Source organism: Streptomyces sp. NPDC107550 (assembly GCF_055639095.1).
Window position 1 is genome coordinate 1 of record NZ_JBVKBC010000014.1, and the last position, 113,192, is coordinate 113,192.

Sequence of the window (113,192 nt, forward strand, 5' to 3'; positions counted from 1 at the left end):
TTTCCTCGGGGTTCTGCTCCGCTTTCCGGCCTTTCGGCTTTCCGGCGGTTCCGACTCTATCAGATCCTTTCGGGCCTGATTCCCGGTCGAACGGGATCCAACTTGGTTTGTCTTCCCGGCTGTTGGGCCGTTCCGACCTGTGAGACTTTAGCGGAATCGCGGCTCCCGAGCTAATCGGGGTCCGGTTCTTTCGAACGTGGATTCCTCATTCCGCAAAAGCGCGCACAAAAGCACGACGAAGCTCGCCCTGCTGGTGAGTGGTTCTTGCGGATTGGCTGTCCGGGGACCGACCGGGGTCGGCGCTCACGTCGGACAACTCGGAGAACAGTACGGAGCGGCCCGGGGCGTGTCAACTTCGCGCCCCGGGCGGTCGCTCCCCGTCAGTTCGTGGTGCCGGAGGCCAGTTCGCGGCTGCGGTCGCGGGCGGCTTCCAGGGCGGCGATGAGGGCCGCGCGGACGCCGTGGTTCTCCAGCTCGCGGATGGCGTTGATGGTCGTACCCGCCGGGGAGGTGACGTTCTCGCGGAGCTTGACCGGGTGCTCGCCGCTGTCGCGGAGCATCGTGGCCGCGCCGATCGCGGACTGCACGATGAGGTCGTGCGCCTTGTCGCGCGGGAGGCCCAGCAGGATGCCGGCGTCCGTCATCGCCTCGACGAGATAGAAGAAGTACGCCGGGCCCGAGCCGGACAGGGCCGTGCAGGCGTCCTGCTGGGACTCGGGGACGCGCAGGGTCTTGCCGACGGAGCCGAACAGCTGCTCGGCGTGCGTCAGGTGGGCGGCCGTCGCGTGCGAACCGGCGGAGATGACGGACATGGCCTCGTCGACGAGGGCCGGGGTGTTCGTCATGACGCGGACGACGGGCGTGCCCGCGGGCAGGCGCTCCTCGAAGAACGTCGTCGGGATGCCGGCCGCGCCGCTGATGACCAGGCGGTCGGCGGGCAGATGCGGGGCCAGTTCGGTGAGGAGGGTGCCCATGTCCTGCGGCTTGACCGTGAGGATCAGGGTGTCGGCCTGTTCGGCGGCCTCGCGGTTGGTGACCGGGGTGACGCCGTAGCGGGTGCGCAGTTCCTCGGCGCGCTCCGGGCGGCGGGCCGTGACCAGGAGGTCGGCGGGGGCCTTGCCGCCGCGGATCATTCCGCTGAGCAGGGCTTCACCGATCTTGCCGGTGCCGAGGACGGCGACCTTGTGACGCGGGTGCTGGCTCGTCTGGCTCATGGGGGCATCCTCGCACCGCGCCCCCGGCCGGCCGCCCGGTGTCCGGTGGGCGGGACGGGTCAGGGGGTGCGGCGGCGGAGGGTGGCCGCGCCGAGCGCCAGGACGAGCAGCGCGCATCCGGCGACGACGAGCACGTCCCGTACGTACGCGGTGGTGAGGTCGGTGTGGCGCAGGACCTCGTTCATGCCGTCCACGGCGTACGACATGGGCAGGACGTCGGAGATCGCCGTGAGAACCGGCTGCATGCTGTCGCGCGGGGCGAACAGGCCGCAGAGGAGCAGCTGCGGGAAGATCACCGCCGGCATGAACTGGACGGCCTGGAACTCGGACGCGGCGAACGCCGAGACGAACAGGCCGAGGGCCGTGCCGAGCAGCGCGTCGAGCAGGGCGACGAGGAGCAGGAGCCAGGCGGAACCGGTGACGTTCAGGTCGAGGACCCATACCGCGAGGCCGGTGGCGAGGGCGGACTGGACGACGGCGACGGTGCCGAAGGCGAGGGCGTAGCCGGCGATGAGGTCGCCCTTGCCGAGGGGCATGGCGAGGAGCCGTTCGAGGGTGCCTCCGGTGCGTTCGCGCAGGGTGGCGATGGACGTCACCAGGAACATCGTGATCAGCGGGAAGATGCCGAGGAGCGAGGCGCCGATGGAGTCGAAGGTGCCGGGGCTGCCGTCGAACACGTAGCGGAGCAGGACCAGCATCAGGCACGGGATCAGCAGCATCAGGGCGATGGTGCGCGGGTCGTGGCGCAACTGGCGCAGGACGCGCAGCGCGGTGGCGGTGGTGCGGTACGCATTCATGTCGGGTCCCGGGGCTGGGTGCGGGGGCGGGCGGGGTCAGGGGCGGGCGGTGGTGGCGGCCGCGTCGACGAGGTGCAGGAACGCCTCCTCGACGGTGGCGGTGCCGGTGCGGGCGCGCAGTTCGTCGGGGGTGTCGCCGGTGGGGGCGGCGGTGAGCAGTTCGCCCTCGCGCATGAGGAAGAGGCGGTGGCAGCGTTCGGCCTCGTCCATGACGTGCGAGGAGACGAAGAGGGTCGTGCCGTGGTCGGCGGCGAGGCGGTGGAAGAGGTCCCACAGGTCGCGGCGGAGCACGGGGTCGAGGCCCACGGTCGGTTCGTCGAGGACGAGCAGGTCGGGGGTGCCGAGGAGGGCGACGGCGAGGGAGACGCGGCCGAGCTGTCCGCCGGAGAGGTGGCCGGCGAGGGCGTCGGCGTGGGCGGTGAGGTCGACGGCGGCCAGGACGCGGTCCGTCTCCTCGCGGCGTTCGGCGGCGCGGGCGCGGCCCGGGAGCAGGATCGCGGCGAAGGAGGCGAGGTTCTGGCGGACGGTGAGGTCGCGGTAGACGGAGGGGGCCTGGGTGACGTAGCCGACGCGGGTGCGGAGGGTGGGGTGGCCTGCGGGGTGGCCGAGGACGGTGAGGGTGCCGGTGGCTTTGGCCTGGGTGCCTACGAGGCTGCGCATCAGGGTGGATTTGCCGCAGCCGGAGGGGCCCAGGAGGCCGGTGATCTGGCCTCTCGGGACGGGGAGGGTGAGGTTGTGGAGGACCTTGTTCTGGCCTCGGGTGACGGTGAGGTTCGTTGCCTGTACGGCGGGGGCCTGTGTTGCGGGGTCGGGGGGTTTGGGGGCGCCCCGGGATTTATTCATCGTGCGATGAATATCCTCCGTGGGGGTGCGCTCGTCAAGGGGGTGGGGTGGGGGTGGCTCCGGCCGGTGGGGATCCTCGACTCTCGTCGTGGCTGGTCGCGCAGTTCCCCGCGCCCCTGGAGGGGCGACTGCGTCGCACCCTCCCCCTGGGGAGCCAGCGCAGCGTCAGCGGCGCTTCTTCTTGGAGGGGTTGCCGGTGCGGCGGGTGGCCCGGCGCTCGTACTGGGCCACGGCCTCCTCGTACTCCCGCCGGCGGAGCCCCTCCCCCGGCGCTTCGACCAGGCAGCGCAGCGCGTACGCGAGGAGTACGCCGACGAAGCCGATGGCGAGGAAGCCGCGCAGGGACGCCTGCTTCTCGGGGTCGGGGCGCTCGGAGAAGCCGCCCCAGGTGCGGGTGAAGGCGAGGGCACTACAGATGGCGAACATCGCCACGACCAGGATGTTCACGAACGAGCCGACGTCCGCGAGGGTCAGGCCCTGGTAGGCGAAGCGCAGGACGAAGCAGCCGGCGGCGGCGGCCACGAGCGCGCCGGCGCAGACCGCCGCGCGGCGCAACGGGTAGTGCCCGGAGTGGTCGACCCAGGTCGTCCCGAAGAAACGGATCTCTTCGGGGCGCGGGCCGGGAGCCGGGGAGGTGCGGGGGGTGCCGGTTTCGTCGCTCACGGTTCGATTATCGCCGTACCGCCCGCTTGTCCGGCCAGAAGCAGCGCGGGGCCCTTGGGCGGGCGGGCCTGCCCGTAGCTTCTTCGTCCTCGACATGCGTCGTGGTTGCTCGCGCAGTTCCCCGCGCCCCTGGAGGGGCGACTACGTCGCCACCTCCCCCCTGGGGAAGCTGCACGAAGTGCATGCTTCAGGGGCGCGGGGAACTGCGCGAGAAGCCCCACCGGGCCGCAGGTGGACGACCGTGGAAAGGGGCAGCGCCCCGTCAAGGGCGCCGGGGCTTTCGATGGGCCGCTCCCCGCAGAGGGGCTAGTTGGGGAGGGTGCGGACCGCTCCCTTGTCGGCGCTCGTGGCCATCGCCGCATACGCCCTGAGCGCCGCGGAGACCTTGCGCTCGCGGGACTTCGGCGCGTACACCCCGCCGAGCGCCTCCCGGCGACGCGCCAGTTCCTCGTCGGAGACCAGGAGTTCGATCGTGCGGGCCGGGATGTCGATGCGGATGCGGTCCCCGTCCTCGACGAGCGCGATCGTGCCGCCGGACGCCGCCTCGGGCGAGGCATGCCCGATGGACAGCCCCGACGTACCGCCGGAGAAGCGCCCGTCGGTGACCAGCGCGCACGCCTTGCCGAGCCCGCGGCCCTTGAGGTACGAGGTCGGGTACAGCATCTCCTGCATGCCCGGGCCGCCCTTGGGGCCCTCGTACCGGATGACGACGACGTCGCCCTCCTCGACCTCCTTCATGAGGATCTTCTGGACCGCTTCCTCCTGCGACTCGCAGACGACGGCGGGGCCCTCGAAGGTCCAGATGGACTCGTCGACGCCGGCGGTCTTCACGACGCAGCCGTCCTCCGCGAGGTTGCCCTTGAGGACGGCGAGGCCGCCGTCGGCGGAGTAGGCGTGGGCGACGTCGCGGATGCAGCCGCCGGCCGCGTCGGTGTCCAGGGAGTCCCAGCGCTTGGACTGGGAGAAGGCGGTGGCGGAGCGCTCGCAACCGGGGGCCGCGTACCAGAGGTCCTCGGCCTCGGCCGACGCGCTGCCGCCGCGCACGTCCCACGTGTCCAGCCACTCCTTGATGGAGGCGCTGTGGACGGTGTGCACGTCCTCGTTGAGCAGGCCACCGCGGTACAGCTCGCCGAGGATCGCGGGGATGCCGCCGGCGCGGTGCACGTCCTCCATGTAGTACGTCTTCGAGCCCGCGACGTTGGGCGCGACCTTGGCGAGGCAGGGGACGCGGCGCGAGACCGCGTTGATGTGGTCGAGGTTGTAGTCGACCTCGGCCTCCTGCGCGGCGGCGAGCAGGTGCAGGATCGTGTTCGTGGAGCCGCCCATGGCGATGTCGAGCGCCATCGCGTTCTCGAAGGCCGCGTGGGTGGCGATGTTGCGCGGGAGGACGGACGCGTCGTCCTCGCCGTAGTAGCGGCGGGTCAGCTCGACGACCGTGGCGCCGGCCCGCTCGTACAAAGCGCGGCGGCCGGTGTGGGTGGCGAGCAGCGAGCCGTTGCCCGGGAGGCTCAGGCCGATGGCCTCGGTCAGGCAGTTCATCGAGTTGGCGGTGAACATGCCGGAACAGGAGCCGCAGGTCGGGCAGGCGTTCTCCTCGATACGGAGGATGTCCTCGTCGGAGATCTTCTCGTTGACCGCCTCGGACATGGCGTCGACGAGGTCGAGGGTGCGGACCGTGCCGTCGACCAGGGTGGCGCGGCCGGACTCCATCGGGCCGCCGGAGACGAAGACCGTCGGGATGTTCAGGCGCAGCGCGGCCATGAGCATGCCGGGGGTGATCTTGTCGCAGTTGGAGATGCAGATGAGGGCGTCCGCGCAGTGCGCCTCGACCATGTACTCGACGGAGTCGGCGATCAGCTCGCGGGAGGGCAGCGAGTAGAGCATGCCGCCGTGGCCCATGGCGATGCCGTCGTCGACCGCGATGGTGTTGAACTCGCGCGCGATGCCGCCCGCCGCCGTGATCGCGTCGCTGACGATGCGGCCGACCGGCGCGAGGTGCGTGTGGCCGGGGACGAACTCCGTGAAGCTGTTCGCCACGGCGATGACGGGCTTGCGGCCGATGTCCGCGCTCGGTACACCGGAGGCGCGCATAAGGGCGCGTGCGCCCGCCATGTTGCGGCCGTGGGTGACTGTGCGGGACCTCAGCTCGGGCATCGTCGCTCGCTCCTTCGGGGGGAAAAGTCTCCTCCCGAGCGTACGCCGCCGCTCCAAGATCTGGACAGGCTGTCCGCATGCCGGAACATATGTCTCATCGCCCCGCCGCTCGGAGGGGCGGTCGCACGGCCCGTACGAGGCTGATCAGGGGCCGGTCAGATGGCCCTGGACGACCGGGGCGAGGTGGGCGACGAGGGCGTCGACGGGGGCCGAGGCGAGCGGTTCCGCCTTGATGACGTGGCGCAGCATCGCCGTACCCACGAGCTGGGCGACGGCGAGCGAGACGCGCAGTTCGGCCTCGCCCTCGGGTACGTCGAGGCGGCCCGCGACGCGGGTGAGGACCTGGGCGACGATCAGGCGGCGGAAGACAGCGGCGGCCGTCTCGTTGTTCACCGCCGAGCGCATGATCGCCAGCAGCGGGGCGCGGGTCGCGGGCGTCTCCCACACGCCGAGCACGAACCGGGTCAGGCGCTCGCCCACGTCGTCCAGCGGGCCCTCCCCGACCAGCGCGGGGGCCTGGAGCGCGGGCGCGAACGCGGTCTCGATCGCCGCCTCGAACGTCTGTTCCTTCGTACCGAAGTAGTGGTGCACGAGTGCCGCGTCGACGCCGGCGGCCTTGGCGATGCCGCGTACGGACGTCTTCTCGTAGCCGCGTTCGGCGAACTCCTCGCGGGCCGCGGCGAGGATGCGCTCGCGGGCGCCCGGCCCCTCGGCGGTCTCGGCGCGGGAGGGGCGGCCGCGGCCCCTGCGCGGGGCGGCGGGCTGTGTCATGGACGCGGCACCCGGACCGCGGACGCCAGGTGCAGGCGGGTGAAGGCGAGGGCCTCGGCGAGATCCGCCTCGCGTTCGGCGCTGGACATCGCGCGGCGGGTGTTGACCTCGATGACGACATGGCCGTCGAAGGCGGTCGCCGCGAGGCGCTCCAGGAGTTCCGCGCAGGGCTGGGTGCCGCGGCCGGGGACGAGGTGCTCGTCCTTGTTGGACCCGTTGCCGTCGGCGAGGTGGACGTGGCCGAGGCGGTCGCCCATCCGGTCGATCATGCCCATGGCGTCCGTACGGGCGGTCGCGGTATGGCTGAGGTCCACCGTGAAGTGGCGGTAGTCCTCCTTGGTGACGTCCCAGTCGGGGGCGTACGCGAGCATCTCGCGGTCGCGGTAGCGCCAGGGGTACATGTTCTCCACCGCGAAGCGGACGTCCGTCTCGTCGGCCATGCGCCAGATTCCGGTGACGAAGTCGCGGGCGTACTGGCGCTGCCAGCGGAAGGGGGGATGGACGACCACCGTGGACGCGCCGAGCTTCTCCGCGGCCTTCTTCGCGCGCTGGAGTTTGACCCAGGGGTCCGTGGACCAGACGCGCTGGGTGATCAGCAGGCAGGGGGCGTGTACGGCCAGGATCGGGATGTGGTGGTAGTCGCTCAGGCGGCGCAGGGCCTCGATGTCCTGGCTCACCGGGTCGGTCCAGACCATGACCTCTACGCCGTCGTAGCCGAGGCGTGCGGCGATCTCGAAGGCCGTCGCCGTGGACTCCGGGTAGACGGAGGCCGTCGACAGGGCGACCTTCGCATCCGGGATGCGCACCGCTGGTTCTGCCACCCAGCCAGAGTACGGGCCCGCCCCAACGCCCTCTCCCTCCGGGGGCCCGGGGCACGCAACGATCGGGCGCTGATCTCAGCCCCCCTCCCTCCTCAATCGCCGGAGGGGCTGGGAGTTGGGGCTGAGGCCAGCCCGCCAGGGCCGGAGGCCGGGGGGTGGCGCTGAGACCAGCCCCATCAGGGGCGCGGGGAACTGCGCGAGGAGCCCCACCGGGGCTGCACCCGAGGCACAACCTGTTCGCACCCGGTGCTGGGGTGCCGCCTTGCCCACCCGTGCCGCCCCAGGCGGCAGACTGCCCAAGGCGGCGGGGGCGGGGGGCGCCTAAAAGGCACCGGCGTTGGCAGCCCCGTAAGGGGCGCGGGGAACTGCGCGGGCGGGCACGACGCACCCCGCACTCTGGGGCGCCGGCGGTGATGGCGTGCCCGGTGCTCAAGGGGTCACTGGGGTGGGAGGTGGTCTAGGCGGCGGAGGATTACTCCCTCTCTCAGGGCCCAGGGGCAGATCTCTACGGACTCGACCCCGAACAGATCCATCGCGCCCTCGGCAACAAGCGCCCCCGCCAACAACTGCCCCGCCCGCCCCTCGGAAACCCCGGGCAACTCCGCCCGCTCCCCCACACTCATCGCCGCGAGCCTCGGCACCCAGTCCTCCAGAGACCTCCGTTTCAGCTCCCGCTGCACATACAGCCCCTCCGCCGACCGCGCCGCCCCGGCCAGCCGCGCGAGCTGCTTGAACGTCTTCGACGTAGCCACGACATGGTCCGGCGCCCCGAACCGGGCGAACTCCCCGACCGTCCGCGCGATCTGCGCCCGTACATGCCGCCGCAGCGCCTTGACGTCGGCGGGGTCCGCGGGATCGCCCGGCAGCCAGCCCGCCGTGAGCCGCCCGGCACCCAGCGGCAGCGAGGCCGCCGCGTCCGGTTCCTCGTCGATCCCGTACGCGATCTCCAGGGACCCCCCGCCGATGTCGAGGACGAGGAGTTTCCCGGCGGACCAGCCGAACCAGCGGCGCGCGGCGAGGAAGGTCAGCCGCGCCTCCTCCGCGCCGCTGAGCACCCGCAGCTCGACGCCGGTCTCGGCCTTGACGCGGGCCAGGACCTCATCGGCGTTGGTCGCTTCCCGCACCGCGGACGTGGCGAACGGCAGCAGGTCCTCGACGCCCTTGTCCTCGGCGGCCTCCAGCGCGTCCCGCACCGTGTCGACGAGCCGCTGGACGCCCTCGGGGCCGATCGCGCCGTGCTCGTCGAGGAGTTGGGCCAGGCGCAGATCGGCCTTGTGCGAGTGCGCGGGCAGCGGGCGCGCGCCCGGGTGCGCGTCCACCACGAGCAGATGCACCGTATTCGAACCCACGTCGAGGACACCGAGTCTCATGTACGGAACGCTACTGCGCCCGCTCGGCGCGCTGTGCCCGCAGGGGCCTTCCGCGAGGGGCCGTGGGAGGGGGTGGCCCCCTTACTCTGGAACCGTGCCAAAGACGAAAAAGGCCAAGGCCGACAAGAGCGACAAGAAGAAGACAACGTCGGCGGAGGCGAAGGCGGCGCTGACGCCTGTGGCGGACGAGAAGCCGATCGACTTCCCTCGCGCCTGGGTCGAGTTCCCGGACCCGGCCGACGACGAGCAGGTCTTCCGCTGTGATCTGACATGGCTGACCTCTCGTTGGACGTGCATCTTCGGCAGTGGCTGCCAGGGCATCCAGGCGGGCCGCGCGGACGACGGCTGCTGCACGCTCGGCGCGCACTTCTCCGACGAGGACGACGAGAAGCGCGTCGCGGAGCACGTGGCACGGCTCACGCCGGACATCTGGCAGCACCATGACGTGGGCACGGCGACCGGCTGGGTCTCCACGGACGAGGACGGGGAGCGGCAGACCCGCCCGTACGAGGGTTCCTGCATCTTCCAGAACCGGCCCGGGTTCGCCGGCGGCGCGGGCTGCTCGCTGCACATCCTGGCGCTCAAGGAGGGCCGCGAGCCGCTGGAGACCAAGCCGGACGTGTGCTGGCAGTTGCCGGTGCGACGGACGTACGAGTGGATCGACCGGCCCGACGACACGCGCGTCCTCCAGGTCTCGATCGGCGAGTACGACCGGCGCGGCTGGGGCCCCGGCGGCCACGACCTGCACTGGTGGTGCACGTCGGCCACCTCGGCGCACGGCGCGGGCGACCCGGTCTACGTCTCGTACGGGCCCGAGCTGACGGAGCTGATGGGCAAGGCCGGGTACGACAAGCTGGTCGAGCTGTGCGAGGAGCGGCTCGCGGCGCTGCCCAAGGGCCTGCCGCTGGTCGCCCCCCATCCGGCCGACCCGTCCTGATCCGACCCGGCCCGGCCCTCTTGGTTGCCGGGCCCCCTCTACGACGTGGGCGACGAGTCCCCCGGGCCTGAGGAGCCGCCCGACGGGTCCGAGGGGCTGCCCGAGTCCGTCGGCGTGGGCGTCGGGTCCGGGGTCGGCTCGGTGGTGCCGGGGTCGGTCGGCTCGGGGCTCGTCGGCGTCGGGGTCGGGTCCGGGCCGGGGCCGGTGGGGTCCGGGGTCCCGGGGTGGCTCGGTGTCGGGTCGGGGCTGCCGGGGCCGGGGCCGGGATTGCCGGTGTGCGAGCTGCCGCGCCCTTCGAGGGCGACGACCGCGCCGGACGGGTCGATGCCGATGCGGGCCCGCCAGTGCCCGGCCGGCTCCCTGGAGTGATCGACGTACACCATGATCGTGACGGACTCGCCGGGGCTCAGGGTGCCCGCGGTGCGGGTCAGGTAGAGCCAGGAGGCGTCGGTGTACGCGCGCCAGTGCACGGGCGCGCTGCCGGACGCCGTCAGCCGGACCATGGTCGCGCCGCCGCTCGGCTGGGCCTCGACGGTGAGGCGCCCGGGGCCGCGGCCGGACTTGTCGGGCGGTGAGACGACCTCGACGGACACGTCGTCGCCGTCGGGCGAGCGGCTGCCGGCGGTGAAGCGGGGGTCGGGGGTCGTGCTCGCGTTCCCCGCGTTCTGGTAGGTGTCGCCCGGGTGCTCGCCGCCGAACGCGCCGGGCTCGTCGGCCTCGCCCGCGCTGATCGAACGGCCGTCGCCGCCCTCGCCCGTCAGCGGGCCCCGGTAGGCGGCCCACAGGGCGAGCACCGGCGCGGCGACCACGGTGGCGACGACGGTCGTGGTGACGGCACGCGAACGCAGCCGGTCGCGGCGGGCGGCACGGTCCTTGGGGTCCATCGGGAAACCGCGCCGGTCGAAGCGCGGGGCGCCGGAGTGCGGGGCGTGCATCGCGCGGTGCAGCGCGGCGCGCGGGGCGGTGACCAGGGGCAGCATGGCCGGGGTGACGGAGGTGCCGGGCCAGGTGCCGGGGGCGGCGCGCTCGGCGGTGCGGCGACAGCGGGGGCAGTCGTCGACGTGCCGCACGAGTTCGCGGCGCAGGGCGGCGGAGAGCAGTAGTTGATTGTCGCCGGTCAGGCGGGCGACGCTCGGGCAGGTGCCGGTCTCGACCACGGCGAGCGCGGCGCGGGTCCGCTCGACCTCGCAGGCGGCGGCCGCGAGCAGTTCGCGGGTGGCGCCCGGGTCGGTGCCGAGGGCGGCGGCGACCTCGTGCGGGGTGAGGTGGTGGCGCACCGCGAGTTCGAGCGCTTCGCGCTGCTCGGGGGTGGTGCCGGCGGCCTCGGGCCAGGCCAGCATCGCCAGTTCGCGGCGGCGCTCCTCCTGGGTGAGCGGGTCGGGGACGTCGGCCCCGTCCGCCGCGTCCGGTCCGTCCGGTCCGTCCTGTGCGCCAGGGCCGGGGGGCGTGGCGGGCGGGGGCGTGGGGGCGCCCGCGTGGGCCGCGTGCGCCCCTTGCCTGCGCCGTTTGGCTTCGGCCAGTCGGCGCAGGCAGGACCAGCGGGCCAGGGCGTACAGCCATGCCTTGCGGTCGGACTCGCTGTCGGGCGCGCGCGAGCCGCGCCGCTCGGCGAGCGCCAGCGCGTCCCCGAGGGCGGCGGTGGCCTCGTCGTGGTCGCACAGGACGGACAGGCAGTACGTGAACAAGCCGTCCAGCCAGGGCTCGTAGCGCGCGGGCGGTCGCTGGGCGGCAGCGCGCGGCGCCGGCCGCCGCGACCCGGCGCGGTGCGCCCGGTGTGCGCCGGTGGTGTGCGTGGGAGTTTCCGGCCTGCTGCTCATCACCCGTGCGACCGTAGGCGGCGGGCAGGGGGCCCTTCCGCCCCCTTGAGCACATTTAATCCTTACGGGTGAAACGATCCCTCAAAAGGGGACAGGAACTCTTCATTCCGTGGCCATCACCCTTACGGGCGGCGACCGAAACGTTCGGCCTCGGGGCGGGGGTCGGGGGTGGCTCCGGGGGGCGGGGTCGGGACCGGGAGCGCGGGCGGGCTCGGGGCGGGGGTCGGGGGTGGCTCCGGGGGCGGGGTCGGGCCGGTTGTCAGTGGGGGCGGTTACGGTTCGTGGCATGGCAGCCCGTACGAAGACCGCGAACTCCGGTAAGCAGCGCCCCTCCTACCGCTGCACCGAATGCGGCTGGCAGACGGCCAAGTGGCTCGGCCGCTGCGCCGAGTGCCAGGCGTGGGGGACGATCGAGGAGTACGGCGCGCCCGCCGTGCGCACGACCGCGCCGGGCCGCGTCACGACGTCCGCGCTGCCCATCGGCCAGGTCGACGGCAGACAGGCCACCGCCCGGCCGACCGGCGTGGCCGAGCTGGACCGCGTCCTCGGCGGCGGTCTCGTACCGGGCGCGGTGGTGCTGCTCGCGGGCGAGCCCGGCGTCGGCAAGTCCACGCTCCTGCTCGACGTCGCGGCCAAGTGCGCCTCCGACGAGCACCGCACGCTGTACGTGACGGGCGAGGAGTCCGCCTCGCAGGTCCGGCTGCGCGCCGACCGCATCGGCGCCATCGACGACCACCTCTATCTCGCCGCCGAGACCGACCTGTCCGCCGTCCTCGGGCACCTCGACGCCGTCAAGCCGTCCCTGCTGGTCATGGACTCCGTGCAGACCGTCGCCTCCCCCGAGATCGACGGCGCGCCCGGCGGCATGGCGCAGGTCCGCGAGGTGGCGGGGGCCCTGATCCGCGCCTCCAAGGAGCGCGGCATGTCCACGCTGCTCGTCGGGCACGTCACCAAGGAGGGCACCATCGCGGGCCCGCGCCTGCTGGAGCACCTGGTCGACGTCGTCCTGAACTTCGAGGGCGACCGGCACGCCCGGCTGCGGCTCGTGCGCGGCGTGAAGAACCGGTACGGGACCACCGACGAGGTCGGCTGCTTCGAACTGCACGACGAGGGCATCACGGGCCTCGCCGACCCCAGCGGCCTGTTCCTGACCCGGCGGGCCGAGCCCGTGCCCGGCACCTGTCTCACCGTCACCCTGGAGGGCCGCCGGCCGCTCGTCGCCGAGGTGCAGGCGCTCACCGTCGACTCCCAGATCCCCTCGCCCCGGCGCACCACGTCGGGCCTGGAGACCTCGCGGGTGTCGATGATGCTCGCCGTGCTCGAACAGCGCGGGAAGATCAGCGCCTTGGGCAAGAGGGACATCTACTCGGCGACCGTGGGCGGCGTGAAGCTGTCCGAGCCCGCCGCCGACCTCGCCATCGCGCTCGCGCTCGCCTCCGCCGCCAGCGACACACCGCTGCCGAAGAACCTTGTGGCGATCGGTGAGGTGGGGCTCGCGGGCGAGGTCAGACGGGTCACGGGCGTGCAGCGCCGGCTCGCCGAGGCGCACCGACTGGGCTTCACCCACGCGCTCGTACCGTCCGATCCGGGCAAGGTCCCGGCCGGGATGAAGGTGCTCGAAGTGGCCGACATAGGGGACGCGCTGCGGGTGCTGCCGAGGAGCCGTCGCCGAGAGGCCCCACGGGAGGCGGAGGAGCGCCGGTAGACTTTGCCCTGGTCTCGCCCGTGCGTACGAACGCGACGAACCCCCGGGGCACGGAAGAGTCCGCGACAGAGCCTGCGATCCGGAGGAGTGCAGTGGCAGCCAATGACCGGGCAGCAGCTCCCGGAAAGTCCGGCGGGAGTTCCGGTGCGGACTCTCTGATGCGCGCCTCGCTGAGCGCGGTGGCCCCCGGCACGGGCCTGCGTGACGGTCTGGAGCGCATCCTCCGGGGCAACACCGGAGGGCTCATCGTCCTCGGTTCCGACAAGACGGTCGAGTCGATGTGCACGGGCGGTTTCGTCCTCGACGTGGAGTTCAGCGCGACGCGCCTGCGTGAGCTGTGCAAGCTCGACGGCGGCATCGTGCTCTCCTCGGACCTCAGCAAGATCCTGCGGGCGGGCGTACAGCTCGTACCGGACCCGACGATCCCCACCGAGGAGACCGGCACGCGGCACCGCACGGCCGACCGCGTCAGCAAGCAGGTCGGGTACCCGGTGGTCTCCGTGTCGCAGTCCATGCGGCTCATCGCCCTGTACGTGGACGGGCAGCGGCGCGTGCTCGAGGACTCCGCGGCGATCCTGTCCCGGGCCAATCAGGCGCTCGCCACGCTGGAGCGGTACAAGCTGCGGCTGGACGAGGTCGCGGGGACGCTGTCCGCGCTGGAGATCGAGGACCTCGTCACCGTGCGGGACGTCGTCGCCGTCGCGCAGCGCCTGGAGATGGTGCGGCGGATCGCCACCGAGATCGCGGAGTACGTGGTCGAACTGGGCACCGACGGGCGGCTTCTCGCGCTGCAGCTCGACGAGTTGATCGCCGGGGTCGAGCCCGAGCGGGAGCTCGTCGTACGGGACTATGTGCCGGAGCCCACGGCGAAGCGGTCGCGGACCGTGGACGAGGCGTTGACCGAGCTGGACGCGCTGCATCACGGGGAGCTGCTCGAACTGCCCATCGTGGCGCGGGCGCTCGGGTACACGGGGTCGCCGGAGGCGCTGGACTCCGCGGTGTCGCCGCGGGGATTCCGGCTGCTGGCGAAGGTGCCTCGGCTGCCGGGGGCGATCATCGACCGGCTCGTCGAGCACTTCGGGGGGTTGCAGAAGCTGCTCGCGGCGAGTGTGGACGACCTTCAGACCGTGGACGGGGTCGGGGAGGCGCGGGCGCGGTCTGTTCGGGAGGGGCTTTCCCGGTTGGCGGAGTCTTCGATTCTGGAGCGGTACGTCTAGCCTTCGGCGGGCTGGATCGTTGCGTACCCGGGGTTCAAGTCACCGTCACGGGGCTCCGCCCCGGGCCCCGCTCCTCAAGCGCCGGAGGGGCTGGGAGTTGGCATAAGGGCCCGATCGTTGCGTACCCCGGGTTCACGTCACCGTCACGGGGCTCCGCCCCGGACCCGCTCCTCAAGCGCCGGAGAGGCTGGGAGTTGGCATAAGGGCCCGATCGTTGCGTACCCCGGGTTCACGTCACCGTCACGGGGCTCTGCCCCGGGCCCCGCTCCTCAAGCGCCGGAGGGGCTGGGAGTTGGGGCACCCGGGGCTGGGGGTCAGTCGGACTTTAGGACGAAGGAGGTGCGGCTGTCTGTCAGTTGGGCGCCCTTGACCTCTACCAGGTAGGTGCCCGGCGTCGCCTTCGTTGGCGGGGCCGTGGCGCAGCGGGCGGCGCTCGGGCTGCGGTCCCAGGTGAGGGTGCGGGAGACCTGGTCGCCGGCGGGGACGCGGAGCAGGAGCGTGCCGGTGCCCGCGGGGCAGTCGTCGGAGGCCCAGAACTTCTTGTCGTCGTCCGCCTTGGTGATCGTCACGACGGCCGTCTTGGGGCCGAGGTCCACCTTGCAGTCCTTGTCGGTCGTGTTCTTGACGACCAGTCGGAGCTTCGGCTTGTCGCCGGGCGCGTAGGAGTTGTGCAGGCTGCGGACCGAGAGCGTGACGCCGCCCGCCGTGCAGTCGGGCAGGCTGGAGCCGGCGGGGACCTGGTCGCCGGAGGACGTGCTCGTGGAGGAGCCGTCGCCCTTGCCGCCGGCCGCCGCGCCGCCACCGCCCGAGCCGCCCGCGCCGCCGGACCCGCCCGCGCCGCCGCCCGAGCCGCCGGAACCGGAGCCTGAGCCGCCGCCCGACTCGTCGCGTCCGCCCGGGTGTTGGCTGATGGCGGGGCCTGAGCCGGAGGGGCCGGGCGTGATGGACTGCGTCGGGTGCTTGCCGCCGGCGCCGCCCGCGCCGTTCTTCCCGCCGCCGCCACCGAGGTTGACGATCCAGACGATCAGCAGCGCGAGCAGCGCCACCACGGACAGCAGAACGGCCCTCCGTCGCCAATAGATGGAGGAGGGAAGCGGCCCGATCGGATTGCGCAGAGATCCCACAGCCCAAACCTTACGAGAGATCGGGCCGTTGTCCGGCGCCCACCCGCCGCGAGGACCCGGGAGTTTTGCGGATCATCATCCTGCGGCCGGGGCGGAAGGCCCGCGACGACCCCTGTCTTTCGTCAGGTGCGGGCCGCGACCATCGCGGGATGTGACACCGGCCGGTCATTGCGTACTGTCCGTCACCATGGGAACCATCGACTCCGATCTCTATCGTGACATCACCGAATTCGCGCACGACACCCCTTCCTGGATCCAGCATCTGATGGAGGTGTGGACGGAACTGGGGCTGTTGCTGTTCGCCGTGCTGTTCGTCGTCGCCTGGTGGCGGGCGCGGCGCGGCGACCCGCGGGCGCTGGCCGTGGCGGTGCTCGCGCCGCTGGCGACCGCGGTGGCGTATGTGTGCAGCGAGGTGATCAAGTCGGGGCTCGTCGAGGAACGCCCGTGCCGCGCGGTGTCCGGGGCGCTTCCGTCGCTGGTGGACTGCCCCACGTACGGGGACTGGTCGTTCCCGTCGAACCACGCGACGATCGCCGCGGCCGCCGCGGTCGGTCTCGCGCTGGCCTGGCCGGCGATCGGCTGGCTGACGGTGCCGATGGCGCTGCTCATGGCGTTCTCGCGGGTGTTCGTCGGTGTGCACTACCCGCACGACGTGGCGGCGGGCCTGCTGCTCGGCACGCTTTTCGCGTTCCTCGTCGTGAAGGGGCTGACGCGGCCTGGGGCGCGGGTCGCGGAGGCGATGCGGGGCTCGGGCAACGGGGCGGTGCGGTGGTTCGCGGGCCCGGGTCCGGTCGGGGTCGCGGGCGCGCCGCAGTCCTCGTACGCGACCGGGCGCGGCGGGCGCAGGGGTTCCCACCGGCGCTGAGCCGCCGGGCACGCCGTGGGCGGGGCGGGATCTGACGGGCCGTCGCCCGCCGGGTGCCGCCCCGGTCTTCGTTCAGACCTTGCGGTCGTCGAGGAGGCCGGCCTCGTAGGCGACGATCGCTGCCTGGACGCGGTTGCGTACCTCCAGGCGGTCGAGGACGGCGCTGACGTACGCCTTGACCGTGCCCTCGACGAGGTGGAGGCGGTCGGCTATCTCCGGGTTGGACAGGCCGGCGCCGACCAGGCCGAGGACTTCGCGCTCGCGCGGGGTGAGGGACTGCACGCGGCGGCGGGCGGACGCCTCGCGGGCCAGGCGGGTGCCGCCGAGGCCGTCGATGACGTGCCGGGCGACCTTCGGCGACAGGAAGGCGGCGCCGCCCGCGACGGCGCGGACGCCCGCCATGAGTTCGTGCGGGTCGCCGGACTTGAGCAGGAAGCCCGTGGCGCCGCCGCCGAGCGCGCGGGCGACGTACGCGTCCTCGGAGAACGTCGTGAGCATGGCGACGGCGGTGCCGGGGACGCCCGCGGTGATCTCCTCGGCCGCCGCGAGGCCGTCCAGGCGGGGCATACGGATGTCGAGCAGCGCCACGTCGGGGCGGTGGGCGCGGGCGAGCGTGACGGCCTCGCGGCCGTCGGCGGCCTCGGCGACGACCTCGAAGTCGCCGCCGGCGGCGAGGATCGCGGCGACGCCCGCGCGGATCATGGCCTCGTCGTCGGCGAGCAGGACCCGGATGGGGCGCCCGGAGCCCTGGTTCAGCGCGCCCATTCGCGCTCCTCCTCCTGTACTTGGTCGGCGGTGCCGGCGCGCGGTATCAGTTCCTTGTCGACGAGGGTGTGGGCCGTGTCGTCGCCGAAGCAGAGCCTGAAGTGCGCCACGGTCACGAAGAGTTCGCCGCTCGCCCGGTAGTAGCGGCAGTCCGCGTGCGCGGGCGGCGGGGTCGGGGCGCGCTCGACGGGCGGGTCGCCGATGGTGCGTGCGGGCAGTCGGGGGTACGCCTCGGCGAAGGGGGTGCCGAGGCGCAACTGCGCGTACGCCTGCGGGGTGAGGACGGCGTGCGTCTTCGTGTACGCGTACCAGGTGAACGCGCCGCCGATCAGAACGGTTCCCGCGACGGCCGCCGCGCCGAAGGCGAGTCCGACGCGGCGGCGCGCGCTGCGCCGGGCGTCGGCGAAGCCGCTGTCGGGGCCCGCCGGGCGGGTGCCGCCCGCGCCGGGTGCGGGGAGCCGTGCCGTGACGCGGAAGCCGCCCTCGTGCGGGCCCGCGTCGAAGGTGCCGCCGAGCGCGGTGATGCGGGCGCGCAGTCCGAGCAGCCCGGTGCCGCTGCCGCCGCCGGGGCGGGGCGGGGCGGCGGGGGCGCTGTTGGTGACGGTGAGGGTGGTGGCGCCGTCGGCGGCGGTGGCGGCCTCGACGGTGACGGGGGCGCCGGGGGCGTGTTTGGCGGCGTTGGTGAGGGCTTCCTGGACGACGCGGTAGGCGGTGCGGTCGTCGGGGGCGGGGGTGCCGGTGAGGCGGACGGGCAGGCCGGACTCGGCGGCGCGTTCGACAAGAGCGGCGACGCTTTCGCCGGCGGGGGCGAGCGGCGCGGGTTCGTCGTCGTCCTCGCGGAGCAGGCCGATGATGCCGTGCAGGCGGTCGGTGGCGTCGGAGGCGGCGGCGCGCAGTTCGGCGGCGGCGGTGCGGTGGGTGTCGGCGAGGCCGGGGGCGACCTGGAGGGCGCCTGCGCGCAGTGCGATGAGGCTGAGTTCGTGGCCGAGGGAGTCGTGCATGTCCTGGGCGATGCGGGCCCGCTCGCGCAGCCGGGCGCGGTCGGCGACGATGCGGTGTTCGCGCTCCAGTTGCTCGGCGCGGGCCCAGCCGGCGGCGGTCAGTTCGCGGCTCTGGCGCCAGTAGCGGCCGATGAGCCAGGGGAAGACCGCGCCGAACAGGAGCGTGCCCATGAGCACGAGCCACTCGGCGGCGGGATCGACCTGGCGCACGCCGATCTTGGCGGTGCCCGCGGCGGCGACGGCGGCGAAGGCGAGCAGCGAGGGCCGTACGGTGGCCGAGCGCAGGCCCATCAAATACGCGAAGGCGGCGAGGGCGGCCCCGTAGGAGAGGGTGAACAGGGAGGACGCGACGGCGAGGCCGGGGGCGGCGGCCAGCAGGAACGCGGTCGCGGGCAGCCTGCGGTGGCTCGCGGCGGCCCCGCCGAGGGCGGTGAGGGCGGCGAGCTGGAGCCAGGTGGCGTCGGGTTCGTGCAGGTGCAGCCACTCGACGGCGAAGACGGGCAGGGCCAGGGCGGCCCACAGCACGAGGTCGGCGAGCAGTGCGCGACGGCGGTCGGTCACGTCTCGACGGTACAAGCGCGGCGCGCGGCCGCGCCCCTGCCGATCGTCGGGTGCGGGTGGTGCCGGGCGTCAGATCCGCGCCGCGCAGACCCCCCGTACGCGACGCCCCGGCGGCTGATCCGGGGGGTGTCGGCATGGCAGGATCGGCGGTGCCATGACTGCGACCACGAAGTCCTCCGAGCTGCACGCGCCCGTCCTCGACTGGTTCGAGGAGAACGCCCGCGACCTGCCCTGGCGCCGCCCCGAGGCGGGGCCCTGGGGCGTGATGGTCAGCGAGTTCATGCTCCAGCAGACCCCGGTGAGCCGGGTGCTGCCCGTGTACGAGCAGTGGCTCGCGCGCTGGCCCCGCCCCGCCGACCTGGCCCGGGAGGCGCCCGGTGAGGCGGTCCGCGCGTGGGGCCGGCTCGGCTATCCGCGCCGCGCGCTGCGGCTGCACGGCGCGGCCGTCGCCATAACGGAACGGCACGGCGGTGACGTACCGACCGGGCACGCGCAGTTGCTGGCGCTGCCGGGGATCGGCGAGTACACGGCGGCGGCGGTCGCCTCGTTCGCGTACGGGCAGCGGCACGCGGTGCTCGACACGAACGTACGGCGGGTCTTCGCGCGCGTAGTGGGCGGTACGCAGTACCCGCCGAACGCGACGACGGCCGCCGAGCGGAAGCTGGCGCGCGCGCTGCTGCCGGACGACGAGGCGACGGCGGCGAAGTGGGCGGCGGCCTCGATGGAGCTGGGCGCGCTGGTGTGCACCGCGAAGAACGAGGACTGCGCGCGCTGTCCGGTCGCGGCGCTGTGCGCGTGGCGGCTCGCGGGCAAGCCGGCGCACGACGGTCCCGCGCGGCGCGGGCAGACGTACGCGGGGACGGACCGGCAGGTGCGGGGCAAGCTGCTGGCCGTCCTGCGGGAAGCGGCGGACCCGGTTCCGCAAGCGGCCCTCGACCGGGTCTGGGACGAGCCCGTGCAGCGGGCGCGGGCGCTGGACGGCCTGGTCAGCGATGGTCTGGTGGAGCCGCTCGGGGACGGTCTGTACCGGCTGCCCGGCGCTCGCGTCTGACGCGCCTTTAGGCCGTCCTTAGGTCCGTTACACAACCGACGCACAGCCGTGCGCCCGCCGAAGGCTGGAACGGACAACGCCGTGACACGGCCTCCGTAACTTCATCTCCGTAACCGCACAGGACCGGTGCGGACGGGGAGCAGGAAGCGGGAGGCGGATCATCATGGCGCACGGCGGTGAGGTGCTCGAGTTCGAGGAGTACGTGCGGACGCGGCAGGACGCTCTGCTGCGCAGCGCCCGGCGCCTGGTCCCCGACCCCGTCGACGCGCAGGACCTCCTGCAGACGGCGCTCGTGCGGACGTACGGGCGCTGGGACGGCATAGCGGACAAGCGGCTTGCGGACGCCTACCTGCGCCGTGTCATGATCAACACCAGGACCGAGTGGTGGCGCGCCCGGAAGCTGGAGGAAGTGCCCACGGAGCAGCTCCCTGAGTCCCTCGTGGACGACTCGACGGAGCAGCACGCGGACCGTGCCCTGCTGATGGACATCATGAAGGTGCTGGCTCCCAAGCAGCGCAGCGTCGTCGTGCTGCGACACTGGGAGCAGATGTCCACAGAGGAGACGGCCGCCGCCCTCGGTATGTCGGCCGGAACCGTGAAGAGCACGCTGCACCGGGCACTCGCCCGGCTCCGCGAGGAGCTGGAGAGCCGTGACCTCGATGCCCGCGCGCTCGAACGGGAGGAGCGGGAGCGTTGCGCGGCCTAGGCCATCGTGCCTCTTGGGTGCGGCGAGCGGTGAGGGCGGGGAGTTCGGTGTTCGCCGGGCTCGCCGCCATCGGGCTTTTCGTCGGCTTGCTCGCCGCCTGTTCGGCAGGCGGTACGGGCGCGCGTGACGAGGGCCCCGCGAGAACCGACCCGGTCGGCTCCAGCACCCCCGCCGCCCCCGCGAGCCCCGCGCCCACCGCGAGCCCCGCGCCCCTGGACGTGGTCCGGCTCGTCAAGCACGACCCCGAGGTCGGCGACGACATCAAGCGCGACCTCAAGCCCTGCGTGAAGAACGAGTACCCGGTCGACGTGAGCTACGGCAGCCTCACCGGCGGCTCCGCCAACGACATCGTGGTGAACGTGATGACGTGCGGCGACGCCGTCGGCATCGGCACGTACGTGTACCGCGACAAGGGCGGTGAGTACCAGAATGTCTTCCAGGCGGAGGAGCCCCCGGTCTACTCCGAGATCGACCGGGGTGATCTCGTGGTGACCAAGCAGGTGTACGAGAAGGGTGACTCGGTCGCCTCTCCGTCGGGCGAGGAAGTCCTCACGTACCGCTGGAAGAGGGGCCGCTTCGTTCAGGTCGACCACACGCACAACGACTACAGCCACGCCGTGGACGGGGACTCGCCGAGCCCTGTCGCGGGCGACGGCTGACCGCCGGCGGACGACGGCTGATCGCTGACCGCTGACGGCTGACCGCTGACCAGGAAGGACGGGAGACACATGAGCGCCATGGGTGAGCGCAAGGGTGAGCAGACCCACGTGCTGTTCGTCGAGGACGACGACGTGATCCGCGAGGCCACCCAGCTCGCCCTGGAGCGGGACGGCTTCGCGGTGACGGCCATGCCGGACGGGCTCGCGGGCCTGGAGGCGTTCCGCGCCGACCAGCCCGACATCGCGCTGCTGGACGTCATGCTGCCCGGCCTCGACGGCGTCTCGCTGTGCCGCCGCATCCGGGACGCGTCGACCGTCCCCGTGATCATGCTGTCGGCGCGCGCCGACTCCATCGACGTCGTGCTCGGCCTGGAGGCCGGCGCGGACGACTACGTGACCAAGCCGTTCGACGGGGCCGTCCTCGTCGCCCGCATCCGCGCGGTGCTGCGCCGCTTCGGGCACGCGGGCGGGCCCGCCGCCTTCGCCGGCGGCGGCGCGGGCGAGGCGGCCTCCGGCGGGGACGGGGGCGTGCTGCGCTTCGGTGACCTGGAGATCGACACCGAGGGCATGGAGGTGCGCCGGGGCGGGGAGCCGGTGGCGCTGACGCCGACCGAGATGCGGCTGCTGCTGGAGTTCTCCTCGGCGCCCGGCACGGTGCTGTCCCGCGACAAGCTTCTTGAGCGGGTGTGGGACTACGGCTGGGGCGGGGACACGCGCGTCGTCGACGTCCATGTGCAGCGGCTGCGCACCAAGATCGGCCAGGACCGGATCGAGACGGTCCGTGGTTTTGGTTACAAGCTGAGGGCTTGAGCGGATGTGGGTCGGTGGTGGGCGGGTGTTCGGTGTGCGGGGTTTTTGGCTGCGGGCCTCTTCTTTTGAGGGGGCCTTTGTTCAGGGGGCTTGTCCAGTGCGGCCGGGTTCAGGGTTCTGTGCGCGGTTCCTCGCGCCCCTGGGTGGGCTGAGGTGGGCCCGGGGCCATGTGGTCCTGGGTGGGCGGGGTGGGTGGTGATGGCTGTGGGGGCTTCTGGAGGGCGGGTGTTGCGGGCTCAGGGGCGCTCCGCCGAGCGTGGGACGACGTCGGTGCGGCGGCTGCTGCCCCGGCGGCTGCGCCGCACCCTGCACACGGGCGTGCGGTGGAAGATCAGCGCCGCCATCGCCCTGGTCGGCGCGCTGGTCGCGGTCGCCCTGAGCCTCGTCGTCCACAACGCGGCACGCGTCTCCATGCTGGACAACGCGCGCGATGTGCAGGACGAGCGCATCCAGTTCGTGCAGCGCCAGTACGAGGCCCGCGGCGGGAACCTGCCGGTCGGCTTCAAGGTCAACGACCCGGACATGCCGCATGAGCTGCGCGCGAAGGCCCTGTCCGGACGCCGCGCCACGTTCGTCTCCGAGCCGTCCGACGGCGTGCCCGACATCTGGGCCGCGGTCCCGCTGAGCAACGGCGAGCTGCTGTCCGTCCACACCCGGTTCACCGACCGCAGCGCCACCGTCATGGACGACCTCGACCAGGCCCTGATCATCGGCTGCATCGCGGTCGTCTTCGGCGGCAGCGCGGTTGGCGTCCTCATCGGCGGCCAGCTCTCGCGGCGGCTGCGCAAGGCGGCCAGCGCCGCGCGGGACGTGGCGCGCGGCCAGACCGACGTCCGGGTGCGGGACGCCATCGGCGGCGTGGTCCGCGACGAGACGGACGATCTGGCGCGGGCCGTCGACTCCATGGCCGACGCCCTCAAGCAGCGGCTGGAGGCCGAGCGCCGGGTCACCGCCGACATCGCGCACGAGCTGCGCACCCCGGTCACCGGCCTGCTCACGGCGGCCGAGCTGCTGCCGCCGGGCCGCCCCAGCGAACTCGTCAGGGACCGCGCGCAGGCGATGCGCACGCTCGTCGAGGACGTCCTCGAAGTGGCCCGCCTGGACAGCGCGGCCGAGCGCGCCGAGTTGCAGGACATCATGCTCGGGGAGTTCGTGCAGCGCCGGATGGCGACCCGCGCGGCCGAGGGCGTCACGGTCAACGTCATCCACGAGTCCGAGGTGACCACCGACCCGCGCCGTCTGGAGCGCATCCTGTTCAACCTGCTGGCCAACGCCTCCAAGCACGCCCGGCCGCCCATCGAGGTCAGCGTCGAGGGCCGTGTCGTACGGGTACGGGACCACGGCCCCGGGTTCCCCGAAGACCTGCTGGAGGAGGGCCCGAGCCGGTTCCGCACCGGCGCGGCGGACCGCGCGGGCCACGGGCACGGGCTCGGTCTGACCATCGCCGCCGGCCAGGCCCAGGTCCTCGGCGCCCGGCTCACCTTCCGCAACATCCGCCCCCCGGGCACCGAGCCCGGCACCCCGGCGGAGGGCGCGGTGGCGGTCCTCTGGCTCCCCGAACACGCCCCGACGAACACGGGCAGCTTCCCGATCGTGCGGCTGCCGGACTGAGCGGCGGCTGCCGGAGTGAGCGCGCGTACGGCGTGCGTACGTCACCGCCCCGCGGTCCCTCGGGGGGACGGCGGGGCGGTGGCGTAGGGAGAGGGGGCCGAGCGGGGCCCGGGGGTCAGACGGACTCGGGGACCGCTTCGCCCGCGGGCTCGGCCGGGGCCTCGTCCTTCTTCGGGCCGGCGCCGCGCAGCGCGACCTCCTTCACGAAGACCGCCGCGATCAGCGCGCCGATGGCGATGACGGACCCCAGCAGGAACGCGGAGTGCGTGCCGGAGGAGACGGCGAACTGGTACGCCTCCTTCACCGGGACCGGCAGCTTGGCGAGGCTCGCCGCGTCGAGCTGCGCGGACTGCTCGGTGATCTTTCCGCCCAGCGCGCCGGCCTTTTCGGCCATGACGTCCTGCACCTTGTTGTTGAACAGGGCGCCCATGATGGCGACGCCGAACGACGAGCCGAGCGTGCGGAACAGGGTGGTCGACGAGGACGCGACGCCCATGTCCTTCATCTCGACGCTGTTCTGCGCGACCAGCATCGTGATCTGCATCAGGCAGCCCATGCCCGCGCCGAGCACCGCCATGTAGAGGCCCGACGTGAAGCGCGAGGTCTCGGTGTCCATCTGGGCGAGCAGGAACAGCCCGCCGATCATGAGGACGCTGCCGACGACCGGGAAGACCTTGTAGCGGCCGGTGTTGGTGGTGACGCGGCCCGCGATCAGCGAGACGACCATCATCGCCAGCAGCATCGGCAGGAGCAGCAGACCGGAGTTGGTCGCGGACGCGCCCTGCACGGACTGCTGGTACAGCGGCAGGAACAGCACCGCGCCGAACATCACGAACCCGGTGATGAAGCCGATGAGGGACATCAGCGTGAAGTTGCGGCTGCGGAAGATGTGCAGCGGCATGATCGGCTCGGCGGCCCTGGTCTGCGAGAACACGAAACCGACGAGGGCGGCGACGCCGATCCCGATCAGCTCCATGATCACCGCGGAGTCCCACGCGTACTCGGAGCCGCCCCAGGTGGTGACCAGCACGATCGAGGTGATGCCCACGGTCAGCAGCGCGGCGCCCAGATAGTCGATCTTGCCCTGCGCCCGCTTCTTCGGCAGGTGCAGCACGGCGGTGATCGCCACGAGGGCGACGACGCCGATCGGCAGGTTGATGTAGAACGCCCAGCGCCAGCCGAGGTGGTCGGTGATCGTGCCGCCGACCAGCGGGCCGCCGATCATGGCGAGCGCCATCACGCCGGCCATCATGCCCTGGTACTTGCCGCGCTCCCGGGGCGGGATCAGGTCGCCGATGATGGCCATGACGCCCACCATCAGACCGCCGGCGCCGAGGCCCTGGATCGCGCGGAAGCCGATGAGCTGGCCCATGTCCTGGGCCATGCCGCTGAGCGCGGAGCCGACCAGGAAGATGACGATGGAGGTCAGGAAGGAGCCCTTCCTGCCGTACATGTCGCCGACCTTGCCCCAGATGGGGGTGGAGGCGGCGGTGGCCAGCGTGTAGGCCGTGACGACCCACGAGAGGTGCGCGAGGCCGCCCAGCTCGCCCACGATCGTCGGCATCGCGGTGCCCACGATCATGTTGTCCAGCATGGCCAGCAGCATGGCGATCATCAGCGCCAGCAGCACCACCCGTACGCTGCGGGCCTGCGGCGCGGCCACGGGCGCCGAGGCCCCGGCCGGCGCCGCCGGTATCCCGTCCTGTTTCTGTTTCATGTCCCCCACCACTCCCACTTACTTGCCGCCCGGCTAGTTGCTTACAATGGGAAGGTAGAGCGCTAACTAGCCGGGCGTCAAGTAAGTTTTCTCCCAAGGGGCAGAACGTGGGGCACGACATGGATTCGGGCAGCAGCAAGCCGCAGCGCCGCGGGAACACGCGCCAGCGCATCCAGGACGTGGCTCTCGAACTGATCTCCGAGCAGGGGTACGAGAAGACGTCGCTACGGGAGATCGCCGAGCGGCTCGATGTCACGAAGGCAGCGCTCTACTACCACTTCAAGACGAAGGAAGACATCGTCGTCAGCCTGTTCTCGGATCTGATGACGCCGATCGACGAGTTGATCGCGTGGGCGCAGGAACAGCCGATGACGCTGGAGACGAAGCGGGAGATCCTCGACCGCTACAGTCTGGCGCTGTCCGACGCGGCGCCGCTGTTCCGGTTCATGCAGGAGAACCAGGCGACCGTGCGGGAGCTGAGCATCGGGGAGAACTTCAAGGAGCGGATGCGGGAGCTTCTGGGGTGCCTGGTGCCGGAGTCGGCGGCGCTGACGGATCGTGTGCGGTGTTTCAGTGCGCTGATCTCTATGCACGGGGGGATGTTCGTGCTCAACGATGTGGAGGGCACGCAGGAAGAAAAACGGTTGGCCATCCTGGAGGTAGCCACGGATTTGGTAACCCGGGCCCACGAGAACTGACCCCGCGCCCCGACAGGGGCGCGGGGAACTGCGCAACGTTCAGGTCAGCGGTCCTCACCCGGAGAACTCCCCAGGGGCGCGGGGAACTGCGCGAGCGACCACGACGCGACCGTCAGACGAAGAACCCGCCCGACGGGGCTGCAACCCCACGCCCGCAAAGACCGGCCAGGTCAGACGTGGACGCCCTTGCCGTGAAGGAAGTCGACGGGATTGACAGCGGACCCGTAGTCCGGAGTCGTCCGGATCTCGAAGTGAAGGTGCGGCCCACTGGAGTTCCCGGTGTTCCCGGAGAGGGCGATGCGCTGCCCGGTGGAGACGTTCTGCCCCACATGGACGTCGACCCGGGACAGATGCGCGTACTGCGAGTACGTACCGTCCGCGTGCTTGATGACGACGGCGTTGCCGTAGGCCGGCCCGTCACCCGCGCCGTTGCCGCCGGTCTTGACGACGGTGCCGCCGTGCACGGCCATGACGCTCGTACCGATCGGCACGGCGAAGTCCTGCCCGGAGTGCTTGCCGGTGGCCCACATGCTGCCGCCCTGCGCGTAGCCGGCGGAGAGCGAGTAGTGGGCGACGGGGTCGATCCAGGAGGCCGCCTTCTTCGCGGCGTCCTGACGCTGCTCCGCGGCCTTCTTCGCGGCGGCCTGCTTGGCGGACGTGGCGGCCTTGGCCTGCGCGTCGGCCTGCGCGTGGAGCGAGGCGGCGGAGACACCGGGCAGCGGCCCGCTCTGGGCGGCGTCCGCGGCGAACACGGCCCCGGTGCCCAGCACGGCCGAGACTCCGAAACCGGCGGCCACGACGGCGGCGCGCTTGCGGAAGGCGGACGTACGGGGGCGGTGGGACGTGGTGCGCTGAGACATACAGGTGACCTCTTCGAGCTTCGGGGACATTCGGGTCCTGTCGCCGTCCGGGTCATGAGCGGAGCCCGGGGGCGTGAACGGACCCGGCACACGTCCTCGTGTCACCGGGTCGGCCATCCCTTGGTAACCCCGTCCCCCGAAACCGCCCAAACGCCGCATCTACTACCAGACCTCGTACGGGGGTGAGGGCCGGAAGGCCCCTTGACGGCTCCGGAGAAGGCTCGGCGGATTGCCCTTTTTGTCCCCACATCGAAGGTTTAGGCGCACGTGAGCGGCCAGCGTCCCAGGCGTTGCGCGGCCCCCACCCCACACAACCCCCGAAACGGACAAATCACCAGAAGGTCTCGGTCGCATCACGGTGTCGATAGACCCGGTTTCAACCACTATTTCCGCTAGTACCGGACAAAACGCCTGTGCGGCATGTCACCGGCCGCCAAGATCCACCACCCCGCACATGTGACCGGCGCTACGCTCCCGGGCCATGGATCCCGCTGTCCTCGGCACCCGACTGGCCTCCGCGCTCATCGCCCCCGCGCTGCGCCGCCTGCTCGTCCAGGAAGGCCCCGGCGCGGGCCTCGCCGACCGGCCCGTACGGCTGGCGGGGCTGGTCTCCTTCCGCGGCGAGAAACGCACCCTGACCGGCGACGACCTCGCACGCCTCGCCCGCAGGCTGGTCGACGCGGCCGCCAAGGGCCCCGGCGAGCCCCCGTTCCCGTACGACGAGACCGAGGCGGTCGCCCACGCGCTCGCCCGCACCCTGCACGCGCTCGGCGACCTCGACATGGACGACGTACAGGCCGTGCGGCTCGGGCACCGCGAACTGGCCAGGGCCCTGCGCCGCGCCGCGCCCGCGCCGGACCTGTCCACGGACGCCGGCTACTTCCTCGACTCGCTCACCGAGTGGGCCTGCCTGCACATCCTGCACTTCTTCACCCAGCGCTCCACCTTCGTCGCGCGCACCCTCGTCGAGCAGTCCCGGACCCAGGCCGCCACCCTCACCAAGCTCGACGCGCTGCTGCGCGCGGCACCCGAGGCGCCCGGCCGCGACACCGCGTTCGAACGCCGCTACCGCGCCCACCTCGCCCGCCGCCACGGACGCCTGACGATCTTCGGCCTCGACCACCGCGACCACGACGACACCTGGCCCCTCGACCTCGCCTACCTCAGCCTGGAGATCGACCGCGACGGCGAGGACGGCGCCATCGGACCGGGCGCCGTGGGCGCGGACGGGGAGCCGCCGACCGTGCGGCGCGGCGCCGAGGACGCGCTCGCCGCGCACGACCGCGTCCTGCTGCGCGGCGAGGCCGGCTCCGGCAAGACGACGCTCGTGCAGTGGCTCGCGGCGACGGCCACGGACCGCGTCCCGTTCGTGCTGCCGCTGCGCACCCTGATCCGCGGGGCGCGGCTGCCCGCCCCCGCCGAGTTCCTGTCCGCCGCCTCCGACTGCCCGCACACCCCGCCCGACGGCTGGCCCGGCTCGCCACCAACCCCCTGATGTGCGGCATGATCTGCGCCCTGCACCGCGCCCGCCGCGGCTATCTCCCGCCCCGCCGCAAGGCCCTGTACGACGCCGCCCTCCAGATGCTCCTCACCGAACGCGACCGGCAGCGCGGCATGGCGGACCTCGACGGCATCGGCCTGGAGACCGAGGACCAGATCGAACTCCTGCAACGCCTCGCCTACGCCCTCGTCCTGTCCGGCCGCACCGAGATGGACGAGGACACCGCGCTCGCCCTCCTCGAACGCGCCCTGCCCACCGTCCCCGCCGCCCACCGCCAGGGCGACGCCCAGGTGATCCTGCGTCATCTGCTGCTGCGCAGCGGGGTGTTGCGGCGCCCGGCGGCCGGAGTCGTGGACTTCGCGCACCGCACCTTCCTCGACCACCTCGCCGCCCGGTACGCCGTCGAGGAGGGCCACCTCGACGTCCTCATCGGACACGCCGGCGACACCCAGTGGGAGGACGTGCTGCGGATGGCCGTCGCCCACGCCCGCCCCCGCGAACGCGCCCGCCTGCTCACCGGCCTCCTCGACGCCGGCCTGCCTCGTACGACGCTGCTGGCCCTCGCCTGCCTCCAGGACGCGACCGCCGTCGACCAGGACATCGTCCAGGCGGTACGGGACCGCGCCGCGGCCCTGCTGCCGCCGAGCGGCCGGGCGGACGCGGAGGTGGTGGCGCAGGCGGGACCGTTCGTCCTGGAGCTGCTGCCGGGCCCTGACGGGCTGTCGGACGAGGCGGCCCTCGGGGTCGTCGTCGCGGCGTCCCTCACCGAGCACGAGGGGGCGCTGCCGGTCCTCCGCCGCTTCCGCGCGCACCCGTCTTTGGACGTGCGGCGCCAACTGGTGGGTACGTGGCATCGGTTCGACGCCGACGAGTACGCGACGGAAGTCCTCGACCACCTCGACCGCACGGACCTGTTCCTGAGCTGCCACTCCCCCGCCGAGCGGGCCACACTGCGGCGGATGCGGCCGTGGAGCCACCTGTCCTTCACCGGCTCCGCCGCGCTGTCCGACCTCGTGGCGGCGATACCCGACCCCGGCGCGGTCGAGGAGCTGGAGCTGCACGCGAACGCACTGGTCAGCGACTTCGGCGAGCTGTCCCGGTTCGCGGCCCTGCGCGGCCTGTGGGTCACCGACGGCACGGCCGTGCGGAGCGTGGGCTCTCTCGCGCCCCTGGAACTGCACACCCTCGTCCTGGCCCACGTCGCCGGGCTGACCGGGCTGCGCTCTCTGCACACCCTGCGCCGCCTGTCGCTGGCCCAGCGTCTCGACGGCGACGCGCTCACCGACGTACTGCCGCGCGAAGCACCCCTGGAGTGGCTGTTCCTCGGCGAGGACAGCACCTACCGCACGGGCCTGCGGGGCCTGTCCGCGTGGCCGACGTTGCGTACTCTCAGCCTCGGCCCGCTCCCAGAGGCCCCGACGGCCGATGACTGGAGCGAGGTGGCGGCCCTGCCCGGCCTGGAACGGCTGTATCTGAACGGCAGGATGCTGCGGCGCTTCCGCGACTGCCTCTTGGTGCTGCCGACGCTGCCCCGGGTGCGGTTGCTGCGGCTCCCGGGGCTCGCGAGCATCGAGGACCTCTCGGTCCTGCCCGAGCGGCTGCCGGGCGTACGCGAGGTGATCGTGTCGCCCGCCCGGGGCGCCACCCTCAGCCTCGCCGACTACGCCGGCCTCATCCCCGACGCCACCGTCACCCTCGACCCGCGCTGACGACCATCGGGCATGCGAAAGGGGCCGGTGCTCCGAGAAGCACCGGCCCCTTTCACTGGCTCACCCCGGTAGGGCTACGCCTCCTTGCTCAGGTTCGGGCCGGAACCGCCGCCGGCGGCCTGCTCGATCGGCGGGACGTCGGGCAGCGCCGACTTCTCCTCGCCGCGGAAGGTGAAGGTCTTGCTCTCGCCCTCGCCCTCCGTGTCGACGACCACGATGTGGCCCGGACGCAGCTCGCCGAAGAGGATCTTCTCCGAGAGGGTGTCCTCGATCTCGCGCTGGATCGTGCGGCGCAGCGGACGCGCGCCCAGCACCGGGTCGTACCCCTTCTTCGACAGCAGCTCCTTGGCGGACTGCGACAGCTCGATGCCCATGTCGCGGTCGCGGAGGCGCTCGTCCACCTTGCCGATCATCAGGTCGACGATGGCGAGGATGTCCTCCTGCGTGAGCTGCGGGAAGACGACGACGTCGTCCACACGGTTGAGGAACTCGGGGCGGAAGTGCTGCTTGAGCTCGTCCGACACCTTGTTCTTCATGCGCTCGTAGTTGGTCTTCGTGTCGCCCTGGGCCGCGAAGCCGAGGTTGAAGCCCTTCGAGATGTCCCGCGTGCCGAGGTTGGTCGTCATGATGATGACCGTGTTCTTGAAGTCCACGACCCGGCCCTGGGAGTCGGTCAGACGACCGTCCTCCAGGATCTGCAGCAGCGAGTTGAAGATGTCCGGGTGGGCCTTCTCCACCTCGTCGAACAGGACGACGGAGAACGGCTTGCGGCGCACCTTCTCGGTGAGCTGACCGCCCTCTTCGTAGCCCACGTAACCGGGGGGCGAACCGAAGAGACGCGAGACCGTGTGCTTCTCGCTGAACTCCGACATGTCGAGGGAGATCAGCGCGTCCTCGTCGCCGAAGAGGAACTCGGCGAGCGCCTTGGACAGCTCGGTCTTACCGACACCGGACGGGCCGGCGAAGATGAACGAGCCACCGGGACGCTTCGGGTCCTTGAGACCGGCGCGGGTACGGCGGATCGCCTTCGAGAGCGCCTTGACGGCGTCCTTCTGGCCGATGACGCGCTTGTGGAGCTCGTCCTCCATCCGCAGCAGACGCGAGGACTCCTCCTCGGTCAGCTTGAAGACCGGGATGCCCGTGGCGGTGGCGAGGACCTCGGCGATCAGCTCGCCGTCGACCTCGGCCACGACGTCCATGTCGCCGGCCTTCCACTCCTTCTCGCGCTTGGCCTTCGCGGCGAGGAGCTGCTTCTCCTTGTCGCGCAGGGACGCGGCCTTCTCGAAGTCCTGCGAGTCGATCGCGGACTCCTTGTCGCGGCGCACGTCGGCGATCTTCTCGTCGAACTCGCGGAGGTCCGGCGGCGCGGTCATCCGGCGGATGCGCATCCGGGAGCCGGCCTCGTCGATCAGGTCGATCGCCTTGTCCGGCAGGAAGCGGTCCGAGATGTACCGGTCGGCGAGCGTCGCGGCCTGGACCAGCGCCTCATCGGTGATGGAGACGCGGTGGTGGGCCTCGTAGCGGTCGCGCAGACCCTTGAGGATCTCGATGGTGTGCGGCAGCGACGGCTCCGCGACCTGGATGGGCTGGAAGCGGCGCTCCAGCGCGGCGTCCTTCTCCAGGTGCTTGCGGTACTCGTCGAGCGTGGTCGCACCGATCGTCTGGAGCTCGCCTCGGGCCAGCATCGGCTTGAGGATGGAGGCGGCGTCGATGGCGCCCTCGGCGGCACCCGCACCGACCAGCGTGTGCAGCTCGTCGATGAACAGGATGATGTCGCCGCGGGTGCGGATCTCCTTGAGGACCTTCTTCAGGCGCTCCTCGAAGTCACCGCGGTAGCGGGAGCCGGCGACCAGCGCGCCGAGGTCCAGGGTGTAGAGGTGCTTGTCCTTGAGGGTCTCGGGCACCTCGCCCTTGACGATGGCCTGCGCGAGCCCCTCGACGACGGCGGTCTTGCCGACGCCGGGCTCACCGATCAGGACCGGGTTGTTCTTGGTACGGCGCGACAGGACCTGCATGACGCGCTCGATCTCCTTCTCGCGCCCGATGACCGGGTCGAGCTTGGACTCACGAGCGGCCTGCGTCAGGTTGCGGCCGAACTGGTCGAGCACCAGGGACGTGGAGGGCGTGCCCTCGGCAGGACCGCCGGCGGTGGCGGTCTCCTTGCCCTGGTAACCGGAGAGCAGCTGGATGACCTGCTGCCGCACCCGGTTGAGGTCGGCGCCCAGCTTGACCAGGACCTGGGCGGCGACGCCCTCGCCCTCGCGGATCAGGCCGAGCAGGATGTGCTCCGTGCCGATGTAGTTGTGGCCGAGCTGAAGGGCCTCGCGGAGCGACAGCTCCAGGACCTTCTTGGCACGGGGGGTGAAGGGGATGTGCCCGGACGGGGCCTGCTGGCCCTGACCGATGATCTCCTCCACCTGCTGGCGGACCGCCTCGAGCGAAATCCCGAGGCTCTCCAGGGCCTTAGCGGCGACACCCTCACCCTCGTGGATCAGGCCCAGGAGGATGTGCTCGGTGCCGATGTAGTTGTGGTTGAGCATCCGGGCTTCTTCCTGAGCCAGGACGACAACCCGCCGCGCGCGGTCGGTGAACCTCTCGAACATCGTTAATCGCTCCTCAGAGCGGTCAGGCAGTAAGGGGGCTGTCCCCTCCCTGTCCTTCCGCAGCTTAGTCCCGCAAGCGGGGACCGCTCATTCCAACTGCCGACACCCGTTCATGGCCTCCTGCCCCCGAACGCCGACAACTGCCTCAACCTGATGGTGCGAGACGATGTTCCCGCAGGCCAAGCGGATACCCTCACCATCACTACGCCGATGGCGAACGCGGGCCGCCGAACCTGAGCGTGTCGCCCCTCCCACTAGGGATGTCTTACCCGCACGCACTGACACTCCATGCGGCGCGCGCCGGTTCCCTCCGCTACGGGCGAACAACCTTGCGCCGTCCCACACCTCCGCGCGCCCCCGATCCGGGCACCCAGCGCACCCGGCGAGCGACGGTGCGTAACTCCAGGGCCGTCCGGGCGTTTCCCGGTCATGGTCGCTGCCACCCCCGCCACCGGCTCCACGGTCCCCACACCGCGCCGCCCGCTCGCCCGCGAGTCGGCCGCGCGCCACCCGGTCCGGCAGTGGTACGAGGATCAGCTCGGCTGGCCGGCCACGGAGGGCCCCGAGGGGGTGCGCCTGCGCACGGGCGTCAGGTTCGACGTGCTGGAGGTGCCGGCGGACGCCGGGTTCTCGATGCTGCGCAGGCTGGATCCGCGCTCACCGGTCGCGGTGCGCGGGGAGACGATGCAGTTGCTGCTGGCCGCCGGCAGCGCGGAGGAGATCCCGGGGCTGCTCGACTGGCTGGAGTGGGGCTCGCTCGCCCCGGACCTCGTGCCGCTCGGGGAGGGCGCCTTCATCGAGGCGCCCACGCCTGTGGGGCACGGCGGTCCGCAGGAGGCCGCGCTGTGGGTGCGGCCCCCCGAGCCCGGACGCGACGTGGAACCGGTACTCCCGGCGCTGACGACCTTGTCGGCCGTGTCGGCCCGGTCGGCCGTGGGGGGCGGTGGGGGCGCCCCCGATCTCGTACGACTCGTGGACACGGCGGCGACCCACTGCCACCGGGCCCGACTGCGCCGTGCGAGGCCGGCGCGGACGCGTCAGCCGTTGGCCTTCTCGTAGGCCTCACGGATGTGCTGGGGGACGCGGCCGCGGTCGTTGACGTCGTGACCGTTCTCCTTCGCCCAGGCGCGGATCTGCGCGGTGTCCTGGTTGCCACCGGACGCGGCGCGCGCCTTGCCCCGGCCGCCCGCGGCACGGCCACCGGTGCGCCGGCCGCCCTTGACGTACGGCTCGAGGAGACCGCGGAGCTTGTCCGCGTTGGCGGTGGTGAGGTCGATCTCGTACGACTTGCCGTCGAGCGCGAACGTCACCGTCTCGTCCGCCTCGCCACCGTCGAGGTCATCGACAAGAAGGACCTGAACCTTCTGTGCCACCGGATTTCCTTTCATCGATATCTGAAGGGCGGGACCCTTCGCGGCCGAGGCCGCTGATTCGCCGTCCCCTTGTTATATGCAGTACTGCAGTACGTCGGAAAGCAAACCGCTTTTGCGGGGAAAACACAAACCCCTGGCGGAGATCCGGATGAGATCCGGGAGTTGCACACTGCCCAGCCCGGTCCGAAAACATGCGCGTATCGGACATAGGGCACCGAGGGGGTGTGGTCGTAGGAATACCGAACGCGATGATCACAGATGCAGAAGCATCCGACTGTTGCCCAAGGTGTTGGGTTTCACTCGTTCGAGACCCAGGAACTCCGCGACGCCCTCGTCATAGGAACGCAGGAGCTCACTGTAGACATCGGTGTCGACGGTATCGACGGGAGTCTCGCCGATCTCCACGAAGCCGTGCTTGGCGAAGAAGTCGACTTCGAAGGTGAGGCAGAAAACCCGGCGAACACCGATCCAGCGGGCGGTCTGGAGCAGCTTCTCCAGCAGCCGGTGCCCGACGCCCGCGCCCTTGACCTGTGGATTCACCGCCAGCGTGCGGACTTCCGCGAGGTCTTCCCACATGACGTGCAGCGCGCCGCAGCCCACGACCTCCGCGTTGTCGTCGCGTTCGGCGACCCAGAACTCCTGGATGTCCTCGTAAAGCGTGACGGTGGCTTTGTCGAGCAGGATGCCGCGGCGGCTGTAGGCGTCGAGGAGTCGGCGCACGGCGGGGACATCGGCGGTCCTGGCCCGGCGTACGGTGACCGCTTTCACGGTCGAATCGGGGTGTGCGTCGACTTCGGGTGGCTCTGCTGGCATGAACGGACGCTATCGCCCGGCCCGCCCGTCGGCTTCCCCGGGGGCGGCGGCGGACTCGCCTGTTTGTTCGGGCGTCGGCGGGGCGGGTTCTCCGGGCTGCACGATGCGCATGGCGTCCCGCAGGGCCTCGCGCTGCTCCTGCGACATCATGCCGAAGAAGGCGACGAGGGCGGCGGCGGGGTTGTCGCTCTGCGCCCAGGCGTCGTTCATGAGGGCGGCGGAGTACGCGGCGCGGGTGGAGACGGCCTCATATCGATAGGCCCGGCCTTCGGCCTCGCGGCGTACCCAGCCCTTCTGGTGGAGATTGTCCAATACCGTCATGACGGTCGTGTACGCGATGGACCGTTCCTGCTGAAGATCCTCCAGGACCTCCCGCACGGTCACCGGGCGGTTCCACTTCCACACCCGTGTCATCACTGCGTCTTCGAGTTCTCCCAAGGGGCGCGGCACGGACAGCACCCTAGTGGGAGAACACGGCAATTCACCGATGGACGTGCCAGAGGGGGCACACAATGACAAAAGGGGCGCCCGATGGGCGCCCCTGTGCGACCCCCGAGGGGGCCTGTCAATCGGTCGTCGGGCCGGTTCGTCGGGCCGGTCAGGCGCCGGCGTCCTGCTTCACGCCGGTGTCCTGCCGGGCGGCCTCGGCGCGGGCGAGCGCGGCGTCCACGGCCGCGTCCTCCTTGGCCTTGCGGTCGCCACCCTGCGACTTCACGATCGTCACGATCAGGCCGATGAAGAACGCGGCCATCACCACCGGCGGCACGAGCGCGGAGACATAGTCCATGCCTCCCAGAGTAGCTATCCCACCCGAAGGCGCCGCGCCGGGGCCTCGGGCCGCTCCGGGCGGCGCTTGGGCGGGAAGACCTCGGCCGGGGTGGGCACCGGGCGCGGCGGCTCCTGCGGCTTGCGCGGTTCGGGGTGCGACGGCTTGGAGTCGGCGGCCGAGAGCCCGCCGGGCAGCGCCAGCAGATGGACGCGGGAGGCCGGCACGCGCGGGCGCTCGCGGGCGGCCAGCTTCTCGCGTACGCCCTGCTCGGCGAGGGTGCGGCAGCGCTCGAGGAGGACGGCGGCCGCCGGGTTGCCGCGCAGGGCGCGCAGGGCGGACAGGTCGTCGACGCCGGGCTGGTGGCCGGCCGCGAGGGCGTCTTCCAGCAGGCTCAGATAGCCGGTGACGGAGCCGGGCAGGGCGGCCCGGTAGCGGTCGAGGTCGGCCAGCAGGAAGTCGCGCATGCGGGCGCTTTCCCGTACGGCCTCGTCGAGCGACTCCGCGAGTCGCAGGCAGTCCCGGACGTCCTGGTCCGGGGCGGGGCTGGGATGCAGGGCGAGGGCGAGGGCGCGGCGGAGCACACGCAGCTCTTGTGCGCCGAACGCCATGCCGCCGCGGTTTCCGTAGGGCGTGGGCATGAGCTGACAATACGGGCTAATCAGACAAAGTTAATGAATTTACGGTCGCGGGCGCGGCGGGGTCGTCGGCGCGGCACAGGTGACGGCTCGGTACCTGTACGGACGCGTCCGCCCCCGGTCCTCGCGGGGAGCCGGGGGCGGGGGCGGGCCGAGCGGGGTCAGGCGCGGGAGACGTTGCGCTCGTAGACGAGGCGCAGGCCGATCAGCGTCAGCCACGGCTCGTGCTCGTCGATGACGGACGCCTCGCCGAGCACCATCGGCGCCAGGCCGCCCGTGGCGATGACGGTGACGTCGTCCGGGTCGTCGGCCAGCTCGCGGGCCATCCGGTTGACGACGCCGTCGACCTGGCCCGCGAAGCCGTACACGATGCCCGACTGCATGGCCTCGACCGTGTTCTTGCCGATGACGCTGCGCGGGCGAGCCAGCTCGATCTTGCGCAACTGCGCGCCGCGCACCCCGAGCGCCTCGACGGAGATCTCGATGCCGGGCGCGATCACGCCGCCGGTGTACTCCCCGCGCGCGGAGACCGCGTCGAACGTCGTCGCCGTACCGAAGTCCACGACGATCGCCGGGCCGCCGTACAGCTCGACGGCCGCCACCGCGTTGATGATGCGGTCGGCGCCGACCTCCTTGGGGTTGTCCATGAGGATCGGCACGCCCGTCTTGATGCCGGGCTCCACGAGGACGGCCGGGACGTCGCCGTAGTAGCGGCGCGTCACCTCGCGCAGCTCGTGCAGGACCGAGGGAACGGTCGAGCAGATGGCGATGCCGTCGATGCCGTCGCCCAGCTCGTCGCCGAGCAGCGGGTGCATGCCCATCAGGCCCTGGAGCAGCACGGCCAGCTCGTCGGCGGTGCGGCGGGCGTCCGTGGAGATGCGCCAGTGCTCGATGATCTCGTCGCCGTCGAACAGGCCGAGGACGGTGTGGGTGTTGCCCACGTCGATGGTCAGCAGCATCAGGCGCCGGCCTCTCGCAGGTCGAGGCCGATGTCGAGGATCGGCGAGGAGTGCGTCAGGGCGCCCACCGCGAGGAAGTCCACGCCGGTACGCGCGTAGGTCGCCGCGTTCTCCAGGGTGAGGCGGCCCGAGGACTCCAGGAGGGCGCGGCCGTCGGTGAGGGCGACGGCCTCCTCGGTCTCGCCGGGCGTGAAGTTGTCCAGCAGGATCAGGTCGGCGCCCGCGTCCAGAACCTCGCGCAGCTGGTGCAGCGTGTCGACCTCGACCTCGATCGCCAGGCCCGGGAAGCGGTCCCGTACGGCCTGGAACGCCTCGGCGACGCCGCCCGCGGCCACCACGTGGTTGTCCTTGACCAGCGCCGCGTCCGACAGGGACATGCGGTGGTTGACGCCGCCGCCCATACGGACCGCGTACTTCTCCAGGGAGCGCAGGCCCGGCGTCGTCTTGCGGGTGTCGCGGACCTTGGCCTTCGTACCGTCCAGGGCGTCCGCCCACGCGCGCGTGGCGGTGGCAATGCCGGACAGGCGGCACAGCAGGTTGAGCGCGCTGCGCTCGGCGGTGAGCAGGTCGCGGGTGCGGGTGGTGACCGACAGGAGCTTCTGCCCGGCCTCGACCGCGTCGCCGTCCTCGGCGTGCCGCTCGACCTCGAACTCGTCGGTGGCGACCACGGAGATGATCGCCTCGGCGACCCGCAGCCCGGCGACGACGCCCGCCTCGCGCGCGGTGAAGTCGGCGGTGGCGACGGCCTCCTCGGGGATGGTGGCGACGGTGGTGACGTCGACGCCGCCGGCGAGGTCCTCGGCGATCGCCATGTGGGCGATGTCCTCGATCTCTACGGGGTCGAGGCCCGCGCCCGTCAGGAGCTGGGCCAGCGACGGGTCGAGGCCGCACTCCAGGGCGTCCTCGGACGCCTCGTGCGCACAGCCGCAGGAATCGCCGCAGCCGCCGCTGTCGGCGTCTGCCAGAGGGAGGTCGGGGGTGGCGCTCACGTCGGTCACTGCTCCTGGAGGGTTGTTGCCGTTGCGGGGAAGTCTGCGCTGGGAGTGGTGCGGGTGGCCAGAGTGCGGTCCGGGTTCAGCGTGGTGACGATGTGGCGGCGCCAGTGCTCGTCGTCGCGGTCCGCGTGGTCCTCGCGCCAGTGGCAGCCGCGGGTCTCCTCGCGGGCGCGGGCGGCGGCGACCAGGACGCGGGCCACGCACAGCAGGTTGGTGGCCTCCCAGGTGGCGACGCCCGGCTCGGCGGTCGTGCCCTGCTCGGCGAGGGCCGCGGCGGCCTCGGCGTGGATGCGGTCCAGGTCGTCCGCCGCGCCGGCCAGCGAGGCGGCGGAGCGCAGGACGCCCGCTCCGCGCGTCATCACGCGCTGGATCTCCGTACGGGCCGAGGCGGGCAGCAGCGGGTGCGTGGGCGTGTCGGAGCGGGGCAGCGGGGCGGGCACGCGCGCGTAGCGGCCCAGTTCCGCGTGGTGCTTCTCCACGTCATCAGCGATGCGCTCGGCGTACACGAGCCCTTCGAGCAGCGAGTTGGACGCGAGCCGGTTCGCGCCGTGCACGCCCGTGCAGGCGACCTCACCGCACGCGTACAGGCCCGGGACGGTGGTGCGGCCGTGCCGGTCGGTGCGTACGCCGCCGGAGGCGTAGTGCGCGGCCGGTGCGATCGGGATCGGCTCGGTGACCGGGTCGATGCCGTGCGCGCGGCAGGCGGCGAGGATCGTCGGGAAGCGCTGTTCCCACAGGGCCGCGCCGAAGTGCCGGGCGTCCAGGAACATGTGGTCGGTGTCCTGCTCCAGCATGCGGCGCGTGATGCCCTTGGCGACGATGTCGCGGGGCGCCAGCTCGGCCAGCTCGTGCTGCCCCACCATGAAGCGCACGCCGTCCCTGTCCACCAGGTGCGCGCCCTCGCCGCGTACGGCCTCGGAGACCAGCGGCTGCTGTCCCTCCGCGTCGGCGCCGAGGAACAGCACGGTCGGGTGGAACTGCACGAACTCCAGGTCGCTGACCTCGGCCCCGGCGCGCAGGGCGAGCGCGACGCCGTCGCCGGTGGACACGTGCGGGTTCGTCGTCGCGGAGAACACCTGGCCCATGCCGCCGGTCGCCAGGACGACCGCCGGGGCGTGCACCGCGCCGACGCCGTCGTGCCGGCCCTCGCCCATGACGTGCAGCGAGACGCCCGCCGTGCGGCCCTCGGTGTCGGTGAGCAGGTCCAGGACCAGCGCGTTCTCGATCGTGCGCAGGCCACGCGCGCGTACGGCGTCGACGAGGGCGCGGGAGATCTCCGCGCCGGTCGCGTCGCCGCCCGCGTGCACGATGCGGCGCCGGTGGTGGCCGCCCTCGCGGCCCAGGGCCAGTTCGCCGCCGTCGGCCGCGTCGAAGCGGGCGCCGGTCCCGATGAGGCGGTGCACGGCGCCGGGGCCCTCGGTGACGAGGACGCGTACGGCCTCCTCGTCGCACAGGCCCGCGCCCGCGACGAGGGTGTCGTCGAGGTGCTGCTCGGGGGTGTCGCCGTCGCCGAGCGCCGCGGCGACGCCGCCCTGCGCCCAGCGCGTGGAGCCGTCGTCGAGGCGGGCCTTGGTGACGACGACGGTGCTCAGGCCCGCCGCCTCGCAGCGCAGCGCGGCGGTCAGGCCCGCGACGCCGGAGCCGACGACGACCACGTCGGCGTCGATGGACCAGCCGGGGTGCGGCGCGTGCAGACGTATGCCGGTGCGGGTCATGGGCGGGCTCCGAAGGTCAGGGGCAGATTGTCGATGAGCCGGGTGCTGCCCACACGCGCGGCGACGGCGAGGACGGCCTCGCCCACGAAGTCGGCGCCCACGTCGGTGAAGTCCGACGGGTCGACGAGGGCCAGGTAGTCGAGGTCGACCGGGGGGCTCTGCCGGCGGGCGTCGTCGAGGACCTGGCGGGCCGCGGCGAGCACGGCGGCGGGGCCGCCCGGGGAGGCGACGGCGTGCGCGTCGGCGGCGGCGCGGGACTCGCCGATGCGGTCCAGGGCGCGCGCCCGCGCACGCGTGGTGGGGTTTTCGGCAGCCCGCGCGCGCAGCGCCTCCTGCGCGGCGTGCCGCTCGCGGCCCGCGAACAGGGCGCGGGACAGGGCGAGCGCGGCGCGCCGCTCGTCGGGCGAGAGATAGCGGTTGCGGGAGGACAGCGCGAGGCCGTCGGGTTCGCGGACGGTGGGGACGGCGGCTATCTCCACGTCGAAGTTCAGGTCGCGGGCCATGCGGCGGATCAGGGCGAGCTGCTGCGCGTCCTTCTGGCCGAACAGGGCGACGTCCGCGCGCGTGAGGTGCAGCAGCTTGGCGACGACGGTGAGCATGCCGTCGAAGTGGCCGGGGCGGCTGGCGCCTTCGAGCCGCTCCCCCATGGGCCCCGCGGTGATCCGCACCTGCGGCCGGCCGCCGGGGTAGACCTCGTCGACGTCGGGCGCGAAGACGGCGTCGGCACCCGCCTGTTCGGCGATCTTCACATCGGCGTCGAGGGTGCGCGGGTAGCGGTCGAGGTCCTCGCCCGCGCCGAACTGGAGCGGGTTCACGAACACCGTGACGACGACCTCGCCGTCCTCGCCCGCGCGCTCGCGCGCGGTGCGGATCAGCGTGGCGTGGCCCTCGTGCAGGGCGCCCATCGTCATGACGACGACGCGCTGTCCGGCACGCGTACGCGCGCGCAGGTCGTCGCCCTTGTGCAGCAGACGGACGCTCATCGGGACTCCTCACCGGCCGCGAGGACGCCGAGCAGGTCCTCGGCCAGCTCCGGCTTGAGCAGGCCGTGCGCGAGGGCGCGGTCGGCGGTGGCGCGGGCCATCGCCAGGTAGCCGGCGACGGTCTGCGGGGCGTGCTTGCGCAACTCGGTGACGTGCGCGGCGACCGTGCCCGCGTCCCCGCGCGCGACGGGGCCGGTGAGGGCGGCGTCGCCGGACCTGAGCGCGTTGTCCAGGGCGGCGCCGAGCAGCGGGCCGAGCATGCGGTCGGGGGCGCCGACCCCGGCCTCGCGCAGCAGCTCCATCGACTCGGCGACGAGGGTGACCAGGTGGTTGGCGCCGAGGGCGAGGGCCGCGTGGTAGAGCGCGCGGTTCTCCTCGGCGATCCACTCGGGCTCGCCGCCCATCTCGATGACCAGGGCCTCCGCCGCGAGCCGCAGCTCCTCGGGCGCCGTCACGCCGAACGAGCAGCCCGCGAGCCGCTGGACGTCGACGGGTGTGCCGGTGAACGTCATCGCGGGGTGCAGCGCCAGCGGCAGCGCGCCCGCGCGCAGGGCCGGGTCGAGGACCTGGGTGCCGTACCGGCCCGAGGTGTGCACGAGGAGCTGTCCTGGGCGGACGGCGCCGGTCTCGGCGAAGCCCTCGACGAGCCCGGGCAGGGCGTCGTCGGGGACCGTCAGGAGGACGAGGTCGGCCCGCGCGAGTACCTCGGCGGGCGTCACCAGGGGCACGTCGGGCAGCAGGGCGGCGGCGCGCCGCACGGAGGCGTCGGAGACGCCGGAGACGGCGACCGGGCGGTGCCCCGCCAGGGCCAGGGAGGCGGCGAGCGCGGGCCCGACGCGGCCGGCTCCGACGACGCCCACGGTGAGGCGGGCGGGGCGGTCCCTGGGGTCGCTCGGCTCGGCTGAGGAGTAGTGCGGTGAGGTCACGGGCGTGCCTTCCGTTCCAGTCCGCTCGGGGTACCGGACGATTTCTCGTCATGTTAACGCTATCTGGCGTCCGGGAGCCCGGCCGTCCACAGGCTGTGGGCAACCGCACGCGCGTGCGACATGATCCGGGGATGGCCCACACGTACGACACCGAGCACGACGACGAGAAGCAGGCGGCGCGGCGGCGCCGTGCGGCCTGGCGCGGGGCGCGGCACGTCCTGGACCGCGCCGCCGACGAGCCGAGCATGCGCGAGCGGCTGGCCGCGCTGGTGGAGGCGGCCGGCGAGGTGGCCGACCTCGACAGCGAGCCGGACTTCTACGGGGGCGGGGTCGTCGCCGACCTGGAGGCGCGGGCCGCGCGGCTGCTCGGCATGGAGGCGGCGGCGTTCTTCCCCACCGGCACGATGGCGCAGCAGGTCGCCCTGCGCGTGTGGGCGGGCCGCACCGGCAACCCGACGGTCGCCCTGCATCCGCTCGGGCACCCCGAGGTCCACGAGCGGGACGCCCTGAGCACCGTCAGCGGGCTGCGCACCGCGCACCTGACCGGCGAGCCGTGCCCGCCGACCGCCGACGACGTGCACGCCCTGGGTGAGCCGTTCGGCACGCTCATGCTCGAACTGCCGTTGCGGGACGCCGGGTTCGTGCTGCCGTCCTGGGAGGAGCTGGAGGCGGTGTGCGAGGCGGCCCGCGCGCGTGACGCGGTCGTCCACTTCGACGGGGCGCGGCTGTGGGAGTGCACCACGCACTTCGGGCGCTCCCTTGAGGAGATCGCGCAGCTCGCCGACAGCGTCTACGTCTCGCTGTACAAGACGTTGGGCGGACTGAGCGGCGCCCTGCTGGCGGGCCCGCGCTCGTTCGTCGAGGAGACGCGCGTGTGGCGGCACCGGTACGGGGGCCAGGTGTTCCAGCAGTTCCCGCAGGCGCTCGCGGGGCTGATCGGGCTGGAGCGGGAACTGCCGAGGCTGCCGTCGTACGTCGAGCACGCGCGCGTAGTGGCACGCGCCCTGCGGGAGGGCTTCGCCGAGGCGGGCGTGGCGTGGGCCCGCGTCCACCCCGAGGAGCCGCACACCCACCAGTTCAAGGTGTGGCTGCCGTACGACGCGGCGGTGCTGACGGAGGCGGCGGTCGTGCAGGCGGAGGAGACGGGCACGGCCCTGTTCCGCCGCTGGTGGCCGGCGGACAAGATCCCCGGCGTCGCCACGACCGAGGTGACGGTGACCTCCCCGGGCCTCGCGTGGACACCGCAGGACGTACGGGAGGCGGTACGGGTGTTCCTGGGGGTGCTGGAGCGTACGGCGGGGGCGTGAGGGGGCGCGGGGCGTAGTGCCCGGGCTGCGGCGACCCCGGCCCGGGCGGGGCGGCCGGCCCGCGCCATGAGGGCGCCGCACGCCGTACGAGCGCCCCGCGCTGTAACAGCGGCCCGCGCCGTATGAGCGCCCCGCGCCGCGCCCCCGTACGGACGGGCCCGCGCCTCACCCCCGTACGACGCTCCGCAGGAACGCCGCGCGGAGGCGGCCCCGGGCCGGGCGGCCGGCCAGGACCGCGCGGAAGCGGCGGTACTCGCGCAGTTCGCGCACCAGCTGCCAGTCGTACCGCCCGGGCGCGGGCGGAGCGGCCTCCCCGTGCTGGGAGGCCCGGTAGACGTCGAGGACGTACTGCTGGGTGAGCGACATCCGGATCACCTCGCTCCTCTTCTCGATTGTCACGCTTTGCCCCGGAACAAGCAGCTTCGGACGGGATCGGGGCCGTTGACCCGATCCTGAGCGGGGCGGCGCGGCGCGGTCACGCGGATTGACGGGAGCCGTCAATCGAGGGCCCGTTGTCAGTGGGCGCGTGCACCATGGGTCCATGAGCGTGAGCATCGACATCACGGGCCTGGCCCCCGAGCGCATCCATGTCGTGCCCTCGCCCCTGGCCGAGCTGGGCATGGCGCTGCACGCGCTCGCGGAGCCCGCGCACCATCCGGGGCAGCAGGGGTGGGCGACGAGCGTGGCGACGCGCCTGGATCCGTGCCTGGCGGACCGGCTGTGCGAGGCGGACTTCCTGTGGCGCACGACGTTCTCGGACGTGTTCACGCCCTCCGCCGGGATCCCCGGCAGACGCACGCTGCCGGGTGCCACGCTCGCCGAGGAGCTGGACCTCCTCGACAAGCTCTCCGACGAGCAGTTCGTGGACGCGGCCCTGGAGTTCACCTGCTCGCCCTCGACGTACGCGACGCGGGACGCGGATCGCGTGCACGACCCGAGGGTGCGCGAGCGCGCGCTGGAGCTGGCGGCGGCGCGCGGCACGCACCAAGTCCGCTTCACGCGGCGCCTGCTGGACGACCCGCCGGCGGTCAGGGCGTGGTTCCGGGAGCTGATGCAGGACTGCGACGAGGCGTTCTTCGCGGACGTGTGGGCGCGCGTGGGGCACCAGTTGGCGGCGGACGCGCGGCACAAGACGGAGCTGCTGCGCCGCAAGGGGCTGGCCGCCGCGCTCCAGGCGACGTCCTCGGCGGTCTCCCTCGACGACGAGGGCCGCACGCTCGTCGTCGACAAGATATGCGACGGCCGCACGGCCACCGAGAGCGGCGATCTGGTGCTGACCCCCACCAGCATGGGCTGGCCGCATCTGTGGGTGCTGCACCGCGCGGGCTGGCTGCCGACACTCGTCTACCCGGCGTCGGGCGCGGCGCTCAGCGCGCCGTCCGTGGAGCAGTTGACGCTGCGGATGTCGGCGCTGGCCCACCCGCTGCGGATGCGGCTGTGCCGCCATCTGGCGCGCGGTTCGTACACGACGGGCGAGCTGGCCGACGCGTACGGGGTGACCGCGCCGGAGGTGTCACGTCATCTGGCGGTGCTCAAGAAGGCGGGCCTGATCACGACGCGGCGGCACGGGCGGTACGCGCAGCACCAGTTGGAGCTGGGGGTGGTCGCGCGGCTGGGCGGCGACTTCATCGAGGGGGTGCTGCGCTGAGGGACGCCGCCGGCCCCCGGGGGGGGGGAGGGCTCAGCCGTGGCCGCCCGCGCGCACGAGCCCGGTCTCGTAGGCGAGGACGACGACCTGGACGCGGTCGCGCAGGTCGAGCTTGGTCAGGATGCGGCCCACGTGCGTCTTCACGGTCGCCTCGGACAGCACGAGCCGCGCGGCGATCTCCCCGTTCGACAGGCCCTGCGCGACCAGCACCATGACCTCGCGCTCCCGCTCGGTCAGCCGCTCCAGGCGCGCGTTCTGCGGCTCCTTCGCGCCGCTCGGCAGCATCGGCGCGAACCGGTCGAGCAGCCGCCGCGTGGTGGACGGCGCGACCACCGCGTCGCCGCTGTGCACGGCGCGGATCGCGGTGAGCAGTTCGCCCGGCGGCACGTCCTTGAGCATGAAGCCGGACGCGCCCGCCTTGAGCCCGGAGAACGCGTACTCGTCCAGGTCGAACGTCGTGAGGATGAGCACCTTCGGCGCATCCGGGTCCTGGCAGATGCGGCGGGTCGTCTCCACGCCGTCCAGCTTCGGCATGCGTACGTCCATGAGGATCACGTCTACGGAGGTCGCGCGGAGCACTTCGAGGGCCTCGACGCCGTCGCCCGCCTCGGCGACGACCTCCATGTCCGGCTGCGCGGCCAGCACCATGCGGAAACCGGTGCGCAGCAGCACCTGGTCGTCGACGAGCATGACCTTGATCGTCATCGGGCGGGTCCTCACATCTCGTGTGCGTCTGGGGTGCGTCGGGTGTGCGTCTGGGGTCCGTACGTGCGCTGGAACGTGTCAGTGCGCGGCCTTGAGAGGCAGCAGCGCGCTGATCCGGAAGCCACCGCCGGCGCGCGGGCCCGCGTCCAGCGTGCCGCCGACCATACCGACGCGCTCGCGCATGCCGATCAGCCCGTGCCCCTTGCCGTCCGCGCCGCCGTCCTCGTACAGCTCGTGCGGGGCGCCCTTGCCGTCGTCCTCGACGAGCAGGCCGAGCCCGTCGTCGAAGTAGACCAGGCGCACGCTCGCGCCCGCGTCGGGGCCGCCGTGCTTGCGGGTGTTGGTCAGGGCTTCCTGCACGATCCGGTACGCGGTCAGCTCGACACCGCTGGGCAGCGGGCGCGGCGTGCCCTCCACCTTGAAGTCGACGGGCAGCCCCGCCGTACGGACCTGCTCCACGAGGTCCTCGATCTGCTGGACGTCGGGCTGCGGCACGTACTCGCCGCCCTCCTCGTGCTCGCCGGTGCGCAGCACGCCGAGCAGCCTGCGCATCTCGGCGAGCGCCTGGCGGCCCGTGCCCGAGATGGTCTCCAGCGCCTTCTTCGCCTGGTCGGGGGCGGCGTCGAGGACGTAGGCGGCGCCGTCGGCCTGGACGACCATCACCGACACGTTGTGCGCGACGACATCGTGCAGTTCGCGCGCGATGCGGGCCCGTTCGGCGGCGACGGCGACCTTCGACTGGGCCTCCCGCTCGCGCTCCAGACGGGCCGCGCGCTCCTCCAACTGCGCCAGATACGCGCGGCGGGTGCGCACGGAGTCGCCGAGCACCCAGGCGAGGACGAAGGGCACCATCTGGAAGACGGTGACCGCGATGTGCCCGAGGGGCCCGGAATCGCCGGTCGTCCAGCGCAGCTCCGCCAAGGGCGCCGCGCAGAACCCGGCGACCAGCGCGAACCGCGACGCCCAGCGCGCGCCGTCCGCCGCGACCGTGTAGACGATCACCAGCATGGCGAAGTTCGACAGGTTGGTGTTCGCGTCGAACACCAACTGGGCCACGCCCGCGAGCGTCGCGAGCAGCAGCATCTTCTCGGGCATCTTGCGACGCAGCGCGACGACCAGGCACAGCACGAACGAGATCCCGAGTGAAGCGGCCAGGCTGCCTCTACCAGGCAGCCCGTTGATGCTGCTCAGGCTCACCGCGGACAGCCCGAAGAGGATCACGGCCCAGAAGCCGTCGACCCAGGTCGGGTGTCTGCGGAGAAAGTCATAGACGCGCTGCACGTAACCCAGAGTAGGCACGCGCACGGCACCCCGGGGTCAACCGGAGGGCCGATCCCCGCCCGGCGCGCGTACTCCCCAAGGTGGAGAGTCCCTGCACCCCGCACGCCCCGAGCGTGCGCCCGCCGGGGATGACGCTCCCCGCCCGGGCGCGGCGGTCCGAAGCGGAGGCCCTACCCTGCCCGCGTGGACGACCTTTCCCGCGTGGACGACGCAGCAGAGCTCGGCGCCCGTGGCTGGCGCGAGGCGACCGAGGAGGCGCTGTACGGGCCGCACGGCTTCTACCGCCGCCCCGAGGGCCCCGCGGGCCACTTCCGTACGTCGGTGCACGCCTCGCCCCTGTTCGCGGGCGCGGTGGCCGCGCTGCTGTGCCGCCTCGACGACGCGCTCGGCCGGCCGGACGCGCTGGCCTTCGTCGACATGGCCGCCGGCCGGGGCGAACTGTCCGGCGCGGTCCTCGCCGCCCTGCCCGCCGAGGTGGCGGCGCGCGTCACCCCGTACGCCGTGGAGAAAGCGGAGCGGCCGGACGGGCTGGACGCGCGTGTCGTCTGGCTGCCCGAGCCGCCCGCCGGGGTGAGCGGCCTGCTGTTCGCCAACGAGTGGCTGGACAACGTGCCCCTCGATGTCGTCGAGGTCGGCGAGGACGGCGTCCCGCACCGCGTCCTCGTCGCCCCGGACGGCACCGAACGGCTCGACCCCGCGCCCCTGGACGAGGCGTCCGCGCGCTGGCTGGAGGCGTGGTGGCCGCTGCCCGCGCGCGCGGGTCTGCGCGCCGAGGTCGGGCTGCCGCGCGACACGGCGTGGCGGGCCGCCGCCGGCACCCTGGAGCGCGGGCTCGCGGTCGCCGTGGACTACGCCCACGCGCGTGAGGCACGCCCGCCGTTCGGCACGCTGACCGGCTTTCGCGCGGGCCGGGAGACGGCGCCCGTGCCGGACGGGTCCTGCGACATCACCGCGCACGTGGCCCTGGACGCCTGCGCCACGGCACCGGGCGCCCGGCTGCTGCCGCAGCGCGCCGCCCTGCACGCCCTGGGCGTCACCGGCGGCCGCCCGCCGCTCGCACTGGCGTCCCAGGACCCGGCGGCGTACGTACGGGCGCTCGCCGGGGCCTCACAGGCCGCCGAGCTGACCGCGCGCGGCGGGCTCGGCGACTTCGGCTGGCTGCTGGAGCCGGTCGGCGCGGCGGCGGAGGGCCTGCTGAGCGCGGTGTTCGACACGGACGTGCCGCAATAAGGCGCGGCCGTTCGGCATGAGGCGCGGACGTTCCGCATCAAGGCGCCTGTATAGGCGTACAGGCGGCTGTTCTCCGGCTACTTGTCGATGTCTCCGACGACGAAGAACAGCGAGCCGAGGATCGCCACCATGTCCGCGACGAGCGTGCCGGGCAGCAGCTCGGTCAGCGCCTGGATGTTGTTGTACGAGGCGGACCGCAGCTTCAGCCGGTACGGGGTCTTCTCACCCTTGCTGACGAGGTAGTAGCCGTTGATCCCGAGCGGGTTCTCCGTCCACGCGTACGTGTGGCCCTCGGGCGCCTTGAGAACCTTCGGCAGCCGCTGGTTGACCGGGCCGGGCGGCAGCTCCGCGAGCCGGTCCAGGGCGGCGTCCGCGAGCGCGAGGGCGTTGTGCGTCTGCTCCAGCAGGCACTCGAAGCGGGCCAGGCAGTCGCCCTCCTGCCGCGTGACGACCTTCAGGGTGTCCTGGAGTTCGCCGTAGGCGAGGTAGGGCTCGTCGCGGCGCAGGTCGAAGTCGACGCCGGAGGCGCGGGCGATCGGGCCGCTCACCCCGTACGCGTGCGCCGCCTCCGCGGACAGGACACCGACGCCGCGCGTACGGCCGCGGAAGATCTCGTTGCCGAGGACGAGGTCGTCGTAGACGCCCATCCGGGAGCGCACGGAGGCGACCGCCTCACGCGCGCGGGTCGTCCAGCCGAGCGGCAGGTCCTCCTTGAGGCCGCCGACGCGGTTGAACATGTAGTGCATGCGCCCGCCGGAGACCTCCTCCATCACGTTCTGCAGTTCCTCGCGCTCGCGGAACGCGTGGAAGACCGGGGTGATTCCGCCCAGTTCGAGCGGGTACGAACCGAGGAACATCAGGTGGTTCAGCACCCGGTTCAACTCGGCGAGCAGGGTGCGCAGCCACACGGCCCGCTCGGGGACCTCCATGCCCAGCATCCGCTCGACGGCGAGCACGACCCCCAGCTCGTTGGAGAACGCGGACAGCCAGTCGTGGCGGTTGGCGAGCATCACGATCTGCCGGTAGTCCCGCGCCTCGAACAGCTTCTCCGCACCGCGGTGCATATAGCCGATCACCGGCTCCGCGTGCTGGATGCGCTCCCCGTCGAGCACGAGACGCAGGCGCAGCACACCGTGGGTGGAGGGGTGCTGCGGACCGATGTTGAGCACCATGTCGGTGCTCTCCGCGGCACCACCGATGCCGACCGTGGCCTGAGTCGTGGGCGTCATGACCACAGTCTCTCCTACGTAGGGTGGGCGCATGGACGAAGGGGCGAGGGGCACGGCGGGCACCGCGAGCGGCGGGGACGCGGCCGGCGGCACGGCCGCGCGGGCGGACGCCGGACCTGTGTGGAACGGGCTGCCGAGGGGACTGCTGAGACTGCGGCGGCTGCTGCTCGTGCTGTGGCTGGTGCCGCTGACGGTGGTGGTGGCACTGGTGGGCGCGATGATCTTCGGGCCGGGGTTCGCGCTGCTGGGGCTGGTGCCGCTGGGCCTGCTGCTGTGGGGCTGGCCGCTGCTGGGCCGCAACTGGCGTTCGTGGCGCTATGCCGAACGGGCCGACGACCTGCTGATCAGCCGGGGCGTCCTCTGGCACGAGGAGACGATCGTCCCGTACGGGCGCATGCAACTGGTCGAGGTGACCTCGGGCCCGCTGGAGCGCAGGTTCGGCCTGGCCAGCCTGCAACTGCACACCGCTGCCGCAGCGAGCGACGCGACGATCCCGGGGCTGACCCCGGCCGACGCGGAACGGCTGCGCGACCGGCTGACCGAGCTGGGCGAAGCACGATCGGCGGGCCTGTGACGGCCTCCGACGCCCCCGGGGGCATCCCGGGCCGGAGCGCGGCCGAGGGGCGCTCAGAACCCGCCCAGGGCGCCCGCACGGCCCCCTCGGCCTCGGCCCCGACCCCGGCTGCCCCCGGACCAGCTCAGGAGGCGGCGGCCGAGGGCGTGCGGGCTCCGGGCGCGGCATCCGACGGCGTACGGGAGCGGCGGCTGCACCCCGTCACGCCGTTCCGGCGGGCCTGGGCGCCGATAGCGGTGCTGCTCGGCTGGGGCGTGCACAACGCCGACCAGGCGCAGCGCCGGCTGACCGAGCTGAGCACGACGACCCTCGCCCTCGGCATCGGCGTCCTCGTCCCGGCCGCCGCCCTGTACGGCTTCCTCACGTGGTGGTTCACGCACTTCGTCGTGACGGACACCGAACTGCGCATCCGTACAGGACTGTTCTTCCGGCGCACCGCCCACATCCGTCTGGACCGCCTCCAGGCCGTGGACGTCACCCAGCCGCTCCTGGCCCGCCTCGCGGGCGTGGCGAAACTCAAGCTCGACGTCGTCGGCACCGACGACAAGGACGAACTGGCCTTCCTGAGCTACAAGGACGCGCGCGCCCTGCGGGCCGAACTCCTCGCGCGCGCGGCCGGGTTCGCGCCGGGCTCCGCGCGCGAGGTGGGCGAGGCGCCGGCCCGCCCGATCCTGCACACGTCCCCGGGCATGCTGGCGACCTCGGTGCTGCTCACGGGCGTGCCCTGGGTGATGCTCCTCGCGGCATGCGTCGTACCGCCGCTGCTGTGGCTGGCCACCCACAGCCTGTGGACAGTGATCGCGGTGGCTGTGCCGCTGATCGGCGGCGCGTTCACGCACAGCGGCGGCCGGTTCGTCTCGGAGTACGACTGGACGGTCGGGGAGTCGCCCGACGGGCTGCGCATCGACCACGGGCTGCTCGACCGCGCGCACGAGACGGTGCCGCCGGGGCGCGTGCAGAACGTGCTGCTGGTCCAGCCGCTGCTCTGGCGCCGCCTGGACTGGGTCCGCGTCGAACTGCACGTGGCGGGCTCCTCCAACACGGTCCTCGTGCCCGTCGCCACGCGCGCGGACGCCGAGGACGTGGTCGCCCGCGTCCTGCCGGGCGTCGCGGTCCCCAAGCACGGCGACTTCACGCCGTCCCCACGCCGCGCCCGCTGGTGCGTGCCGCTGTGGTGGCGCGCGTACGGGGTGGCCGGCACCGAGACCGTGTTCGCGGCCCGGCAGGGGCTGCTCTGCCGCCGCCTGTCCCTGGTCCCGCACGCCAAGGTGCAGTCCGTACGGGTCACGCAGGGCCCCTGGGAGCGGTACTGGCGGCTCGCCACGCTGCACCTGGACACCGGGGCCAACACCACGGTCCCGGCGCCCGTGCGAGACGCCCAGGAGGCGCGGGAGCTGCTGCTCGCCCAGGCCGACCGCTCCCGCACGGGGCGCCGTGCGGCGGGCCCGGACCGCTGGATGACGTCGCCGTAGAGCGCCTGCCGACTGCTGCCGGTCGCTTGGCGCTTGGCGCACGCACGAGGGAGGGCACCCCGGATCATGGTCCGGGGTGCCCTCCCTCGTGTCTGCTCGTGCCGATGTACGCGTGTCTGCTCGTGCCGCTGTACGGCTCGGCCCCTTTTGCGCGTGGCCGGGCGGGCGCGGGGCTACGCGCGCGTGGGCGACGTGCCGCTCACGCGCGGGTCACGCCTGGAGGGCCGAACGGAGTTCGCCCATGTCGAGCTGCTCGGTCTCGTCGTGCGCGGTCAGATCGATGACCTCGGCCTGACCGGCGGCCTCCGCGCCCTCGCCGCTCCCGGCACCCTCGACGGCCTCGGCGCTGTCGGCCGTCTCCGCGCTGTCGTGCTCGGCCGCGCTCCGGTCCTGGCCCGCCGGACTCTCCACGGCGTCCGGGGTCGTACGGCCGTCGTCCGCGGAACCGATCCGGCGCGCCGAGTCGGCCAGCGCCTCCGGGCCCACGACATCGGCCAGATCCTCGTCGGGCCCCACGGCGGAGCCCTTCGTGCCAAAGAAGTCGAACGCCCCCTGCGGCACCTTGCGTACCGGCGCGGCGGGCATCACCGCCGCGGCGGCCGGCACGGTGAAGTGGCCGGGCGCCGCCTGCGACTTCCCCCGCGCATCGCCCTCCGGGGCGACGGGGGCGGGGGCGGACGGCGTCGTGCGCGCGGGCGCCGGAGCCGGGGTGCGGCCGAGGCGGTCCAGCGCCACGTGGGCCCGCAGATACAGCGACGGCGTGAGCGCACCGCCGGGCGCGCCCGTGCCCGCCGCCGTCAGCGCGCGCGCCGGGGCGGTGGCCTCGATGGCGAGCCGGCGGCGGCCCTCCAGGGCGCTGGCCCGCTCGGTCTCCGCGTTGGCGTACCGCCGCAGCAGCGCCGCGTGCTCATTGCGCAGGCCTGCCAGCTCCGCGCGCTTCGCGCGGAGTTTGGCCTCCAAGCGGGCGCGCAGCTCGCGGGACTCCTCCAGGTCGCCCTCCAGCTCGGCCACGGCCTCCTCGTGGCGCCAGCGCTCACTCGCGGCGCCCCGGGTCAGCTCGGCGACCTGCTTGCCCGCGAGCCGGTCCCAGCGGCGCATGACGATCGCGCCGACCACCGCTGCGGCCGCGGCGGCGGCGGTGACGCCGCGCAGCACGAGCGGGTCGTCGGACAGCCAGACGCCGCCGGCGCACAGAAGGGGAACACCGGCGATCACCGAGGGGGGCAGCAGGCGGTGCAGGGGTGGGGAATGGCGGTGACGTCCACGTGGCATGGCCAGAAACTTACCGCGCGTAGGCGAATCACGGACCCCCGCCCGGCAATTTTCGGGCACAGTCGTCACAGAAACCGCCTAACTCCCCGCAGAAGGCGGCCACTTACCGCGCATTGCCCGCGCCCCTCCCGTCACCGCCGGGCTCCGGGAGGGAACACCCTTTCAAGATCATTTACCGATGAGGCCCTTGGACTCCAGGTACTCCTTGGCCACGTCCGTCTCCTTCTGGCGCTCGGCGTCGACCTTGCGGTTCAACTCGACGAGATCGTCCGTCGTGAGCGTCTTCGTAAGCTTCCCGAGGGCGTCGGTAATGCCCTTCTCGCCGGCGTCCTTGGCATTCACAACCGGAATGATGTTGTCCGCGTTCTGGAGCTTCTTGTCGTCCTCCAGAAGCACGAGCCCGAAGTTCTTCAGCGTGGCGTCGGTCGTCGTGGTCAGCACCAACTGGTCCGTGCCGTTCTTCACGGCCTGCTTGGACTGCGTGGTGCCGACGCCCTTCGGGTCGATCCCGCTCACGTCGATGCCGTACGTCTTCTTCAGACCGGGCGCGCAGAACGGCCGCTGCTCGCATTCGTCACCGGCCGCGATCTTGACCTTCTGGCCCGACTTGCCGAGATCGGAAAGCGTCTTGAGGTGGTGCTCCTTGGCAAAGGACTCGCTCACCGCGAACGCGTTCTGGTCGACCGCCTCTCCGGCGTCCAGAACCTTCAGCCCCTCGGGCTCCGCGAGCTTGCGCAGGGCGCTCACCGTGGCGCCGACATCGCTGGAGGCGACCGGCTTGGCGTCCTTGCCGTTCTTCTTCAGGTTGAGGAATTCGGTGAGCGTGGCCGCGTATTCGGGCACGACGTCGATCGCGCCCTTGGCGAGCTGCGGCTCGTAGATCTCACGGTTGGCGACGGTCTTCACGGACGCGTCATAGCCCGCGTCGTCCAATATCTGCCGGTACAGCTCGCCCAGCACCTTCGCCTCGGTGAAACTCGCGGCGCCGATGACGACCTTCCCCTTTCCGCCGCCGCCCGAGCCCGAGCCGCCGTCCTTGGACTCCAGGGAGTCGCCGCCGCACGCGGTCGCGCTCGCCGTCAGTGCCGCCACCGCCACGGCCGCCAGGGCCATCCGACGCGTCCTGCTGTTCATCGCTCTCCTCGTTGCGCTGGTGCGCTGATCGCCCTGCTGTGACCGAACCGGAAAAATCGCCTCACGCCCGCCCCCGCATGGGGTCGAACACCCGACCCACCACCACGAACACGCCCTCCACGACCAGCGCGAGCGCGGCCACGAGCACGGCGCCCGCCACCACCTGCGAGGTGTCCTGGAGGTTGAACCCGGCGGTGATGAGCCGCCCGAGCCCGCCCTCGCCGGCCATCGCCGCCAGCGTCGCCGTCGCTATCACCTGCACCGCCGCCGACCGCAGCCCGGCCATCACCAGCGGGTACGCCAGCGGCAGTTCGACCCGGGCGAAGACCTGCCGCCCGCTCATCCCCATGCCCCGGGCGGCCTCCACCACCGAGCGGTCGACCTCGCGCATGCCCACGTACGTGTTCGTCAGGAGCGGCGGGACCGCGAACAGCACCAGCGCGATCAGCGTCGGCAGATCGCCCTGCCGCCCGAGCGGGGTGAGCGAGAGCAGCACCAGGACGGCCAGCGTGGGCACCGCGCGCCCGACGTTCGACACGTTGACCGCGAGGGCGCCGCCCTTGCCGATGTGCCCGAGCCACAGGGCGAGCGGCAGCGCGATCAGACAGGCGACCGCCAGCGCGACCCCGCTGAAGTACAGGTGCTCGGACAGGCGGTGCCACACCCCCTTGTCGCCCTGCCAGTTGGCCCCCGTGGTCAGCCAGTCGTAGGCGCCCGATATCGCGTTCATGCCACCTTCTCCGGCTCCTGCGCCTCCTGCGGACCGCGCGCCCGCTCAGGCCCGCCCGCGCCCCCGCGCCGCCCGCGTATTCGTCTCCCGCGCGCGGGCCGTACGACCGTCGCCCGCGTCCACGGCGTCAACAGCCGCTGCACGCCCAGCAACAGCAGGTCGGCGGCGACGGCGAGCAGCACGCACAGCACCGACGCGGTCAGCACCTGCGCCTTGAACTGGGTGCCGAGCCCGTCCACGATGAGCGTGCCGAGCCCTCCGTAGTCGACGATCGCGCCGACCGTCGTCAGCGCCACCGTGGAGACCGTGGCGATGCGCACGCCCGCCAGGAACGATGGCAGCGCCAGCGGCAGCTCGACCTCCCACAGCAGCCGCAGCGGCCCGTACCCCATGCCGCGCGCGGCCTCTCTGGCCTCCTCCGGCACGGCCCGCAGGCCCGCCAGCGTGTTCCGTACGAGGATCGTCAGCGAGTAGAGGACCAGGCCCGTGATCACCAGCGCGACCGACAGCCCGAACAGGGGCAGCAGCAGCGAGAACATGGCGAGCGACGGAATCGAGTAGAGAACGGTCGTCACGCCGAGGACCGGCGCCGCGAAGGCCCGGCCGCGCCGCGCGAGCAGGGCCAGCGGCAGCGAGATCAGGACACCGATCACCACGGAGGCGACGGTGATCCCGATGTGCTGGAGGGTCGCGTCGACCAGCTCCTGGCTCCGGCTGCGGACGTACTCCCCGCACACCCAGTCGTTGGCCACCAGGCAATTGCGCTCGCTCACCCCGCCCCACCTCCCCCGATTCCCCCGACGTATGCGCGGCGCGCCCGAACGTATGTCAGAGCACCGAACACCCGCAGCCGTATTTCACGACTGCCGACGACCCTAACCGCCGCCACTGACAACGGGCCTGATCCGGCCGCCGCGCGCAACACGGCCTTCACACAACTGCCGTGCCCGGGCATCCCCTTCCCGGCCGCGCCCCGGCAGAATGGGGTCCCATGATCCGGTTCGAGCACGTCAGCAAGCGGTACGAGGACGGCACCACGGCCGTCGACGACCTGTCCTTCGAGGTGCGCGAGGGCGAACTGGTCACGCTCGTCGGCCCGTCGGGCTGCGGCAAGACCACCACGATGAAGATGGTCAACCGGCTCATCGAACCCACCGAGGGCCGCATACTCCTCGACGGCGAGGACATATCCACGATCGACCCCGTGCGGCTGCGCCGGCGCATCGGCTACGTGATCCAGCAGGTGGGCCTGTTCCCGCACAAGACGGTCCTCGACAACACCGCGACCGTGCCGCACCTGCTCGGCGTCAAGCGCGCCGCCGCCCGCGAGCGCGCCGCCGAACTGCTCGACCTGGTCGGCCTCGATCCGAAGGTCTTCGGCGACCGCTACCCCGAGCAGCTCTCCGGCGGGCAGCGCCAGCGCGTGGGCGTCGCCCGCGCCCTCGCCGCCGACCCGCCGGTGCTGCTGATGGACGAGCCGTTCGGCGCCGTCGACCCGGTGGTGCGCGACCACCTCCAGACCGAGTTCCTGCGCCTCCAGCAGACGCTGAACAAGACGGTCCTGTTCGTCACGCACGACATCGAGGAGGCCGTCCGCCTCGGCGACCGCATCGCCGTCTACGGGCAGGGCCGCATCGAGCAGTTCGACACGCCCTCGGCGGTGCTCGGGGCGCCCGCCACCCCGTACGTCGCCGACTTCGTGGGCGCCGACCGGGGCCTGAAGCGGCTGTCGGTGACGCCCATCGAGGAAGGCGACCTGGAGCAGCCGCCCGTCGTCCACCTCGACGACCCGCTCCCCGCCGACCTGGACGCCCGCTGGGCCGTCGTCCTCGACAGCGACAACAACCTGCACGGCTGGCTCTCCGCCGAGCACGCGCGCGTGGGCGAGGGAACCGTACGCGACCACGCGCGCCGCATGGAGGCGTGGCTGCCGGTCGGCGCCTCGCTGAAGCAGGCGTTCGCCACGATGCTCCAGCACGACGCGGGCTGGATCGCCGTCATCGACGAGCGCAGCGAGGGCCGCTTCCTCGGCGTGCTCACCCCGGCCCGGCTGCACGAGGCGCTGCGCCGCTCCACGACCGCCGACGCGCGGGACATCCCGCGCGCGGACGTCGAACTGGAGACGGTGCGGCCGCTCGTGCCGTGAGGCGGCCGCCCGTGCCGTGAGGGCGAGGCGCCTCACCTCACCCGAGGCGTCCGCTCAGCCACTCCAGGGTCGCCGGGATCTCCCTGCGCCACGTGTTGAAGTTGTGGCCGCCGCTGTCGAGGATGATCGACGACACGCGCGTGGGCGGCTTGACCTTGTCGATGAACTTCAAGGTGGCGTCGTAGTTGTGCTCGCCGACCTTGCTGCTCGTCACCAGCAGCGACGTCGCCGGCGGCGCCATGTGCCCGAGCGACCACATCAGGTCGGCGCGCCGCTTGAGGCGCTGGTCGCCGTGGAAGAGGTCGCCGGTGGTCGGGTCGATGGGCGCGTTGTAGTACGGCGACAGGCCCGCGCCCGCTCCGTAGACGTCCGGGTGGTGCATGGCGATCTTCAGGGCGCAGTAGCCGCCTGTGGAGTCGCCGACGATGCCCCACTTGTGGGCGACGCGGTAGCGCGAGGCGATCTCCGAGGGCAGGTCCTTGGCGAAGAACGACTCCGCCTGCGGCCCGCCCGGCACGTCCACGCACTCGGTGTCGCGCGGCGGCGCCACCGTCGGCCGCATCATCACGAGGATCATCGGCCGCATCCGCCCCGCCGCCGACAGCTCGTGCGCGGTCTGCGGGTAGTGCAGGCCCTTGATCAGCGCCTCGGCGGTGCCCGGATAACCGGTCAGCACGACGGACGCGGGGAACGCGGCGTGCGCGTAGGCGGGCTGGAAGTACTCCGGGGGCAGATACACGTACGCCGGTGTGGCGATGCGCGTGGTGCGCCCGACGATGTCGATCTTCTGTATCTGGCCGCCGACCTCGGGGCGGGCACCGCCCGGCACGCCCACCTCCTGGGTGGCGGTCACCTGCACCGGACCGCCGCGCCTGACCATGTCGTGGTTGGTGACCACGCCCTGGCCCTGCTCCTGTCCGAAGAGGTCGGCCCAGGTCGCGTAGAACCCGAACGCCTGGTTGGCGGCGAGCCCGAACGCCGCGAAGATCGCCAGCTGGGTGCCGAGCAGCAGACCCACGCGGCCGGTGACCGACCGCCAGGACCGCCGCGCCAGGCGCGGCCACAGCAACACGGTGCCGACGAACAGCGCCACGGCGAGCAGCACCGCCAGCGCCAGCACCTTGTGACTCGTGAGACCCATACGAGGATTCCTGCCTGCGAGTTGACGGCCGCCCGTCGTACCAGGCGGCGGCTTACCCGGCCTTGCCCCACACTTTGCGGGCCTTTTCCGGCCGGGAGTGAACCCGGTTCGCTCTCCGTCCGTCCTAGAGGACGCAAGTCGCGGGATGCCGGATATGGCGCCGCGTTCACGTTTCTCGCAGAACTACGGGAATGCGATGTTCGTCAGGATAGATGCGGAAAACTCGAAGGGGGTTCCGAGCCGTATGGGACGTTTGATCCGCGGCCCTCGGCCGGAGTCGGTGCCCACCCTGATCGCGAGAGCCTGCGTCCTCGTCGGACTCCTCGACATAGCGGCCGGTGTCTTCCCGCGCTTCCGGCACAGCCGCATGCACACGCTCGCCGAGGTCCTTCCGGGCACGCTCGGGCCCTACGCCGCGGCCCTCGCCCTCAGCAGCGGCGTGCTGCTGCTCCTCCTCGCGCACGGACTGCGCCGCCGCAAGCGGCGCGCCTGGCGGGCCGCCGTGGTGCTGCTGCCGTTCGGCGCCTGCGCCCAGTTCGCCTACCGGCACTCGCTGGCCGGCGTCGTCATCCCGCTCGTCCTGCTCTGGTTCCTCGCCCGCAACCGCGACCAGTTCGCCGCGCTGCCCGACCCGCGCAGCCGCTGGCGCGCCGTCGCCAACTTCGTGCTCATGGGCGCCGGCTCCATCCTGCTCGGCCTCGCCATCGTCAGCGCCCACCCGAACAAGCTGCTGGGCGACCCGAGCCTCGCCGAGCGCCTGGAGCACGTCCTGTACGGCCTGTTCGGCATCGACGGCCCCCTCGACTACGCGGGCGGCACGTCGAACACGGTGGGGTTCTCGCTCGGCGCCCTCGGCATGGTGACCGCGCTCACCACGATCTACCTCGCCTTCCGGCCCGAGCACCCAGCCGCCCGGCTCACCGAGGAGGACGAGGCCAAGCTGCGCGCCCTGCTCGACAAGCACGGCGCCCGCGACTCCCTCGGCCACTTCGCGCTCCGCCGCGACAAGGGCGTCGTCTTCTCCCCCAGCGGCAAGGCCGCCGTCTGCTACCGCGTCGTCTCCGGCGTCATGCTCGCCAGCGGCGACCCCATCGGGGACGTCGAGGCGTGGCCCGGCGCCATCGAGCGGTTCATGGACGAGGCCCGCGCCCACTCCTGGACCCCCGCCGTCATGGGCTGCTCCGAGACCGGCGGCGAGGTCTGGACCCGCGAGACCGGCCTCGACGCGCTCGAACTGGGCGACGAGGCGGTGGTGGACGTCGCGGATTTCTCCCTGACCGGGCGGGCGATGCGCAACGTGCGCCAGATGGTCAAGCGGATCGAGCGCAACGGCTACGAGACGCGGGTACGGCGCGTGCGTGACCTCGCCCCTGCCGAGCTGGACCGGGTCCGCCGCGCCGCCGACGACTGGCGCGGCACCGACACCGAGCGCGGCTTCTCCATGGCGCTGGGCCGCATCGGGGACGCCGCCGACGGCGTCTGTCTGATCGCCACCGCCCACCGCGCCGACGACACCGACGGCCCCTACGGCGACCTCAAGGCCGTCCTGCACTTCGTGCCCTGGGGCACCGACGGCGTCTCGCTCGACCTCATGCGCCGCGACCGCGCCGCCGACCCCGGGATGAACGAACTGCTGATCGTGGCCGCCCTCCAGGCCGCCCCGAAGCTCGGCATCGCGCGCGTGTCGCTCAACTTCGCCATGTTCCGCTCGGCCCTGGCCCGCGGCGAGAAGATCGGCGCCGGGCCCGTCCTGCGCGCCTGGCGCGGCCTGCTCGTGTTCCTCTCCCGCTGGTTCCAGATCGAGTCGCTCTACAAGTTCAACGCCAAGTTCCGCCCCCGCTGGGAGCCCCGCTTCGTCGTCTACGCCTCCACCAAGGACCTCCCCCGCATCGGCTGGGCGGCCATGCAGGCGGAGGGCTTCGTGAACATGCGGCTGCCGCGCCCGCTGCGCCGCCGCGCCCCCGAGCCGCGCCCCTGCGCGCACCACACCACCGCCGAGCACAGCGCGCACGCCGCCTGAGCGGCCAGCGCGGGTGAGGGGCCAGGGCGGGTGAGGGGCCAGGGCGGGTGAGCGGCGTGCGGCCGGCGCCCCCCGGCCCGCGGCCCCTCACCCGCCCGGACGCGGGCATCCCCGTACCCGCTCTAGGCTGGACGCATGAGCACGTCGCAGGTCCGCCGAGGCCACGTAGCCCACCTCCCCGTATGGGACCGCTGCGCGGTCATGGGAGTCGTCAATGTGACCCCCGACTCCTTCTCGGACGGCGGACGCTGGTTCGACACCACCGCCGCGATCAAGCACGGCCTCGACCTCGTCGGGCAGGGCGCCGACCTGGTCGACGTCGGCGGCGAGTCCACCCGCCCCGGCGCCACCCGCGTCGACGAGGCCGAGGAGCTGCGGCGCGTGGTGCCCGTCGTACGGGGCCTGGCCGCCGAGGGCGTCACCGTCTCCGTCGACACCATGCGCGCCCGCGTCGCCGAACAGGCGCTCGCCGCGGGCGCCGCCCTCGTCAACGACGTCAGCGGCGGCCTCGCCGACCCCCGGATGATCCCCGTGGTCGCGGACTCCGGCGCCCCCTTCGTCGTCATGCACTGGCGCGGCTTCCTGGAGGGCGGCAACGTACGCGGCCGCTTCGAGGACGTCGTCGGCGAAGTCGTCAGCGAGCTCCACGCGCGCGTGGAGGCCGTCATCGCGGGCGGTATATCCCCCGACCGCATCGTCGTCGACCCGGGGCTCGGCTTCTCCAAGGAGGCCGAGCACGACCTCGCCCTCATCGCCCACCTCGACCGGCTGCGCGGCCTCGGCCACCCCGTCCTCGTCGCCGCCTCCCGCAAACGCTTCCTCGGCCATGTCCTCGCCGCCGAGCAGGGCGCCCCGCCGCCCGCCCGCGAGCGCGACGCCGCCACCGCCGCCGTCTCCGCCATCGCCGCGCACGCCGGCGCCTGGGCCGTCCGCGTCCACGAAGTGCGCGCCACCGCCGACGCCGTCCGGGTCGCCCGCGCGGTCGAAGGAGCCCAGTGACCAACACCGACACGCAGGCCGTCGACGCGGCGAACCGTTCCTTCTACGACGCGCTGGAGAGCGGCGACTTCGAGGAACTCACCTCCCTGTGGCTGGCCCCCGAGGACGTCTCGTACGCCGAGGACATGGATCCCGACGACGCCGAGGACACCTCGGTGAGCTGCGTCCACCCGGGCTGGCCCGTGCTCACCGGACGCGGCGAGGTGCTGCGCAGCTACGCGCTGATCATGGCGCACACCGAGTACATCCAGTTCTTCCTGACCGACCTGCGGATCAGCGTCGTCGCCGACACCGCCCTCGTGACCTGCACGGAGAACATCCTCAGCGGCGGCCCCGCGCCCGAGGAGGGCGACGAGCTGGGCCCGCTCGTCGGCCAGCGCGTCGTGGCCACCAACGTCTTCCGGCGCACCCGTGACGGCTGGAAGCTCTGGTCCCACCACGCCTCCCCCGTCCTCGCCGAGTCCGAGGACGAGAACGGCCCCGAGGGGCTCGACGACCTCGACGCCATCGAAGCCCTGGACGACCTCGACGGCCTCGCGGGCCTGGACGACATCGACGCCGCCGACATCGAACTCGACGTCGACACCGACCTCCCCGAGAGACCTGGCGGCCCCGGCACCCCCGATGGCCCTGACGGACCCGGCACCCCCGAGGCACCCGGCGGCCCCGGCTCCCCCGGTGACGACGGGCGGCGCGACGGCAACCCGGGCACCGGCGGCTCACCCTCCTGAGTGGCCGGACCCCCCGTACCCGGCCGGAATCCCCGCCCCGGGGTTCGCCCGCCGATCCCCTGGGTAGGGGCGGCTACCAGCCGCGCGACCGTACGGGACCGCCCGCCCCGGACGCCCTCGCGCGGCGCCCGGGACAGCCGCCCGGCCGTTCCCCGACCGGTCCCCGGCCCTGTCCCCGGATGAGAACAGTCATAGCCCCCGCGGGCGAGCGCTGTCAGTGCTCGCAGGTAGATTCGATCGAGGCCGGCACGTCGACCGCACATCGGTGGGACCGGCCTTCACCGACGACTGCAGGAGTGATTCGCGTGGATCGTGTCGCGCTGCGCGGCCTCAAGGCCCGCGGGCACCATGGCGTCTTCGCCAAGGAGCGCGAGGAAGGCCAGACCTTCATCGTGGACCTGGTGCTCGGACTGGACACCCGAGCGGCCGCGGCCGATGACGACCTCACGAAGACCGTGCACTACGGGATCGTGGCGGAGGAGGTCGTGGCCGTCGTCCAGGGCGAGCCCGTCGACCTGATCGAGACGCTCGCCGAGCGCATCGCCCGCACCTGCCTCAAGCACGAGGGTGTCCAGGAGGTCGAGGTCTGCGTCCACAAGCCGGACGCGCCGATCACCGTGCCCTTCGACGACGTGACCGTCACCATCACACGGAGCCGTGTATGAATCAGACCCAGTTCGACCCGACCGTCCAGCCGGTGCCCTCCTCCGTGGTGGAACAGGTCGACGCGGCCGACAGCACCCTGTCCAACCCCAAGCGCGCCGTGCTCTCCCTCGGCTCGAACCTGGGCAACCGCCTGGAGACTTTGCAGGGCGCGGTCGACGCCCTGGAGGACACCCCCGGCGTCCGCGTCAAAGCCGTCTCCCCCGTCTACGAGACCGAGCCGTGGGGCGTCGACCCCGACAGCCAGCCCTCGTACTTCAACGCCGTGGTGGTCCTCAAGACGACCCTGCCGCCCGCCTCCCTGCTGGAGCGCGCGCACGCCGTAGAGGAGGCGTTCCACCGCGTACGGGACGAGCGCTGGGGCCCGCGCACCATCGACGTCGACATCGTCTCGTACGCCGACGTGGTCTCCGACGACCCCGTGCTCACGCTGCCGCACCCGCGCGCCCACGAGCGGGCCTTCGTCCTCGCCCCCTGGCACGACGTGGAGCCCGGGGCGCAGCTTCCCGGCCGCGGTCCCGTCACCGATCTGCTCGCCTCGGTCACCCGGGAGGGCGTCGCCCCGCGCGCCGACCTGGAACTCCGGCTGCCCGAGTAGTCGTTAAGGTCAAGAGCGACCGCTTGGACCGGACAGCCGGCAGGACACCAGAGGGGCGACCGACAGGGATGAAGCAACTGCGCATCAGGACACTGGCCGGCCTCTTCCTGGCCGCCGGTGTGCTGTCCTGGGCCGGCGCCCGGCTGTGGGACTCCCTGGGGTCGCTGCCCCGGGTCCCGCTGGCCGCCCCCATCGTGCTCGCGGTGATCGCCGTCATCCTGCTCGCCACGGCCCTGTCGATCCGCTCCCGGCTCAAGGCCCAGCGCGAGCGCCGCCCCGGCGCCAAGGGCGTCGACCCGATGATGGCGGCCCGCGCCCTCGTCTTCGGCCAGGCGAGCGCGCTGGTCGCGTCCCTCGTCGCCGGCCTGTACGGCGGTACGGGCGTCTTCCTCCTGGAGTTCCTCGACATCCCGGCCCGCCGCGACCAGGCCGTGTACGCGGGCTTCTCGGTCCTCGCCGGCATCGCGGTGACCGCCGCGGCCCTGTTCCTGGAGCGGGTCTGCAAGCTGCCGGACGACGAGGACCCGGAGACCCCGGCCGCGACTGCCTGAGCGGCGGCGGCCGGGGCCTGCCCGGACGGAAGGCCCCCGCGGGTACCGCTCAGCGCCCGATGATCAGGCTCATCGCCTCATTGCGGGTGGCGGGGTCACGGAGCTGACCGCGCACCGCCGACGTGAGCGTCTTCGCGCCGGCCTTGCGCACCCCGCGCATCGACATGCACATGTGCTCGCACTCCACGACGACGATGACACCGCGCGGCTCCAGGATCTCCATCAGGGAGTCCGCGATCTGCGTCGTCAGCCGCTCCTGCACCTGCGGGCGGCGGGCGTAGACGTCGACGAGCCGGGCCAGCTTCGACAGGCCCGTGATCTTCCCGTCGGCGGACGGGATGTACCCGACGTGGGCGACGCCCACGAACGGCACCAGATGGTGTTCACAGGAGCTCTGGACCTCGATGTCCTTCACGAGGACCATCTCGTCGTGCCCGAGGTCGAACGTCGTCGTCAGGACGTCCTCGGCCTTCTGCCACAGCCCCGCGAATATCTCCCTGTACGCCCGGGCCACCCGCGCCGGCGTCTCCCGCAGGCCCTCGCGGTCCGGGTCCTCGCCGACCGCGATGAGCAGCTCTCGTACGGCGTTCTCGGCCCGCTTCTCGTCGAACTCGCCGATCTGGCCCTCGCCGTCGAGCGTCACCGGGTCGGTCATCTGGTGTTCTCCCTCGTTGAACCGGCGCGGCAGCGAAAAGGCCGCGTCCCCCACACCGTAAAGCGTGGGGGACGCGGCCTGCATTCCGGGCCCGGTCAGGGCGGGGTCAGCTCTCGGAACCGTCCTCCTTGGCCATGTCCACAGGGGTGGTGGACTCGATGGCGCTCGCCGATCCGTTCGCCCCGTTGGTCAGGGAGAGCTCCTTGGGGGAGAGCACCGGCGGGCGGGTCGACGGCGTACGGCGGGAGGAGCCGGTCCACGCGGGGCGGGCCGGACGCTTCACGATCGGGGCGAAGATCTCGGCGATCTGCTCCTTGTTCAGCGTCTCCTTCTCCAGCAGCGCGAGGACGAGGTTGTCGAGGACGTCGCGGTTCTCGACGAGGATCTCCCACGCCTCGTTGTGCGCCGTCTCGATGAGCTTCTTGACCTCTTCGTCGACGAGCGCGGCGACCTCTTCCGAGTAGTCGCGCTGGTGCGCCATCTCCCGGCCGAGGAACGGCTCGGTGTTGTCGCCGCCGAACTTGATCGCGCCGAGCCGCTCGGTCATGCCGTACTGCGTGACCATCGCGCGGGCCGTGGCGGTGGCCTTCTCGATGTCGTTGGCCGCGCCGGTGGTCGGGTCGTGGAAGACCAGTTCCTCCGCCGCCCGGCCGCCCAGCATGTACGCGAGCTGGTCCAGCATCTCGTTGCGGGTGGTCGAGTACTTGTCCTCGTCCGGCAGGACCATCGTGTAGCCGAGGGCCCGGCCTCTGGAGAGGATCGTGATCTTGTGGACCGGGTCGGAGTTCGGTGAGGCCGCCGCGACCAGGGCGTGTCCGCCCTCGTGGTACGCGGTGATCTTCTTCTCCTTGTCCGACATGATCCGGGTCCGCTTCTGCGGGCCCGCGACCACACGGTCGATCGCCTCGTCCAGCATCTGGTTGTCGATCAGCTTCTTGTCGCTGCGCGCCGTGAGGAGCGCCGCCTCGTTCAGCACGTTCGACAGGTCCGCGCCGGTGAAGCCGGGGGTGCGGCGGGCGACGGCCGACAGGTCGACGTCCTGGGCGACCGGCTTGCCCTTCTGGTGGACCTTGAGGATCTCCAGACGGCCCTGCATGTCGGGGCGGTCGACGGCGATCTGCCGGTCGAAGCGGCCCGGGCGCAGCAGCGCCGGGTCGAGGATGTCCGGCCGGTTCGTGGCGGCGATCAGGATGACGCCGCCCTTCACGTCGAAGCCGTCCATCTCGACGAGCAGCTGGTTGAGCGTCTGCTCGCGCTCGTCGTGACCGCCGCCGAGGCCGGCGCCGCGGTGGCGGCCGACCGCGTCGATCTCGTCGACGAAGACGATCGCCGGCGCGTTCGCCTTGGCCTGCTCGAACAGGTCGCGGACGCGGGAGGCGCCGACGCCGACGAACATCTCGACGAAGTCGGAACCGGAGATCGAGTAGAACGGGACGCCCGCCTCGCCGGCCACGGCGCGCGCGAGCAGGGTCTTGCCGGTGCCGGGCGGGCCGTACAGCAGCACGCCCTTGGGGATCTTGGCGCCGACGGCCTGGAACTTGGCCGGCTCCTGGAGGAACTCCTTGATCTCGTGGAGTTCCTCGACGGCCTCGTCCGAGCCCGCCACGTCGGCGAACGTCGTCTTCGGGGTGTCCTTGGTGATGAGCTTGGCCTTCGACTTCCCGAAGTTCATGACTCGGGAGCCGCCGCCCTGCATCTGGTTCATCAGGAACAGGAAGACGACGACGATGAGGACGAAGGGCAGCAGCGACAGCAGGATGCCCACGAAGGGGTTCTGCTTCGACGGGGACACGGTGTACCCGTCGGGGATCTGCTTCTGCTCGAACTTGGACTGCAGGCTCTTGGCCACGTCGACGCCCTGGTCGCCGATGTAGCTCGCCTGGATCTTGGTGGAGCCGTCGACCTTCTGGCCGTCCTTCAGCTCGACCTTGATGGTGCTCTCATCGCCGGTGGTGAGCTTGGCCTGCTTCACCTTGTTCTGGTCGATGGCCTGAATGACCTGGCCGGTGTCGACCGTCTTGTAGCCGCCGGACGAACCGACGACCTGCATCAACACGACCACGGCAAGGACGGCCAGCACGATCCACATGACCGGCCCACGGAAGTATCGCTTCACGTCCATCCATACGGAGCGGTGCCGCCCCGTCCCTCCTGCCATAGTGAGTTTGATAAGGCTGATTGAAGCTGTTTGAAGAACTGTTCTTCGGACGGTACCCCAGCATTGTCACCCGAGACCGCAGGGGACGGCCGACAATCTGCCCTTCGCATGCTCCAACGGCGGGAAGCCCGCGAGGGTTCCCGCCGGTGTGACGCTTCCTCAGCCGCCGTACACGTGCGGAGCCAGCGTGCCGACGAACGGCAGGTTCCGGTACTTCTCCGCGTAGTCCAGGCCGTAGCCGACCACGAACTCGTTGGGGATGTCGAAGCCGACCCACTTGACGTCGATGTCGACCTTGGCCGCCTCGGGCTTGCGCAGCAGCGTGCACACCTCAAGGGAGGCGGGCTCGCGCGAGCCGAGGTTGGTGAGCAGCCACGACAGCGTGAGCCCGGAGTCGATGATGTCCTCGACGATCAGGACGTGCTTGCCCTTGATGTCGGTGTCGAGGTCCTTGAGGATCCGCACCACGCCCGAGGACTGGGTGCCGGCCCCGTACGAGGAGACCGCCATCCAGTCCATGGTGACGGGGGTGGACAGGGCGCGAGCCAGGTCCGCCATGACCATCACGGCGCCCTTGAGCACCCCGACGATCAGCAGGTCCTTGCCCGCGTACTCCGCGTCGACCTTCGCGGCCAGCTCGGCCAGCTTCGCGTCGATCTCTTCCTTGGTGATGAGCACCGACTGGAGGTCGGTGCCCATGTCTTTCGCGTCCACCCGCATCACTTTCGGTCGTCCCACCGGCCGCCGCGACGTGAGCCGCGAACTCAGCCTTGCCGGATCACCAGTCTGCCACCCTGCCGCTGGGCGACGACTTTGCCCGGCAGGTTGATCTCCCGCTGGCCCCGCCAGCCCGTGATCAGGCGGTCCACCTCTTCGATGTGGCGGGCGAAGAGGGCGCCGGCGGGAGCGCCCGCCTCGATCGCGGCCCGGCGCAGGACGCGGCGGCGGACGGCGGGCGGCAGCGCGTAGAGCTTGGCGCATTCGAGGAGCCCCGCGGCGTCACGGACCGACTCGGCGGCCTGCTGGGCCCAGCCGTCCAGGGCGTCGGCGTCGTCCCGGGACAGCTGGGCCGTACGGGCGAGGGCTTCGACGACGCCTTTGCCGAGGGCCTTCTCCAGCGCGGGCAGGCCCTCGTGGCGCAGCCGGGAGCGGGTGTAGGCGGGGTCGGTGTTGTGCGGGTCGTCCCAGACGGGCAGGTGCTGGACGAGGCACGCCTTGCGGGCGGTCTGCCGGTCGAGCTGGAGGAAGGGGCGGCGGTAGCGCCCGCCGGTGCCGGAGACGGCGGCCATGCCGGACAGCGAGCGGATGCCGGAGCCGCGGGCGAGGCCGAGCAGGACGGTCTCGGCCTGGTCGTCGCGGGTGTGCCCGAGCAGGACGGCGGCGGCGCCGTGGCGGTCGGCGGCGGCGTCGAGGGCGGCGTAGCGGGCGTCGCGGGCGGCTGCCTCGGGGCCTCCCTCGCGGCCGACCTGGACGGTGGCGGCTTCGGCGGGGGTCAGGCCGAGGGCGGTCAGGCGCAGGACGACGTCCTCGGCGCGGGCGGCGGAGCCGGGCTGCAGGCCGTGGTCGACGGTGACGCCGCCGGCGCGGACGCCGAGGCGGGGGGCTTCGAAGGCGAGGGCGGAGGCGAGGGCCATGGAGTCGGCGCCGCCGGAGCAGGCGACGAGGACCAGGGGCTGGTCGTCCGCGGAGGATCGGGGGTGTGCGTCGAGGAGGTCGTGGAGGACGCGGCGGACCGCCAGGCGTATCGCCGCGACCGCAGGATGGGGACCCATGTCCGGTTCCCTTCATTCCGTTGTCTGGGGGGTGGGCGCTGATCTGGGAGCCGATCGGCACGGCTCAGTCGCTCAACGGTGACCCGGTGACTTCGGTCACGCAGAGTGTGTCGATGGTGACAGAGCCGAGCGGTTCCCTGAGCATTGCACGCCTGCCCCACGGCCCACGGTCCCTCGGATGGGTGATCCTGGGCAATTCCCGGTGTGGCTCAGGAGCCTTCGGGTGCGCCGTCCGTCTTGTTGTGCACCCGCGCGACCCAGTCGGCGGGTTTGGCGATCTCGGCCTTGGTGGGCAGCGTGTTGGGAGAGGTCCACACGCGATTGAAGCCGTCCATGCCGACCTCGTCGACGACGGCCCGCACGAACCGCTCGCCGTCGCGGTACTGGCGCAGCTTGGCGTCGAGGCCGAGCAGTTTGCGCAGGGCCAGGTCGAGCCGGGAGGCGCCCTTCTGCCTGCGCTCCTTGAACTTCTCGCGGATCTCGGCGACGGAGGGCACGACGGCGGGGCCGACGCCGTCCATGACGTAGTCGGCGTGGCCTTCGAGCAGGGACATGACGGCGGTGAGACGGGCGAGGATCTCGCGCTGCGCGGGCGACTGGACGATCTCGACGAGGGAGCGCCCGCCGTCCTCCTCCTCGCCCTCGGGCCGGCCGCCGGCGAGCGACTGGGCGGCGTCGCGGACGCGCTCCAGGAACGTCATGGGGTCGACGTCGGTCTCGGCGAGGAATGTCTGGATCTCGCCCTCCAGGTGGTCGCGCAGCCAGGGCACGGCCGTGAACTGGGTGCGGTGCGTCTCCTCGTGGAGGCAGACCCAGAGCCGGAAGTCGTGCGGGTCCACGTCGAGTTCACGCTCCACGTGGACGATGTTGGGCGCGACGAGCAGGAGCCTGCCGCCGCCGTTCGGCGCGGCGGGCAGGTCGCGGCTCGCGGGGGCGAAGGTCTCGTACTGGCCGAGGACGCGGGAGGACAGGAACGACAGGAGCATGCCGAGTTCGACGCCGGTGACCTTGCCGCCGACCGTGCCGAGCACCGCGGGGCCCGGGCCGGAGCCGCGGCGTTCCTGCATCTTGTCGAGCAGGGGCTTGAGCAGCTCGCGGAAGCCCGCGACGTTGGCCCGCACCCAGCCGGGGCGGTCCACGACGAGGACGGGGGTGTCGTGCGCCGCGTCGCCGCCCATGCGGGTGTAGGCGCGTACGTGCTCCTCGGACGCCTCGGCGTGCCGGCGCAGCTCCGCGACGACGGCGCGGGCCTCGCCGCGGCTCACCTCCGGGCCGGGCCGCGCGAGTCGGGTCGCGGTGGCCACCGCGAGGTTCCAGTCGACCATCCCTGATGAGGCGGCGCCGCCGAAGCTCGTCATGCGTCAACGGTACGGGACCGCTCGCGCCCGCACAGGGGGGCGGACCCTGAAGGAACCCGGAGAAACCGGCCCGCCCGAGCACCCCCGTACGGCCACGCGCGCGTGGGGCGGCGGCTCAGCGGCAGCCGCAGTTGGCGACCGAGGAGGCGAGCCGGTCGAGGACCGTCTGGGCCGACAGGGAGCCGGGGGCGCCCTCGGTCATGAACGCGAAGACCAGGAGCCTGCCGTCGGCGTCGACGACGGTCCCGGCGAGGCTGTTGACCCCGGTCAGGGTGCCGGTCTTGGCGCGGACCAGGCCCGTTCCGGAGGCGTCGGCGGGGTCGGCGTAGCGGCCGGAGAGCGTCCCGGTGAAGCCGGCGACGGGCAGGCCGGTGAGGACGGAGCGCAGCTCGGGGCGGTGCGGGTCGGCGGCGGCGGCCAGCAGGCCCGTGAGCAGGTCGGCGCTGACCTTGTCGGTGCGGTCCAGGCCGCTGCCGTCGGCGAAACGGGTGCCGTCCAGGGGCAGTTTCAGCGTGGCGAGCTGCTTCTCGACGGCCGCGCCGCCGCCCGCGAAGTCGTGGGCGGCGCCGGTGACCAGCGCGGTCTGGCGGGCGAGCGCCTCGGCGATGTCGTTGTCGCTGTGCGTCAGCATCCGCTCGACGAGCGCGGACAGCGGCGGCGAGGTGACCTCGGCGACCTGCTTCGCGCGCGTGGCGGCCCGGTGCGGCCCCGGGGCGCCCTTGGTGGAGACGCCGTGGTCGTGCAGGAACCCGGCGAACTTCGTGGCGGCGACGGCGGCCGGGTCGGTGGAGCGCCCGGCGGGCCCTGACGAGGAGTCGTCGGTGCGGGCCTCGTCCGCCATGAGGGCGGTGACCTGCGCGAGGTTCTCGTTGGGGCCGATGGGGTGGGTGGTGGGCCCGGTGTACAGCGAGGTGTCGTAGGTCAGGCGGACCTCGCGGGTGCCGGACTTCTTGAGCGCGGCGGCCGTGTCGGCGGCGAGGTCGCGCAGGCTGGCGGCGTCGTACGGGTTGTCGGCGCGGGCGGTGAGGGTGGGGTCGCCGCCGCCGACGAGGACGAGGTTCCCGTCGGGCTCCAGGACCGTACGGGTGGCGATGCGGTGGTCGGGGCCCGCCGCGGAGAGCGCGGCGACGGCCGTGGCGAGCTTCGTGGTGGACGCCGGCGTGAGCGCCTCGCCCGCGTCCTTGCCGTACAGGCGCTTGCCGGTGACGACGTCGACGACGGCGGCGGCCCGGCGCGCGCCGAGCGCCGGGTCCTTCAGGAGCGGGTCCAGTACGTCGGCGAGGCCGCCCCGCGTCGGCCGGGGCGGCGCGGACGCGGGCGCGGCGAGGACCGCGGGGGCGCTGGGGGCCGTCCGCGGGGCGCCCGGGCCCGTACGGCCGTGATCTGCGCCACCTGCGGCCTCCCGGGAGACCGCCCGGTGCGCCTCGGCCGTACGCTGACCCGAAGCGTCCCAGGGACCGGCCGAGGCCACCACGACGGCCGCGAGGGCGACACCAGCCGCCGTCGCGCCCAGAGTGACGTGCTTGGTCCTGGTCTTCACAACGGTCTTGGCAGCGGTCCTCACCGCGTCCGCCAAGCGCTGCGAAGCCTTGGTCTCCGGCACCCGGACCAGCCCCTTTCGCGATCACACACCTGCGTAAGGGACACTTAATCACCAGACGTTTGTGTTGATCATGGAGGAGCCACCGGTGGAGTTCGACGTCACGATCGAGATTCCGAAGGGATCGCGGAACAAGTACGAGGTCGACCACGAGACCGGTCGCATCCGCCTGGACCGTCGACTGTTCACCTCGACCGCCTACCCGACGGACTACGGCTTCGTCGAGAACACCCTCGGCGAGGACGGCGACCCGCTGGACGCCCTGGTCATCCTGGACGAGCCGACGTTCCCCGGCTGCCTCATCAAGTGCCGCGCGATCGGCATGTTCCGGATGACGGACGAGGCCGGCGGCGACGACAAGCTGCTGTGCGTCCCGGCGACGGACCCGCGGATGGAGCACCTGCGCGACATCCACCACGTCTCCGAGTTCGACCGCCTGGAGATCCAGCACTTCTTCGAGGTCTACAAGGACCTGGAGCCCGGCAAGTCCGTCGAGGGCGCCGACTGGGTGGGCCGCACCGAGGCCGAGGCCGAGATCGAGCGTTCCTACAAGCGCTTCCAGGACAACGGCGGCCACTGAGCCCCGCGGGTCCCGCGCGAAGGGGCTGTCCGGCCAGGTGCCGGACAGCCCCTTTGTGTATCCGTGCGCATACTGAGGCGTACGGGAGGTAGTCGGGTACACAGTCGTGCCCGAAAGCGTTGAAGGGCGAGAGGTGACCGAGCGGGAGAGCGAGGCGGCCGAGGACCGCAAGCCGCAGTCCGACGAGGCGCGCAGCGCGTTCACACAGCCCATCGGGGTGGTGTCGCCGCCTCCGGTGGTCGAGGAGGAGTCCTCTACGACGTCGGAGTTCGCGCTCCCGCAGGGGCTGAGCGTGCCCGCGCCGGAGGTCGCGGAGCCGGAGGGGTCCGCGTTCACGCCGCCGAAGACGTACAGCGCCCGGCAGTCGCCGCCGGCGTTCACGCCCGCGCACGGCATCCCGATGATCAAGCTGACCAAGGAAGCGCCTTGGCAGGACCGGATGCGTACGATGCTGCGGCTTCCGGTGGCGGAGCGGCCCGCGCCGGAGAAGGTCCACAAGGAGGACGAGACCGGGCCCGCCGTGCCGCGCGTCCTCGACCTGACGCTGCGTATCGGGGAGCTGCTGCTCGCGGGCGGTGAGGGCGCCGAGGACGTGGAGGCGGCGATGTTCGCCGTGTGCCGCTCCTACGGGCTCGACCGGTGCGAGCCGACGGTGACGTTCACTCTTTTGTCGATCACGTTCCAGCCGTCCCTGGTGGACGATCCGGTGACCGCGTCGCGGACCGTGCGGCGCCGGGGCACCGACTACAACCGGCTCGCGGCCGTGTTCCGGCTCGTCGACGACATCAGCGACGAGGACATCGAGGTCTCCCTCGAAGAGGCGTACCGGCGGCTCGCCGAGATCCGCCGCAACCGGCACCCGTACCCGGGCTGGGCGCTGACCGGGGCGAGCGGGCTGCTGGCCGGTTCCGCGTCCATCCTCGTCGGCGGTGACGCGCTGGTGTTCGTCGCGGCGGCGCTCGGCGCGATGCTCGGCGACCGGCTCGCGTGGCTGTCGGCGGGGCGCGGGTTCCCGGAGTTCTACCAGTTCATGCTGGCCGCGATGCCGCCCGCCGCGATCGGCATCCTGCTCACCCTCGCGCACAACTACGTCGACGTGCGGGCCTCCGCCGTCATCACCGGTGGGCTGTTCGCGCTGCTGCCCGGGCGGGCGCTCGTGGCCGGCGTCCAGGACGGCCTCACCGGCTTCTACATCACCGCCGCGGCGCGCCTGCTCGAAGTCATGTACTTCTTCGTCGGCATCGTCATCGGCGTCCTGATCATGCTCTACGTGGGTGTGCAACTGCATGCTCAGCTCAATCCGGAGGCCGCGCTGAAGGGGCCCGAGCGGCCCTACTGGCAGATCATCGCGTCCATGGCGCTGTCCCTCGCGTTCGCCGTGCTCTTGCAGCAGGAGCGGTCCACGGTGCTCATGGTCACGCTGAACGGGGGTGTCGCCTGGGTCGTGTACGGGGCGATGCACTACGCCGGCGAGATCTCCCCGGTGGCGTCCACGGCTGCGGCGGCGGGGCTCGTCGGGCTGTTCGGCCAGCTCTTCTCGCGGTATCAGTTCGCTTCGGCACTGCCGTACGTCACTGCCGCGATCGGGCCTCTGCTACCGGGTTCGGCGACGTATTTCGGGCTGCTGGCCATCGCGCAGAACGATGTGGACTCCGGGCTCGTGTCCCTGTCCAAGGCGGCGGCGCTCGCCATGGCCATCGCCATCGGGGTGAATCTCGGTGGGGAGATCTCGCGGTTGTTCCTGCGGTCGCCTGGGGCGGCGGGGCGGCGGGCGGCCAAGCGGACCCGGGGCTTCTGACGGAACGCTTCCAGCGGGGGGCGTTTCAATGTGCCCGGGCTGGGAGAGCCTCCCCGCGCCCCTGAGGCGGCGGCCCCTTCGGGTGGGTTCGTCGACCTCGACTCTCGTCGTGGCTGATCGCGCAGTTCCCCGCGCCCCTGACGGGGCAGCCCCTTCGGGCGGGTTCTTCGTCCTCGACTTTCGTCGTGGCTGAGCGCGCAGTTCCCCGCGCCCCAGGAGGGGCGACTACGTCGCCACCTCCTCCGGGCCCCGATAGGGGCGCGGGGAACTGCGCGACCTCCGCTGCAAGCAGCCTCCGCTGGAGGACTCCCCAGGGGCGCGGGGAACTGCGCGATCAGCCACCCACCGGGGCGCAGGTGAACGACAACCACCAGGGGCTGGGCCCGCTGACAAGGGGCCTGGCCGGGTTCAGCGCCGGGGAGTTTTAGAGGGGCCGGCCCCGGAGGGGTCAGCGGCGGGCGTGGCGGCCCCGCGGCGCCGAAGAGGACTCCGCCGACTCCGCCGACTCCGCAGAGGCCCGCCGAGAAGACCTCCGCGCCCGCGCGAACTCGATGATGATCGGCACGACGGACACGAGCACGATGAGGATGAGGATCAGCTCGATGTTCTTGTGGACGAACTCGATGTTCCCGAGCCAGGACCCGAGCAGCGTGACCCCGGCCCCCCACAGCACCCCGCCGATCACATTGAACGTGAGGAACGACCGGTACCGCATGCCGGACACCCCGGCGATGATCGGCGTGAACGTCCGCACGATCGGCACGAACCGCGCGAGGATCAGCGACTTCGGCCCGTGCTTCTCGAAGAACTCGTGCGCCTTCTGCACGTTCTCCTGCTTGAACAGCCGCGAGTCCGGCCGCCGGAACAGCGAGGGCCCGACCTTCTTGCCGAACATGTAGCCCGCCTGGTCGCCGAGGATCGCGGCGAGGCAGATCAGCCCGATGGCCCCCCACAGCGGGAAGTCGAGCTGCTTGGACGTGATGAGCAGGCCGCAGGTGAACAGCAGCGAGTCACCCGGGAGGAAGAAGCCGATCAGGAGACCCGACTCGGCGAACACGATCAGCAGCAGGCCCCAGATGCCGAACGTGTTCAGCAGGTAGTCGGGGTCCAGCCAACTGGGTCCGAGAGCAAGCGTCATCACGGGTCCGGACTCCTGAGGGGATAGAGAAAGCGAAGGCAACGGCGGTGCAAAGTTATCAACGCCCACCGCCGGCGCCTGGTTCCACCGGCTCTCTCAGGATGCACGGTGCGTCAACTGCCGCAAACCTGTGCCTATGGGTATCGAAGACTTCGGCGGCGGCCAGAACCCGCAGGCGGATGTGCTCGTCGTCACCACGAACGACGTCCCGGGGCACCGGGTCCAACAGGTCATCGGGGAGGTCTTCGGGCTGACCGTGCGCTCGCGCCACCTCGGCAGCCAGATCGGCGCCGGCCTCAAGTCGATGATCGGCGGCGAGCTGAAGGGCCTGACGAAGACGCTGGTGGAGACGCGTAACCAGGCGATGGAGCGGCTCGTCGAGCAGGCACGCGCGCGGGGCGCGAACGCCGTGCTGATGTTCCGTTTCGACGTCACGGAGGCGATGGACGGCGCCGCGGAGGTGTGCGCGTACGGCACCGCCGCGGTGATCGCGCCGGAGCCAGGGGTGTGACGGGCCGTGCTTGGGCCCGTGACCTGCTGTGACGGTCACGGGCCCAGGTGTGAATCAGGTGTGAGGCGCGTTCGGCTCAACCCTCGTGACGCGCCGCGTTGGCGTGGATGGCGTCCCGCAGATGCGCGGCGACACCCTCGCCGAAGGCGTCGTAGTACGCGGTGAACCGCTCGTCGGCGACGTACATGTCACCGAAGCAGACGTGCATCGCGTACGGCACCTCGAAGTGGTTGCGGCTGATCTGGAGCCGGTGCTCCTCGGCGAGGTCCATCGCGTCCTGCGAGGCGGGTTCGGCGCCGGAGGCGACGAGGGCGGCGTAGCGGCGGTTCCAGTCGTCGGTCTCGGCCTGGATGCGCTGCCAGTCCTCCTTGCTGTAGCTCGCGGCGCGGCGCTGGGACTCGGCCCAGGCGTCGGTGTCGCCCCAGCGCTGCCGGGCCTCGTCCTGGTACTGCTCGGGGTCCTGGTCCCCGAAGACCTCGAAGCGTTCCTCGGGGGTGAGCTGGATACCCATCTTCTGTGCCTCCATGGCGTGTTCGACGGCGGCGGCCATCTTCCGCAGCTTCTCGATGCGGGCGGTGAGCAGGTCGTGGTGGCGCCGCAGGTGGGCGCGCGGGTCGGTGCCGGGGTCGTCGAGCAGGGTCTGCACCTCGTCGAGCGGGAAGCCGAGTTCCCGGTAGAAGAGGATCTGCTGGAGCCGGTCGAGGTCCTGCTCGCTGTAACGGCGGTGACCGGCGTGGTTGCGTGCGCTCGGGGTGAGCAGGCCGATCTCGTCGTAGTGGTGCAGCGTGCGCACCGTGACGCCGGCGAAACCGGCGACCTGCCCCACGGAGTAGCTCATGCGCCGCCCTTCCTCCTGTCCGCGGTGCGGTTGAAGCCCGTACGGGAATCAGCTTGCGGCCTCACGTCGCGTGAGGTGCAAGCGCGCCGCGGCGGCCCGTCGCGGTGGTGTGCCGGGGCGGCCGTCCTAGGGTGGGCGGGAGGGGCCTCGCGCGCGGCTCGCGGTGGGCGGTGGGCCCCGCCGACGACGGTATGGAGGTCGTATGTCCCCCCTGCACGAGAGCCCTGCCGAGAAGCCCTACGACGAGCGCCGGGTGCCGATCAACCCGTTCTACGGGGAGGCGAACCCGGCGGCCGGGATGACGGAGGCCCCGCCCAAGCACCGGCTGCCGGACGGGCCGCTCGCGCCGGCGACCGCGTACCAGCTCGTGCACGACGAGCTGATGCTCGACGGGAACGCCCGCCTGAACCTCGCCACGTTCGTCACGACGTGGATGGAGCCGCAGGCCGGCGTCCTGATGAGCGAGTGCCGTGACAAGAACATGATCGACAAGGACGAGTACCCGCGCACGGCCGAGCTGGAGCGGCGCTGCGTGGCGATGCTCGCGGACCTGTGGAACGCGCCGGACGCCTCGGCCGCCGTCGGCTGTTCGACGACCGGGTCGAGCGAGGCGTGCATGCTAGCGGGGATGGCCCTCAAGCGGCGCTGGATGAAGCGCAACGCCGACCGCTACCCCTCGCGCGAGGCCCGCCCCAACCTGGTCATGGGGATCAACGTGCAGGTCTGCTGGGAGAAGTTCTGCGACTTCTGGGAAGTGGAGGCGCGGCAGGTCCCGATGGAGGGCGACCGCTTCCATCTGGATCCGGCGGCCGCCGCGGAGCTGTGCGACGAGAACACGATCGGCGTCGTCGGCATCCTCGGTTCGACGTTCGACGGGTCCTACGAGCCGATCGCGGAGCTGTGCACGGCCCTGGACGACCTTCAGGAACGTACGGGCCTCGACATCCCCGTCCATGTGGACGGCGCGTCGGGGGCGATGGTCGCGCCGTTCCTCGACCCGGACCTCGTGTGGGACTTCCGGCTGCCGCGCGTCGCGTCGATCAACACCTCGGGGCACAAGTACGGACTGGTCTACCCGGGGGTGGGCTGGGCGCTGTGGCGGGACGCGGAGGCGCTGCCCGAGGAGCTGGTGTTCCGGGTCAACTACCTGGGCGGTGACATGCCCACCTTCGCGCTGAACTTCTCGCGGCCGGGCGCGCAGGTCGTCGCGCAGTACTACACGTTCCTGCGGCTGGGCCGTGAGGGCTACCGGGCGGTGCAGCAGGCGACGCGGGACGTGGCGCGGGGGCTCGCGGAGCGGATCGAGGCGCTCGGCGACTTCCGGCTGCTGACGCGCGGGGACCAGCTGCCGGTGTTCGCGTTCACGACGGCCGAGGACGTGACCGCGTTCGACGTGTTCGACGTGTCGCGGCGGCTGCGGGAGCGGGGCTGGCTGGTGCCCGCGTACACCTTCCCCGCGCACCGGGAGGATCTGGCGGTGCTGCGCGTGGTGTGCCGCAACGGCTTCTCCGCCGACCTCGCCCAGTCGCTCCTGGAGGACCTGGAGCGGCTGCTTCCGGAACTGCGCCGCCAGCCGCACCCGCTGACCCGGGACCGGGACGCGGCGACGGCCTTCCACCACTGACGGCCGTCCACGACACCGGCGAGGCCCTCAGCCGGCGGCCGGTCCGGACGCGTACGGGTTCTCCTGGCCGTCGGCGAGAACCCCGACGAACGGTTCACCCTCGCCGAGGAAGGTGTACGCCCCGGCCTCGATCCGCTCGATCAGGCCGCGGGTCCACACGGCGCCGGAGTCGGCGGAGTGGACCCAGTAGTGCATGATCTCGCCGATATGCCCGAGCTGCCCGGGGCCGCCCTCGGGCGTGTAGTAGCCGGTGACGGAGGCCCGCCACGCCTCGATGCGGCGCACCCGCTCGCGCAGCAGCGCCACGACCTCGGCGCGCGGCAGGTCGGGCATGAAGCCGAGCGCGGCGGTGAGGCTGTCGGGCCGCTGGTCGTACGCGGTGAGCGCGTCACGGAGCAGGGCGAGGTACGTGTCCGTGCCCTGCTCCGTGATCTCGTACTCGGTGCGCGGCGGGCCGCCCGCGGTGGAGGGGGCGACCTCGTAGGCGCGCAGCAGTCCTTGCTTCGCCATCTGTTTCAGCGCGTGGTAGATCGAGCCCGGCTTGGCGTTCGACCACTCGTGGGCGCCCCAGTACTCCAGGTCGGTGCGCACTTGGTAGCCGTGCGCCCGGCCGTGCTGGCGCACGGCTCCGAGGACCAGGAGACGGATGGCTGACATGCGCCCCAGCGTATGACGTCAGGAGGCGGCGGCCGCGACCAGTTCGAAGGCGGTCTTGCCGTCGAGCGATTCGCGCACGATGTCGGCGTGACCGGCGTGCCGGGCGGTCTCGCGGATCAGGTGCAGGGCGAGCCAGCGCAGCGAGACGCGCTGGCCGTCGGGGAACCAGGGCTCGTCGGGCAGCGCGAACGTCTCGTCCAGGCCGGGCGCGGCGCGGAAGAACGCCTCGGTGCGCCGGGCGACGTCCTCGTAGTAGTCGAGCAGGCTCTCGACGGTCTCGCCCTCGACCAGCCGGAAACCGAGGTGGTACGTCTCCGGGGTGCGGGGGTTGTCCGGCTTCGTGCCGCTCGCCAGGGCGATCCAGCCCTGCTCGACCTCGGCGACGTGCTTGGCGATGCCGGCCAGGGACAGGGAGCTGGCGCTCGGGGTGGAGGCGGCCTGCTCGTCGGTGAGGCCGAGCAGGGAGCGCCGGATGCCGCCGCGCTGTTCGGCGATGAAGGAGAGCAGGGCGCCGAGCTCGTCGCCGGGGGCTTCGGGGTTCACGTGCATGACCATGGGGTGAGCCTCTCCATTCGGCACGCCGGGAGCGGCGCGCTGCGGTGCCCTCACTCTAGGAGTCATGTAGGTCAGTTACGGTCCTATTGGGCGCGCCCGTGAGCGGCAGCCCGGAGAACCCCGCATGTCGGCCGGGTTCCGGGGCAGACGGCACTTCGGGGCCGACGGTGGGCCGGGCCGGGGGTGTGAGGGGGCTGTAACCGGAGTACCACTCCGCGTGCACGTGCATCTGCCCATGCAGCCGCATGTGAACACAGCTATGATCCTGGACAGTTGGGACAGTTGATCTCTGCTTTATCCCCTGTCACAGGAACTGTTCACAGTCACAGCACCACCGGGAGTGAACCGTGCACCACGTGTACAACGGCATGGCGGCCACGGAACTTCACGGAGTGGTCTGGCAGAAGAGCAGGCACAGCAACTCGCAGGGCTCCTGCGTGGAGTTCGCCAAACTGCCCGGCGGCGGCGTCGCCGTACGCAACTCGAACTTCCCGGACGGGCCCGCGCTCGTCTACACGCCCGCCGAGATCGAGGCGATGCTCCTCGGCGTCAAGGACGGCGAGTTCGACCACCTCATCGCCTGAGGCGCGCTCGCGAGCCGCCCGCTGACGGCCCCTCAGACGTGGAACAGCGCCCAGACCACCTTGCCGGTCAGGTCGCCGGTCATCGGGTGCCAGCCCCAGCCGTCGCTGAAGGAGTCCACGAGGAACAGGCCGCGCCCCGACTCCGCCGAGAAGTCCTCACCGACGGCGTCCTCGTCGGCGTACCGCGCCACCGGGCTCTCGTCGGAGGGGTCGCGCACCGCGCACACCAGGCGCGAGGTCCAGCGCATCAAGTGCAGCCGCACCGGCGGGTCCTGGTCGTAGAGCGTGTCGGCGGGCAGCGCGTGGCGCAGCGCGTTCGTCACCAGTTCCGAGACGACGAGACAGATGTCGTCGAAGCGCTGCGGCACATCCCAGTCACCGAGCGTTCTTCGCGTGAACTCCCGTGCGCTGCGCACCGCTTCATAGCGGGCCGGCAGCGCGCAGGACGCGGCGCTGGAGACAGCCGAAGGGTCGAGAGGAGGAAGCCCCTGCCTTAAAGGCTCGAGCATGGTCGATCCGTTCGTCCCCATGCGAGGCACTCCCCAGAATCGCAGTACGTAGCGAGCGGTGGTGGCTGCCATCGTTCCGAATGCGCACACCGGATGCAAGGGCAGATGCACGTGCACGCGCCGGACTTGGACGTTCCCGTACCGCTTGTTGCTCATATCTTCCCGCGACTTCTTGCGCGGTCCTTTCGTGATCTTTCCGTTTCCGTAACCGGATGAGTACAGGGGGGAGCGTTTTAGTGGCAGACTTCGGCCTCTGCACCGATGGGGAGGATGAGGAGACGTGACCGCTGCGGAGTCATGGGGGTCGCCCCAGGCGCTCGGCTCTGGGGGTGGCTCGGTGGTACGCCGGATCCTGCTGGGGTCCCAGCTCCGGCGCCTGCGCGAGTCGCGGGGCATCACCAGAGAGGCCGCCGGCTACTCGATCCGTGCCTCCGAATCCAAGATCAGCCGCTTGGAGTTGGGACGGGTGAGCTTCAAGGCGAGAGACGTCGAGGACCTGCTGACGCTGTACGGCGTGACCGACGGGGCCGAGCGCGCCGCGCTGCTCTCGCTGGTCAAGGAGGCCAACGTCGCGGGCTGGTGGCACAGTTACTCCGACGTGCTGCCCGGCTGGTTCCAGACCTACATCGGCCTGGAGGGCGCGGCCTGCCGTATCCGCGGCTACGAGGCCCAGTTCGTGCACGGCCTCCTGCAGACCGAGGCGTACGCCCACGCGGTCGTCGCCCGCGGCATGAAGGACGCGGCCCCCGAGGACGTGGAGCGCCGCGTCGCGCTCCGCCTGGAGCGGCAGAAACTGCTGGTCGCCGAGCGTGCCCCCGACGTACGGCTGGTGCTGGACGAGGCCGCGCTGCGGCGCGTGCACGGCGGGCCCGAGGTGATGCGCGGGCAGCTGGAGCATCTGGCGCAGGTCGCGGAGCTGCCGCATGTGACGCTCCAGATCATGCCGTTCAGCGCGGGCTGGCACTCCGGCGAGTCCGGCACCTTCACCCTCCTGTCGTTCCCCGAGTCCGACCTCTCCGACCTCGTCTTCCTCGAACAGCTCACGAGCGCCCTGTACTTGGACAAGCGCGAGGACGTGGCCCAGTACGAGAAGGCGATGGCCGACCTCCAGGAGCAGTGCCCGTCACCGGAGGAGAGCCGCAAGCTGATTCACCGCGTGCTGAACGAATTCGCCTGAGCACAAAGCACAGTTGAGCGTTCTCCCGTCACAACTGACCGGTAACGGGCTTACGATGACGGCACCTCAGGTGTCCGGCGCTTCAGCAAGGGATTTCCCATGACGTCTCCTTCCACGTCACAGTCCTCACACACGTACTTCACGGAACTCGACCGTCAGTACATCGACGGCTCGTGGCGCGAGGGGCGCGGGTCGTGGGACATCATCGACTTCAACCCGTACAGCGGCGACAAGCTGGCCTCGATCACCGTGGCCAGTGTCGACGAGGTCGACGAGGCGTACCGGGCGGCCGAGCGCGCGCAGAAGGAGTGGGCGAAGACCAACGCCTACGCGCGCCGGATGGTCTTCGAGCGGGCGCTGCGCCTGGTCGAGGAGCGCGAGGCGGAGATCACCGAGGCGATCATCGAGGAGCTGGGCGGCACCCGGATCAAGGCGGGCTTCGAGCTGCATCTCGCCAAGGAGTTCCTGCGCGAGTCGATCCAGCTCTCGCTGCGCCCGCAGGGCCGGGTCATCCCCTCGCCCATCGACGGCAAGGAGAACCGGCTGTACCGGGTGCCGGTCGGGGTCGTCGGCGTGATCTCCCCGTTCAACTTCCCGTTCCTGCTGTCCCTCAAGTCGGTCGCCCCGGCGCTCGCCCTCGGCAACGCGGTCGTGCTCAAGCCGCACCAGAACACGCCGATCTGCGGCGGCTCCCTCGTGGCGAAGCTGTTCGAGGACGCGGGGCTGCCGGGCGGCCTGCTCAACGTCCTGATCACCGACATCGCCGAGATCGGCGACGCCCTGCTGACGCACCCGGTGCCGAAGGTCATCTCCTTCACCGGCTCCGACAAGGTCGGCCAGCACGTGGCGACGGTGTGCGCGGGCCAGTTCAAGCAGGCCGTGCTCGAACTCGGCGGCAACAGCGCCCTGACCGTCCTCGACGACGCCGACATCGACTACGCCGTCGACGCGGCCGTCTTCAGCCGGTACGTGCACCAGGGCCAGGTCTGCATGGCCGCCAACCGCATCCTGGTGGACCGCAAGGTCGAGAAGGAGTTCACGGAGAAGTTCGTCGCCAAGGTCAGGACGCTGCCCGCCGGCGACCCCCGCGACCCGCGGACGATCATCGGCCCGGTCATCAACTCCACGCAGGCCGACGCGATCTGCGCGGTCGTCGACCAGGCCGTCGCCGAGGGCGCCACGGCCCTCGTACGCGGCGAGGTCGACGGCAATCTCGTCGAGCCGGTCGTCCTGACGGGCCTGCCCGCCGACTCCCCCGTGCTGCGCCAGGAGATCTTCGGCCCGGTCGCGCTGCTCATCCCCTTCGACGGGGACGAGGAGGCGATCCGCATCGCCAACGACACCCCGTACGGGCTCAGCGGCGCCGTGCACACCGGGGACGTGGAGCGGGGCGTGGCGTTCGCCCAGCAGATCGACGTCGGCATGATCCACGTCAACGACGGGACCGTGCACGACGAGCCGCTGGTCGCCTTCGGCGGCGAGAAGCGGTCGGGCATCGGCCGCCTGAACGGCGAAGCGACCGTGGAGGCCTTCACCACCCAGAAGTGGATCTCGGTCCAGCACGGCCGCAGCCAGTTCCCGTTCTGACGGTTCACCGCGGTAACGATTCACCTTCTCGTACGGGCTTTTCGGCGCCCGGGGGCTCAGGCTCCCGGGCGCTCGCCGTACCGGCGCTCGAAGCGCTCGACGCGGCCGGCGGTGTCCAGGACGCGCTGGTTGCCTGTGTAGAAGGGGTGGCTGACGTTCGACACCTCGACGTCGACCACGGGGTAGGTCCGGCCGTCCTCCCACTCGACGGTGCGCTCGCTGGTCATCGTCGAGCGGGTGAGGAAGGCGTGGTTCGCCGCGCGGTCCCGGAAGACGACGGGTCCGTAGGCGGGGTGGATGGCGATGTTCATGGTCATCGCTCCTCTCGGAAGTCGACGTGGCGGCCCGCGACGGGGTCGTACTTGCGCAGCGTCACGCGGTCCGGGTCATTGCGCCGGTTCTTGCGCGTCACGTACGTGTAGCCGGTCCCCGCGGTGGACCTGAGGCGGATCACTGGGCGGAGTTCGTTGCGTGCCATGGGGCTAGTATATGAAAATGACTCCCGTTTTCAATAGGCGCGGGGACGGGAGAGGGGTGAGGTGCATCACGGTGGGCGTGGGGGTGACTGCTGGTAACTTGCCGGGGCGATTTCCGGCAGGCGGCTGTGACGTAGGGGGATGTTGTGCGGATCAGGAACGTGCGGATGGTGCGGGGTGCGGCGGGGGTCGCCGTGGGTTTGCTGGCGGTGGCCGGGGTCGCGGGGTGTTCCGGGTCCGGCGACGGGGACTCCGGAGGTTCCGGAGGGTCTTCGGCGTCGGCGGCGCCTTCCGGGGCGGCTTCGGGCTCGGCCTCGACGTCGGCGGGCGGGTCCGTGGGCGGGTCCGTGGACGGCGTGCAGGGGATCTGGAGCGGGCAGAGCGGCGGCAAGCCTGTCGTCCTGGTCGTCGGCGGCAAGCAGGTCTCGCTCAGCACGGGTGAGGGGCATCTGTGCGCGGGGACGGTGTCCGACGGGGACGGGAAGGTGCGGCTGCTCCTGAAGTGCGCGGACGGGGACACGGGGCGGACGAACGGGGTCGTTCGAGGGGGCGGTTCGTCGAAGATGACGGTCGTCTGGGACGGGGGAACGCGGGACACGTTCAAGAGGGCCCCCAACGGCAAACTCCCCACTGGCCTCCCCACGGGGTGACGGTGCCCCTTTGAACGGGGGTGGGTGGGCCTGCCCGTGGGTTCATCGACTGCGGGTGCGTCGTGGCTGATCGCGCAGTTCCCCGCGCCCCTGAGGTGACAGCCCCTTCGGGCGGGTTCTTTGCCCTCGACTCTCGTCGTGGCTGGTCGCGCAGTTCCCCGCGCCCCTGTCGGGGCGACTACGTCGCCACCTCCTCCCCTGGGGGAGCCGGGGCGAAGCCCCGCTTCCCAAAGGGGAAGCTGCACGAAGTGCATGCTTCAGGGGCGCGGGGAACTGCGCGAGAAGCCCCACCCACCCGCAGAAAACAACGCACGATCGTGCCCCGAAGGGGCGCGGGGAACTGCGCGGGAAGCCCCACCGGCGGAAAGCCGGGCAACGTCCCAGGGGCGCGGGGAACTGCGCAAAAGGGCGGTCACCCCAGCGGACCTGACCCCGTACAAACCGACGGAGTCTACGGTTCGGCCCCCTTCACACTCATCGGCGGCTCGTCGGAATCCAACGCCTCCGACAACTCCCCCAGCGTCTCCAGCAACAACCCCGCCCCCCGCCGAACAACCCGATCCGGCACCCCCTCCCCCTCCCACCGCGCCAGCGCCTCCCGCACCCCGTCCCACCGAGGAACCCGGCGTTCACGAATATCCCGCGCCCCCTCCCGCGAAGCCCCCCGCAACGCCTCCGCCAGCGCCTGCGCCGCCGGCACCGGCACAGCACCCCGCTCGGGAAGATGCGCCTCCATCAACATCGCCACCCGCCCCAGATGATGCAGCGCGTGCGCCGCGTCCTCCGCCGCGGAGTTCGACAGCCCCCGATGCCGTACGGGCTCGGTCCGCGCCCGCGCCGCCGCCTCCTCCCAGGCCAGATGCGCGTTCCGCGCCTTGAGCAGCGCTTCCCGTACGTCGGGGCACGCCTTGCCCTCCGGATGCGCGTAGTGCCCGACGACGGCGGCCGCGTAATCCCCGAGGGCGACGAGCCAGTCGGCGAGCCGGTTGCGCAGCCGGGGCGTCTCCCACGCCGGGTACAGCGCGTACGAGATCATCGCCAGCACCCCGCCGACCAGCGTCAGCACCACCCGCTCGGGCACGGTCTGGCTCCACTCCTGCCCGCCCATGCCGAGCAGGAAGACGACGTACGCGGACACGCACGCCTGCGCGGCGAGCTGCCCGGTGCGCATCAGCAGGTACATCAGCGCGGCGCACAGCACGGCCAGCGCGGCGGAGAGCCCGGTGTCCGGGTGCGCGAGCTGGACGACGCCCGTGGCGAGCGCGACGCCGACGAGCGTGCCACCGAACCGGGCCACGGCCCGCGAGTACGTCTGCGAGAAGTCCGGCCGCATGATCATGACGGCGGCCATGGGAGCCCAGTAGCCGTGGCCGAACGGCAGGACCTCGCCGATGAGGTAGCCGACGACGGCGACCGTGGTCACCCGCGTGGCGTGGCGCAGGATCGGCGAACCGGGCCTGGCCTCCTTGCGGATGGCGCGCACGGCGACCGGCAGCAGCCGGAACAGGCTCGGGCGCGGCAGCGCGGCGGGCGGCGCCCCAGCCGCCCGTTCCGCGGGCGCCTCGGGGGCGGGCGCGGGGCCGGGCGCGGGGCCGGGGCGGCGGCGCAACAAAAAGTCCCGCAGGCCGGGGAGGCGGCCGTGCCCGGCGTCGGGCGGCCGGACCCCGCCGGCCGTCTCCACGACGTCCCTGAGCAGCGAACCGAGCCGGGTCGCGGCGCGCTGCGCGGGCCCGGTGAGGACCGCGCCCGTGTCGGGCGTGCGGAACACGGCGATGGACCCGGCCGGGATGTCGACGGGCGTGCCGTGCCGGATCGCGCGGGCGGCGGCGTCGAGGACGGAACCGGTGGCGGCGAGCAGTTCCCGTACGCGGTCGCGTTCGGGCCCTTCGGCCGGTACGCCGACGGCCGGGTCCGCGAGCGAGGCGAGGACGGGCCGGATGCGTTCGGCGAGCCCGCGCGAGCCGCGCAACTGGGCGGGGCGGGTGCGGGCCTGGCGGGGCGTGAGCGCGGCGGCGTTCCGCGCGAGCATCAGGGGCGTCGGGTCGAAGGGGGCGGTGGGATCGTGCCGCAGCCGCCGCGCGTAGTCGGCCTCTGCGGCGAGCGCGTCCGCGAGCGCGTCGCGGTGCGCGCCCCATCTGCGGACGGGGAAGAGGATCACCAAGGTCGCCTGGACCAGCCCGCCGAAGACCATCATCGCGGCGTGCCCGGCGGCTTCCGTGAGCGTCGTCGGCAGGGTGATGGTGACGAGCATCATCGCCACGTTGGACGACGCGATGATGCCGATGGTGGGGCCGGCCGCCCACGACAGGCCCGCGAGGAACGTCCACAGCGCCAGCAGCGGCAGGAAGAACGCCAGGTGGGCGCCGGTGAGATAGCCGAGGAATGTGGAGACGCCGAGGCTCGCGCCGGAGGCCAGCGCCAGCTCGGGGCGTGGTCGCCAGCTCCGCTGGAACGTGGCGATGGCCGCCTGGAACGCGCCGAACGCCGAACCGGCCGCGACCGCGGGCCCGAACGCGTTCAGGCTGACGGCGACGACGATGGCGAGGCCGGCCGCGCCGCGCAGGGCGATCAAGGGTTCCAGGCGCTTCCGCTCGACCTTGAGGCCGGAGCGGGTGGTGTCCTTCAACGCCCGGAACCAGCTCACCCGGCAAGGATAAGGGTGGTGTGCCCTTTATTACCCGTTTACCTGGGGGAAGGGGATGGTTTGTTCCGCTCGGCGCCCGAGCCCCGCCCTCCTCGATCTCAGCCCGCGCTCAGAGGCACTCCCCCCTCCCCACCTCCGGCCGTCCGCCCCGGCCCGCGCCGGACCCGTCGCCGACCCGGGCCCGGTCCGCCGCCGCCCGGCCGTGCTCCCAGCCCGCCTCGTCGAAGACCCCGCGTACGCGCGTGGCGACGGTCTGCGGGAACATCCGCTCCGTCCGCTCGGTCACCGCCACGTCGCGCGCCGCGAGCACCGGCAGCAGCTCGCCCTCGCTGCCGGCCGCCTGCCGCACCTCGTCCGCCGCGACGGCCGCCAGCCGGTCGCCTATCCGGTGCGCGTACGCCGCGAGGAACGACTGCCGGAACGTCTTCGTACGCTTGCGGCCGCCCGCCCGCTGCTCCGCCTCGGCCCGCGTCATCGCCGCCGTCGCCTGCACGAGCAGCGAGGTGTACAGCACCTCGACCGCGTCCAGGTCGGACGCGAACCCGACGACGGTCGAGAAGCCGAACCCGCTGTTCCACACGGCCTGGCAGCGGTTCGCCCCCGCCACCGCGTCCAGCAGCACCGCCTTCGCCGTCTCGTAGGGCGCGTCCACCCCGATCCGGCACGCCTCGGGCGCGTCCGCCGCGTGCGTACGGGCGGCCAGCAGCGCGGCGTCGACCGAGTGCCGCGCCATCAGCTCCTGCGCCTTGGCGGACAGCGCCTCCGCCTCCGCCGGATACCCGGTCGCCTCCGCCTTGGCCAGCAGCGCCCTGATCCGCGCCAGCGTCTTCGGCTCCCCCTCGACCGGCACCGACAGCGCCTGCCCCGGCACCGGCCCGACGGCCTCGATCGCGGGCAGCCGCAGCAGCAGCCGGAACAGCTCCAGCGTGGTCGTCGCCGCGGAGAAACGGTCCTGGCGGCCCCGGTCCCGCCCGGCGTCGCCGTCCCCGGCCTGCTCGGCCAGGTGCGCGAGCTGCGCGGCCCAGCGCGGCGGCAGCACGTCGTACCGTCCGGTCTCCTCCCGCACGAGCCGCGCCGCGACCCGTATGTGCGGCGCGTCGGGCCCGTACTCCCGTACGACCATGCGCAGCACGTCGGCGGGCTGCCAGCCGCGCTCCCAGGCGCGCCGCACGAACTCGCGCCCCCGCGCCGCGAGTTCGGCGTCGGCGGCCGGGTCCGCGGCCAGCAGGGAGGCGCCGGTGTCGAGGTCGTCGGCGCCGGCGTCGTACAGAGCCGCGGCGAGCGCGCGGTCGACGGTGGTGGTCACATCCCCGATGCTCTCACCGCCCACTGACAACGCGCCGTTCCCGCAGGTCGGAGGGGGTGCGGGGTGGTTGCGGGGGGGGCGTAGCCGGCGGTCGGTCGGTGGGCCGTGGTCGGCGGTCGGTCGGTCGGTGGGCCGTGGCCGGCGGTCAGGCGAGGGCGTCGGCCATGAGCGCGGCCGCCGCCGCGACGAGCGCGCTGTCCGCCGCCGCGCCCGGCACCGCGCCCGGCACGGTGTTCTTCGTCGTCAGCACGGACAGCAGCACCGGCGCCCCGTCGGGGGTCCAGGCCACGCCGACGTCGTTGGCGGTGCCGTACGCGCCCGTGCCGGTCTTGTCGCCGAGGACCCAGTCGGCGGGCAGGCCCTTGCGGAACCGTTCGCCGCTGGTGGTGTTGGCGAGCAGCCACTTCGTCAGCCGGTCCCGGTCAGCGCCCGTGAGCGCGTCACCGACGACGAGCCGCCCGTACGTGCCGCCCAACGCGCGCGGGGTCGACGTGTCCGTGCGGCGGCCGGGCTCGGCGGAGTTCAGCGCGGGCTCCCAGCGGTCCAGACGTGTCACCCGGTCCCCCACGGAACGCGCGAACCGTGTCACCGCGCGGGGGCCACCCAACTCCTTGAGCAGCAGATTCGCGGCCGTGTTGTCGCTGTAGGAGATGGCCGCGCCGCACAGCTCCTCGACGGTCATGCCGTGCGCCAGGTTCTCCGGCTTCCCCGTGACGGGCGCGCCGCCCGCGCGGTCGATGTCGGCCTGCGTGTAGCGGATGCGGCGCGCGAGGAACGAGCCGTCGCGGTCCAGGTCCCGCAGCACGGCCGCGACCGCCAGCGTCTTGAACGTGGAGCACATCGGGAACAGTTCGCCGTCCCGGTGGCGGACGGTCACGCCCGTGGCCAGGTTGCGGCCCCAGACGCCGAGGCGGGCGCGGTGCCTGCGCTCCAGCGCGGCGAAGTCCGGGGTGTGGCCCGGGGCCGCTCCGCGCGCGTGGGGCCTGCCGGGGGCGGCGGAGGCGGTGAGCGTGCCGCCGGTGAGGGCGGTGGCGGCCACGGCTGCGGCGCCGGTGAACAGGCGACGGCGGTCGACGAGCAAAACGCGCATCCTTCGTTCGGTTCGAGGGCGCCGGGCACAGCGGCGCGCCGGGGCTCCACCATGGCCCGGACCTCGCCCGGCGATCAAGAACGCCTCGATTGTCAGTGCCGGATGTGACACTCGGCGATGTGACCGACAGGACGGGTGACCGCTGGGCGCTGGCCCCCACCGACCGCGGCGGCGCGGACCTCGTACCGCTCGCCGCGGACGGCGTGCCCGCGGGTCCCGTGCTGCACGAGCCGGACCTCGCGGCGGCCGTCCGCGCCCGCCCGCACGTGACGCGCTGGGTCTGGCGCGACACCCACGCCGTCTACCCCCGCCTGCTCGCCGCCGGCCTGCGCGTGGACCGCTGCTACGACATCGAGGCCGCGGAGAACCTGCTGGTGGCGCACGAGGGCCGGCACGGCGAACCCCGCTCCGCCGCCGCGGCCCTCGCCCGGCTGCGCGGCACTCCCGTACCGCCCGACCCGCCGCCGCGCGTGGCCGAACCGGGGTCGCAGTCCTCGCTGTTCGAGCCGAGCCCGACCATCGGCGTCCCCCTCGCCGACCTCGTCGAGGTCTACGCGGAACAGCAGCGCAGACACACCGCCTCCGACCACCCCGACCGGCTGCGCCTGCTCACGGCGTCCGAGTCGGCGGGCATGCTGGTGGCGGCCGAGATGCACGCGGCGGGCGTGCCCTGGCGGGCGGACGTGCACCGGGCGGTCCTGCACGAGCTGCTGGGCGAGCGGTACGCGGGCGGCGGCGAGCCGCGCCGCCTCGCGGAGCTGGCCGACGAGGTCTCCGCCGCGTTCGGGCGCCGCGTCAGACCCGACCTGCCGGCGGACGTCGTCAAGGCGTTCGCGCAGGCAGGCATCAAGATCACGTCGACGCGGCGCTGGGAGATCGAGTCGGTCGACCATCCGGCGGTCGCGCCGCTGCTCGCGTACAAGACGCTGTACCGCATCTATACGGCGCACGGCTGGTCCTGGCTCCAGGACTGGGTCCGCGACGGCCGCTTCCGCCCGGAGTACCTGCCCGGCGGTACGGTCTCGGGCCGCTGGACGACGAACGGCGGCGGGGCGCTCCAGATCCCGAAGGTGATCCGGCGGGCGGTGGTCGCGGACCCGGGCTGGCGGCTGGTGGTCGCGGACGCGGCCCAGATGGAGCCGAGAGTGCTGGCGGCGATCTCCCGCGATCCGGCGTTCATGGAGGTCGCGGGCCAGGAGGGCGACCTGTACCAGTCGGTGTCGGACCACGCGTCCTTCGGCGACCGCGCGCAGGCGAAGCTGGCCGTCCTCGGCGCGATATACGGCCAGACCTCCGGCGACGGCCTGAAGAACCTGGCGCTGCTGCGCCGCCGCTTCCCCCAGGCGGTCGCGTACGTGGACGAGGCGGCGCGGGCGGGCGAGGAGGGGCGGCTGGTGCGCACGTGGCTGGGGCGTACGTGCCCGCCGGCGGCCGGCGCGGGCGACGCCGAGGAGGCGGGTCTGCCGCAGGACGACGCCGACGCCCCGGACCCGCGCTCGGGCCCCTCCCCGTACGGCTACTCCTCGTCGAACTCGCGCGCGCGGGGCCGCTTCACCCGTAACTTCGTCGTGCAGGGCAGCGCGGCGGACTGGGCGCTGCTCGTGCTGGCGGCGCTGCGGCGGGCGCTGGAGGGGCTGGCGGCGGAGCTGGTGTTCTTCCAGCACGACGAGGTCATCGTGCACTGCCCGGAGGCGGAGGCCCCCCGCGTGGCCGAGGCGGTGCGGGAGGCGGCGGACCTCGCGGGGCGGCTGACGTTCGGCGAGACGCCGGTGCGGTTCCCGTTCACGACGGCGACGGTGAGCTGCTACGCGGACGCGAAGTGACGGTGCTCGACGGCGCTCAGTCGAGGCAGAACTCGTTCCCCTCGACGTCCCGCATGTTGATGCAGGACTCGTTCTCCTCGTCGGCGTACAGGACGCGGTCGCAGGTGGCGCCGAGCGCGACGAGCCGGTCCCGCTCGGCCTCCAGCACGGCGAGCCGCTCCGCCCCGACGAGCCCGCTCCCGGCGCGCACGTCGATATGCACCCGGTTCTTGGCGACCTTCCCCTCGGGAACCCGCTGGAAGTACAGCCGCGGCCCCTCCCCCGCCGGGTCCTGCGCGACGGCCCAGGACCCGTCCTCGGCGCCCTGCTCAGGCTGCACGTACCCGAGCACCTCGCACCAGAAGCGGGCGACGCGCGGGGGCTCCGCGCAGTCAAAAGTGATCTGAACCTTCTTGATCGCTGCCATTCGCGGCACGATAACAACCCCCCTCCCCCCACCCAAGGGGTTTTTTCCCGGCCCGACCGGTCAGCCCGCCGACCCGTCGCTCACTCATCGCGGTGGTAAGGGCTCCAACCCACGCTTGAGGGGGGTGGGGGTGGTGGCGGTGGCCGGCGGGTCGTCTGCCCCAGGGCTCGTCATGGAGGGCCCGGGGCGGGTCAGCCTGAGCGGCGATATAGGTACGGGTACTACCCCAACCCGCCGATCACGCGGCCGTGATCACTACGCGTCCAGGAGAACCCGCAGCTTGTGAGGTGCACCGGGTCCCGATCTGGCCGTTGTCGTGAGCGGCGCCTCCAGCGCCAGGACCCGCATCAGGATTGCCCTTACCGCCACAGCCGCCAGATCCGCCGCTGCCGCCGCCGAACCCTTGGTACCCAGCCCCGCCGCTGCCTCCCTGGCCGCCCTCTCCGCCGGTCCCCGGGCTGCCTCCGCCCTGCTGGTCGCCTCCGGCGGTGCCCCGCTTGCCGTCGTCGCCTGCGCCGCCGGTGTGCCGCTCCAACTCCTCCGCACCGATGCCAAGTCGGCCGACACACTTCACGGTCTTTCCGCCGCTGCCCCCGAAGGAGGGGTAGACGCCGTTGCTCCCGCCCTCGCCGGCTGTTCCGCCCTGGGCGTGCTCGGTTCTGGCCTGGCCATTGACGCCGTTCTTGCCGGGCGCGCCCTTGCCTCCGCCGCTGGCAGTCACCTGAACGCCCAGAAGGACCGCGCTGGTCACGGAGCTGAACTGGGACTTCCCGACCCGGACGGTGAGGGGCTTCCCCGCCCTGAGGTTGGTGAGCCGGCACTTGACGTACGCGCCACCGCCCCCGCCGGCACCGCCACCCCCGCCACCTCCACCGCCGCCGGTCCCGGCCAACCCACCCTTACCGGCCTCCCCTCCAGCCCCACCGGGGCCCCATACCTCGATGACGAGGGCTTTGGCGCCTGATGGCACGGAGTACGTGGACGTACCCGGCTTGTCGAAGACCACCGGCTCCTTGCCGAGGACGGAGGCGGCCACTGGAGGCGAGGCGGCGGCGGGCCCGGCGAGGCCGGCCCCCGCCATCACCACGGCCGTGCAGGCTGCCAACGCACCATGTACTACGCATCTCTTCACGCGGTTTCTCCCGATCTGGCCAATTCGCTCATGCCGAACGGGCCCCAGAGATACGTCATCGACTCCTCAGGAGAAACACACCACGCCAGGGGGTCCACTGTTCGGAGTGATCATCAGAATTCGAGGAACAGGATTCGAGAACCGTCTGCCAGCCAGCCCGTCCGCCCGCCCGCCCGTCCGTCCGTCCGTCCGTCCGCCCAGGGCATACCGCGCTCATGTCATGGCAGCGCGCAAGGACCGTACGCCCGTCTCCACGGAGGGCGCTGCTGACGCTCCTGGCCTTGGCGGCGCGGCCAGAGCCGTCGACCACGGCGCGAGTTGGGGGGCGGCTACCGCGACCGGCGAAAAGGCGCCCGCCGCGTCAGCCCGCGTCCAACGCCGTGGCGAGCGCCCGGATCCGGCCCTTGTACTCCAGCGCCTCCCGCCATTCCGGAGGCCAGAAGGTCAGGCCGTGCCTGGCACCGGCGAACGCACCGGCGAGGGCGGCGACGGTGTCCGAGGCGCCCGACGTGTGGGAGGCGCGCATGATGGCGGATCGGGCGTCGCCGTCGACCACCAGAAAGCAGTACAGGGCCGAGGCCAGCGCTTCCTCGGCGACCCACCCGGCTCCCACCATGGAGGACGGGTCCCGTTCGACGTCCTTGGCGCGCAGCGCGGCAGCCGTTCTGTCCAGGGCCCGCGCGCACTCGTCCCAGCCGAAGGCGATGTAGGCGCCGGGGTCGGACGCGCCGGCCTTGGTAGCCAGACCGCCGAGCCACTCGCCGTAGTACGCGGAGCGCGATTCCTGGACGTAGACGCGCAGTTGCGGCAGCAGGCCGCCGAGGTCGCATCCGTGGGCGAGTAGCCATGTGGCGTGGGACGTCAGGTCGCTCGCCGCCAGCGCGGTGGGGTGGCCGTGGGTGAGCGCTGCCTGCAACTGGGCGATTCCCGCGCGCTGTTCGCGGCTCAGACCGGGGACGAGGGCTGCGGGGGTGACGCGCATGTTGGCGCCGCAGCCCTTCGAGTCGATGGCCGTGGCGTCCTGCCACCGCATGCCGCGCTCAAGAGCGGCGCAGGCGTTGACGCATGTCCGGCCAGGGGCGCGGTTGTTGTCGGGATCGTGCAGCCAGGAGACGAAGTGCTTACGGAGCGCGGCTTCGACCGTGGCAGGGGTGAGGACGTGGGTGGCACCTCCCGTACGACTACTTCGGCGGTCCCGGGTATCACCGGTCGTGACCTCAAGAAGTGCCTCACCGACGGCCAGGGCCATCTGCGTGTCGTCGGTCACCTGAACGACGTCTTCCGTGGTGAGCGGCAGCTCCATCTCCCGCCAGGAACCGAACTCGGCCGTGATCCGGGCCACGCCGAAAGACCCCGTGAAGCCGCCCATGGCATCCCCGAGGGCAAGCCCGAAGAGGGACCCGGCCGCGGCCTGCCTGACGCGCCGCGAGACCGGGTGCCCGGCGAGGGCCTCCAGAGCCTGGAGGCTCGGCGCCTCGGAGAGCGAGCCCGCCACGATGTGCGTGAACTCGGTGGCGGCCCGGTGCCGGACCCACTCGGCCACGGTCTGGGACGGACGGAGCCCGCGCGCTTTTCCGGCGCCGAGCCGGTCCGTCCAGGCGAGACCGAGGCGGTCGGCCCGCGAGCCGGCGGCCTTGACGGAGACCCAGTCTGCGGCGTCGTCCCGGTCGTTGAACCACACATAGCCGACCAGTCCGCCCCGGCCGTCGGCCACGGCGACGTGCCGCACCGGCCCCTCGGTCTGGTACCGGTAGTGCGGGGTCCCGCCGGAGACGATGAGACCCGCGCCGTCGTCTTCGTGGAGACGCGGGTTGGTCGTGCGCCGGACGAAACGGGGCCTGGCACCGCCGCGGTCGGGGGTCATGCGGCCGGGTGCCGGGGCGGCAGCCCGCGTCGCAGGGCGGCCCCGGCAAGAGCGGGACGTGCGGCAGTGTCGGTCATCCTGCCTCCGGATGGTCTGGGTCCGCGGTACGGATCGCGTGCGGGGACCGTACACCGGGCAAGGCAGAGGCGGCGGCTCCCCGGAACGAGCCGGCTCGGCCTCACTTTTCCGGTCGGGAGGACGCTGCCCACTGGCGCCGTAGGGCGGGGCGCGGCACGGCCTGTTCCTCCGTGGGGGAACTGCGGACGGCGCGACGCGCCTCTTGTACTTGTGCTGAGGGAGGGCCACCGGAGCGCCCTGCGGACGCCGCCCAAGGAGCATGGATGTCGGACAGCCCCACCTATGGCGCCTATCGGACCGACCCCTTGTGGGCCGCGGCAGGTATTTCGACTGGGGTCGTGATCATCGGCTCGGGCGTGGCGTTGCTCAGCATGATGGAGTTCGGCGAGCGCTGCACGCAGGGTCTGACGACGGGCCCAGGGCGATTGCTGGACATCCGCGATCAGGTCTACCCCCCATCGACCGTCTGCGAGTTCGAAGGGGGCGAGGTGAGTTCCCTCGGTGCCGGCGTCCTCGGCTACGTGCTCTGGCTGGCCATGGCGGTATTCGTGCTGTGCTTGCTGGCAGCGTTGATCGCGGAGTGCGGCGAGCCCCGGCTCGGCGGTGACCACGTGGTACCGATGACCCGCGTCGAGAAGCTCCGGCGGACCGGCACGGCCTTCTTCGTCACCGGCTCCGTGTTCCTCATGTTCTACGCGTGGGCGGGCTGGCAGTTGTTCACCGGGCCCTCGTCCGCCTGCTCCGCGGGAGGGCAGTGGAGAAGCAACCCGCCCAGGACGCTGGACTACAGCTTCCTGCCACCGCAGGCGTCCTGCCAGTACGGCAGCGGCATGGTGCGGAAGATGAACCCGGAGTGGATGGCGAGCCTGGCCGTGGAGTTGGCCGTTCCCATGCTCATAGCGGGGACCGGTTTCGCCCTGTCCTGGTGGCGCTGGCGAACGGATAGGATGGGCTCGCGGCGACCCAGCGCATAACCCCCGAGGAAAGTCGGCGGCGCCCCCGACCGCCGGGGGGCACTCTCCTCTTCACGGCCACGGCGAAAACCTCACTCGGGCCGCCTGCACATCGGCCACCCGGCGGAGTCATCTTGCCCGGCAGACGAGGGGGCGGCGCGAAATGGCCTGAGCGGGGTGCGCGGATCCATCTGTCAGCCTCCGACGACAGCCTGGAGGTGGTTCTTGATCTCATCCACGATCGCTGCACGGCCGCCTGTGGCCGGGACTCGCCAGTCGGTCTCGATCTCCCGTGCGTAGGCGAGTTCGGAGGTGAATCGGATGAGATCGGACGCGGGCAGGCAGGAATCGCGAAGCCACTGCATGAAGGCCGCGGCTTCGTCGACCGTCGCCTCATGGAGAGCGATCGTGTCGCGGGACTCATTGTCGGCGAATCCCGCGAACTCCTCACCGCCCGCGGTCATGGCCCAGAACGACAAGCGAGCCGGATGCCCCTCCTCCCTCGAGGAGCGCACCTCGGGAAAGGAGCCGGCGAGCGCCCGGCCGAACGCGGGCAGGTCCAGATGCCACCCGTGCGGGTTATTCACGGGTGCGTAGAGCAGGTACGCGACGTCGTACTCGGCAAATTCCACGGGCGGCCCTTCCTCCCGGCTACTGGACTTGCCCACAGGGCCGGCCGGCGCGGTGGGCCTCGGCGACCGTCTCAGTCGGCCTGGTCGTGGAAGTCTTCCCGGAAGCCGGCGCCACGCCAAGACGAGCGGTCGCCCGCGCGCACGGCCGGGGCCCCGAACCCGGGTCAAGACCCGGCGGCGCGGGCGGCTGGAGAAGGGGCCGGACGTCCCGCGCCAGAGGGTCACCGGACGGGCGTTCACCGCAATCACACGCGCTGAACGACGAAACCCCAGGTCACAAACGAGTGACCTGGGGTTCTGAGCTGAGCCGCCTTCGGGATTCGAACCCGAGACCTACGCATTACGAGTGCGTTGCTCTGGCCATCTGAGCTAAGGCGGCGCCGCCGCTCGCACCGGAGTGCGTCAGCAACGTCGCCAATCCTACACGGTCCCCGGGGGTGCTCCGCACGGGTATTGCGGGCGCCCCCGCACGGGCTATGAGCAGCGCTTTCCGTCCGCCGGCGGGGTGCCGGACAGGAGGTAGGCGTCGATCGCGTCGTCGATGCAGGAGCTGCCGCGGCCGTACGCGGTGTGGCCGTCGCCGTCGTAGGTGAGGAGGTGGCCGGAGGAGAGCTGGGCGGCGAGGGACTTGGCCCAGGGGTAGGGCGTCGCCGGGTCGCGGGTCGTGCCGACGACGACGATCGGGGCGGCGCCATCGGCGGTGATGCGGTGCGGGGTACCGGTGGGCTTGACCGGCCAGTACGCGCAGTTCAGGGCGGACCACGCGAGGCCCGCGCCGAAGACCGGGGACGCCTTCTCGAACGCCGGGAGGGCGCTCTCGACGTCCTTCGGCGAGATGAAGGCGGGCGGCTGGTCGAGGCAGTTCACGGCGGAGTTGGCGAACATCAGGTTCGCGTACGTGCCGTCCGGATCACGCTCGTAGTAACTGTCGGACAGGGCGAGCAGCCCCGCGCCGTCCTTCTTGTCGATCGCCGCGATGAGCGCCTCGCGCAGTTGCGGCCAGGCGCCCTCGTCGTACATCGCGGCGATCACGCCGGTCGTACCGAGCGCCTCGCCGAGCCTGCGGCCGTCGCGGTCGCCGGTGGGCAGCGGCTTCGCGTCCAGCCGCGCGAAGAACGCCTTGAGGCGCTCACCCGCCTGGTCCGGCGTGCCCGTGCCGAGCGGGCAGTCGGAGCGCTTCACGCAGTCCTTGGCGAAGGAGCGGAACGCGGTCTCGAAGCCGGCGGTCTGCTGCTCGTTCAGCTCGCGCGCCGAGAGCGAGGGGTCCATCGCGCCGTCGAGGACGAGCCGCCCCACCCGGTTCGGGAACAGCCCCGCGTACGTCGCCCCGAGGAACGTGCCGTACGAGGCTCCGACATACGTCAGTTTCTCGTCGCCGAGGGCCGAGCGGACGAGGTCCATGTCGCGGGCCGCCTCGACGGTGGAGACGTGCGGCAGGACCTGGCGCGAGGTCCTGTCGTGCGTCTCGCAGCCGCGCGCGAAGCGCTGGTACGCGGCGGTCAGCTCGCCGCGCTCGGCCGCGTCGTCCGGCGTCATGTCGGTCTGCGTGTACGCGTCCATCTGCTTGCCGTCGAGGCAGGTCACGGGCGCGCTGCGGGCGACGCCGCGCGGGTCGACGGCGACCATGTCGTAGCGGGCGCGGACCTTCTTGGGGTAGCCGATGCCCGCGTACGACTGGAGGTAGCCGACCGCCGAGCCGCCGGGGCCGCCCGGGTTGACCAGGAGCGAGCCGAGGCGCTTGCCGGGGCCCGTGGCCTTCTTGCGGGAGACGGCGAGGTCGATGGCGCCGGCGTCGGGCTTGTCGTAGTCGCGCGGCGCCTTGAGCGTGGCGCACTGGAAGCCGGGCGCCCCGCACTCCCGCCACTTCGGCGTCTGGTCGTAGTACGCGCTCAGGCGCGCCTGGTCGGAGCTGGGCAGCGCGGCCAGCGACGCGCGCTCGGCGGAGCTGGAACTGCCCGGCGAGCAGGCCGCGATGCCGGTCAGCAGCAGCCCGGCCGCGACGGTGACGGCGACGCGGCGACGGCGGTGAGGGAAGGAGAGGCGCCTGGAGCACATCGGGTGAGCGTAACGCTCCGCGCGGCGACGGTCACCTCAGGTAGTCGAACGTCATGCCAGCCCCCCGCTCGGCACGAACCCCCGCTACCGGCGCCCTCAGCCCGCCCGCAGCGCCAGCGTCATCGCCTCCACCGCGAGCAGCGGCGCCACATTGCGGTCCAGGGCGTCCCGGCAGGCGGCGATCGACTCGATCCTGCGCAGGGTCGACTCCGGGGACGTCTCCCGGGCGAGCCGCTCCAGGGTGTCCTGGATCTCCACGTTGGCCATGGCCACCCGCGAACCGAGCTGGAGCGCGAGCACATCGCGGTACACGGCCGTCAGCTCGGTGAGCGCCAGATCGAGGCTGTCGCGCTGCGAACGCGTCCTGCGGCGCTTCTGTCTGTCCTCCAGGTCCTTCATCACGCCCGCCGTGCCGCGCGGCATCCGCCCGCCGGCCTGCGCGCCGAGCGCCGCCTTCAGCTCCTCGGTCTCCTTGCCGTCGACCTCCTCCGCGAGCTGCTTGGACTCCTCGCCCGCCGCGTCCACCAGCTCCTGCGCCGCCTTCAGACAGCCGCCGACGTCCGCGACGCGCAGCGGCACCTTCAGGACGGCGGCTCTGCGCTCCCGCGCGCGCGGGTCGGTCGCAAGGCGCCGCGCGCGATCGACGTGCCCCTGCGTGGCGCGGGCGGCGGCCGCGGCGGCGGCCGGCTCCACCCCGTCCCGCCGTACGAGCATGTCGGCGACGGCGTCGACGCTCGGCGTCGCCAGCGTCAGCAGGCGGCAGCGGGAGCGGATCGTGGGCAGCACGTCCTCGACGGACGGCGCGCACAGCAGCCACACCGTGCGCGGGGCGGGCTCCTCGACGGCCTTGAGGACCGCGTTCGCCGACTTCTCGTTCAGGCGCTCCGCGTCCTCGACGAGGATCACCTGCCAGCGCCCGCCGGCCGGTGACGTGTACGACTTGCGGACGGTGTCGCGCATGTCGTCGGCCAGGATCTGCGAGCCGACCGCGGCCACGCTGGAGACGTCGGCGTGCGTGCCGAGCAGGGCCGTGTGGCAGCCGTCGCAGAACCCGCAGCCGGGGGTGCCGCCCAGCGCGCGGTCCGGCGAGACGCACTGGAGGGCCGCGGCGAACGCGCGCGCCGCGGTGACCCGGCCCGCTCCCGGCGGGCCCGTGAACAGCCAGGCGTGCGTCATCTTCGAGGCCGGGGGCGGCGGGGTGTCGGAGGACACGGCCGTCACCAGCGCGTCCGCGTCCCGCGCGGCGGCGTCCAGCGTGGCGGCCACACGCTCCTGACCGACGAGGTCGTCCCATACGGTCATGCGCTCACCCTCCCTTTCTCCGGCCACGGCCGGGTCCGCTGCCGAACCCGGCGAAACCCATTGTGCCGGGCCCCACTGACAGCGTTGGATACGGCGATGACCGAACTCCGTTTCGTGCGGCTGACCAGCGACAGCCCCGACGACGCCCTCGCCGCCTGGCAGGACGCGCACAACACGATCGTGCCCGCAGAATCGGCCCGCCTGTCCCTCGAAGACGTACGCGAACGCGCCGGGCGCAACCTCCTGGAGAACGCCTACGCCGACGACGTCCTCGTCGGCTGCTCGACCGTCCGCCCGCCCCGCGAGGGCACCGCCACGGTGATCGCCCGCGTGCTGCCCGAGCACCGGGGGCGCGGCTTCGGGCGGGCGCTGTACGAGCGCGGGCTCGCCGCCGCACGCGCGCGTGGTGCGACGCGCGTCGAAACGGTCGTCCTTATGTCGAACGCGGCGGGGCTGCGGTTCGCCGAACGCGCCGGGTTCACCACCGAGGTCGACCGGTACCGGCTGGACGGCGACACGGTCGACTGGGTGGAACTGGCCCTCACGGACCCCGGGCCCGCCGCGACACCGGGCCGCTGACCGCACGGGCGGCAGCCCTCGTCGACTGACGGCCGGCCGCCCTCGTCGACTGACGGCCGGCCGCCCTCGTCGACTGACGGCCGGCGGCCCTCGTCGTACGAAGACGCCGACGGCCCCCGCGGAGGAAACCGCGGGGGCCGTCGGCACGGGCGCCTGAGACACGGGCGCCTGAGAGGCGTCAGCGGCGGCGCCTGCCGCCCCGGCCGCCACGACCGCCCTCGTCCTCGTCGTCCGCGCCGCCTAGCAGCTCGTCGGCGAGGGACGGCAGGTCGTCCAGCGGCGTCTCCTCCGCCCAGTCGGGGCGGGGGCGGCGGCGCGGGCGTCCCTCCTCGTCGATCTGGGGCAGCTCGGCCGTGCGCTCGTTCGGGTTCTCACCCGAACCCCCCGCGCCGCCCGACCCGGCGGAGGCACCGCGCTCGTCACGGAAGTAACCCGGCGGGACGCGGTCCGCGGACGGGTCGGGCACCTTCGGCAGCACCGCCGTCTCGTCGGCCGCACCGGCGGCGTCCGAGTAGCGCGGGAGCTGAGTCGTTTCCTCCGCGTCCCGCACGGGCGGCAGGACCGTCGTCTCGTCGGCGTCCGCGCCGGACCCGGCGCCCTGGGCGCCGCCGACGGCCGGCAGGACCGTCGTCTCCTCGGAGTCCGAGGGCTCGGCGGGACGGACGACGGGCGTCGGGACGGTCGTCTCGTTGTCCGGGACCGGCGCCTTCGCGGCCCGCCCCTTGCCCGAGCCGGACGCCCCGGCGGCACCGGAGGCCCCGGCGCCATGCGTCCCCGTAGAGCCGGAAGACCCCGCAGAACCGGAGGCCGCCGCAGAACCGGAGCCCCCGGAGATCCCCGTCGACGCGGAAGCCGCGCGCGCGGTCGCCGCCGCCTGGGCCGCCGCGCTCGCCTCGGCGGCCAGCCTGCGGGCCTCCTCCGCGCGCAGCAACGCCTCCTCGGCCTTGCGCTGCTTCTCCAGGCGCCGCTGCTCGGCCTCGGCGCGCTGCCGCGCCTCCTCCTCGGCCTTCTTGCGCAGCCGCTCCTGCTCCGCCTGCCGCGCCTTCTCCTCGGCGAGCAGCCGGGCCTGCTCCTGCTCGGCCTTCTTACGGGCCTCCTCCGCGCGCCGGCGGGCCTCCTCGGCCTGGCGCTCGGCCTCCAGGCGCTGCGCCTCCTCCAGCTCGCGGCGCTGGCGCTCCTCCTCCTCGGCGCGCAGCCGGGCCAGCTCCTCCTGGCGCTCGCGCTCCTTGCGCTCCTCCTCGGCCTTGCGTGCGGCCTCTTCCTCCGCCTTTCGGCGCGCTTCCTCCTCGGCCTTCTTACGGGCCTCTTCCCGCGCCTTGATCTCGGCCTCGGACAGCGGGAGCAGCATGTCGAGGCGGCGCCGTACGACCGTGGTGACGGCCTCGGGCTCCTGACCGCCGTCCGCGACGAGGTAGCGGCCGGGGTCGGCGGCGGCCAGGGTCAGGAAACCGGAGCGCACGCGCGCGTGGAACTCCATCGGCTCCGACTCCAGCCGGTCCGGCGCCTCCGTGAACCGCTCGCGGGCGGCCTGCGGGTCGACGTCGAGCAGGACCGTCAGATGCGGCACGAGCCCGCTGGTGGCCCACCGGTTGATCCGGGCGACCTCGACCGGCGACAGATCGCGGCCCGCGCCCTGGTAGGCGACGGACGAGTCGATGTACCGGTCGGAGATGACGACCGCGCCGCGCTCCAGAGCGGGCCGTACGACGGTGTCGACGTGCTCGGCGCGGTCGGCGGCGTACAACAGCGCCTCGGCGCGGTGCGACAGGCCGGCGGACGACACGTCGAGCAGGATCGACCGCAGCCGCTTGCCGACCGGGGTGGCCCCGGGCTCGCGGGTGACGACGACCTCGTGGCCCTTGGCGCGGATCCACTCGGCGAGCGCCTCGGCCTGCGTGGACTTGCCGGCGCCGTCGCCGCCCTCCAGGGCGATGAAGAAGCCGGTGGCGGCGGGGGCCTGCGCCGGATCGTTCCCTCCGAGGAGGGCGTCGCGCAGGTCGTGGCGGAGCGGGACACCGCTGCGGTCGTCGGCCTTGGCGAGCACCAGGGCGGCGACGGGCAGCAGCAGCGCGCCGATCAGCATCAGCGTGAACGCGGCGCCGCCGTGCGCGAAGACGAACTTCCCGTTCTCCAGGCGGTGCGGGCCGATCAGCGCGGCGATGGCCGGGGCGAGCAGCGCGCCGACCGCGACGCAGAGCCGTACGACGGCCTGGAGGTGTTCGGTGGTGCGGGCCCGCCGGTACTCCTCGGTCTCCTGGTCGAGCAGGGTGTGCCCGGTGTTGGCGGCGACGCCCGCGGTGACGCCGGACAGCGCGGCGATGAGCACGACGCTCGTCACGTCCGGTACGAGACCTGCCGCGAGGAGGCCGATGCCGGTGAGGGCGATGGCGAGCGCGAGCAGCCGGCGCCGGGACAGCGAGGGCAGCACGGCCCGCGCGGTGCGGATGCCGACGGCGGTGCCGCCGGTCAGCGCGAGCGCGAGCAGGCCGAACAGGACGGGGCCGCCGCCGAGATCCTTGGCGTGCAGCGCGGTGACGGCGACGGCGCCCGAGACGGCGGCGGCGACGGCGGCGCAGGCGAGCACCAGGAGCGGGACGGCTCCGGTGCGGCCCTTGTCGACGCCGGAGGCGGTCTTCGGGCGGCGCAGGCCCTCCAGCGGGGAGCGGGGGCGCGGGGTCTGGCGGGCGGGCAGTTCGAGGAGGACGACGACGGACAGGGACGCGGCGAACATGCCCGCGCCCACGTACGAGGAGAGCGCCACCTGGTGCTGCGCGAACCAGTCGACGCCGGCGCCGATCAGGTTCTGCACGAGGGTCACGAGGACCAGGGCGGCCGCGGCGAGCGGGAACGCCATGAACCCGGTGCGCAGCGACAGCCGGCGCAGGGCGTCCATGTGGTCGGGCAGGGGGCGCACGGCGGCGCCCTCGGGGGGCGGTGGGGGCAGCAGGGCGGGCGCGGCGCTCTCCTTGGCGACCGTCCAGAACCGCTCGGCGACGCCGAGGACGAAGGCGGTCACGAGGAGCAGCGCCAGTGCGTTGCCCTCGGCCCAGTCGATCCAGAGGGGGGCGACGATCAGCAGGGCGGCACGGACGCCGTCGGCGCCGACCATGGTCCAGCGCCGGTCCAGGGGGCCGCCGGACGCGGTGAGCGCGGTCAGCGGCCCGAGCAGGACGGCGCCGAACAGCAGGGTCGACAACATGCGCGCCCCGAAGACGGCGGTGACGGCGAAGGCCACGCCTCGGTAGCCGCCGCCGAAGGAGCCCTCGGCGATGGCCGCCTGGAGCGTGAGCACGACCAGGACGAAGAGGCCGAGGACATCGCCGACGCCTCCGACGAGCTGCGCCGACCACAGTCGCTTCAACTGCGGCGCGCGCAGCAGAGCGCGCACGGCGCGCTCTCTGGAGTCCGCTACCAGGGCGTCGTCTGGGGCCGTGTGGGGGGCCGTAGGCTGCTCGGCAGGGGTCATCCGTCCAGCCTATCGGGCGCTACCGACAGTCCGGGGAGCCGCCCGAACAAACGGGCGCCCAAGGGATCGAGTCCCCTGGGCGCCCGTCGTACGGCACTCTCCGCGCCACGCGCGCGTGGTGGGCCGGTGCCCGCCCGCGCGTGTGGGCGGGGCTACTCGGCCGGAGCCGCCTTCGCCGCCGCCGTCTTCGCGGCGGTCTTCTTGGCGGCCGTCGTCGTCTTCTTCGCAGCGGTCGTCTTCTTGGCCGCCGTGGTCTTCTTGGCGGCTGTCTTCTTCGCCGCGGTCTTCTTCGCGGGCGCCTTCTTGGCCGCCTTCTTCGCCGTCTTCTTGGCGGGCCCCTTGGCGCGCTTCTCGGCGAGCAGCTCGAAGCCGCGCTCGGGGGTGATCTCCTCCACGGAGTCGGCCGAGCGGAGTGTCGCGTTCGTCTCGCCGTCGGTGACGTACGGGCCGAAGCGGCCGTCCTTGACGACCACGGGCTTTCCGCTGACCGGGTCCTCGCCCAGCTCCTTCAGCGGCGGCTTCGCGGCGGCGCGGCCACGCTGCTTGGGCTTGGAGTAGATCTCCAGGGCCTCTTCCAGCGTGATGTTGAAGATCTGGTCCTCGGTCTCCAGGGAGCGCGAGTCCGTGCCCTTCTTCAGATACGGGCCGTACCGGCCGTTCTGCGCGGTGATCTCCACGCCCTCGGCGTCGGTGCCGACGACACGCGGCAGCGACATCAGCTTGAGGGCGTCGGCGAGGGTGACCGTGTCGAGCGTCATGGACTTGAACAGCGACGCGGTCCGCGGCTTCACGGCGTTCTTGCCGGTCTTCGGGGTGCCCTCGGGCAGCACCTCGGTGACGTAGGGCCCGTAGCGGCCGTCCCTGGCGATGATCTGGTGGCCGCTTTCGGGGTCGGTGCCCAGTTCGAAGTCGCCGCTCGGCTTGGCGAGCAGTTCCTCGGCGTACGCGACCGTCAGCTCGTCCGGCGCGAGGTCCTCGGGGATGTCGGCGCGCTGGTGGTTCTCCGAGTCGCGCTCGCCGCGCTCGATGTACGGGCCGTAGCGGCCGACGCGCAGCACGATCCCGTCGCCCACGGGGAACGAGGACACCTCGCGCGCGTCGATCGCGCCGAGGTCCGTCACCAGCTCCTTGAGGCCGCCGAGGTGGTCGCCGTCGCCGTTGCCCGCGTCGGCGGCGCCGCCGGCGCCCGAGCCGTCGCCCTCGCCGAAGTAGAAGCGCTTGAGCCACGGGACGGACTGGGCCTCCCCGCGCGCGATGCGGTCGAGGTCGTCCTCCATCTTCGCGGTGAAGTCGTAGTCGACGAGCCGCCCGAAGTGCTTCTCCAGGAGGTTGACGACGGCGAAGGACAAGAAGGAGGGCACGAGGGCCGTCCCCTTCTTGAAGACGTACCCGCGGTCGAGGATCGTGCCGATGATCGACGCGTACGTGGAGGGGCGGCCGATCTCGCGCTCCTCCAGCTCCTTGACCAGGGACGCCTCGGTGTAACGGGCGGGCGGCTTGGTGGCGTGGCCGTCGACCGACAGCTCCTCGGCGCTCAGCGGGTCGCCCTGGGCGACCTGGGGCAGCCGGCGCTCGCGGTCGTCCAGTTCCGCGTTCGGGTCGTCGGCGCCTTCGACGTACGCCTTGAGGAAGCCGTGGAAGGTGATCGTCTTGCCGGACGCGCTGAACTCGGCGTCGCGGCCGTCCGCGGAGGTGCCGCCGATCTTGACGGTGACGCTGTTGCCGACGGCGTCCTTCATCTGGGAGGCGACGGTCCGCTTCCAGATCAGCTCGTAGAGCTTGAACTGGTCACCGGTCAGGCCGGTCTCGGCGGGCGTGCGGAAGCGGTCGCCGGAGGGGCGGATCGCCTCGTGCGCCTCCTGCGCGTTCTTCACCTTGCCGGCGTAGGTGCGCGGCTTGTCCGGCAGGTAGTCACTGCCGTAGAGCTGCGTGACCTGGGCGCGGGCGGCGGAGACGGCCGTGTCGGACAGCGTCGTGGAGTCCGTACGCATATAGGTGATGAAGCCGTTCTCGTACAGCTTCTGGGCCACCTGCATGGTCGCCTTCGCGCCGAAGCCCAGCTTGCGCGAGGCCTCCTGCTGCATGGTCGTCGTACGGAAAGGTGCGTAGGGCGACCGTCGATACGGCTTCGACTCGACGGAGCGTACGGAGAAGCTGGTCTGCTCCAGGGCGGCGGCGAGGGAGCGCGCGTTGGCCTCGTCCAGGTGCAGGGTGGCCGCCGAGCCGAGCTTGAGCTGCCCGAGCGAGTCGAAGTCGCGGCCCTGCGCGATGCGCTTGCCGTCGACGGCGGACAGGCGGGCGACCAGCGACGACGGGTCGGAGGGATCGCCGGCGCGGCCGGTGGCGAAGGTGCCGGTGAGGTCCCAGTACTCGGCGGAGCGGAAGGCGATGCGCTCGCGCTCCCGCTCGACGACGAGCCGCGTGGCGACGGACTGGACGCGGCCGGCCGACAGGCGCGGCATGACCTTCTTCCACAGGACCGGCGAGACCTCGTAGCCGTAGAGGCGGTCGAGGATGCGGCGGGTCTCCTGGGCGTCGACCATGCGCTTGTTCAGCTCGCGCGGGTTGGCGACGGCGGCGCGGATCGCGTCCTTGGTGATCTCGTGGAAGACCATCCGGTGGACGGGGACCTTCGGCTTCAGGACCTCCAGGAGGTGCCACGCGATGGCCTCGCCCTCGCGGTCCTCATCGGTGGCGAGGAAGAGCTCGTCGGAGTCCTTCAGCAGCTCCTTGAGCTTCTTGACCTGCGCCTTCTTGTCGCTGTTGACGACATAGACGGGCTGGAAGTCGTGCTCGACGTCCACGCCGAGGCGGCGCACCTCACCCGTGTACTTCTCGGGGACCTCGGCCGCGCCGTTGGGGAGGTCGCGGATGTGCCCGACGCTCGCTTCGACGACGTACCCAGGGCCCAGATAGCCCTTGATCGTCTTCGCCTTGGCGGGGGACTCGACGATGACGAGTCGCCGACCGCCCTGTGCGGTCTCGCTGGTCGGGGACAACTTCGCTCTTCTCTCCGGTCGGGGTTCGGGGCCGTTCTTGGTCGGTTTCGCGTCCGTGGTCACGGCACTGCTGCGGAGTGTGACGGTACCTCCCGCCGGTGTGTCAAACGGGAAAAGCACGCAGCAGCCACTCGGAACGGTAACCCGACTCCTCGTGATCCTGCCCCCGGACCGGGGACCGGAGGGCCGCCCTCCGCCCGCCGGGGGCAGGCCCGCGCCCTCCCCTTTCCCCCCTCCCACCTCGGCGTGTGTGCCGGGGCGGGGGTGCCTTCCGGAGCCTTCCGGTGCCTACCGGTGCCTTCGGCGGAGGCGGGCGAAGAGTCCGGGCCACGGCTCCGGCGGACGGGCGGCCGCCCTCTTCCCGGGGTCGCGGAGGCGGCATCGAGGGCCTCCGCCCGAGCTGCCGGCGTCCTCCGGAGGCGTCCCCGGCCGCCCTCTTCACGAGTCCTCCCGGTCTCCGCTGACGCCTCGCCGCCGCCTCCTGACAAGATGGCGGGTGGCTGGGGGAGCCCGGGGGCCTGTTCCTCGGTGAGCCTCCGGCTCGTCCCCGAAGGCATCCCGACCCAGGAGCATCCCGATGTCCGACAGCAACCCCTACGGCCAGCAGCCCCCGCAGGACCCGGGCGGCAACCCGTACGGCTACCCGCAGCAGGGTTCGCAGCCCGGCTACGGCGCTCCCGGCCAGCCGGGCGGCCCGGGTCAGCCCGGCCAGCCCAGCTACGGCTACCCCTACCCGGGCTCCGCGCCGGCCGGCGGTGGCGCCTACCCGCCGCCCCCCGGCCCGGGCATGGGCATGCCGCCCGGCGGCGGCTACGACCCGTCCGCGCCCTACGGCTACGACCCCTACGGCCGCCCCTACTCGGACAAGCAGAAGCTGACGGCCGGCCTGCTCGGCATCTTCCTCGGCACGTTCGGCGTGGGCCGCTTCTACACCGGGCACACCGGCCTCGCCGTCGGCCAGCTCCTCGTCGGCGTGCTGACCTGCGGCCTCGGCGGCATCTGGGGCTTCGTCGACGGCATCGTCATGCTCGCCGGCAGCAACACGACCGACGCGCAGGGCCGCATCCTGCGGGGCTGACCGTGACCCGCCCGCGTCGCCTGCGCACGCTCCCGGGCGCCCCGGCCGCCGCACCCCTCGCGGTGCTCGCCGCCGGGGCCGCGGGTGCGGCGTACCTGTACGGCACGAATCCGCACGAGGGCGGCCACTGGCTGCCCGGCTGCCCGTTCCGCGCACTGACCGGCCTGCTCTGCCCGGGGTGCGGCGGCACCCGTATGGCGTACGACCTGATGCACGGTCACTTCGCGGCCGCCTGGCACGACAACGCGCTGCTCACGCTCGCCACGCCCGTCGTCCTCTACGTCCTCGTGCGCTGGCTGATCGCGGCGCTGCGCGGCCGGCCATGGCGTCCGGTGCCCTCACCCCGCCTCCAGGGCGCCCTGTTGGCGCTCGCCCTGGCGTGGGGCGTGCTGCGCAACCTTGTCTGACGGCTGGCGGCTGACGACCGGCGACTGACGGGGCATCAGGTCCGTATCGGGCCCGTATCAGGACCGTACGGATTCCGCCCGGTCAAGGTCACGAAGTCGCCACAATCGACCCTTCCGTCCGCTGGGCACCACTCCCCTCCCTCTACGCTCAAGGCGCGAGGCGACTTCGTGACTCCACCGTGCGTCGCCCGCGTCATCCGCTCGCTCGACCGCCCGTCCTCACGGGCGTTTTCTCACGTCCCTAGGAGCTCATCCCATGTCCCAGCCCTTCCCCGGCGCCACGCCCGAGGCTCCGTTCGGCGTCGACCCGCAGGGCCGCCCTTACTCCGACAAGCAGAAGCTCGTCGCGGGTCTGCTCGGCATCTTCCTCGGCTCCTTCGGCGTCGGGCGCTTCTACGCGGGTGACACCAAGACCGGTGTCTGGCAGCTCGTCGTCTCCGTCGTGACCTGCGGCATCGGTGGCATCTGGGGCTTCGTCGACGGCATCCTGTACCTGACGAGCAACGACCGCACGGACGCGGAGGGCCGCGTCCTGCGCTGACCGCGCAGCCGTCACCCGTACAACGGCGAAGCCCGCCCCCGGAGTTCCGGAGGCGGGCTTCGCCGTTCAGTCTTTTCTCACCTCAGCGACACAGCCGGGGTCAGGTCTGGCCGAAACACCATCCCGCCAGGGCCAGCGCCCCCACGCCGACCGCGCCGGCGAGCACCGCCGACGCCACCGGGCGCGCGCCGTGCGCCACCGGCTCGCGGTGCGCCGTGCGCGCTCCCGTCCACAGCAGCAGGCCCGCGCCGAACAGCGCGAACACCGTGCCCGCGAAGACCGCGGGGGTACTCTCCATCGCCGTGCCTCCCAGCTCGCGCCCGCTGTCGGGTGCCCAGGCCGTTGAGGCTGACACGTGAGGGGGAACCTCGGGTGAACTCCCGTACCCCGCAAGGAGAAGTCGCGCTGTCGGCCGTCTCAGGCGCCGCCTCCGGCACCTGCCCCGGCCGCGCCCCCCGCGCCGGCGCCGACCGGCTCCAGGAAGCCCAGCTCGACCAGGGTGCGGATCTGCGCCGGAGTGCGGTCGCGCAGCAACACCGGGTCCTCGCCCATCAGTTGGGCGATGGCGTCGAGGATCACGCCGGCGCTCAGCGAGCCGTCGCACACCCCGGCGAAGCCCGCGCCGACCGTGTCCACCTTGGTCGCCCGGCGCATCCCGCGCCCCTGACGCAGCACGACATGCTCGGGGTCCTCGGCTCCGGGCAGCCCGACCTGCTCCTGCACGACCTCGCCGGACAGGGTGAACGAGGCGCCGAGCAGGGCCGCGTCATCATGCGCCCGCAACCAGTCCACGCGCGCGAAGTGCGCCCGTACGGCGTCGCCGAGCGGCTGCTCGACGGGGTGCGGCCACTCCTCGACGACGACGGACGGCTCGCTCTCGGCGCCCACCGTGCGGTGCAGCGTGATCCAGCCGAAGCCGACGGCCTTCACCTCGCGCGCCTCGAACTCGTCGAGCCACGCGTCGTACCGAGCGGCGTACGCGGCCTCGTCCCCCCGGTGGTCACCGGCGTCGCGCAGCCACAGCTCCGCGTACTGCGTGATGTCCTGCACCTCGCGCTGCACGATCCACGCGTCGCACCCGCGCGGCACCCAGGACCGCAGCCGGTCCTGCCAGTCCTCCCCCTCCACGTGCTGCCAGTTGGCCAGGAACTGCGCGTATCCCCCCTCGTTCAGATGCGCCCCCGCCTCCTGAACGAGCGAGCGGCACAGATCGTCCCCGCTCATCCCGCCGTCCCGGTACGTGAGGCGGGCGCCGGGCGAGATGACGAAGGGCGGGTTGGAGACGACGAGGTCGTAGCGCTCGTCGCCCACCGGCTCGTACAGGGAGCCCTCCCGCAGGTCGGCGGCGGGCACGCCGGACAGGGCGAGGGTGAGCGCGGTGACGCCGAGGGCGCGGGAGTTGAGGTCGGTGGCGGTGACGCGGGTGGCGTGGCGGGCGGCGTGCAGGGCCTGGATGCCGGAGCCGGTGCCGAGGTCGAGAGCGGAGTCGACGGGTTCGCGGACGGTGATCCCGGCGAGGGTGGTGGAGGCGCCGCCGACGCCGAGGACGACGGCCTCGTCGCCGCTGCCGATGCCGCCGGCGCCGCCGACCGCGCAGCCGAGGTCGGAGACGATGAACCAGTCCTCGCCGCCGGGCCCGCCGTAGGGCCGCACGTCGACGGTGGCCTCGACGTCGTCGCCGCCGGCGCGCAGCCAGCCGGCGGCCAGGCACTCCTCGACGGGCAGGACGCCGTCGAGGCGGGCGCGCGGCACGGGCTGCTGGAGCAGGAACAGCCGCACGAGCGCCTCAAGGGCGCTGTCGCCGCGGGTGGCGCGCAGCGCGGGGACGGTCTCGCTGCGGGCGAGGGCGGCGTAGGCGGGCGCCCCGAGCAGGTCGAGCAGCCCGTCGGCGGTGAACTCGGCGTCGATCAGGGCGTCGCGCAGGGCGGTGGCGACGTCGGTACGGGTGGCGTCCGGCAGCTTGGTACTCACCGTTCCATTGTGACCGCACGACCCGTGCGACCCGCGCACCCCGCACGCCGACGCCGCCCGGCAGGCCCCGCGCTCCCCGCACGCCGACGCCCCCGGCACGGCGGCCGGGCCGGGGAGGCGGGGCCGGCGGATGCCAGGGGCGTCGGGGGCGTGGGTGGAGCGGAGGGCGCCGATGGATGCGCGCCGGGGTCCCGGGGCGTCAGGAGGACGACGGCTTGGCGGAGGCGCTCTTGCAGCTCTCCTGCTTGCTCATCGCCTTGCCCACGTCGCCCTCTTCGAGGTTCTTCAGGGCGTCGCTGCCGCTCTGGCCGAGCTTCTCCAGGCTGCCCGCGATGGTCTTCAGGCCCTCGGCGAACTTGCCCTGGTCGCCGGTGTCGAGCTTGTCGATCTGCTTCTTCAGGTCGGCGTAGGACGTGGAGATCTTGTCCAGTTCCTTCACGGCGTTCTGCTGCTTGGTCTTGCCGTTGTCGACGGGCGGGGCGCCCGCCTTGTCGACCGCGTCGCCGATCGCCTTGTAGGCGTCGGACATGTCCTGGAACGCCTGGGAGTCCGTCTTCTGGACGTCGGCCGGGGCGCTGTTGTCCGAGGTCTGCTTCTGGATGGCGGCGTTGGCCGACTCGATCTTCTTCGCCTGCGGCTGGACCTTGTCACAGACCTGCTTGGCCCAGTCGTCGAGCTTCTTGTTGCTGTCGTCGCTGCAACCCGACAACGCCAGTACCAGTACCGCACCGCCGGACAGTGCGGCAGCAAGCTTCTTGTTCACCGGATTGGTCCCTTCCATGGCTCTCGGCCCCGGAACTTACACGCCGAGCACACGACAATCGCATGCCGGGCGCCCGCTATGCCCGCTTTCTTGGCCTTTAGCAGCCATTTGCATCAAGCGAGAGAAGGCTCACGGGAGAAACCGCGGCGGACCGCCCACGCGCCGAAGGGACCACCAGGGCGCGGAGCGGAGCGGACAGCACGCCAAGGCCCGCTGCCCGCCCCGCTGTTGACGCCGATGCCGATGTGACGGGCGATGACGGCAGTGACGTACAAGATCGGTGGTGTACGTCACTGCTGTGACCGCTTGTTGTCATGTGCGCGGCCGAGCGGGTCGCGCCGGGAAGGGGTCGTGGGGTGTCATGTGCGCGTCGCGCTGGGGGTCGTGTCCGGCTGGCGGGGCACCCTCCCCTCGCCCGCGTCGGGGCCGGCGGGGGCGTCGTCGGCGTCGCCCACCGCGATGCCGCGCCGCTTGGACACGTACACCGCGCCGACGATGACGACGAGCGCGACGACCGCGACCGCGACGCGGACGGGGACGCTCGCGGAGTCGCCGTAGCTGAACTTCACGACGGCGGGCGCGATGAGCAGCGCGACGAGGTTCATGACCTTCAGCAGCGGGTTGATCGCGGGGCCCGCGGTGTCCTTGAACGGGTCGCCGACCGTGTCGCCGATGACCGTCGCCGCGTGCGCCTCGCTGCCCTTGCCGCCGTGGTGGCCGTCCTCGACGAGTTTCTTGGCGTTGTCCCAGGCGCCGCCGGAGTTGGCGAGGAAGACGGCCATCAGCGTGCCCGTGCCGATCGCGCCCGCCAGATACGCGCCGAGCGCGCCGACGCCGAGCGTGAAGCCGACCGCGATGGGCGCCATCACGGCGAGCAGCCCGGGCGTGGCGAGTTCGCGCAGGGCGTCCTTGGTGCAGATGTCGACGACGCGCCCGTACTCCGGCGTCTCCGTGTAATCCATGATCCCGGGGTGTTCGCGGAACTGCCGCCGCACCTCGTAGACCACCGAACCCGCCGACCGTGACACGGCGTTGATGGCGAGCCCGGAGAAGAGGAACACGACGGCCGCGCCCGCGATGAGGCCCACGAGGTTGTTGGGCTGGGAGATGTCCATCACCAGGTTCATCGGGCCGCCCGCGCCGACCTTCTCGCCGACGTCGTGCGCGGCCGTCACGATCGCGTCCCGGTACGAGCCGAACAGCGCCGACGCCGCGAGGACGGCCGTGGCGATGGCGATGCCCTTGGTGATGGCCTTGGTGGTGTTGCCCACGGCGTCCAGGTCGGTCAGCACCTGCGCGCCCGAGCCGCGCACGTCGCCCGACATCTCGGCGATGCCCTGCGCGTTGTCGGAGACCGGCCCGAAGGTGTCCATGGCGACGATCACGCCGACCGTGGTCAGCAGTCCCGTCCCCGCGAGCGCCACCGCGAACAGCGCCAGCATGATCGACGTGCCGCCGAGCAGGAACGCCCCGTAGACGCCGAGCCCGATCAGCAGCGCCGTGTAGACCGCGGACTCCAGGCCGACCGAGATGCCGGCGAGGACGACGGTGGCGGGGCCGGTCAGCGAGGTCCTGCCGATGTCGCGGACCGGTCGGCGTGTCGTCTCCGTGAAGTAGCCGGTGAGCTGCTGGATGAGCGCCGCGAGCACGATGCCGATGGCCACGGCGACGACGGCGAGGATGCGCGGATCGCCGTCCTTGGCCTTGATCGCCGCGTCCCCGACCCCGTCCAGCGAGCCGTACGAGCCCGGCAGATACAGGAAGACGGCCACGGTGACGAGGACGAGCGAGATCACCGCGGAGATGAAGAAGCCCCGGTTGATCGCGCTCATCCCGGACCGGTCCGAGCGGCGCGGCGCCACCGCGAAGATCCCGATCATGGCCGTGACCACGCCGATCGCGGGAACGATCAGCGGGAAGGCGAGCCCGGCGTCCCCGAAGGCGGCCTTGCCGAGGATCAGCGCGGCGACGAGCGTCACGGCGTAGGACTCGAACAGGTCGGCGGCCATCCCCGCGCAGTCTCCGACGTTGTCGCCCACGTTGTCGGCGATGGTCGCGGCATTGCGCGGATCGTCCTCCGGAATGCCCTGCTCGACCTTGCCGACCAGGTCGGCGCCGACGTCGGCGGCCTTGGTGAAGATGCCGCCCCCGACCCGCATGAACATGGCGATCAGGGCCGCCCCGAGCCCGAAGCCCTCCAGGACCTTCGGCGCGTCGGCCGCGTAGACGAGTACGACGCAGGAGGCGCCGAGCAGGCCGAGCCCGACCGTGAACATGCCGACGACGCCACCCGTACGAAACGCGATCTTCATGGCCTGATGGGAGACGGAAGTGAGATCCTTTTCCGGTTCTCCTTCCGCCGGAGTCGCCTCCCTCGCCGCGGCGGCCACACGCACATTACTGCGCACCGCGAGCCACATTCCGATATAACCGGTGATCGCCGAGAAGCCCGCGCCGATCAAGAAGAAGATCGATCGTCCGGCCCGCTGATTCCAGTCGTCAGCGGGAAGCAGCATGAGCAGGAAGAACACCACGACGGCGAATACGCCGAGGGTGCGCAACTGGCGTCCCAGATAGGCTTTCGCGCCTTCCTGGACCGCCGCCGCGATCTTCTTCATGGATTCCGTGCCCTCGCCCGCGGCGAGCACCTGGCGCACCAGGACCCCGGCGAGGGCGAGGGCCGCGAGCGCGACGACGGCGATGACGACGACGATCAGCCGGTTGTCA

96 protein-coding genes, 1 tRNA gene and 3 pseudogenes (1 of these 100 running past the window's edge) are annotated in these 113,192 nt (G+C 72.4%); 38 read left to right on the forward strand and 62 right to left on the reverse strand.

Annotated features, from left to right (window positions below):
• Nucleotides 1–380: 380 nt before the first annotated feature.
• The 8 genes from proC to ACZ7LY_RS19750 all read right to left on the reverse strand — a co-directional run bounded on the left by proC (nucleotide 381) and on the right by ACZ7LY_RS19750 (nucleotide 8,633).
• Complete coding sequence (gene proC, locus ACZ7LY_RS19715; protein WP_471625919.1) at nucleotides 381–1,214, reverse strand: pyrroline-5-carboxylate reductase; 834 nt, start codon at nucleotides 1,212–1,214, stop codon at nucleotides 381–383.
• Between the two features lie 59 nt (nucleotides 1,215–1,273).
• Nucleotides 1,274–2,011 (reverse strand): ABC transporter permease, encoded by a 738-nt coding sequence (locus ACZ7LY_RS19720; protein ID WP_471625920.1) that lies wholly within the window; start codon nucleotides 2,009–2,011, stop codon nucleotides 1,274–1,276.
• A gap of 36 nt (nucleotides 2,012–2,047) precedes the next feature.
• A complete protein-coding gene (locus ACZ7LY_RS19725; protein WP_471625921.1) occupies nucleotides 2,048–2,854 on the reverse strand; it encodes an ABC transporter ATP-binding protein in 807 nt (268 codons plus the stop codon).
• A gap of 165 nt (nucleotides 2,855–3,019) precedes the next feature.
• A complete protein-coding gene (locus ACZ7LY_RS19730) occupies nucleotides 3,020–3,517 on the reverse strand; it encodes an EamA/RhaT family transporter (RefSeq protein WP_471625922.1) in 498 nt (165 codons plus the stop codon).
• A 306-nt stretch (nucleotides 3,518–3,823) separates the two neighbouring features.
• Nucleotides 3,824–5,671, reverse strand: a complete 1,848-nt coding sequence (ilvD, locus tag ACZ7LY_RS19735; RefSeq protein ID WP_471625923.1) for a dihydroxy-acid dehydratase — start codon at nucleotides 5,669–5,671, stop codon at nucleotides 3,824–3,826.
• A 144-nt stretch (nucleotides 5,672–5,815) separates the two neighbouring features.
• Entirely contained in the window at nucleotides 5,816–6,442 is a 627-nt protein-coding gene (locus tag ACZ7LY_RS19740; RefSeq protein WP_471625924.1) for a TetR/AcrR family transcriptional regulator, read from the reverse strand.
• A complete protein-coding gene (locus ACZ7LY_RS19745) occupies nucleotides 6,439–7,263 on the reverse strand; it encodes a sugar phosphate isomerase/epimerase family protein (protein ID WP_471625925.1) in 825 nt (274 codons plus the stop codon). Before ACZ7LY_RS19745 ends, ACZ7LY_RS19740 begins: the two co-directional genes overlap by 4 nt.
• Nucleotides 7,264–7,700: 437 nt before the next feature.
• A complete protein-coding gene (locus ACZ7LY_RS19750) occupies nucleotides 7,701–8,633 on the reverse strand; it encodes a Ppx/GppA family phosphatase (RefSeq protein WP_471625926.1) in 933 nt (310 codons plus the stop codon).
• 94 nt (nucleotides 8,634–8,727) lie between these two features.
• On the opposite strand from ACZ7LY_RS19750, the gene ACZ7LY_RS19755 reads away from it, so the two are divergent.
• Nucleotides 8,728–9,570 (forward strand): DUF3109 family protein, encoded by an 843-nt coding sequence (locus ACZ7LY_RS19755; RefSeq protein WP_471625927.1) that lies wholly within the window; start codon nucleotides 8,728–8,730, stop codon nucleotides 9,568–9,570.
• Nucleotides 9,571–9,608: 38 nt separating this feature from the next.
• Here the strand turns inward: ACZ7LY_RS19755 and ACZ7LY_RS19760 are convergent, their stop codons facing one another.
• The gene (locus tag ACZ7LY_RS19760; RefSeq protein WP_471625928.1) at nucleotides 9,609–11,387 is read right to left on the reverse strand and encodes a BACON domain-containing protein; all 1,779 of its coding nucleotides are present in this window, start codon (nucleotides 11,385–11,387) and stop codon (nucleotides 9,609–9,611) included.
• Nucleotides 11,388–11,673: 286 nt separating this feature from the next.
• Between ACZ7LY_RS19760 and radA the strand changes: the two genes are divergently transcribed.
• A complete protein-coding gene (gene radA / locus ACZ7LY_RS19765) occupies nucleotides 11,674–13,092 on the forward strand; it encodes a DNA repair protein RadA (protein ID WP_471625929.1) in 1,419 nt (472 codons plus the stop codon).
• A gap of 92 nt (nucleotides 13,093–13,184) precedes the next feature.
• Entirely contained in the window at nucleotides 13,185–14,309 is a 1,125-nt protein-coding gene (disA, locus tag ACZ7LY_RS19770; protein WP_471625930.1) for a DNA integrity scanning diadenylate cyclase DisA, read from the forward strand.
• A 314-nt stretch (nucleotides 14,310–14,623) separates the two neighbouring features.
• On the opposite strand, the gene ACZ7LY_RS19775 is transcribed toward disA, so the two are convergent.
• Entirely contained in the window at nucleotides 14,624–15,433 is an 810-nt protein-coding gene (locus tag ACZ7LY_RS19775) for a hypothetical protein (RefSeq protein WP_471625931.1), read from the reverse strand.
• 187 nt (nucleotides 15,434–15,620) lie between these two features.
• Here ACZ7LY_RS19775 and ACZ7LY_RS19780 point away from each other — a divergent pair, with 187 nt between their 5' ends.
• Nucleotides 15,621–16,298 (forward strand): phosphatase PAP2 family protein, encoded by a 678-nt coding sequence (locus tag ACZ7LY_RS19780; RefSeq protein WP_471625932.1) that lies wholly within the window; start codon nucleotides 15,621–15,623, stop codon nucleotides 16,296–16,298.
• Between the two features lie 72 nt (nucleotides 16,299–16,370).
• On the opposite strand, the gene ACZ7LY_RS19785 is transcribed toward ACZ7LY_RS19780, so the two are convergent.
• On the reverse strand, nucleotides 16,371–17,063 hold the full coding sequence (locus ACZ7LY_RS19785) for a response regulator (RefSeq protein ID WP_471625933.1): 693 nt from the start codon (nucleotides 17,061–17,063) through the stop codon (nucleotides 16,371–16,373).
• On the reverse strand, nucleotides 17,051–18,625 hold the full coding sequence (locus tag ACZ7LY_RS19790; protein WP_471625934.1) for a sensor histidine kinase: 1,575 nt from the start codon (nucleotides 18,623–18,625) through the stop codon (nucleotides 17,051–17,053). Before ACZ7LY_RS19790 ends, ACZ7LY_RS19785 begins: the two co-directional genes overlap by 13 nt.
• 154 nt (nucleotides 18,626–18,779) lie before the next feature.
• Here ACZ7LY_RS19790 and ACZ7LY_RS19795 point away from each other — a divergent pair, with 154 nt between their 5' ends.
• From ACZ7LY_RS19795 to cseC, 5 genes are all read left to right on the forward strand, one after another.
• Nucleotides 18,780–19,676 (forward strand): HhH-GPD family protein, encoded by an 897-nt coding sequence (locus ACZ7LY_RS19795; RefSeq protein WP_471625935.1) that lies wholly within the window; start codon nucleotides 18,780–18,782, stop codon nucleotides 19,674–19,676.
• Nucleotides 19,677–19,839: 163 nt separating this feature from the next.
• A complete protein-coding gene (locus ACZ7LY_RS19800; protein ID WP_471625936.1) occupies nucleotides 19,840–20,382 on the forward strand; it encodes a SigE family RNA polymerase sigma factor in 543 nt (180 codons plus the stop codon).
• Nucleotides 20,370–21,041, forward strand: coding sequence for a hypothetical protein (locus ACZ7LY_RS19805; RefSeq protein ID WP_471625937.1), 672 nt, complete (start codon nucleotides 20,370–20,372; stop codon nucleotides 21,039–21,041). The genes ACZ7LY_RS19800 and ACZ7LY_RS19805 overlap by 13 nt, the downstream gene beginning before the upstream one ends.
• A gap of 78 nt (nucleotides 21,042–21,119) precedes the next feature.
• Complete coding sequence (gene cseB, locus ACZ7LY_RS19810; protein WP_471626053.1) at nucleotides 21,120–21,851, forward strand: two-component system response regulator CseB; 732 nt, start codon at nucleotides 21,120–21,122, stop codon at nucleotides 21,849–21,851.
• A 198-nt stretch (nucleotides 21,852–22,049) separates the two neighbouring features.
• Nucleotides 22,050–23,462 carry a two-component system sensor histidine kinase CseC gene (gene cseC / locus ACZ7LY_RS19815; RefSeq protein ID WP_471625938.1) on the forward strand — a complete coding sequence of 471 codons (1,413 nt, stop codon included), beginning with the start codon at nucleotides 22,050–22,052 and terminating at the stop codon, nucleotides 23,460–23,462.
• A 115-nt stretch (nucleotides 23,463–23,577) separates the two neighbouring features.
• On the opposite strand, the gene ACZ7LY_RS19820 is transcribed toward cseC, so the two are convergent.
• On the reverse strand, nucleotides 23,578–25,179 hold the full coding sequence (locus ACZ7LY_RS19820; protein ID WP_471625939.1) for an MDR family MFS transporter: 1,602 nt from the start codon (nucleotides 25,177–25,179) through the stop codon (nucleotides 23,578–23,580).
• Between the two features lie 119 nt (nucleotides 25,180–25,298).
• On the opposite strand from ACZ7LY_RS19820, the gene ACZ7LY_RS19825 reads away from it, so the two are divergent.
• Nucleotides 25,299–25,877, forward strand: a complete 579-nt coding sequence (locus tag ACZ7LY_RS19825; protein ID WP_471626054.1) for a TetR/AcrR family transcriptional regulator — start codon at nucleotides 25,299–25,301, stop codon at nucleotides 25,875–25,877.
• A gap of 170 nt (nucleotides 25,878–26,047) precedes the next feature.
• Here ACZ7LY_RS19825 and ACZ7LY_RS19830 read toward each other — a convergent pair whose 3' ends face one another.
• On the reverse strand, nucleotides 26,048–26,737 hold the full coding sequence (locus ACZ7LY_RS19830; protein WP_471625940.1) for a M23 family metallopeptidase: 690 nt from the start codon (nucleotides 26,735–26,737) through the stop codon (nucleotides 26,048–26,050).
• 481 nt (nucleotides 26,738–27,218) lie between these two features.
• On the opposite strand from ACZ7LY_RS19830, the pseudogene ACZ7LY_RS19835 reads away from it, so the two are divergent.
• Nucleotides 27,219–29,947: pseudogene (locus tag ACZ7LY_RS19835) on the forward strand (NACHT N-terminal Helical domain 1-containing protein).
• A 74-nt stretch (nucleotides 29,948–30,021) separates the two neighbouring features.
• On the opposite strand, the gene ACZ7LY_RS19840 reads toward ACZ7LY_RS19835, so the two are convergent.
• Complete coding sequence (locus tag ACZ7LY_RS19840) at nucleotides 30,022–32,550, reverse strand: ATP-dependent Clp protease ATP-binding subunit (RefSeq protein WP_471625941.1); 2,529 nt, start codon at nucleotides 32,548–32,550, stop codon at nucleotides 30,022–30,024.
• Between the two features lie 429 nt (nucleotides 32,551–32,979).
• On the opposite strand from ACZ7LY_RS19840, the gene ACZ7LY_RS19845 reads away from it, so the two are divergent.
• Nucleotides 32,980–33,609, forward strand: a complete 630-nt coding sequence (locus ACZ7LY_RS19845) for an SCO3374 family protein (protein ID WP_471625942.1) — start codon at nucleotides 32,980–32,982, stop codon at nucleotides 33,607–33,609.
• On the opposite strand, the gene ACZ7LY_RS19850 is transcribed toward ACZ7LY_RS19845, so the two are convergent.
• The 10 genes from ACZ7LY_RS19850 to ACZ7LY_RS19895 form a co-directional block, all read right to left on the reverse strand.
• A complete protein-coding gene (locus ACZ7LY_RS19850; protein ID WP_471625943.1) occupies nucleotides 33,588–33,923 on the reverse strand; it encodes a histone-like nucleoid-structuring protein Lsr2 in 336 nt (111 codons plus the stop codon). The genes ACZ7LY_RS19845 and ACZ7LY_RS19850 overlap by 22 nt on opposite strands.
• Nucleotides 33,924–34,175: 252 nt before the next feature.
• On the reverse strand, nucleotides 34,176–34,736 hold the full coding sequence (locus ACZ7LY_RS19855) for an amino-acid N-acetyltransferase (RefSeq protein ID WP_471625944.1): 561 nt from the start codon (nucleotides 34,734–34,736) through the stop codon (nucleotides 34,176–34,178).
• 9 nt (nucleotides 34,737–34,745) lie between these two features.
• Nucleotides 34,746–35,186 carry a BlaI/MecI/CopY family transcriptional regulator gene (locus ACZ7LY_RS19860; RefSeq protein WP_471625945.1) on the reverse strand — a complete coding sequence of 147 codons (441 nt, stop codon included), beginning with the start codon at nucleotides 35,184–35,186 and terminating at the stop codon, nucleotides 34,746–34,748.
• Between the two features lie 148 nt (nucleotides 35,187–35,334).
• Entirely contained in the window at nucleotides 35,335–35,523 is a 189-nt protein-coding gene (locus ACZ7LY_RS19865) for a hypothetical protein (RefSeq protein WP_471625946.1), read from the reverse strand.
• A gap of 14 nt (nucleotides 35,524–35,537) precedes the next feature.
• Nucleotides 35,538–36,143 carry a hypothetical protein gene (locus tag ACZ7LY_RS19870; protein ID WP_471625947.1) on the reverse strand — a complete coding sequence of 202 codons (606 nt, stop codon included), beginning with the start codon at nucleotides 36,141–36,143 and terminating at the stop codon, nucleotides 35,538–35,540.
• A 158-nt stretch (nucleotides 36,144–36,301) separates the two neighbouring features.
• Entirely contained in the window at nucleotides 36,302–37,099 is a 798-nt protein-coding gene (locus tag ACZ7LY_RS19875) for a type III pantothenate kinase (RefSeq protein WP_471625948.1), read from the reverse strand.
• Entirely contained in the window at nucleotides 37,099–38,097 is a 999-nt protein-coding gene (gene nadC / locus ACZ7LY_RS19880; RefSeq protein WP_471625949.1) for a carboxylating nicotinate-nucleotide diphosphorylase, read from the reverse strand. The genes ACZ7LY_RS19875 and nadC overlap by 1 nt, the downstream gene beginning before the upstream one ends.
• Entirely contained in the window at nucleotides 38,094–39,809 is a 1,716-nt protein-coding gene (locus ACZ7LY_RS19885) for an L-aspartate oxidase (protein WP_471625950.1), read from the reverse strand. The genes nadC and ACZ7LY_RS19885 overlap by 4 nt, the downstream gene beginning before the upstream one ends.
• On the reverse strand, nucleotides 39,806–40,792 hold the full coding sequence (gene panC / locus ACZ7LY_RS19890; protein WP_471625951.1) for a pantoate--beta-alanine ligase: 987 nt from the start codon (nucleotides 40,790–40,792) through the stop codon (nucleotides 39,806–39,808). Before panC ends, ACZ7LY_RS19885 begins: the two co-directional genes overlap by 4 nt.
• On the reverse strand, nucleotides 40,789–41,718 hold the full coding sequence (locus tag ACZ7LY_RS19895) for a Rossmann-like and DUF2520 domain-containing protein (protein WP_471625952.1): 930 nt from the start codon (nucleotides 41,716–41,718) through the stop codon (nucleotides 40,789–40,791). The genes panC and ACZ7LY_RS19895 overlap by 4 nt, the downstream gene beginning before the upstream one ends.
• A gap of 131 nt (nucleotides 41,719–41,849) precedes the next feature.
• Here ACZ7LY_RS19895 and ACZ7LY_RS19900 point away from each other — a divergent pair, with 131 nt between their 5' ends.
• Entirely contained in the window at nucleotides 41,850–43,025 is a 1,176-nt protein-coding gene (locus tag ACZ7LY_RS19900; protein WP_471625953.1) for a threonine aldolase family protein, read from the forward strand.
• A gap of 165 nt (nucleotides 43,026–43,190) precedes the next feature.
• On the opposite strand, the gene ACZ7LY_RS19905 is transcribed toward ACZ7LY_RS19900, so the two are convergent.
• The gene (locus tag ACZ7LY_RS19905; RefSeq protein ID WP_471626055.1) at nucleotides 43,191–43,391 is read right to left on the reverse strand and encodes a hypothetical protein; all 201 of its coding nucleotides are present in this window, start codon (nucleotides 43,389–43,391) and stop codon (nucleotides 43,191–43,193) included.
• A 175-nt stretch (nucleotides 43,392–43,566) separates the two neighbouring features.
• Between ACZ7LY_RS19905 and ACZ7LY_RS19910 the strand changes: the two genes are divergently transcribed.
• Nucleotides 43,567–44,673 carry a DUF5937 family protein gene (locus tag ACZ7LY_RS19910; RefSeq protein WP_471625954.1) on the forward strand — a complete coding sequence of 369 codons (1,107 nt, stop codon included), beginning with the start codon at nucleotides 43,567–43,569 and terminating at the stop codon, nucleotides 44,671–44,673.
• Nucleotides 44,674–44,706: 33 nt separating this feature from the next.
• Here the strand turns inward: ACZ7LY_RS19910 and ACZ7LY_RS19915 are convergent, their stop codons facing one another.
• Complete coding sequence (locus ACZ7LY_RS19915; protein WP_471625955.1) at nucleotides 44,707–45,378, reverse strand: response regulator; 672 nt, start codon at nucleotides 45,376–45,378, stop codon at nucleotides 44,707–44,709.
• 78 nt (nucleotides 45,379–45,456) lie between these two features.
• Nucleotides 45,457–46,659 (reverse strand): sensor histidine kinase, encoded by a 1,203-nt coding sequence (locus ACZ7LY_RS19920; protein ID WP_471625956.1) that lies wholly within the window; start codon nucleotides 46,657–46,659, stop codon nucleotides 45,457–45,459.
• Between the two features lie 183 nt (nucleotides 46,660–46,842).
• On the opposite strand from ACZ7LY_RS19920, the gene ACZ7LY_RS19925 reads away from it, so the two are divergent.
• Nucleotides 46,843–47,889, forward strand: a complete 1,047-nt coding sequence (locus ACZ7LY_RS19925) for an SAM-dependent methyltransferase (protein WP_471625957.1) — start codon at nucleotides 46,843–46,845, stop codon at nucleotides 47,887–47,889.
• Between the two features lie 77 nt (nucleotides 47,890–47,966).
• Here the strand turns inward: ACZ7LY_RS19925 and ACZ7LY_RS19930 are convergent, their stop codons facing one another.
• On the reverse strand, nucleotides 47,967–49,118 hold the full coding sequence (locus tag ACZ7LY_RS19930) for an NADH-quinone oxidoreductase subunit D (protein WP_471625958.1): 1,152 nt from the start codon (nucleotides 49,116–49,118) through the stop codon (nucleotides 47,967–47,969).
• Between the two features lie 31 nt (nucleotides 49,119–49,149).
• On the opposite strand from ACZ7LY_RS19930, the gene ACZ7LY_RS19935 reads away from it, so the two are divergent.
• The gene (locus ACZ7LY_RS19935; RefSeq protein WP_471625959.1) at nucleotides 49,150–49,692 is read left to right on the forward strand and encodes a PH domain-containing protein; all 543 of its coding nucleotides are present in this window, start codon (nucleotides 49,150–49,152) and stop codon (nucleotides 49,690–49,692) included.
• Nucleotides 49,693–49,838: 146 nt separating this feature from the next.
• Entirely contained in the window at nucleotides 49,839–51,164 is a 1,326-nt protein-coding gene (locus ACZ7LY_RS19940; protein WP_471625960.1) for a PH domain-containing protein, read from the forward strand.
• Between the two features lie 210 nt (nucleotides 51,165–51,374).
• Here the strand turns inward: ACZ7LY_RS19940 and ACZ7LY_RS19945 are convergent, their stop codons facing one another.
• The 4 genes from ACZ7LY_RS19945 to ACZ7LY_RS19960 form a co-directional block, all read right to left on the reverse strand.
• Nucleotides 51,375–52,436, reverse strand: coding sequence for a hypothetical protein (locus ACZ7LY_RS19945; RefSeq protein ID WP_471625961.1), 1,062 nt, complete (start codon nucleotides 52,434–52,436; stop codon nucleotides 51,375–51,377).
• Nucleotides 52,437–52,604: 168 nt separating this feature from the next.
• Nucleotides 52,605–53,570 carry an ABC transporter substrate-binding protein gene (locus ACZ7LY_RS19950; protein ID WP_471625962.1) on the reverse strand — a complete coding sequence of 322 codons (966 nt, stop codon included), beginning with the start codon at nucleotides 53,568–53,570 and terminating at the stop codon, nucleotides 52,605–52,607.
• Between the two features lie 61 nt (nucleotides 53,571–53,631).
• Nucleotides 53,632–54,300 carry an ABC transporter permease gene (locus tag ACZ7LY_RS19955; RefSeq protein WP_471625963.1) on the reverse strand — a complete coding sequence of 223 codons (669 nt, stop codon included), beginning with the start codon at nucleotides 54,298–54,300 and terminating at the stop codon, nucleotides 53,632–53,634.
• On the reverse strand, nucleotides 54,297–55,073 hold the full coding sequence (locus tag ACZ7LY_RS19960; protein WP_471625964.1) for an ABC transporter permease: 777 nt from the start codon (nucleotides 55,071–55,073) through the stop codon (nucleotides 54,297–54,299). The genes ACZ7LY_RS19955 and ACZ7LY_RS19960 overlap by 4 nt, the downstream gene beginning before the upstream one ends.
• A 218-nt stretch (nucleotides 55,074–55,291) precedes the next feature.
• Between ACZ7LY_RS19960 and ACZ7LY_RS19965 the strand changes: the two genes are divergently transcribed.
• Entirely contained in the window at nucleotides 55,292–56,446 is a 1,155-nt protein-coding gene (locus ACZ7LY_RS19965; protein WP_471625965.1) for an ABC transporter ATP-binding protein, read from the forward strand.
• 37 nt (nucleotides 56,447–56,483) lie between these two features.
• On the opposite strand, the gene ACZ7LY_RS19970 is transcribed toward ACZ7LY_RS19965, so the two are convergent.
• A complete protein-coding gene (locus tag ACZ7LY_RS19970; RefSeq protein ID WP_471625966.1) occupies nucleotides 56,484–57,587 on the reverse strand; it encodes an alpha/beta hydrolase in 1,104 nt (367 codons plus the stop codon).
• A 244-nt stretch (nucleotides 57,588–57,831) separates the two neighbouring features.
• Here ACZ7LY_RS19970 and ACZ7LY_RS19975 point away from each other — a divergent pair, with 244 nt between their 5' ends.
• The 6 genes and pseudogenes from ACZ7LY_RS19975 to ACZ7LY_RS20000 all read left to right on the forward strand — a co-directional run bounded on the left by ACZ7LY_RS19975 (nucleotide 57,832) and on the right by ACZ7LY_RS20000 (nucleotide 63,149).
• Nucleotides 57,832–59,607, forward strand: a complete 1,776-nt coding sequence (locus ACZ7LY_RS19975; RefSeq protein ID WP_471625967.1) for a phosphatidylglycerol lysyltransferase domain-containing protein — start codon at nucleotides 57,832–57,834, stop codon at nucleotides 59,605–59,607.
• A 135-nt stretch (nucleotides 59,608–59,742) separates the two neighbouring features.
• A complete protein-coding gene (folP, locus tag ACZ7LY_RS19980) occupies nucleotides 59,743–60,606 on the forward strand; it encodes a dihydropteroate synthase (RefSeq protein WP_471625968.1) in 864 nt (287 codons plus the stop codon).
• Nucleotides 60,603–61,091: pseudogene (locus ACZ7LY_RS19985) on the forward strand (nuclear transport factor 2 family protein); the annotation flags it as partial. The gene folP and the pseudogene ACZ7LY_RS19985, both read left to right, overlap by 4 nt.
• Before the next feature lie 551 nt (nucleotides 61,092–61,642).
• Nucleotides 61,643–62,002 carry a dihydroneopterin aldolase gene (gene folB / locus ACZ7LY_RS19990; protein WP_471625969.1) on the forward strand — a complete coding sequence of 120 codons (360 nt, stop codon included), beginning with the start codon at nucleotides 61,643–61,645 and terminating at the stop codon, nucleotides 62,000–62,002.
• Complete coding sequence (gene folK / locus ACZ7LY_RS19995; protein WP_471625970.1) at nucleotides 61,999–62,598, forward strand: 2-amino-4-hydroxy-6-hydroxymethyldihydropteridine diphosphokinase; 600 nt, start codon at nucleotides 61,999–62,001, stop codon at nucleotides 62,596–62,598. The genes folB and folK overlap by 4 nt, the downstream gene beginning before the upstream one ends.
• 68 nt (nucleotides 62,599–62,666) lie before the next feature.
• Nucleotides 62,667–63,149 carry a DUF3180 domain-containing protein gene (locus ACZ7LY_RS20000; protein WP_471625971.1) on the forward strand — a complete coding sequence of 161 codons (483 nt, stop codon included), beginning with the start codon at nucleotides 62,667–62,669 and terminating at the stop codon, nucleotides 63,147–63,149.
• A 49-nt stretch (nucleotides 63,150–63,198) separates the two neighbouring features.
• On the opposite strand, the gene folE is transcribed toward ACZ7LY_RS20000, so the two are convergent.
• The 6 genes from folE to dacB form a co-directional block, all read right to left on the reverse strand.
• The gene (folE, locus tag ACZ7LY_RS20005) at nucleotides 63,199–63,804 is read right to left on the reverse strand and encodes a GTP cyclohydrolase I FolE (protein WP_471625972.1); all 606 of its coding nucleotides are present in this window, start codon (nucleotides 63,802–63,804) and stop codon (nucleotides 63,199–63,201) included.
• A gap of 106 nt (nucleotides 63,805–63,910) precedes the next feature.
• Complete coding sequence (ftsH, locus tag ACZ7LY_RS20010) at nucleotides 63,911–65,926, reverse strand: ATP-dependent zinc metalloprotease FtsH (RefSeq protein WP_471626056.1); 2,016 nt, start codon at nucleotides 65,924–65,926, stop codon at nucleotides 63,911–63,913.
• A 195-nt stretch (nucleotides 65,927–66,121) separates the two neighbouring features.
• Entirely contained in the window at nucleotides 66,122–66,682 is a 561-nt protein-coding gene (hpt, locus tag ACZ7LY_RS20015; RefSeq protein WP_188341485.1) for a hypoxanthine phosphoribosyltransferase, read from the reverse strand.
• A gap of 44 nt (nucleotides 66,683–66,726) precedes the next feature.
• The gene (gene tilS, locus ACZ7LY_RS20020; RefSeq protein WP_471625973.1) at nucleotides 66,727–67,734 is read right to left on the reverse strand and encodes a tRNA lysidine(34) synthetase TilS; all 1,008 of its coding nucleotides are present in this window, start codon (nucleotides 67,732–67,734) and stop codon (nucleotides 66,727–66,729) included.
• A gap of 209 nt (nucleotides 67,735–67,943) precedes the next feature.
• Nucleotides 67,944–69,059 carry a zinc-dependent metalloprotease gene (locus ACZ7LY_RS20025; protein WP_471626057.1) on the reverse strand — a complete coding sequence of 372 codons (1,116 nt, stop codon included), beginning with the start codon at nucleotides 69,057–69,059 and terminating at the stop codon, nucleotides 67,944–67,946.
• 148 nt (nucleotides 69,060–69,207) lie between these two features.
• A complete protein-coding gene (gene dacB, locus ACZ7LY_RS20030; protein ID WP_471625974.1) occupies nucleotides 69,208–70,695 on the reverse strand; it encodes a D-alanyl-D-alanine carboxypeptidase/D-alanyl-D-alanine endopeptidase in 1,488 nt (495 codons plus the stop codon).
• Between the two features lie 85 nt (nucleotides 70,696–70,780).
• Between dacB and ACZ7LY_RS20035 the strand changes: the two genes are divergently transcribed.
• Both ACZ7LY_RS20035 and ACZ7LY_RS20040 read left to right on the forward strand, forming a co-directional pair.
• Complete coding sequence (locus ACZ7LY_RS20035; protein ID WP_471625975.1) at nucleotides 70,781–71,272, forward strand: inorganic diphosphatase; 492 nt, start codon at nucleotides 70,781–70,783, stop codon at nucleotides 71,270–71,272.
• Nucleotides 71,273–71,405: 133 nt separating this feature from the next.
• Complete coding sequence (locus ACZ7LY_RS20040; RefSeq protein WP_471625976.1) at nucleotides 71,406–73,070, forward strand: threonine/serine exporter family protein; 1,665 nt, start codon at nucleotides 71,406–71,408, stop codon at nucleotides 73,068–73,070.
• 496 nt (nucleotides 73,071–73,566) lie between these two features.
• Here the strand turns inward: ACZ7LY_RS20040 and ACZ7LY_RS20045 are convergent.
• Nucleotides 73,567–74,211: pseudogene (locus ACZ7LY_RS20045) on the reverse strand (DedA family protein); the annotation flags it as partial.
• 133 nt (nucleotides 74,212–74,344) lie between these two features.
• Between ACZ7LY_RS20045 and ACZ7LY_RS20050 the strand changes: the two are divergent.
• Entirely contained in the window at nucleotides 74,345–74,719 is a 375-nt protein-coding gene (locus tag ACZ7LY_RS20050; protein WP_471625977.1) for a YbjQ family protein, read from the forward strand.
• Nucleotides 74,720–74,795: 76 nt separating this feature from the next.
• Here ACZ7LY_RS20050 and ACZ7LY_RS20055 read toward each other — a convergent pair whose 3' ends face one another.
• Nucleotides 74,796–75,557, reverse strand: a complete 762-nt coding sequence (locus ACZ7LY_RS20055; protein WP_471625978.1) for a MerR family transcriptional regulator — start codon at nucleotides 75,555–75,557, stop codon at nucleotides 74,796–74,798.
• 202 nt (nucleotides 75,558–75,759) lie between these two features.
• Between ACZ7LY_RS20055 and ACZ7LY_RS20060 the strand changes: the two genes are divergently transcribed.
• Nucleotides 75,760–77,181: a glutamate decarboxylase gene (locus ACZ7LY_RS20060; RefSeq protein ID WP_471625979.1), complete on the forward strand. Its 1,422-nt coding sequence runs from the start codon at nucleotides 75,760–75,762 to the stop codon at nucleotides 77,179–77,181.
• Nucleotides 77,182–77,208: 27 nt separating this feature from the next.
• On the opposite strand, the gene ACZ7LY_RS20065 is transcribed toward ACZ7LY_RS20060, so the two are convergent.
• Both ACZ7LY_RS20065 and ACZ7LY_RS20070 read right to left on the reverse strand, forming a co-directional pair.
• Nucleotides 77,209–77,838 (reverse strand): PadR family transcriptional regulator, encoded by a 630-nt coding sequence (locus ACZ7LY_RS20065; protein WP_471625980.1) that lies wholly within the window; start codon nucleotides 77,836–77,838, stop codon nucleotides 77,209–77,211.
• Nucleotides 77,839–77,856: 18 nt separating this feature from the next.
• Entirely contained in the window at nucleotides 77,857–78,393 is a 537-nt protein-coding gene (locus ACZ7LY_RS20070) for a DinB family protein (protein WP_471625981.1), read from the reverse strand.
• 347 nt (nucleotides 78,394–78,740) lie between these two features.
• Between ACZ7LY_RS20070 and ACZ7LY_RS20075 the strand changes: the two genes are divergently transcribed.
• The gene (locus ACZ7LY_RS20075; protein ID WP_471625982.1) at nucleotides 78,741–78,977 is read left to right on the forward strand and encodes a DUF397 domain-containing protein; all 237 of its coding nucleotides are present in this window, start codon (nucleotides 78,741–78,743) and stop codon (nucleotides 78,975–78,977) included.
• Nucleotides 78,978–79,009: 32 nt separating this feature from the next.
• Here ACZ7LY_RS20075 and ACZ7LY_RS20080 read toward each other — a convergent pair whose 3' ends face one another.
• A complete protein-coding gene (locus ACZ7LY_RS20080; RefSeq protein ID WP_471625983.1) occupies nucleotides 79,010–79,507 on the reverse strand; it encodes an ATP-binding protein in 498 nt (165 codons plus the stop codon).
• Between the two features lie 259 nt (nucleotides 79,508–79,766).
• On the opposite strand from ACZ7LY_RS20080, the gene ACZ7LY_RS20085 reads away from it, so the two are divergent.
• Both ACZ7LY_RS20085 and ACZ7LY_RS20090 read left to right on the forward strand, forming a co-directional pair.
• Nucleotides 79,767–80,663 (forward strand): helix-turn-helix domain-containing protein, encoded by an 897-nt coding sequence (locus ACZ7LY_RS20085; RefSeq protein ID WP_471625984.1) that lies wholly within the window; start codon nucleotides 79,767–79,769, stop codon nucleotides 80,661–80,663.
• Between the two features lie 99 nt (nucleotides 80,664–80,762).
• On the forward strand, nucleotides 80,763–82,250 hold the full coding sequence (locus ACZ7LY_RS20090; RefSeq protein ID WP_471625985.1) for an aldehyde dehydrogenase family protein: 1,488 nt from the start codon (nucleotides 80,763–80,765) through the stop codon (nucleotides 82,248–82,250).
• A gap of 56 nt (nucleotides 82,251–82,306) precedes the next feature.
• Here the strand turns inward: ACZ7LY_RS20090 and ACZ7LY_RS20095 are convergent, their stop codons facing one another.
• Together ACZ7LY_RS20095 and rpmG are read right to left on the reverse strand one after the other, a co-directional pair.
• Nucleotides 82,307–82,561, reverse strand: a complete 255-nt coding sequence (locus tag ACZ7LY_RS20095; RefSeq protein ID WP_471625986.1) for a type B 50S ribosomal protein L31 — start codon at nucleotides 82,559–82,561, stop codon at nucleotides 82,307–82,309.
• Between the two features lie 2 nt (nucleotides 82,562–82,563).
• Nucleotides 82,564–82,728, reverse strand: coding sequence for a 50S ribosomal protein L33 (gene rpmG, locus ACZ7LY_RS20100; protein ID WP_428953225.1), 165 nt, complete (start codon nucleotides 82,726–82,728; stop codon nucleotides 82,564–82,566).
• Nucleotides 82,729–83,073: 345 nt separating this feature from the next.
• On the opposite strand from rpmG, the gene ACZ7LY_RS20105 reads away from it, so the two are divergent.
• A complete protein-coding gene (locus ACZ7LY_RS20105) occupies nucleotides 83,074–83,376 on the forward strand; it encodes a hypothetical protein (RefSeq protein WP_471625987.1) in 303 nt (100 codons plus the stop codon).
• A gap of 451 nt (nucleotides 83,377–83,827) precedes the next feature.
• Here ACZ7LY_RS20105 and ACZ7LY_RS20110 read toward each other — a convergent pair whose 3' ends face one another.
• From ACZ7LY_RS20110 to bla, 3 genes are all read right to left on the reverse strand, one after another.
• A complete protein-coding gene (locus ACZ7LY_RS20110; protein ID WP_471625988.1) occupies nucleotides 83,828–86,020 on the reverse strand; it encodes an FUSC family protein in 2,193 nt (730 codons plus the stop codon).
• A gap of 109 nt (nucleotides 86,021–86,129) precedes the next feature.
• Entirely contained in the window at nucleotides 86,130–87,326 is a 1,197-nt protein-coding gene (locus ACZ7LY_RS20115) for a DUF2786 domain-containing protein (RefSeq protein WP_471625989.1), read from the reverse strand.
• Between the two features lie 145 nt (nucleotides 87,327–87,471).
• Nucleotides 87,472–88,416 (reverse strand): class A beta-lactamase, encoded by a 945-nt coding sequence (bla, locus tag ACZ7LY_RS20120; protein WP_471625990.1) that lies wholly within the window; start codon nucleotides 88,414–88,416, stop codon nucleotides 87,472–87,474.
• 119 nt (nucleotides 88,417–88,535) lie between these two features.
• Between bla and ACZ7LY_RS20125 the strand changes: the two genes are divergently transcribed.
• Nucleotides 88,536–90,239, forward strand: coding sequence for a bifunctional 3'-5' exonuclease/DNA polymerase (locus tag ACZ7LY_RS20125; RefSeq protein WP_471625991.1), 1,704 nt, complete (start codon nucleotides 88,536–88,538; stop codon nucleotides 90,237–90,239).
• 16 nt (nucleotides 90,240–90,255) lie between these two features.
• Here ACZ7LY_RS20125 and ACZ7LY_RS20130 read toward each other — a convergent pair whose 3' ends face one another.
• Together ACZ7LY_RS20130 and ACZ7LY_RS20135 are read right to left on the reverse strand one after the other, a co-directional pair.
• On the reverse strand, nucleotides 90,256–90,645 hold the full coding sequence (locus ACZ7LY_RS20130; RefSeq protein WP_471625992.1) for a VOC family protein: 390 nt from the start codon (nucleotides 90,643–90,645) through the stop codon (nucleotides 90,256–90,258).
• A 1,493-nt stretch (nucleotides 90,646–92,138) separates the two neighbouring features.
• Entirely contained in the window at nucleotides 92,139–93,233 is a 1,095-nt protein-coding gene (locus ACZ7LY_RS20135) for an ADP-ribosylglycohydrolase family protein (RefSeq protein WP_471626058.1), read from the reverse strand.
• A gap of 749 nt (nucleotides 93,234–93,982) precedes the next feature.
• Between ACZ7LY_RS20135 and ACZ7LY_RS20140 the strand changes: the two genes are divergently transcribed.
• Entirely contained in the window at nucleotides 93,983–94,693 is a 711-nt protein-coding gene (locus tag ACZ7LY_RS20140) for a hypothetical protein (RefSeq protein ID WP_471625993.1), read from the forward strand.
• Nucleotides 94,694–94,866: 173 nt separating this feature from the next.
• Here ACZ7LY_RS20140 and ACZ7LY_RS20145 read toward each other — a convergent pair whose 3' ends face one another.
• From ACZ7LY_RS20145 to ACZ7LY_RS20160, 4 genes are all read right to left on the reverse strand, one after another.
• Nucleotides 94,867–95,304 (reverse strand): hypothetical protein, encoded by a 438-nt coding sequence (locus tag ACZ7LY_RS20145; protein WP_471625994.1) that lies wholly within the window; start codon nucleotides 95,302–95,304, stop codon nucleotides 94,867–94,869.
• Nucleotides 95,305–95,609: 305 nt separating this feature from the next.
• Nucleotides 95,610–95,683, reverse strand: a tRNA-Thr gene (locus tag ACZ7LY_RS20150).
• 95 nt (nucleotides 95,684–95,778) lie between these two features.
• Complete coding sequence (locus tag ACZ7LY_RS20155) at nucleotides 95,779–97,359, reverse strand: alpha/beta hydrolase (RefSeq protein ID WP_471625995.1); 1,581 nt, start codon at nucleotides 97,357–97,359, stop codon at nucleotides 95,779–95,781.
• A 96-nt stretch (nucleotides 97,360–97,455) separates the two neighbouring features.
• Complete coding sequence (locus tag ACZ7LY_RS20160) at nucleotides 97,456–98,661, reverse strand: DNA polymerase III subunit delta' (protein WP_471625996.1); 1,206 nt, start codon at nucleotides 98,659–98,661, stop codon at nucleotides 97,456–97,458.
• Nucleotides 98,662–98,757: 96 nt separating this feature from the next.
• On the opposite strand from ACZ7LY_RS20160, the gene ACZ7LY_RS20165 reads away from it, so the two are divergent.
• Entirely contained in the window at nucleotides 98,758–99,240 is a 483-nt protein-coding gene (locus tag ACZ7LY_RS20165; RefSeq protein WP_471625997.1) for a GNAT family N-acetyltransferase, read from the forward strand.
• Between the two features lie 178 nt (nucleotides 99,241–99,418).
• On the opposite strand, the gene tmk is transcribed toward ACZ7LY_RS20165, so the two are convergent.
• Together tmk and topA are read right to left on the reverse strand one after the other, a co-directional pair.
• Nucleotides 99,419–102,706 carry a dTMP kinase gene (gene tmk, locus ACZ7LY_RS20170; RefSeq protein ID WP_471625998.1) on the reverse strand — a complete coding sequence of 1,096 codons (3,288 nt, stop codon included), beginning with the start codon at nucleotides 102,704–102,706 and terminating at the stop codon, nucleotides 99,419–99,421.
• A gap of 152 nt (nucleotides 102,707–102,858) precedes the next feature.
• Nucleotides 102,859–105,705 carry a type I DNA topoisomerase gene (gene topA / locus ACZ7LY_RS20175; protein WP_471625999.1) on the reverse strand — a complete coding sequence of 949 codons (2,847 nt, stop codon included), beginning with the start codon at nucleotides 105,703–105,705 and terminating at the stop codon, nucleotides 102,859–102,861.
• Between the two features lie 577 nt (nucleotides 105,706–106,282).
• Between topA and ACZ7LY_RS20180 the strand changes: the two genes are divergently transcribed.
• From ACZ7LY_RS20180 to ACZ7LY_RS20190, 3 genes are all read left to right on the forward strand, one after another.
• On the forward strand, nucleotides 106,283–106,783 hold the full coding sequence (locus tag ACZ7LY_RS20180) for a TM2 domain-containing protein (RefSeq protein WP_471626000.1): 501 nt from the start codon (nucleotides 106,283–106,285) through the stop codon (nucleotides 106,781–106,783).
• Between the two features lie 2 nt (nucleotides 106,784–106,785).
• The gene (locus ACZ7LY_RS20185; protein ID WP_471626001.1) at nucleotides 106,786–107,190 is read left to right on the forward strand and encodes a DUF2752 domain-containing protein; all 405 of its coding nucleotides are present in this window, start codon (nucleotides 106,786–106,788) and stop codon (nucleotides 107,188–107,190) included.
• A gap of 256 nt (nucleotides 107,191–107,446) precedes the next feature.
• On the forward strand, nucleotides 107,447–107,731 hold the full coding sequence (locus tag ACZ7LY_RS20190) for a TM2 domain-containing protein (RefSeq protein WP_471626002.1): 285 nt from the start codon (nucleotides 107,447–107,449) through the stop codon (nucleotides 107,729–107,731).
• Between the two features lie 100 nt (nucleotides 107,732–107,831).
• Here the strand turns inward: ACZ7LY_RS20190 and ACZ7LY_RS20195 are convergent, their stop codons facing one another.
• The 4 genes from ACZ7LY_RS20195 to ACZ7LY_RS20210 all read right to left on the reverse strand — a co-directional run.
• Entirely contained in the window at nucleotides 107,832–108,029 is a 198-nt protein-coding gene (locus tag ACZ7LY_RS20195; protein WP_471626003.1) for a hypothetical protein, read from the reverse strand.
• A 119-nt stretch (nucleotides 108,030–108,148) separates the two neighbouring features.
• Nucleotides 108,149–109,702, reverse strand: a complete 1,554-nt coding sequence (locus tag ACZ7LY_RS20200; protein ID WP_471626004.1) for a DUF7059 domain-containing protein — start codon at nucleotides 109,700–109,702, stop codon at nucleotides 108,149–108,151.
• A gap of 199 nt (nucleotides 109,703–109,901) precedes the next feature.
• A complete protein-coding gene (locus ACZ7LY_RS20205; RefSeq protein WP_471626005.1) occupies nucleotides 109,902–110,483 on the reverse strand; it encodes a small secreted protein in 582 nt (193 codons plus the stop codon).
• Nucleotides 110,484–110,824: 341 nt separating this feature from the next.
• Nucleotides 110,825–113,192: the 3' portion of a sodium-translocating pyrophosphatase gene (locus tag ACZ7LY_RS20210; RefSeq protein ID WP_471626006.1), read on the reverse strand. Its footprint extends 50 nt past the window's final position; the window shows 2,368 of its 2,418 coding nt (coding positions 51–2,418); its start codon lies beyond the right edge, outside the window; the stop codon is at nucleotides 110,825–110,827.

Excerpts from the sequence above, each read along its gene's own strand:
- proC (WP_471625919.1), bottom strand. The coding sequence starts at position 1,214 with ATGAGCCAGACGAGCCAGCACCCGCGTCACAAGGTCGCCGTCCTCGGC.
- ACZ7LY_RS19720 (WP_471625920.1), bottom strand. The coding sequence starts at position 2,011 with ATGAATGCGTACCGCACCACCGCCACCGCGCTGCGCGTCCTGCGCCAG.
- ACZ7LY_RS19725 (WP_471625921.1), bottom strand. The coding sequence starts at position 2,854 with ATGAATAAATCCCGGGGCGCCCCCAAACCCCCCGACCCCGCAACACAG.
- ilvD (WP_471625923.1), bottom strand. The coding sequence starts at position 5,671 with ATGCCCGAGCTGAGGTCCCGCACAGTCACCCACGGCCGCAACATGGCG.
- ACZ7LY_RS19740 (WP_471625924.1), bottom strand. The coding sequence starts at position 6,442 with ATGACACAGCCCGCCGCCCCGCGCAGGGGCCGCGGCCGCCCCTCCCGC.
- ACZ7LY_RS19750 (WP_471625926.1), bottom strand. The coding sequence starts at position 8,633 with ATGAGACTCGGTGTCCTCGACGTGGGTTCGAATACGGTGCATCTGCTC.
- ACZ7LY_RS19760 (WP_471625928.1), bottom strand. The coding sequence starts at position 11,387 with ATGAGCAGCAGGCCGGAAACTCCCACGCACACCACCGGCGCACACCGG.
- radA (WP_471625929.1), top strand. The coding sequence starts at position 11,674 with ATGGCAGCCCGTACGAAGACCGCGAACTCCGGTAAGCAGCGCCCCTCC.
- ACZ7LY_RS19780 (WP_471625932.1), top strand. The coding sequence starts at position 15,621 with ATGGGAACCATCGACTCCGATCTCTATCGTGACATCACCGAATTCGCG.
- ACZ7LY_RS19785 (WP_471625933.1), bottom strand. The coding sequence starts at position 17,063 with ATGGGCGCGCTGAACCAGGGCTCCGGGCGCCCCATCCGGGTCCTGCTC.
- ACZ7LY_RS19795 (WP_471625935.1), top strand. The coding sequence starts at position 18,780 with ATGACTGCGACCACGAAGTCCTCCGAGCTGCACGCGCCCGTCCTCGAC.
- ACZ7LY_RS19800 (WP_471625936.1), top strand. The coding sequence starts at position 19,840 with ATGGCGCACGGCGGTGAGGTGCTCGAGTTCGAGGAGTACGTGCGGACG.
- cseB (WP_471626053.1), top strand. The coding sequence starts at position 21,120 with ATGGGTGAGCGCAAGGGTGAGCAGACCCACGTGCTGTTCGTCGAGGAC.
- cseC (WP_471625938.1), top strand. The coding sequence starts at position 22,050 with ATGGCTGTGGGGGCTTCTGGAGGGCGGGTGTTGCGGGCTCAGGGGCGC.
- ACZ7LY_RS19820 (WP_471625939.1), bottom strand. The coding sequence starts at position 25,179 with ATGAAACAGAAACAGGACGGGATACCGGCGGCGCCGGCCGGGGCCTCG.
- ACZ7LY_RS19825 (WP_471626054.1), top strand. The coding sequence starts at position 25,299 with ATGGATTCGGGCAGCAGCAAGCCGCAGCGCCGCGGGAACACGCGCCAG.
- ACZ7LY_RS19830 (WP_471625940.1), bottom strand. The coding sequence starts at position 26,737 with ATGTCTCAGCGCACCACGTCCCACCGCCCCCGTACGTCCGCCTTCCGC.
- ACZ7LY_RS19840 (WP_471625941.1), bottom strand. The coding sequence starts at position 32,550 with ATGTTCGAGAGGTTCACCGACCGCGCGCGGCGGGTTGTCGTCCTGGCT.
- ACZ7LY_RS19845 (WP_471625942.1), top strand. The coding sequence starts at position 32,980 with ATGGTCGCTGCCACCCCCGCCACCGGCTCCACGGTCCCCACACCGCGC.
- ACZ7LY_RS19855 (WP_471625944.1), bottom strand. The coding sequence starts at position 34,736 with ATGCCAGCAGAGCCACCCGAAGTCGACGCACACCCCGATTCGACCGTG.
- ACZ7LY_RS19865 (WP_471625946.1), bottom strand. The coding sequence starts at position 35,523 with ATGGACTATGTCTCCGCGCTCGTGCCGCCGGTGGTGATGGCCGCGTTC.
- ACZ7LY_RS19870 (WP_471625947.1), bottom strand. The coding sequence starts at position 36,143 with ATGCCCACGCCCTACGGAAACCGCGGCGGCATGGCGTTCGGCGCACAA.
- ACZ7LY_RS19875 (WP_471625948.1), bottom strand. The coding sequence starts at position 37,099 with ATGCTGCTGACCATCGACGTGGGCAACACCCACACCGTCCTCGGCCTG.
- ACZ7LY_RS19885 (WP_471625950.1), bottom strand. The coding sequence starts at position 39,809 with ATGACCCGCACCGGCATACGTCTGCACGCGCCGCACCCCGGCTGGTCC.
- panC (WP_471625951.1), bottom strand. The coding sequence starts at position 40,792 with ATGAGCGTCCGTCTGCTGCACAAGGGCGACGACCTGCGCGCGCGTACG.
- ACZ7LY_RS19900 (WP_471625953.1), top strand. The coding sequence starts at position 41,850 with ATGGCCCACACGTACGACACCGAGCACGACGACGAGAAGCAGGCGGCG.
- ACZ7LY_RS19905 (WP_471626055.1), bottom strand. The coding sequence starts at position 43,391 with ATGTCGCTCACCCAGCAGTACGTCCTCGACGTCTACCGGGCCTCCCAG.
- ACZ7LY_RS19910 (WP_471625954.1), top strand. The coding sequence starts at position 43,567 with ATGAGCGTGAGCATCGACATCACGGGCCTGGCCCCCGAGCGCATCCAT.
- ACZ7LY_RS19915 (WP_471625955.1), bottom strand. The coding sequence starts at position 45,378 with ATGACGATCAAGGTCATGCTCGTCGACGACCAGGTGCTGCTGCGCACC.
- ACZ7LY_RS19930 (WP_471625958.1), bottom strand. The coding sequence starts at position 49,118 with ATGACGCCCACGACTCAGGCCACGGTCGGCATCGGTGGTGCCGCGGAG.
- ACZ7LY_RS19935 (WP_471625959.1), top strand. The coding sequence starts at position 49,150 with ATGGACGAAGGGGCGAGGGGCACGGCGGGCACCGCGAGCGGCGGGGAC.
- ACZ7LY_RS19945 (WP_471625961.1), bottom strand. The coding sequence starts at position 52,436 with ATGCCACGTGGACGTCACCGCCATTCCCCACCCCTGCACCGCCTGCTG.
- ACZ7LY_RS19950 (WP_471625962.1), bottom strand. The coding sequence starts at position 53,570 with ATGAACAGCAGGACGCGTCGGATGGCCCTGGCGGCCGTGGCGGTGGCG.
- ACZ7LY_RS19955 (WP_471625963.1), bottom strand. The coding sequence starts at position 54,300 with ATGAACGCGATATCGGGCGCCTACGACTGGCTGACCACGGGGGCCAAC.
- ACZ7LY_RS19965 (WP_471625965.1), top strand. The coding sequence starts at position 55,292 with ATGATCCGGTTCGAGCACGTCAGCAAGCGGTACGAGGACGGCACCACG.
- ACZ7LY_RS19970 (WP_471625966.1), bottom strand. The coding sequence starts at position 57,587 with ATGGGTCTCACGAGTCACAAGGTGCTGGCGCTGGCGGTGCTGCTCGCC.
- ACZ7LY_RS19975 (WP_471625967.1), top strand. The coding sequence starts at position 57,832 with ATGGGACGTTTGATCCGCGGCCCTCGGCCGGAGTCGGTGCCCACCCTG.
- folP (WP_471625968.1), top strand. The coding sequence starts at position 59,743 with ATGAGCACGTCGCAGGTCCGCCGAGGCCACGTAGCCCACCTCCCCGTA.
- folK (WP_471625970.1), top strand. The coding sequence starts at position 61,999 with ATGAATCAGACCCAGTTCGACCCGACCGTCCAGCCGGTGCCCTCCTCC.
- ACZ7LY_RS20000 (WP_471625971.1), top strand. The coding sequence starts at position 62,667 with ATGAAGCAACTGCGCATCAGGACACTGGCCGGCCTCTTCCTGGCCGCC.
- folE (WP_471625972.1), bottom strand. The coding sequence starts at position 63,804 with ATGACCGACCCGGTGACGCTCGACGGCGAGGGCCAGATCGGCGAGTTC.
- ftsH (WP_471626056.1), bottom strand. The coding sequence starts at position 65,926 with ATGGACGTGAAGCGATACTTCCGTGGGCCGGTCATGTGGATCGTGCTG.
- hpt (WP_188341485.1), bottom strand. The coding sequence starts at position 66,682 with ATGCGGGTGGACGCGAAAGACATGGGCACCGACCTCCAGTCGGTGCTC.
- tilS (WP_471625973.1), bottom strand. The coding sequence starts at position 67,734 with ATGGGTCCCCATCCTGCGGTCGCGGCGATACGCCTGGCGGTCCGCCGC.
- ACZ7LY_RS20025 (WP_471626057.1), bottom strand. The coding sequence starts at position 69,059 with ATGGTCGACTGGAACCTCGCGGTGGCCACCGCGACCCGACTCGCGCGG.
- ACZ7LY_RS20050 (WP_471625977.1), top strand. The coding sequence starts at position 74,345 with ATGGGTATCGAAGACTTCGGCGGCGGCCAGAACCCGCAGGCGGATGTG.
- ACZ7LY_RS20055 (WP_471625978.1), bottom strand. The coding sequence starts at position 75,557 with ATGAGCTACTCCGTGGGGCAGGTCGCCGGTTTCGCCGGCGTCACGGTG.
- ACZ7LY_RS20060 (WP_471625979.1), top strand. The coding sequence starts at position 75,760 with ATGTCCCCCCTGCACGAGAGCCCTGCCGAGAAGCCCTACGACGAGCGC.
- ACZ7LY_RS20065 (WP_471625980.1), bottom strand. The coding sequence starts at position 77,838 with ATGTCAGCCATCCGTCTCCTGGTCCTCGGAGCCGTGCGCCAGCACGGC.
- ACZ7LY_RS20070 (WP_471625981.1), bottom strand. The coding sequence starts at position 78,393 with ATGGTCATGCACGTGAACCCCGAAGCCCCCGGCGACGAGCTCGGCGCC.
- ACZ7LY_RS20080 (WP_471625983.1), bottom strand. The coding sequence starts at position 79,507 with ATGGGGACGAACGGATCGACCATGCTCGAGCCTTTAAGGCAGGGGCTT.
- ACZ7LY_RS20090 (WP_471625985.1), top strand. The coding sequence starts at position 80,763 with ATGACGTCTCCTTCCACGTCACAGTCCTCACACACGTACTTCACGGAA.
- ACZ7LY_RS20095 (WP_471625986.1), bottom strand. The coding sequence starts at position 82,561 with ATGAACATCGCCATCCACCCCGCCTACGGACCCGTCGTCTTCCGGGAC.
- rpmG (WP_428953225.1), bottom strand. The coding sequence starts at position 82,728 with ATGGCACGCAACGAACTCCGCCCAGTGATCCGCCTCAGGTCCACCGCG.
- bla (WP_471625990.1), bottom strand. The coding sequence starts at position 88,416 with ATGCGCGTTTTGCTCGTCGACCGCCGTCGCCTGTTCACCGGCGCCGCA.
- ACZ7LY_RS20130 (WP_471625992.1), bottom strand. The coding sequence starts at position 90,645 with ATGGCAGCGATCAAGAAGGTTCAGATCACTTTTGACTGCGCGGAGCCC.
- ACZ7LY_RS20140 (WP_471625993.1), top strand. The coding sequence starts at position 93,983 with ATGTCGGACAGCCCCACCTATGGCGCCTATCGGACCGACCCCTTGTGG.
- ACZ7LY_RS20155 (WP_471625995.1), bottom strand. The coding sequence starts at position 97,359 with ATGTGCTCCAGGCGCCTCTCCTTCCCTCACCGCCGTCGCCGCGTCGCC.
- ACZ7LY_RS20160 (WP_471625996.1), bottom strand. The coding sequence starts at position 98,661 with ATGACCGTATGGGACGACCTCGTCGGTCAGGAGCGTGTGGCCGCCACG.
- ACZ7LY_RS20165 (WP_471625997.1), top strand. The coding sequence starts at position 98,758 with ATGACCGAACTCCGTTTCGTGCGGCTGACCAGCGACAGCCCCGACGAC.
- tmk (WP_471625998.1), bottom strand. The coding sequence starts at position 102,706 with ATGACCCCTGCCGAGCAGCCTACGGCCCCCCACACGGCCCCAGACGAC.
- ACZ7LY_RS20180 (WP_471626000.1), top strand. The coding sequence starts at position 106,283 with ATGTCCGACAGCAACCCCTACGGCCAGCAGCCCCCGCAGGACCCGGGC.
- ACZ7LY_RS20190 (WP_471626002.1), top strand. The coding sequence starts at position 107,447 with ATGTCCCAGCCCTTCCCCGGCGCCACGCCCGAGGCTCCGTTCGGCGTC.
- ACZ7LY_RS20195 (WP_471626003.1), bottom strand. The coding sequence starts at position 108,029 with ATGGAGAGTACCCCCGCGGTCTTCGCGGGCACGGTGTTCGCGCTGTTC.
- ACZ7LY_RS20205 (WP_471626005.1), bottom strand. The coding sequence starts at position 110,483 with ATGGAAGGGACCAATCCGGTGAACAAGAAGCTTGCTGCCGCACTGTCC.